This is a genomic window from Sporosarcina sp. P20a (genome assembly GCF_002743175.1).
GTDB lineage: Bacteria > Bacillota > Bacilli > Bacillales_A > Planococcaceae > Sporosarcina.
In genome coordinates this window covers 346029-458259 of the sequence record NZ_PDYT01000001.1, presented here as the reverse complement: position 1 = coordinate 458259, position 112231 = coordinate 346029, and the positions used below count along the sequence as shown (strand labels likewise).

144 protein-coding genes and 1 riboswitch (2 of these 145 only partly in view) are annotated in these 112231 nt (G+C 41.4%); of the genes, 30 read left to right on the top strand and 114 right to left on the bottom strand.

Translation table 11 applies throughout. From position 1 onward, the window contains the following. Positions 1 to 1236, top strand: partial view of an ATP-binding protein gene (locus tag CSV72_RS02440; RefSeq protein WP_099676949.1) — the 3' portion only. Its footprint begins 30 nt before the window's first position; 1236 of the gene's 1266 nt are visible here — the last part of the coding sequence; the start codon falls outside the window, past its left edge; the stop codon is at positions 1234 to 1236. Positions 1237 to 1635: 399 nt separating this feature from the next. Next, positions 1636 to 1803, top strand: coding sequence for an aspartyl-phosphate phosphatase Spo0E family protein (locus CSV72_RS02435; protein WP_099676948.1), 168 nt, complete (start codon positions 1636 to 1638; stop codon positions 1801 to 1803). A gap of 158 nt (positions 1804 to 1961) precedes the next feature. Here the strand turns inward: CSV72_RS02435 and CSV72_RS02430 are convergent, their stop codons facing one another. Both CSV72_RS02430 and CSV72_RS02425 read right to left on the bottom strand, forming a co-directional pair. Then, on the bottom strand, positions 1962 to 2510 hold the full coding sequence (locus CSV72_RS02430; protein WP_099676947.1) for a DUF7010 family protein: 549 nt from the start codon (positions 2508 to 2510) through the stop codon (positions 1962 to 1964). A 23-nt stretch (positions 2511 to 2533) separates the two neighbouring features. Next, complete coding sequence (locus CSV72_RS02425; protein WP_099676946.1) at positions 2534 to 2959, bottom strand: DUF1801 domain-containing protein; 426 nt, start codon at positions 2957 to 2959, stop codon at positions 2534 to 2536. Between the two features lie 444 nt (positions 2960 to 3403). Between CSV72_RS02425 and queC the strand changes: the two genes are divergently transcribed. From queC to CSV72_RS02405, 4 genes are all read left to right on the top strand, one after another. Continuing rightward, the gene (gene queC, locus CSV72_RS02420; protein ID WP_099676945.1) at positions 3404 to 4069 is read left to right on the top strand and encodes a 7-cyano-7-deazaguanine synthase QueC; all 666 of its coding nucleotides are present in this window, start codon (positions 3404 to 3406) and stop codon (positions 4067 to 4069) included. Continuing rightward, on the top strand, positions 4069 to 4620 hold the full coding sequence (locus CSV72_RS02415) for a VUT family protein (protein WP_099677128.1): 552 nt from the start codon (positions 4069 to 4071) through the stop codon (positions 4618 to 4620). Before queC ends, CSV72_RS02415 begins: the two co-directional genes overlap by 1 nt. Before the next feature lie 14 nt (positions 4621 to 4634). Continuing rightward, the gene (gene queF, locus CSV72_RS02410; protein WP_099676944.1) at positions 4635 to 5123 is read left to right on the top strand and encodes a preQ(1) synthase; all 489 of its coding nucleotides are present in this window, start codon (positions 4635 to 4637) and stop codon (positions 5121 to 5123) included. A 236-nt stretch (positions 5124 to 5359) separates the two neighbouring features. Then, positions 5360 to 7426 (top strand): catalase, encoded by a 2067-nt coding sequence (locus tag CSV72_RS02405; RefSeq protein ID WP_099676943.1) that lies wholly within the window; start codon positions 5360 to 5362, stop codon positions 7424 to 7426. Positions 7427 to 7637: 211 nt separating this feature from the next. Here CSV72_RS02405 and CSV72_RS02400 read toward each other — a convergent pair whose 3' ends face one another. The 15 genes from CSV72_RS02400 to CSV72_RS17210 all read right to left on the bottom strand — a co-directional run bounded on the left by CSV72_RS02400 (position 7638) and on the right by CSV72_RS17210 (position 22166). Continuing rightward, positions 7638 to 8954: a GntP family permease gene (locus CSV72_RS02400; protein ID WP_099676942.1), complete on the bottom strand. Its 1317-nt coding sequence runs from the start codon at positions 8952 to 8954 to the stop codon at positions 7638 to 7640. A 41-nt stretch (positions 8955 to 8995) separates the two neighbouring features. Beyond that, on the bottom strand, positions 8996 to 10276 hold the full coding sequence (gene hisD, locus CSV72_RS02395) for a histidinol dehydrogenase (protein WP_099676941.1): 1281 nt from the start codon (positions 10274 to 10276) through the stop codon (positions 8996 to 8998). 154 nt (positions 10277 to 10430) lie between these two features. Next, the gene (locus tag CSV72_RS02390; protein WP_158232128.1) at positions 10431 to 11417 is read right to left on the bottom strand and encodes a LacI family DNA-binding transcriptional regulator; all 987 of its coding nucleotides are present in this window, start codon (positions 11415 to 11417) and stop codon (positions 10431 to 10433) included. A 351-nt stretch (positions 11418 to 11768) separates the two neighbouring features. Continuing rightward, positions 11769 to 12605 (bottom strand): malate synthase, encoded by an 837-nt coding sequence (locus CSV72_RS02385; RefSeq protein WP_099676939.1) that lies wholly within the window; start codon positions 12603 to 12605, stop codon positions 11769 to 11771. Positions 12606 to 13024: 419 nt separating this feature from the next. After that, positions 13025 to 13891 (bottom strand): HD domain-containing protein, encoded by an 867-nt coding sequence (locus CSV72_RS02380; protein ID WP_099677127.1) that lies wholly within the window; start codon positions 13889 to 13891, stop codon positions 13025 to 13027. A 237-nt stretch (positions 13892 to 14128) separates the two neighbouring features. Then, positions 14129 to 15616 (bottom strand): aminomethyl-transferring glycine dehydrogenase subunit GcvPB, encoded by a 1488-nt coding sequence (gcvPB, locus tag CSV72_RS02375; protein WP_099676938.1) that lies wholly within the window; start codon positions 15614 to 15616, stop codon positions 14129 to 14131. Beyond that, positions 15609 to 16955, bottom strand: a complete 1347-nt coding sequence (gene gcvPA, locus CSV72_RS02370) for an aminomethyl-transferring glycine dehydrogenase subunit GcvPA (RefSeq protein ID WP_099676937.1) — start codon at positions 16953 to 16955, stop codon at positions 15609 to 15611. Before gcvPA ends, gcvPB begins: the two co-directional genes overlap by 8 nt. A gap of 20 nt (positions 16956 to 16975) precedes the next feature. Continuing rightward, positions 16976 to 18076 (bottom strand): glycine cleavage system aminomethyltransferase GcvT, encoded by a 1101-nt coding sequence (gene gcvT / locus CSV72_RS02365; protein ID WP_099676936.1) that lies wholly within the window; start codon positions 18074 to 18076, stop codon positions 16976 to 16978. Between the two features lie 162 nt (positions 18077 to 18238). Then, positions 18239 to 18331: riboswitch (glycine riboswitch) on the bottom strand. A 134-nt stretch (positions 18332 to 18465) separates the two neighbouring features. Beyond that, a complete protein-coding gene (locus CSV72_RS02360) occupies positions 18466 to 18972 on the bottom strand; it encodes a shikimate kinase (RefSeq protein ID WP_099633579.1) in 507 nt (168 codons plus the stop codon). A 162-nt stretch (positions 18973 to 19134) separates the two neighbouring features. Further along, positions 19135 to 19569, bottom strand: coding sequence for a competence type IV pilus minor pilin ComGF (comGF, locus tag CSV72_RS02350; protein ID WP_158232127.1), 435 nt, complete (start codon positions 19567 to 19569; stop codon positions 19135 to 19137). Next, a complete protein-coding gene (locus tag CSV72_RS02345; RefSeq protein ID WP_099676934.1) occupies positions 19566 to 19865 on the bottom strand; it encodes a hypothetical protein in 300 nt (99 codons plus the stop codon). Before CSV72_RS02345 ends, comGF begins: the two co-directional genes overlap by 4 nt. Then, the gene (gene comGD, locus CSV72_RS02340; RefSeq protein WP_099676933.1) at positions 19858 to 20307 is read right to left on the bottom strand and encodes a competence type IV pilus minor pilin ComGD; all 450 of its coding nucleotides are present in this window, start codon (positions 20305 to 20307) and stop codon (positions 19858 to 19860) included. Before comGD ends, CSV72_RS02345 begins: the two co-directional genes overlap by 8 nt. Then, entirely contained in the window at positions 20300 to 20575 is a 276-nt protein-coding gene (gene comGC, locus CSV72_RS02335) for a competence type IV pilus major pilin ComGC (protein WP_099676932.1), read from the bottom strand. Before comGC ends, comGD begins: the two co-directional genes overlap by 8 nt. A gap of 287 nt (positions 20576 to 20862) precedes the next feature. Next, positions 20863 to 21105 (bottom strand): DUF3006 family protein, encoded by a 243-nt coding sequence (locus CSV72_RS02330; protein WP_099676931.1) that lies wholly within the window; start codon positions 21103 to 21105, stop codon positions 20863 to 20865. Continuing rightward, a complete protein-coding gene (locus CSV72_RS17210) occupies positions 21102 to 22166 on the bottom strand; it encodes an MBL fold metallo-hydrolase (RefSeq protein WP_158232126.1) in 1065 nt (354 codons plus the stop codon). Before CSV72_RS17210 ends, CSV72_RS02330 begins: the two co-directional genes overlap by 4 nt. Positions 22167 to 22318: 152 nt before the next feature. Here CSV72_RS17210 and CSV72_RS02320 point away from each other — a divergent pair, with 152 nt between their 5' ends. Continuing rightward, positions 22319 to 22960: a hypothetical protein gene (locus CSV72_RS02320; protein WP_099676929.1), complete on the top strand. Its 642-nt coding sequence runs from the start codon at positions 22319 to 22321 to the stop codon at positions 22958 to 22960. Between the two features lie 34 nt (positions 22961 to 22994). Here the strand turns inward: CSV72_RS02320 and CSV72_RS02315 are convergent, their stop codons facing one another. Further along, entirely contained in the window at positions 22995 to 23330 is a 336-nt protein-coding gene (locus CSV72_RS02315; protein ID WP_099676928.1) for a YolD-like family protein, read from the bottom strand. A gap of 353 nt (positions 23331 to 23683) precedes the next feature. On the opposite strand from CSV72_RS02315, the gene CSV72_RS02310 reads away from it, so the two are divergent. Together CSV72_RS02310 and CSV72_RS02305 are read left to right on the top strand one after the other, a co-directional pair. Then, positions 23684 to 24493 carry a DUF3800 domain-containing protein gene (locus CSV72_RS02310; protein WP_099676927.1) on the top strand — a complete coding sequence of 270 codons (810 nt, stop codon included), beginning with the start codon at positions 23684 to 23686 and terminating at the stop codon, positions 24491 to 24493. Positions 24494 to 24507: 14 nt separating this feature from the next. Next, positions 24508 to 25020, top strand: a complete 513-nt coding sequence (locus tag CSV72_RS02305) for a type II toxin-antitoxin system PemK/MazF family toxin (protein ID WP_158232125.1) — start codon at positions 24508 to 24510, stop codon at positions 25018 to 25020. A 281-nt stretch (positions 25021 to 25301) separates the two neighbouring features. On the opposite strand, the gene CSV72_RS02300 is transcribed toward CSV72_RS02305, so the two are convergent. From CSV72_RS02300 to CSV72_RS02095, 43 genes are all read right to left on the bottom strand, one after another. Then, positions 25302 to 26096, bottom strand: a complete 795-nt coding sequence (locus CSV72_RS02300; protein ID WP_158232124.1) for an N-acetylmuramoyl-L-alanine amidase family protein — start codon at positions 26094 to 26096, stop codon at positions 25302 to 25304. Continuing rightward, positions 26089 to 26211: a hypothetical protein gene (locus CSV72_RS17110; protein ID WP_255407578.1), complete on the bottom strand. Its 123-nt coding sequence runs from the start codon at positions 26209 to 26211 to the stop codon at positions 26089 to 26091. The genes CSV72_RS02300 and CSV72_RS17110 overlap by 8 nt, the downstream gene beginning before the upstream one ends. 1 nt (position 26212) lies before the next feature. Next, positions 26213 to 26491, bottom strand: a complete 279-nt coding sequence (locus CSV72_RS02295; RefSeq protein ID WP_099676924.1) for a phage holin — start codon at positions 26489 to 26491, stop codon at positions 26213 to 26215. A gap of 13 nt (positions 26492 to 26504) precedes the next feature. Further along, positions 26505 to 26912, bottom strand: coding sequence for a hypothetical protein (locus CSV72_RS02290; RefSeq protein ID WP_099676923.1), 408 nt, complete (start codon positions 26910 to 26912; stop codon positions 26505 to 26507). Between the two features lie 105 nt (positions 26913 to 27017). Beyond that, complete coding sequence (locus CSV72_RS02285) at positions 27018 to 27221, bottom strand: hypothetical protein (protein ID WP_099676922.1); 204 nt, start codon at positions 27219 to 27221, stop codon at positions 27018 to 27020. 91 nt (positions 27222 to 27312) lie between these two features. Continuing rightward, positions 27313 to 27672 (bottom strand): ParB/RepB/Spo0J family partition protein, encoded by a 360-nt coding sequence (locus CSV72_RS02280; protein WP_099676921.1) that lies wholly within the window; start codon positions 27670 to 27672, stop codon positions 27313 to 27315. Between the two features lie 203 nt (positions 27673 to 27875). Continuing rightward, entirely contained in the window at positions 27876 to 28241 is a 366-nt protein-coding gene (locus CSV72_RS02275; protein WP_099676920.1) for a hypothetical protein, read from the bottom strand. 270 nt (positions 28242 to 28511) lie between these two features. Next, positions 28512 to 29516 carry an SUMF1/EgtB/PvdO family nonheme iron enzyme gene (locus tag CSV72_RS02270; protein WP_099676919.1) on the bottom strand — a complete coding sequence of 335 codons (1005 nt, stop codon included), beginning with the start codon at positions 29514 to 29516 and terminating at the stop codon, positions 28512 to 28514. Further along, a complete protein-coding gene (locus tag CSV72_RS02265) occupies positions 29516 to 29902 on the bottom strand; it encodes an AAA family ATPase (RefSeq protein WP_099676918.1) in 387 nt (128 codons plus the stop codon). Before CSV72_RS02265 ends, CSV72_RS02270 begins: the two co-directional genes overlap by 1 nt. A 19-nt stretch (positions 29903 to 29921) precedes the next feature. Beyond that, positions 29922 to 30413: a signal transduction protein gene (locus CSV72_RS02260; protein WP_099676917.1), complete on the bottom strand. Its 492-nt coding sequence runs from the start codon at positions 30411 to 30413 to the stop codon at positions 29922 to 29924. Continuing rightward, positions 30410 to 30727, bottom strand: coding sequence for a hemolysin (locus CSV72_RS02255; protein ID WP_099676916.1), 318 nt, complete (start codon positions 30725 to 30727; stop codon positions 30410 to 30412). The genes CSV72_RS02260 and CSV72_RS02255 overlap by 4 nt, the downstream gene beginning before the upstream one ends. 5 nt (positions 30728 to 30732) lie before the next feature. Further along, positions 30733 to 31863: a putative phage tail protein gene (locus CSV72_RS02250; RefSeq protein WP_099676915.1), complete on the bottom strand. Its 1131-nt coding sequence runs from the start codon at positions 31861 to 31863 to the stop codon at positions 30733 to 30735. Beyond that, positions 31853 to 32962, bottom strand: coding sequence for a baseplate J/gp47 family protein (locus tag CSV72_RS02245; RefSeq protein WP_099676914.1), 1110 nt, complete (start codon positions 32960 to 32962; stop codon positions 31853 to 31855). Before CSV72_RS02245 ends, CSV72_RS02250 begins: the two co-directional genes overlap by 11 nt. Next, the gene (locus CSV72_RS02240) at positions 32940 to 33413 is read right to left on the bottom strand and encodes a DUF2634 domain-containing protein (RefSeq protein ID WP_158232123.1); all 474 of its coding nucleotides are present in this window, start codon (positions 33411 to 33413) and stop codon (positions 32940 to 32942) included. Before CSV72_RS02240 ends, CSV72_RS02245 begins: the two co-directional genes overlap by 23 nt. After that, positions 33413 to 33673 (bottom strand): hypothetical protein, encoded by a 261-nt coding sequence (locus CSV72_RS02235; protein WP_099676912.1) that lies wholly within the window; start codon positions 33671 to 33673, stop codon positions 33413 to 33415. Before CSV72_RS02235 ends, CSV72_RS02240 begins: the two co-directional genes overlap by 1 nt. 5 nt (positions 33674 to 33678) lie before the next feature. Next, positions 33679 to 34659, bottom strand: a complete 981-nt coding sequence (locus tag CSV72_RS02230) for an XkdQ/YqbQ family protein (RefSeq protein WP_099676911.1) — start codon at positions 34657 to 34659, stop codon at positions 33679 to 33681. After that, the gene (locus CSV72_RS02225; RefSeq protein ID WP_099676910.1) at positions 34656 to 35309 is read right to left on the bottom strand and encodes a LysM peptidoglycan-binding domain-containing protein; all 654 of its coding nucleotides are present in this window, start codon (positions 35307 to 35309) and stop codon (positions 34656 to 34658) included. The genes CSV72_RS02230 and CSV72_RS02225 overlap by 4 nt, the downstream gene beginning before the upstream one ends. Before the next feature lie 15 nt (positions 35310 to 35324). After that, positions 35325 to 38825 carry a tape measure protein gene (locus CSV72_RS02220; protein ID WP_099676909.1) on the bottom strand — a complete coding sequence of 1167 codons (3501 nt, stop codon included), beginning with the start codon at positions 38823 to 38825 and terminating at the stop codon, positions 35325 to 35327. Between the two features lie 165 nt (positions 38826 to 38990). Further along, the gene (locus CSV72_RS02210; RefSeq protein WP_099676908.1) at positions 38991 to 39482 is read right to left on the bottom strand and encodes a phage tail assembly chaperone; all 492 of its coding nucleotides are present in this window, start codon (positions 39480 to 39482) and stop codon (positions 38991 to 38993) included. 16 nt (positions 39483 to 39498) lie between these two features. Further along, positions 39499 to 39942 (bottom strand): endoglucanase, encoded by a 444-nt coding sequence (locus CSV72_RS02205; RefSeq protein WP_099669197.1) that lies wholly within the window; start codon positions 39940 to 39942, stop codon positions 39499 to 39501. 16 nt (positions 39943 to 39958) lie between these two features. Next, the gene (locus CSV72_RS02200; protein ID WP_099676907.1) at positions 39959 to 41353 is read right to left on the bottom strand and encodes a phage tail sheath subtilisin-like domain-containing protein; all 1395 of its coding nucleotides are present in this window, start codon (positions 41351 to 41353) and stop codon (positions 39959 to 39961) included. A gap of 5 nt (positions 41354 to 41358) precedes the next feature. Further along, positions 41359 to 41592, bottom strand: coding sequence for a YqzN/YkzM domain-containing protein (locus tag CSV72_RS02195; RefSeq protein WP_099676906.1), 234 nt, complete (start codon positions 41590 to 41592; stop codon positions 41359 to 41361). Continuing rightward, positions 41582 to 42421 carry a hypothetical protein gene (locus CSV72_RS02190; RefSeq protein ID WP_233191047.1) on the bottom strand — a complete coding sequence of 280 codons (840 nt, stop codon included), beginning with the start codon at positions 42419 to 42421 and terminating at the stop codon, positions 41582 to 41584. The genes CSV72_RS02195 and CSV72_RS02190 overlap by 11 nt, the downstream gene beginning before the upstream one ends. Continuing rightward, positions 42421 to 42846 (bottom strand): hypothetical protein, encoded by a 426-nt coding sequence (locus tag CSV72_RS02185; protein WP_099676904.1) that lies wholly within the window; start codon positions 42844 to 42846, stop codon positions 42421 to 42423. Before CSV72_RS02185 ends, CSV72_RS02190 begins: the two co-directional genes overlap by 1 nt. Position 42847: 1 nt before the next feature. Further along, positions 42848 to 43213 carry a hypothetical protein gene (locus tag CSV72_RS02180; RefSeq protein WP_233191046.1) on the bottom strand — a complete coding sequence of 122 codons (366 nt, stop codon included), beginning with the start codon at positions 43211 to 43213 and terminating at the stop codon, positions 42848 to 42850. A 19-nt stretch (positions 43214 to 43232) separates the two neighbouring features. Then, positions 43233 to 43598: a hypothetical protein gene (locus tag CSV72_RS02175; protein WP_099676902.1), complete on the bottom strand. Its 366-nt coding sequence runs from the start codon at positions 43596 to 43598 to the stop codon at positions 43233 to 43235. 16 nt (positions 43599 to 43614) lie between these two features. Continuing rightward, positions 43615 to 44676 (bottom strand): phage major capsid protein, encoded by a 1062-nt coding sequence (locus tag CSV72_RS02170; RefSeq protein WP_099676901.1) that lies wholly within the window; start codon positions 44674 to 44676, stop codon positions 43615 to 43617. A 14-nt stretch (positions 44677 to 44690) separates the two neighbouring features. Then, complete coding sequence (locus CSV72_RS02165; protein WP_099676900.1) at positions 44691 to 45083, bottom strand: DUF2190 family protein; 393 nt, start codon at positions 45081 to 45083, stop codon at positions 44691 to 44693. An 18-nt stretch (positions 45084 to 45101) separates the two neighbouring features. Continuing rightward, entirely contained in the window at positions 45102 to 46283 is a 1182-nt protein-coding gene (locus CSV72_RS02160) for a hypothetical protein (RefSeq protein ID WP_099676899.1), read from the bottom strand. A 97-nt stretch (positions 46284 to 46380) separates the two neighbouring features. Next, entirely contained in the window at positions 46381 to 47367 is a 987-nt protein-coding gene (locus CSV72_RS02155) for a hypothetical protein (protein ID WP_099676898.1), read from the bottom strand. After that, on the bottom strand, positions 47354 to 48868 hold the full coding sequence (locus tag CSV72_RS02150) for a phage portal protein (RefSeq protein WP_099676897.1): 1515 nt from the start codon (positions 48866 to 48868) through the stop codon (positions 47354 to 47356). The genes CSV72_RS02155 and CSV72_RS02150 overlap by 14 nt, the downstream gene beginning before the upstream one ends. Next, positions 48861 to 50180, bottom strand: a complete 1320-nt coding sequence (locus CSV72_RS02145; RefSeq protein WP_099676896.1) for a PBSX family phage terminase large subunit — start codon at positions 50178 to 50180, stop codon at positions 48861 to 48863. The genes CSV72_RS02150 and CSV72_RS02145 overlap by 8 nt, the downstream gene beginning before the upstream one ends. After that, positions 50170 to 51006: a hypothetical protein gene (locus CSV72_RS16840; RefSeq protein WP_199170036.1), complete on the bottom strand. Its 837-nt coding sequence runs from the start codon at positions 51004 to 51006 to the stop codon at positions 50170 to 50172. Before CSV72_RS16840 ends, CSV72_RS02145 begins: the two co-directional genes overlap by 11 nt. A 241-nt stretch (positions 51007 to 51247) precedes the next feature. Further along, positions 51248 to 51526 (bottom strand): hypothetical protein, encoded by a 279-nt coding sequence (locus CSV72_RS02135; protein WP_099676895.1) that lies wholly within the window; start codon positions 51524 to 51526, stop codon positions 51248 to 51250. 177 nt (positions 51527 to 51703) lie between these two features. Continuing rightward, positions 51704 to 52135 (bottom strand): helix-turn-helix transcriptional regulator, encoded by a 432-nt coding sequence (locus CSV72_RS02130; protein ID WP_099676894.1) that lies wholly within the window; start codon positions 52133 to 52135, stop codon positions 51704 to 51706. Between the two features lie 14 nt (positions 52136 to 52149). Further along, complete coding sequence (locus CSV72_RS02125; protein WP_099676893.1) at positions 52150 to 52347, bottom strand: hypothetical protein; 198 nt, start codon at positions 52345 to 52347, stop codon at positions 52150 to 52152. Next, complete coding sequence (locus tag CSV72_RS16640) at positions 52344 to 52499, bottom strand: hypothetical protein (protein WP_158232122.1); 156 nt, start codon at positions 52497 to 52499, stop codon at positions 52344 to 52346. Before CSV72_RS16640 ends, CSV72_RS02125 begins: the two co-directional genes overlap by 4 nt. 96 nt (positions 52500 to 52595) lie before the next feature. Next, positions 52596 to 53309 carry a hypothetical protein gene (locus tag CSV72_RS02120; protein WP_099676892.1) on the bottom strand — a complete coding sequence of 238 codons (714 nt, stop codon included), beginning with the start codon at positions 53307 to 53309 and terminating at the stop codon, positions 52596 to 52598. A gap of 166 nt (positions 53310 to 53475) precedes the next feature. Continuing rightward, complete coding sequence (locus CSV72_RS02115) at positions 53476 to 54414, bottom strand: HNH endonuclease (RefSeq protein WP_099676891.1); 939 nt, start codon at positions 54412 to 54414, stop codon at positions 53476 to 53478. Positions 54415 to 54471: 57 nt separating this feature from the next. After that, complete coding sequence (locus CSV72_RS02110; RefSeq protein ID WP_099676890.1) at positions 54472 to 54759, bottom strand: hypothetical protein; 288 nt, start codon at positions 54757 to 54759, stop codon at positions 54472 to 54474. Next, positions 54756 to 54947 (bottom strand): XtrA/YqaO family protein, encoded by a 192-nt coding sequence (locus CSV72_RS02105; RefSeq protein ID WP_369802873.1) that lies wholly within the window; start codon positions 54945 to 54947, stop codon positions 54756 to 54758. Before CSV72_RS02105 ends, CSV72_RS02110 begins: the two co-directional genes overlap by 4 nt. An 82-nt stretch (positions 54948 to 55029) precedes the next feature. Then, positions 55030 to 55263 carry a hypothetical protein gene (locus CSV72_RS02100; RefSeq protein ID WP_099676888.1) on the bottom strand — a complete coding sequence of 78 codons (234 nt, stop codon included), beginning with the start codon at positions 55261 to 55263 and terminating at the stop codon, positions 55030 to 55032. Then, positions 55239 to 55433 (bottom strand): DUF6877 family protein, encoded by a 195-nt coding sequence (locus CSV72_RS02095; protein ID WP_099676887.1) that lies wholly within the window; start codon positions 55431 to 55433, stop codon positions 55239 to 55241. Before CSV72_RS02095 ends, CSV72_RS02100 begins: the two co-directional genes overlap by 25 nt. A gap of 73 nt (positions 55434 to 55506) precedes the next feature. Here CSV72_RS02095 and CSV72_RS02090 point away from each other — a divergent pair, with 73 nt between their 5' ends. Next, entirely contained in the window at positions 55507 to 55917 is a 411-nt protein-coding gene (locus CSV72_RS02090; RefSeq protein WP_158232121.1) for a helix-turn-helix domain-containing protein, read from the top strand. Positions 55918 to 55962: 45 nt separating this feature from the next. On the opposite strand, the gene CSV72_RS17105 is transcribed toward CSV72_RS02090, so the two are convergent. The 20 genes from CSV72_RS17105 to CSV72_RS02010 all read right to left on the bottom strand — a co-directional run bounded on the left by CSV72_RS17105 (position 55963) and on the right by CSV72_RS02010 (position 66591). Further along, on the bottom strand, positions 55963 to 56097 hold the full coding sequence (locus CSV72_RS17105) for a DUF7167 family protein (RefSeq protein WP_255407577.1): 135 nt from the start codon (positions 56095 to 56097) through the stop codon (positions 55963 to 55965). A 429-nt stretch (positions 56098 to 56526) separates the two neighbouring features. Beyond that, entirely contained in the window at positions 56527 to 56724 is a 198-nt protein-coding gene (locus CSV72_RS02085; RefSeq protein ID WP_099676885.1) for a hypothetical protein, read from the bottom strand. After that, positions 56712 to 57230, bottom strand: a complete 519-nt coding sequence (locus tag CSV72_RS02080; protein WP_099676884.1) for a Holliday junction resolvase RecU — start codon at positions 57228 to 57230, stop codon at positions 56712 to 56714. Before CSV72_RS02080 ends, CSV72_RS02085 begins: the two co-directional genes overlap by 13 nt. Next, positions 57230 to 57397: a DUF6011 domain-containing protein gene (locus tag CSV72_RS16835; protein WP_199170035.1), complete on the bottom strand. Its 168-nt coding sequence runs from the start codon at positions 57395 to 57397 to the stop codon at positions 57230 to 57232. The genes CSV72_RS02080 and CSV72_RS16835 overlap by 1 nt, the downstream gene beginning before the upstream one ends. A gap of 123 nt (positions 57398 to 57520) precedes the next feature. Then, positions 57521 to 57853 carry a MazG-like family protein gene (locus tag CSV72_RS02075; RefSeq protein ID WP_199170047.1) on the bottom strand — a complete coding sequence of 111 codons (333 nt, stop codon included), beginning with the start codon at positions 57851 to 57853 and terminating at the stop codon, positions 57521 to 57523. A gap of 221 nt (positions 57854 to 58074) precedes the next feature. Next, positions 58075 to 58572, bottom strand: coding sequence for a single-stranded DNA-binding protein (ssb, locus tag CSV72_RS02070; protein ID WP_099676883.1), 498 nt, complete (start codon positions 58570 to 58572; stop codon positions 58075 to 58077). Further along, on the bottom strand, positions 58569 to 58718 hold the full coding sequence (locus tag CSV72_RS02065) for a pilus assembly protein PilO (protein WP_099676882.1): 150 nt from the start codon (positions 58716 to 58718) through the stop codon (positions 58569 to 58571). Before CSV72_RS02065 ends, ssb begins: the two co-directional genes overlap by 4 nt. An 11-nt stretch (positions 58719 to 58729) precedes the next feature. Further along, the gene (locus CSV72_RS02060) at positions 58730 to 59539 is read right to left on the bottom strand and encodes an ATP-binding protein (RefSeq protein ID WP_233191045.1); all 810 of its coding nucleotides are present in this window, start codon (positions 59537 to 59539) and stop codon (positions 58730 to 58732) included. Between the two features lie 12 nt (positions 59540 to 59551). Beyond that, entirely contained in the window at positions 59552 to 60361 is an 810-nt protein-coding gene (locus tag CSV72_RS02055) for a DnaD domain-containing protein (protein WP_099676881.1), read from the bottom strand. A gap of 28 nt (positions 60362 to 60389) precedes the next feature. Further along, complete coding sequence (locus tag CSV72_RS02050; RefSeq protein ID WP_099676880.1) at positions 60390 to 61091, bottom strand: MBL fold metallo-hydrolase; 702 nt, start codon at positions 61089 to 61091, stop codon at positions 60390 to 60392. After that, positions 61092 to 61811, bottom strand: a complete 720-nt coding sequence (bet, locus tag CSV72_RS02045) for a phage recombination protein Bet (RefSeq protein ID WP_099676879.1) — start codon at positions 61809 to 61811, stop codon at positions 61092 to 61094. A gap of 1 nt (position 61812) precedes the next feature. After that, positions 61813 to 63792 carry an AAA family ATPase gene (locus CSV72_RS02040; RefSeq protein WP_099676878.1) on the bottom strand — a complete coding sequence of 660 codons (1980 nt, stop codon included), beginning with the start codon at positions 63790 to 63792 and terminating at the stop codon, positions 61813 to 61815. A gap of 94 nt (positions 63793 to 63886) precedes the next feature. After that, positions 63887 to 64033 (bottom strand): hypothetical protein, encoded by a 147-nt coding sequence (locus CSV72_RS16830; protein WP_199170034.1) that lies wholly within the window; start codon positions 64031 to 64033, stop codon positions 63887 to 63889. After that, complete coding sequence (locus CSV72_RS17100; protein WP_255407576.1) at positions 64033 to 64158, bottom strand: hypothetical protein; 126 nt, start codon at positions 64156 to 64158, stop codon at positions 64033 to 64035. Before CSV72_RS17100 ends, CSV72_RS16830 begins: the two co-directional genes overlap by 1 nt. Next, positions 64145 to 64327 carry a hypothetical protein gene (locus CSV72_RS16635; RefSeq protein WP_158232120.1) on the bottom strand — a complete coding sequence of 61 codons (183 nt, stop codon included), beginning with the start codon at positions 64325 to 64327 and terminating at the stop codon, positions 64145 to 64147. The genes CSV72_RS17100 and CSV72_RS16635 overlap by 14 nt, the downstream gene beginning before the upstream one ends. A 175-nt stretch (positions 64328 to 64502) precedes the next feature. Next, on the bottom strand, positions 64503 to 64784 hold the full coding sequence (locus CSV72_RS02030; RefSeq protein ID WP_099676876.1) for a hypothetical protein: 282 nt from the start codon (positions 64782 to 64784) through the stop codon (positions 64503 to 64505). A 12-nt stretch (positions 64785 to 64796) separates the two neighbouring features. Then, positions 64797 to 65078 carry a helix-turn-helix domain-containing protein gene (locus CSV72_RS02025; protein WP_158232119.1) on the bottom strand — a complete coding sequence of 94 codons (282 nt, stop codon included), beginning with the start codon at positions 65076 to 65078 and terminating at the stop codon, positions 64797 to 64799. A gap of 155 nt (positions 65079 to 65233) precedes the next feature. Further along, positions 65234 to 65902 carry a Rha family transcriptional regulator gene (locus CSV72_RS02020; RefSeq protein ID WP_099676874.1) on the bottom strand — a complete coding sequence of 223 codons (669 nt, stop codon included), beginning with the start codon at positions 65900 to 65902 and terminating at the stop codon, positions 65234 to 65236. A 14-nt stretch (positions 65903 to 65916) separates the two neighbouring features. Next, the gene (locus tag CSV72_RS02015; RefSeq protein WP_099676873.1) at positions 65917 to 66207 is read right to left on the bottom strand and encodes a helix-turn-helix domain-containing protein; all 291 of its coding nucleotides are present in this window, start codon (positions 66205 to 66207) and stop codon (positions 65917 to 65919) included. A 147-nt stretch (positions 66208 to 66354) separates the two neighbouring features. Continuing rightward, positions 66355 to 66591 carry a helix-turn-helix transcriptional regulator gene (locus tag CSV72_RS02010; protein WP_099676872.1) on the bottom strand — a complete coding sequence of 79 codons (237 nt, stop codon included), beginning with the start codon at positions 66589 to 66591 and terminating at the stop codon, positions 66355 to 66357. 153 nt (positions 66592 to 66744) lie between these two features. On the opposite strand from CSV72_RS02010, the gene CSV72_RS02005 reads away from it, so the two are divergent. From CSV72_RS02005 to CSV72_RS01975, 7 genes are all read left to right on the top strand, one after another. Next, entirely contained in the window at positions 66745 to 67095 is a 351-nt protein-coding gene (locus CSV72_RS02005; RefSeq protein ID WP_099676871.1) for a helix-turn-helix domain-containing protein, read from the top strand. A gap of 104 nt (positions 67096 to 67199) precedes the next feature. Next, on the top strand, positions 67200 to 67925 hold the full coding sequence (locus tag CSV72_RS02000; protein ID WP_099676870.1) for a tetratricopeptide repeat protein: 726 nt from the start codon (positions 67200 to 67202) through the stop codon (positions 67923 to 67925). A gap of 85 nt (positions 67926 to 68010) precedes the next feature. Then, on the top strand, positions 68011 to 69105 hold the full coding sequence (locus tag CSV72_RS01995; RefSeq protein WP_099676869.1) for a DUF4236 domain-containing protein: 1095 nt from the start codon (positions 68011 to 68013) through the stop codon (positions 69103 to 69105). Positions 69106 to 69526: 421 nt separating this feature from the next. Beyond that, a complete protein-coding gene (locus CSV72_RS17250) occupies positions 69527 to 70222 on the top strand; it encodes a thermonuclease family protein (protein WP_369802872.1) in 696 nt (231 codons plus the stop codon). An 83-nt stretch (positions 70223 to 70305) separates the two neighbouring features. Further along, positions 70306 to 70809 (top strand): ImmA/IrrE family metallo-endopeptidase, encoded by a 504-nt coding sequence (locus CSV72_RS01985; RefSeq protein ID WP_099676867.1) that lies wholly within the window; start codon positions 70306 to 70308, stop codon positions 70807 to 70809. Positions 70810 to 70831: 22 nt separating this feature from the next. Further along, complete coding sequence (locus CSV72_RS16630; RefSeq protein ID WP_158232118.1) at positions 70832 to 70993, top strand: hypothetical protein; 162 nt, start codon at positions 70832 to 70834, stop codon at positions 70991 to 70993. Positions 70994 to 70995: 2 nt separating this feature from the next. Then, positions 70996 to 72150, top strand: a complete 1155-nt coding sequence (locus tag CSV72_RS01975; RefSeq protein WP_158232117.1) for a tyrosine-type recombinase/integrase — start codon at positions 70996 to 70998, stop codon at positions 72148 to 72150. A gap of 88 nt (positions 72151 to 72238) precedes the next feature. On the opposite strand, the gene CSV72_RS17245 is transcribed toward CSV72_RS01975, so the two are convergent. From CSV72_RS17245 to comGA, 3 genes are read right to left on the bottom strand one after another with little or no spacing between them, the layout of a single operon-like run. Then, complete coding sequence (locus CSV72_RS17245) at positions 72239 to 72301, bottom strand: prepilin-type N-terminal cleavage/methylation domain-containing protein (RefSeq protein WP_099677124.1); 63 nt, start codon at positions 72299 to 72301, stop codon at positions 72239 to 72241. Between the two features lie 13 nt (positions 72302 to 72314). Next, positions 72315 to 73367: a competence type IV pilus assembly protein ComGB gene (comGB, locus tag CSV72_RS01965; protein ID WP_158232116.1), complete on the bottom strand. Its 1053-nt coding sequence runs from the start codon at positions 73365 to 73367 to the stop codon at positions 72315 to 72317. Further along, positions 73354 to 74358, bottom strand: coding sequence for a competence type IV pilus ATPase ComGA (gene comGA / locus CSV72_RS01960; RefSeq protein WP_099676863.1), 1005 nt, complete (start codon positions 74356 to 74358; stop codon positions 73354 to 73356). The genes comGB and comGA overlap by 14 nt, the downstream gene beginning before the upstream one ends. A gap of 344 nt (positions 74359 to 74702) precedes the next feature. Between comGA and CSV72_RS01955 the strand changes: the two genes are divergently transcribed. Continuing rightward, positions 74703 to 74945, top strand: a complete 243-nt coding sequence (locus tag CSV72_RS01955; RefSeq protein WP_099633587.1) for a DUF2626 domain-containing protein — start codon at positions 74703 to 74705, stop codon at positions 74943 to 74945. A gap of 61 nt (positions 74946 to 75006) precedes the next feature. Here the strand turns inward: CSV72_RS01955 and CSV72_RS01950 are convergent, their stop codons facing one another. Beyond that, positions 75007 to 75642 (bottom strand): MBL fold metallo-hydrolase, encoded by a 636-nt coding sequence (locus CSV72_RS01950; RefSeq protein WP_099676862.1) that lies wholly within the window; start codon positions 75640 to 75642, stop codon positions 75007 to 75009. Positions 75643 to 75800: 158 nt separating this feature from the next. Between CSV72_RS01950 and CSV72_RS01945 the strand changes: the two genes are divergently transcribed. Further along, positions 75801 to 75983, top strand: coding sequence for a DUF2759 family protein (locus CSV72_RS01945; protein ID WP_029054522.1), 183 nt, complete (start codon positions 75801 to 75803; stop codon positions 75981 to 75983). A gap of 151 nt (positions 75984 to 76134) precedes the next feature. On the opposite strand, the gene CSV72_RS01940 is transcribed toward CSV72_RS01945, so the two are convergent. The 5 genes from CSV72_RS01940 to rpmG form a co-directional block, all read right to left on the bottom strand. Next, the gene (locus CSV72_RS01940) at positions 76135 to 77154 is read right to left on the bottom strand and encodes a YqgU-like beta propeller domain-containing protein (RefSeq protein ID WP_099676861.1); all 1020 of its coding nucleotides are present in this window, start codon (positions 77152 to 77154) and stop codon (positions 76135 to 76137) included. 72 nt (positions 77155 to 77226) lie between these two features. After that, entirely contained in the window at positions 77227 to 79122 is a 1896-nt protein-coding gene (locus CSV72_RS01935) for an LTA synthase family protein (RefSeq protein ID WP_099676860.1), read from the bottom strand. Between the two features lie 125 nt (positions 79123 to 79247). Continuing rightward, positions 79248 to 79433, bottom strand: coding sequence for a YqgQ family protein (locus CSV72_RS01930; protein WP_099634130.1), 186 nt, complete (start codon positions 79431 to 79433; stop codon positions 79248 to 79250). Continuing rightward, the gene (locus CSV72_RS01925) at positions 79426 to 80010 is read right to left on the bottom strand and encodes a 5-formyltetrahydrofolate cyclo-ligase (protein ID WP_099676859.1); all 585 of its coding nucleotides are present in this window, start codon (positions 80008 to 80010) and stop codon (positions 79426 to 79428) included. The genes CSV72_RS01930 and CSV72_RS01925 overlap by 8 nt, the downstream gene beginning before the upstream one ends. Positions 80011 to 80065: 55 nt before the next feature. Beyond that, a complete protein-coding gene (rpmG, locus tag CSV72_RS01920) occupies positions 80066 to 80215 on the bottom strand; it encodes a 50S ribosomal protein L33 (RefSeq protein WP_029054517.1) in 150 nt (49 codons plus the stop codon). Positions 80216 to 80387: 172 nt separating this feature from the next. Here rpmG and CSV72_RS01915 point away from each other — a divergent pair, with 172 nt between their 5' ends. Both CSV72_RS01915 and CSV72_RS01910 read left to right on the top strand, forming a co-directional pair. Next, positions 80388 to 80747 carry a hypothetical protein gene (locus tag CSV72_RS01915; protein ID WP_099676858.1) on the top strand — a complete coding sequence of 120 codons (360 nt, stop codon included), beginning with the start codon at positions 80388 to 80390 and terminating at the stop codon, positions 80745 to 80747. After that, positions 80744 to 81193 (top strand): hypothetical protein, encoded by a 450-nt coding sequence (locus tag CSV72_RS01910; protein ID WP_099676857.1) that lies wholly within the window; start codon positions 80744 to 80746, stop codon positions 81191 to 81193. Before CSV72_RS01915 ends, CSV72_RS01910 begins: the two co-directional genes overlap by 4 nt. A 50-nt stretch (positions 81194 to 81243) precedes the next feature. On the opposite strand, the gene CSV72_RS01905 is transcribed toward CSV72_RS01910, so the two are convergent. The 4 genes from CSV72_RS01905 to CSV72_RS01890 all read right to left on the bottom strand — a co-directional run bounded on the left by CSV72_RS01905 (position 81244) and on the right by CSV72_RS01890 (position 86324). Next, positions 81244 to 83394, bottom strand: coding sequence for a peptidoglycan D,D-transpeptidase FtsI family protein (locus CSV72_RS01905; protein ID WP_233191044.1), 2151 nt, complete (start codon positions 83392 to 83394; stop codon positions 81244 to 81246). A gap of 99 nt (positions 83395 to 83493) precedes the next feature. Further along, on the bottom strand, positions 83494 to 84102 hold the full coding sequence (locus CSV72_RS01900) for a superoxide dismutase (RefSeq protein ID WP_029054514.1): 609 nt from the start codon (positions 84100 to 84102) through the stop codon (positions 83494 to 83496). 87 nt (positions 84103 to 84189) lie between these two features. Further along, a complete protein-coding gene (locus CSV72_RS01895) occupies positions 84190 to 84672 on the bottom strand; it encodes a DUF456 domain-containing protein (protein WP_099676856.1) in 483 nt (160 codons plus the stop codon). 20 nt (positions 84673 to 84692) lie between these two features. Then, on the bottom strand, positions 84693 to 86324 hold the full coding sequence (locus CSV72_RS01890; RefSeq protein ID WP_099634136.1) for a Na/Pi cotransporter family protein: 1632 nt from the start codon (positions 86322 to 86324) through the stop codon (positions 84693 to 84695). A gap of 242 nt (positions 86325 to 86566) precedes the next feature. On the opposite strand from CSV72_RS01890, the gene CSV72_RS01885 reads away from it, so the two are divergent. From CSV72_RS01885 to CSV72_RS01865, 5 genes are all read left to right on the top strand, one after another. Further along, on the top strand, positions 86567 to 87070 hold the full coding sequence (locus CSV72_RS01885) for a DUF1189 family protein (protein WP_158232115.1): 504 nt from the start codon (positions 86567 to 86569) through the stop codon (positions 87068 to 87070). Between the two features lie 46 nt (positions 87071 to 87116). Next, positions 87117 to 87461, top strand: coding sequence for a hypothetical protein (locus CSV72_RS01880; RefSeq protein ID WP_099634138.1), 345 nt, complete (start codon positions 87117 to 87119; stop codon positions 87459 to 87461). 55 nt (positions 87462 to 87516) lie between these two features. After that, entirely contained in the window at positions 87517 to 88644 is a 1128-nt protein-coding gene (gene ispG / locus CSV72_RS01875) for a flavodoxin-dependent (E)-4-hydroxy-3-methylbut-2-enyl-diphosphate synthase (protein WP_099676855.1), read from the top strand. Further along, positions 88641 to 89231 carry a 5' nucleotidase, NT5C type gene (locus CSV72_RS01870; protein WP_099676854.1) on the top strand — a complete coding sequence of 197 codons (591 nt, stop codon included), beginning with the start codon at positions 88641 to 88643 and terminating at the stop codon, positions 89229 to 89231. Before ispG ends, CSV72_RS01870 begins: the two co-directional genes overlap by 4 nt. 138 nt (positions 89232 to 89369) lie before the next feature. Further along, entirely contained in the window at positions 89370 to 90119 is a 750-nt protein-coding gene (locus tag CSV72_RS01865; protein ID WP_099676853.1) for a sulfite exporter TauE/SafE family protein, read from the top strand. Between the two features lie 65 nt (positions 90120 to 90184). On the opposite strand, the gene CSV72_RS01860 is transcribed toward CSV72_RS01865, so the two are convergent. Genes CSV72_RS01860 through CSV72_RS01850 form a run of 3 tightly spaced genes read right to left on the bottom strand, consistent with a single transcriptional unit; the run spans position 90185 to position 92224 of the window. Continuing rightward, on the bottom strand, positions 90185 to 90601 hold the full coding sequence (locus CSV72_RS01860) for a Fur family transcriptional regulator (RefSeq protein ID WP_099634142.1): 417 nt from the start codon (positions 90599 to 90601) through the stop codon (positions 90185 to 90187). Positions 90602 to 90626: 25 nt separating this feature from the next. Then, positions 90627 to 91457 carry a metal ABC transporter permease gene (locus CSV72_RS01855; RefSeq protein WP_099676852.1) on the bottom strand — a complete coding sequence of 277 codons (831 nt, stop codon included), beginning with the start codon at positions 91455 to 91457 and terminating at the stop codon, positions 90627 to 90629. Beyond that, on the bottom strand, positions 91454 to 92224 hold the full coding sequence (locus tag CSV72_RS01850) for a metal ABC transporter ATP-binding protein (RefSeq protein ID WP_099634144.1): 771 nt from the start codon (positions 92222 to 92224) through the stop codon (positions 91454 to 91456). Before CSV72_RS01850 ends, CSV72_RS01855 begins: the two co-directional genes overlap by 4 nt. A gap of 99 nt (positions 92225 to 92323) precedes the next feature. On the opposite strand from CSV72_RS01850, the gene CSV72_RS01845 reads away from it, so the two are divergent. Beyond that, the gene (locus CSV72_RS01845; RefSeq protein ID WP_099634145.1) at positions 92324 to 92566 is read left to right on the top strand and encodes a hypothetical protein; all 243 of its coding nucleotides are present in this window, start codon (positions 92324 to 92326) and stop codon (positions 92564 to 92566) included. A gap of 35 nt (positions 92567 to 92601) precedes the next feature. Here CSV72_RS01845 and CSV72_RS01840 read toward each other — a convergent pair whose 3' ends face one another. After that, positions 92602 to 93504 carry a deoxyribonuclease IV gene (locus tag CSV72_RS01840; protein WP_199170033.1) on the bottom strand — a complete coding sequence of 301 codons (903 nt, stop codon included), beginning with the start codon at positions 93502 to 93504 and terminating at the stop codon, positions 92602 to 92604. Beyond that, the gene (locus CSV72_RS01835) at positions 93501 to 94796 is read right to left on the bottom strand and encodes a DEAD/DEAH box helicase (protein ID WP_099676851.1); all 1296 of its coding nucleotides are present in this window, start codon (positions 94794 to 94796) and stop codon (positions 93501 to 93503) included. Before CSV72_RS01835 ends, CSV72_RS01840 begins: the two co-directional genes overlap by 4 nt. A gap of 247 nt (positions 94797 to 95043) precedes the next feature. On the opposite strand from CSV72_RS01835, the gene vrrA reads away from it, so the two are divergent. Both vrrA and CSV72_RS01825 read left to right on the top strand, forming a co-directional pair. Then, a complete protein-coding gene (vrrA, locus tag CSV72_RS01830) occupies positions 95044 to 95355 on the top strand; it encodes a VrrA/YqfQ family protein (protein ID WP_158232114.1) in 312 nt (103 codons plus the stop codon). Positions 95356 to 95424: 69 nt separating this feature from the next. Then, positions 95425 to 96390 carry a 4-hydroxy-3-methylbut-2-enyl diphosphate reductase gene (locus CSV72_RS01825; protein WP_099676849.1) on the top strand — a complete coding sequence of 322 codons (966 nt, stop codon included), beginning with the start codon at positions 95425 to 95427 and terminating at the stop codon, positions 96388 to 96390. 38 nt (positions 96391 to 96428) lie between these two features. Here the strand turns inward: CSV72_RS01825 and CSV72_RS01820 are convergent, their stop codons facing one another. The 9 genes from CSV72_RS01820 to ccpN form a co-directional block, all read right to left on the bottom strand. Then, on the bottom strand, positions 96429 to 97550 hold the full coding sequence (locus CSV72_RS01820; protein ID WP_099676848.1) for a Nif3-like dinuclear metal center hexameric protein: 1122 nt from the start codon (positions 97548 to 97550) through the stop codon (positions 96429 to 96431). Then, positions 97537 to 98244: a tRNA (adenine(22)-N(1))-methyltransferase gene (locus CSV72_RS01815; RefSeq protein ID WP_099676847.1), complete on the bottom strand. Its 708-nt coding sequence runs from the start codon at positions 98242 to 98244 to the stop codon at positions 97537 to 97539. Before CSV72_RS01815 ends, CSV72_RS01820 begins: the two co-directional genes overlap by 14 nt. A gap of 117 nt (positions 98245 to 98361) precedes the next feature. Then, on the bottom strand, positions 98362 to 98739 hold the full coding sequence (gene cccA, locus CSV72_RS01810; protein ID WP_099676846.1) for a cytochrome c550: 378 nt from the start codon (positions 98737 to 98739) through the stop codon (positions 98362 to 98364). Between the two features lie 138 nt (positions 98740 to 98877). Beyond that, entirely contained in the window at positions 98878 to 100017 is a 1140-nt protein-coding gene (locus tag CSV72_RS01805) for an acyl-CoA dehydrogenase family protein (protein WP_099677121.1), read from the bottom strand. A gap of 117 nt (positions 100018 to 100134) precedes the next feature. Further along, positions 100135 to 100701, bottom strand: coding sequence for a hypothetical protein (locus CSV72_RS01800; RefSeq protein ID WP_099676845.1), 567 nt, complete (start codon positions 100699 to 100701; stop codon positions 100135 to 100137). A gap of 80 nt (positions 100702 to 100781) precedes the next feature. Then, positions 100782 to 101951, bottom strand: coding sequence for an RNA polymerase sigma factor RpoD (rpoD, locus tag CSV72_RS01795; RefSeq protein ID WP_099634153.1), 1170 nt, complete (start codon positions 101949 to 101951; stop codon positions 100782 to 100784). Positions 101952 to 101966: 15 nt separating this feature from the next. After that, positions 101967 to 103775, bottom strand: a complete 1809-nt coding sequence (gene dnaG / locus CSV72_RS01790) for a DNA primase (RefSeq protein WP_099676844.1) — start codon at positions 103773 to 103775, stop codon at positions 101967 to 101969. A gap of 167 nt (positions 103776 to 103942) precedes the next feature. Then, positions 103943 to 104761, bottom strand: a complete 819-nt coding sequence (locus CSV72_RS01785; RefSeq protein ID WP_099676843.1) for a pyruvate, water dikinase regulatory protein — start codon at positions 104759 to 104761, stop codon at positions 103943 to 103945. Positions 104762 to 104772: 11 nt separating this feature from the next. Then, positions 104773 to 105411, bottom strand: coding sequence for a transcriptional regulator CcpN (gene ccpN, locus CSV72_RS01780; RefSeq protein ID WP_099634156.1), 639 nt, complete (start codon positions 105409 to 105411; stop codon positions 104773 to 104775). A gap of 316 nt (positions 105412 to 105727) precedes the next feature. Here ccpN and CSV72_RS01775 point away from each other — a divergent pair, with 316 nt between their 5' ends. Then, entirely contained in the window at positions 105728 to 107107 is a 1380-nt protein-coding gene (locus CSV72_RS01775) for a glycine--tRNA ligase (protein ID WP_099676842.1), read from the top strand. A 28-nt stretch (positions 107108 to 107135) separates the two neighbouring features. On the opposite strand, the gene recO is transcribed toward CSV72_RS01775, so the two are convergent. The 6 genes in view from recO to CSV72_RS01745 are tightly spaced (at most 30 nt apart) and all read right to left on the bottom strand, a layout consistent with a single transcriptional unit that may run on beyond the window. Beyond that, positions 107136 to 107930 carry a DNA repair protein RecO gene (gene recO, locus CSV72_RS01770; RefSeq protein WP_099676841.1) on the bottom strand — a complete coding sequence of 265 codons (795 nt, stop codon included), beginning with the start codon at positions 107928 to 107930 and terminating at the stop codon, positions 107136 to 107138. Positions 107931 to 107960: 30 nt separating this feature from the next. Beyond that, a complete protein-coding gene (era, locus tag CSV72_RS01765) occupies positions 107961 to 108869 on the bottom strand; it encodes a GTPase Era (protein WP_099634159.1) in 909 nt (302 codons plus the stop codon). Beyond that, positions 108850 to 109263 carry a cytidine deaminase gene (locus tag CSV72_RS01760; RefSeq protein WP_099676840.1) on the bottom strand — a complete coding sequence of 138 codons (414 nt, stop codon included), beginning with the start codon at positions 109261 to 109263 and terminating at the stop codon, positions 108850 to 108852. The genes era and CSV72_RS01760 overlap by 20 nt, the downstream gene beginning before the upstream one ends. Positions 109264 to 109291: 28 nt before the next feature. Next, positions 109292 to 109642, bottom strand: a complete 351-nt coding sequence (locus tag CSV72_RS01755; protein ID WP_099676839.1) for a diacylglycerol kinase family protein — start codon at positions 109640 to 109642, stop codon at positions 109292 to 109294. 4 nt (positions 109643 to 109646) lie between these two features. Then, a complete protein-coding gene (gene ybeY / locus CSV72_RS01750) occupies positions 109647 to 110120 on the bottom strand; it encodes an rRNA maturation RNase YbeY (protein WP_099634162.1) in 474 nt (157 codons plus the stop codon). A 15-nt stretch (positions 110121 to 110135) separates the two neighbouring features. Further along, positions 110136 to 112231, bottom strand: partial view of an HD family phosphohydrolase gene (locus CSV72_RS01745; RefSeq protein ID WP_099676838.1) — the 3' portion only. The gene runs 22 nt beyond the window's last position; 2096 of the gene's 2118 nt are visible here — the last part of the coding sequence; the start codon falls outside the window, past its right edge; its stop codon occupies positions 110136 to 110138.

Below are 112231 nucleotides of genomic sequence, written 5' to 3'. Positions count from 1 at the left end.
TCAGCACAATATGAGAAACTGACACATTATCAATATTATGGCGTCGTCATTGAAGCAATTCTAGATACACTTCAACAACGTTCACCAGCTGACTGGCAAATTATCCAAGTAGACGAATTTGCTTCTTACACAGAAACAATGCTTCCTGAGCTGATCCATCGTAAACAATTGGCTTACGAATCACTTAGTCATATTTATGCCACATTACCGACACAAAAGATTCAGCAAGATGAATCAGCTACTATATTTTCTCTTCAAGGTGCTGAAACAATCGACAATCAGTTACTTTTCTTTCCAGAACATCAAATCGCCATCGCGAATATCAGCTATTATGTCGCAACAGGCTCCACCTGGTCAGAACATACTGTATTCGCACCATCTGCTACTCACGTAAAAGATTTCATCGAAGTGCTAAATCAATTACAACGAGAAGCGATGAAAACGAATATTACGTACTTAGTGGATACTGAGGAAGGTATGGAAAAGAAGACATATGGCGCCGGCACTCAAATTGAGCGCAAGGATGTCCTGCTAGATGAAAATTTGAAGAACGATCTATTTCGTTCTATTGATGAATTCTTTCGAGATGGCGGTGCATTCTTTAAAGAATACGGACTGCCCTATAAACGAGGAATCTTGTTGTATGGATCTCCTGGTAACGGCAAAACGACGCTCGTACGTTCCATCACTGGCACAACCGACGCACCTGTCGTCTACTGGCAAATCACGGAATTCACAGGAAGTCATTCGGTACAGGAAGTTTTCAATACAGTCGAACGCCTAGCACCAGCCATCCTCGTAATCGAAGATATCGACTCCATGCCTGAGCATATGAGAAGCACATTTCTGAACATCCTCGATGGCGTACATGTCCGTGATGGCTTATTCATCATCGGGACGACCAATTACCCTGAACGTATCGACCCAGCCCTTATAAATCGCGCAGGCCGCTTTGACAGCACATATGAAATCAAATCTCCGACACAAAAAGTTCGTAAGTTATATATTGAAAAACTGGACCGCAAAAAGATTTTGTCTACAGAGCAGGTTGAAGAAATCGGGAAGCAGACGAAAGGCCTTTCCGTATCACAGTTGAACGAATTATATATGTCGATTGCACTAACCTACCATTATGAGGCGACTATTCAATACGAAGAACGGATCCGCCAGTTGCAGAAGCAACATAGGCAAGCTACCCGGCATGACTGGGAGACCGATTCGACAATTGGTTATTAATCCGCAAAAAAGGTTGCCTTGAAAAACTTCAGGCAACCTTTTTCATATTTATGATTTTTCACCTCGAGTCACTGATCCTGCTATTTGAATCGCACCGAACAGAAATTCATTACTTATAAAGGCTACAATTATTTAGATCTTCACTAATTATTTATACCTGAGATTTACACAGGAAATAACACTAGTGTCGAATCAAGGTTTTTTGTTTTGCTTATTATAGTTAAATTATCAATTTTCATACACATTTCTGCCATAACTTAGAAACAATATTGAAGTCAGTCAAAATGCGACACACTTTTCATTCTACGTTATATATGATAACTAGGTTGCTTCACTACTAGCAAGAAAACCGCTACATGATTTGAAGCGTAATATATATATTACGGAGGAATAGACTTGATGAAAACTGTCAAAAAAAACTTTTTGTTGTTAAGAATTGAAGTGAAAAGAATTATTATGTATAAGAAAGCCGCTTTCTTAGGATTTACACATCCAAGCGTTGTCAAAACTAGCCAGCGATTAGATACCTTATTGAACAGAGCGCAAAGTGCTTTTCATAACTATTGAAGTTGAGTCTAAGGTATCGCTCATAGTTCTAAGTGAAAGACAGTTTCCGTTTGGGAACTGTCTTTTCGTATGATCCAATACTTGATTATGCAGTATAAGTTGCCTCTATGGATAAATATAGATTATGTATTGGTTACTGTTTCGACCAACACAACACGTCATATTCGCTTTACCAACTTTCTATAACTCATATTTAACGCCATGCTTAACATGAATAATAACCCCACCATAGAAAAAGGTATTAGCCATAGATTGTTTGTCGTTGTATACAAACCTAAAAACATCATGCCTACTGCAATTATTGGAGCCGCAATATAATATGGTTTTGCATAATACAACCACCCATACGTGAAAAGGTGAGCTCCTGTAATGATGGCAAATATCATAATGGCGTCATGAGGACTTTTTATCATACTCCAAAAAAGAATAGGAAAATAGATAAGCTGCGCCAAATTTAAATATAACCCTAGACTCCCTAAAGCATTAGTTTCAAATTTCCAATCAGCCTTTAATATATATGAAACACCAACTGAAAGAGGAAACATCAAACCAGTCGAAAAAAGCATCAATATATTTTTCTGAGCTATTTCAATCGACTGCATAAATATAATCGTAATGATTAACCAAATCACACTAGCAGACAGAAGAAATGAGATTCCATTTCTCCCTTTAACCGATAAATCTTTTCTCATTTCATCAATCAACAAGGAATTCTTCCACCTTTCCCGTTTTATTCTTGATTCGGATAGACTTCATTTATAAAGGCTGCAGATTGTTTGATTAATTTCTCTAATATGTCTATATCAATGTCATCTATTTTGTTGATGTATATACAAGATTTTCCTGATGTATATTTCCCGAAATCTTTTAGCAATTTCTCGCGCTGTTTAGTTTCGAGTGTTACGTATAAACTAATTTTTGCTTTTCGCGGTGAAAAACCAACGATTGGCGCATCCCCTTCATGACCAGAACTGTATTTATAGTGATATTTGCCAAATCCTATAATACTAGGGCCCCACATTTTAGCTTGATAACCTGTTGTTTCGGTAAAGATATCTACTAATTGAAATGCATCTTCACGCTTTTTTACTTGTTCAATGTTCTCTATGAATTCGATGACACTATGATCAGTTTCTTTAGTTTTTAATTCGTACATCATGTACACTCCATTCTACTATTTTTTTGTTACTGTATGCCTAGTACATAATAATTTCTAAATCCTCACTTGTCCGCCACCTCCAATATTGCCTACATACCTATTTCTTGTATCCTTTGCCAACTATGATTTCGTAAATGCAAGTGGTCATATCCCCTCAACCAATTATTGATTGCAGCATTGGTATGGCATCTTGACTTTATTGAAGAGGAAAAGCAATATCGTTCCGATGACGTCAAAATCCTGCTGAAATGACTCTAGCTTCATCTATAATCACGTTTTATTAAAGATACCAGTAACTGTAAGAATTTTCAATCTACTTGTGATTTATACAATTCAAGTGTATATTAAACTACTGATAATCATAAGTGTCTTAGGCGTAGTCAGTCGAGATTCTACGATTATTACAGAGGGTTCGAAACCATCCCCTCTAAAAACAAAACTATGGAGGAATGTAGAGTGAGTAAAGCAGTTGTAGTATTTAGTGGTGGACAAGATTCTACCACTTGCCTGTTATGGGCAATGAAAGAATTTGACGAAGTAGAAACCGTCACGTTTTTGTATGGACAGCGACATAAGTTAGAAGTTGATTATGCTACAAAAATCGCGCAAGACTTAGGTGTTAAACAAAAAATAGTTCAAATGGACGTTCTCAATCAATTAACTTCGAACGCCTTGACTAGAAAAGACATGCCCATTGAAGCGCAAGAAGGAAATGTACCCAATACGTTTGTCGAGGGACGAAATCATATATTTCTTTCATTTGCAGCAATCTATGCAAAAACTGTTGGGGCACATGCAGTTATTACCGGTGTGAGCGAAACAGATTTCAGTGGTTATCCTGATTGTCGGGACGAATTTATTCGTTCTTTAAATGAGACATTAAATTTAGCAATGGACTATCCTTTTGATTTGATCACGCCCTTAATGTGGAAAGACAAAGCGGAAGTTTGGGAAATGGCGGATCAAATGGGTCGGTTGGAATATATAAAAAAGAATACGTTAACTTGCTATAACGGAGTAATGGCCGATGGTTGCCAAGAATGCCCTGCTTGCAAGCTAAGAAATGATGGACTGGTGAAATACCTAAAAGGACAACACGTCTCATGATCCGAATTACGATTTATTTATTATCCATCATTCTTGCTAACGTAATTACAGCTCGATTTGCACCAGTTGAACTTGGTCCACTAATTATTCCTTATGGTACCTTATTCATTGGATTAACACTTGTCATGAGAGATATGGTCCAAAATCGATTCGGAAGACATCAAACATACATTTTGATTGGAGTCGCCCTCTTATTATCAGCTCTAACAAGTTATTCTTTAGGGGATCAACTATGGGTCGTCTTTGCCAGTACACTTAGTTTCATTATTTCAGAAACAGCAGATACTGAAATTTACACGCGCTTCAAATTACCTTTTGTAAAAAGAGTATTATTCTCTGGTGTTGTAGCAGGGTTTTTAGACTCTAGTATATTTGTCATCATCGGTATCAGTCCACTGGGTCTTAACTTTGTCCCATGGGAATTAGTTCCTTATGCCATACTTGGACAATGGGTAGCGAAAGTGTTAATGCAGTTAATTGTTGCAGGTGGAATTAGACAAGTTGTCATTAAACTAAATATATATGAACCAAATATTTCAGAAGTACATTAAAAGGAGAATGGCATATGCCCGAAAACGGTGTGAACAATCTTACATTACTCGGAAATCAACAAACAAAATATAACTATGAATATGATCCAGACGTTTTAGAAACGTTTGAGAATCAACATCAAAGTAATGATTACTTTGTTAAATTTAATATTCCTGAATTCACAAGCCTTTGTCCAATCACTGGCCAACCGGACTTCGCTACCATATACATATCATATATTCCTGATGTGAAAATGGTAGAAAGTAAATCATTAAAGCTCTATATGTTCAGTTTCAGAAACCATCCAGGTTTCCATGAGGATTGTGCAAATCTCATTATGAAAGACTTAATTAAACTAATGGAGCCAAGATATATAGAAGTGTGGGCCAAATTCACCCCGCGTGGTGGTATTTCCATTGATCCGTATTGCAATTACGGAAAACCTGGAACATACTTTGAACAAATGGCTAAGGAAAGACTATTTCAACATGATATATACCCCGAGAAGATAGATAATAGATAATTTTTACTGCCAGGCCCGTAGACAATCCAGAATTGTCTTCGGGCCTGGCATTTTTTAAATCACTTTTACTTCAATTGAGCTGGATACTATACGTCAACTCCTAGCCTTTTCATTAGAACGTATGTAGCCTATTTCGCCATACATAAACCTTTGGGCTATTTAACAAAGCTTATACATACAGTATGGATGAGGAGTATCATATTAATCATAATTTTACTAGTAATGGAGGAGATTTCGTGAAGGACGAATCAACAAATGAAGCTAGTCACAGAATCAAGAATCGAAAAAGTCAGCAATTGGATCAATTCAAGGTAGATAATAATGGAAAATCGTTTACGACCAATCAAGGGGTTAAAGTGGCAAATGATGAAGAATCATTAAAAGCTGGAGTTCGTGGTCCAACATTAATGGAAGGAATACACCTAAAAGAAAAACTAATGCACTTTGACAGGGAACGGATTCCTGAACGAGTCGTTCATGCAAGAGGATATGCAGCACACGGTGAGTTTGAGTTATATGAATCAATGAAAGACTATACTACAGCCGACTTTCTCCAAGTGCCAGGACAGAAAACACCTGTTTTCACTCGCTTTTCTAATGTGGCAGGAAATTTAGGTTCTGTTGATACAGCAAGAGACGTCAGAGGTTTTGCGGTAAAGTTTTACACGGAAGAAGGAAACTATGATTTGGTAGGAAACAATCTACCCGTGTTTTTCATCCAGGATAGCATGAAGTTCCCCGATCTCGTTCACGCAGTCAAACCCGAACCCGATACAGATATGCCACAAGCCGCTTCAGCTCATGATACATTTTGGGATTTCGTAGCAAACAATCAAGAATCTGCCCATATGGTAATGTGGCAAATGTCGGATCGCACCATTCCTAGAAGTTGGCGAATGATGGAAGGCTTTGGTGTACATACATTCCGGTTTGTTAATAGTGAAGGTAAGGCTACTTTTGTAAAGTTTCACTGGAAGCCGATATTGGGCGTGCATTCCTTAGTCTGGGATGAAGCACAGAAAATTGCCGGAAAAAATGCAGACTTCCAACGCAGAGATCTATGGGATTGTATTGATAATGGATATTTTGCTGAATATGAATTTGGTGTGCAGATGATTGCAGAAGAAGATGAATTCATGTTTGACTTTGATATTCTTGACGCGACAAAACTGTGGCCAGAAGAAATCGTACCAGTTAAAATCATTGGGAAAATGACGTTAAATCAAAACGTCACCAACGTCTTTGCTGAAACCGAGCAAGCCGCTTTCCATCCCGGTAATGTCGTACCAGGAATAGATTTCACTAATGACCCCCTTTTACAAGGGAGGCTTTTATCTTATCTCGATACCCAACTATATCGCCTCGGTGGACCGAACTTCACAGAAATTCCGATTAACCGTGCAGTTTGTCCATTCCATAACAATCAGAGAAATGGATTCAATCGTCAACGGATTGATGTCGGCAAAGTAAGTTATCATAAAAATTCCTTGGCTAATAATACCCCTTCCACTTCCACAGCAAAAGAAGGCGGATTTGTTCACTACGCTGAAAAAGTGGAAGGTCGAATTATTCAAGCACGAAGCGAATCATTCAATGACCACTTTTCTCAAGCCCGACTTTTCTGGAATAGTATGTCACTACCAGAAAAACAACATATTATTAACGCGTTCAGCTTTGAAGTCGGAAAAGTAAATAGTAGGAGTGTCAGGCAGCAAGTTGTCAATATGTTCGCACACGTCGATCAAGAAATGGCTACACTCATCGCAAATAATGTAGGAGTGAATAAACCGACCGGTGAACAAGTCAATATTACCGAATCGTCCCCTGCGCTGAGCCAGGAAAACACCCCTCGCTACCCATACAGTATGAAAGTTGGTATTCTGATTGGCGATGGTTTCGCTGATGAAGAAGTGAAGTCAACAATTGAATATCTAGCGAAATACGGTGTGTGGGCGTACACAATCGGTGAAAAACTGGGTACTGTAACAGGTAAGAACGGACTGGAGATTCATGTTAATGAAACGTTTTTGACTACTGCTCCCGTTTTATTCGATTCTCTTTATGTAGTAGGTGGAAATGCAGCGAATCAACCCAAGTTCAATTCGGATAGCGTCTATTTTATCAATGAGGCATTTAGACATTATAAACCGATTAGCGTTGCCAATACCGGAGATACTCTTTTCACAGCGTCTGTCGCAAAAAAGGGACCCGGTATTGTATTCGCTAAAAATAATGCTACGTTTAACGACGACTTTGTACTCGCTATTACCAAGCAACGCTTTTGGGAACGAGATATTTACTAATTCTCATAGCAAGAAGCGTCACTCTTCATATGGAGAGCGACGCTTCTTTATTTTTCAATTATACTCACAGTACTCTACGAAAGTTTTCGTGAAACGCTGTGAATAATCTTGCCATTCCTATAAGACTGCACTGCGCCCTACCTTTTCTTTTCATTACCTGGGAAATTTAAAGACCCAACAAACCTTGTTTCAGCTCGTTGGGTCTTCATTATTATAGTCCAATTGAAAACAGAATAACCGCGACTGCTGCACCAAGTATAGGTACAACCACAGACAATGCACCAAATGCCGGATACGCGTCTTTATGCGTTTCACCAGCAATGGATCGAATCGTCGTTACAACGTATCCTCCTTGAGGAAGTGAATCCAATGAGCCTGAAGATATGGATACCGTTCTATGCAATGCTTCAGGATCTACGCCTAGATCTAAGTAGTGTGGAGCCAATAATGGTAAGGCGATCGCTTGTCCACCTGACGATGATCCCGTCAATCCAGCAATGACCGCTACCGCCAGCGCTCCACCAATCAGTGGACTTCCCGGAATATCTGTCATGACATTTACTGCAGCATCAAAAGCCGGTGTCGCCTTAACTACACCACCAAAACCAACGACCGCAGCTGTATTGGCGATGGCGATCACTGCACCCATCGCGCCTTCCCCTACTGCATGACCAAAGTTTTGGAAGTATTTTTTATTCAAAATATATGTGGCCAATATACCGCCACTTAAGGAAATAATTAATGCAGAGGTTCCAAGATAGTTATGTAACAGCAATGTAATTCCAAGAACTACTACTAAAGGAATCATACTCAATATCGGGTTCGGTAGAGATCTTTGCATATCTACTTCCTTATCTGTATCCCTTGCAATAAACCTTTCTCCTTTAGCGACAGCTTTTGAAATCATTCGCTTCAGCCACCAATAGCCGAACAAGAACATGAAGAGTGCTACGAAAATACTGACTTCCCACCCTGCATACGGACTCGTTCCAAGAAACTCAATTGGAATCCAGTTTTGAATTTCAGGTGATCCTGCAGACGTCATCGTAAATGTGGTAGAACCAAATGCTAGTGCAGCCGGAATGAATCTTCTTGGCAAGTCGGCTTGTTTGAAGAGACTTAACGCCATCGGATATACCGAGAATGCAACAACAAACAAACTTACACCGCCATATGTTAACACTGCACAAGCAATTACCACCGCTAAGGCTGCTCTTTTCATACCTATTTTACTGACAATCCATTTTGAAATACTATCGGCGCCACCACTGTCTTCCATAACTTTACCGAATATCGCACCCGTTAAGAACATTAAATACCAAGAGGCGATAAATCCTGTAAATCCACCCATATAGTTCGTTAAGAAGTTGACCGCGCCTTCTTCTACTAACTGTGGGAAAAGCGGGATGCCATTCATAATTGCGATAAACAATGCGGTTATTGGCGCCGCAATGAGAAGATTCATCCCTTTCATTGTTAAAAAGATTAAGATCGCAAGTCCCGCAAAAAGGCCGATCATTCCAAACATAGTCATTCCTCCTAATTACCTTGCTCCTTTAAAAACCAGTTTTATTTTTTGCCATATCGATCTACACGAAGTTGTGCTTGTCTAGCATGTCCTTCAAAGTTTTCTAATAAGCAAAGTCTTGCTGCGTATTCGCCGATATAGGCTGAAGCTTCTGGTGTTGTTATCTTCTGATAGGTAACTGTTTTGATGAATTTACCAACCCATAATCCACCTGTGTAACGAGCTGCCCCTTTAGTCGGCAATGTATGGTTTGTACCAATTACTTTATCTCCGTATGCTACATTCGTCTCTGGTCCCAAAAACAGGCAACCGTAGTTCGTCATATTCTCGAGGAAGTAATCGGGATTTTCTGTTAAAATCTCTACATGTTCAAATGCTAAGCGATCCGCTTCAATCCGTGCTTCTTCAATCGAATCCACGACTAATATTTGACCATAATCTTCCCAAGATACACTAGCTACATCTGCAGTTGGGAGCGTTTCCAACTGACGTGCAATTTCTTTAATTGTTTCGTGTGCAAGCTCTTCAGAAGTCGTAATCAACGCGCCAGGAGACGTAGGTCCATGTTCACCTTGACCAAGAAGATCAATCGCAATCATTTCTGCATCTGCTGTATGGTCTGCTACAACTAACGTTTCTGTTGGCCCTGCAAATAAATCAATTCCAACACGACCGTATAATTGACGCTTCGCTTCAGCAACAAATGCATTACCAGGTCCAACAATCATATCGACAGATTCAATAGTTTCTGTTCCGATAGCCATTGCCCCCATCGCTTGAATGCCGCCAAGTAAATAAATTTCGTCTGCTCCTGCTAAATACATGGCCGCAATAGTCGCTTTTGGAATCTCCCCATTGATTGGTGGTGTACAGGCTATAACCCGTTTCACTCCCGCAACCTTTGCAGTCAACACACTCATATGTGCAGATGCAACCATCGGATAACGTCCACCCGGTATATAACAACCTACGCTGTTTACTGGAATGTTTTTATGTCCAAGAATCACACCGGGAATATCCTCTACTTCTACATCGTGCAATGAAGCAAGCTGTGCTTCTGCAAACGCTTTAATATTAGTTTGGGCAAATTTAATATCTTCGATGACACTATCGGGCACTTGCGCAACAATTTCTTTAATTTCTGATTCACTAAGTCTGAAGGACTTCGGAGTCCATTTGTCGAATTTCTCAGAAAGTTCACGTACCGCTTGATCTCCACGACTTTCTACGTCTTTTAACGCTGCAGAAACAATTTCAGAGACCTTCGTGTCGTTTGCTACTACTTCTTCTTTCGATTTACCTGCTTTGATTACTTTTACCATGATGCGCCTCCTATTTTTAACCGCTTACATTCTGTTTTAACTACATACTAATTTGGGCAATGTAAAGAATGCTTGAGCAAAATACACTATGCATACGTATGCATTTAACTCTACGTCAAAATACTAGTCTAATTATTCGTCAAAGTCAACAACTTTATGTCGTTTTTCTTTCAATCAATTTTCCATCTACTTCTATCGTTTGTACAAATCCTGTATAAGATGTCACTTCTTCCATCAAATACGTTACCGTTGCTTCAATCATTTCTTCAATCGGCTGCTCCCATGTCGTTAAGTCGTAAGCCGGCCAAGAAGCCATGCCGATATTATCAAATCCAACGACCCTAGTATGTTCCGGTATTTGGATTTCATGCTTGCGAAGTGCATCTAATACCCCAAGTGCCATAATATCGTTCGCAACAAAAATTGCAGACGGTAATTTATTTTCTTCAAGCAAAGAAATTGCTGTGTCGTATCCACCTTCATACGTATAGTCTGAATTGTATGTACGATACGTAATACTCTGCTGATCAAGGACCTCACAAAAACCTCTTTCACGTTCAATACTTGTAGAGGTATCTTCATTACCCGTAACCAGTACTAATTCATTGGACCCTGTAGATACCAAAAAATGTGCAATAGAGCGTCCGGCTTCTAAATTATTGCAACTCACTGAATGGAACACGTCAGTACTAGGCTTTCTATTAAAGAAAACGAGAGGGATTTGATTCTTTTTGAACTCCTCCCCAACAGTTTCTGACATCGTAGCATCGGTTACAATCACACCCGCTACATGATAGTTGAGTAATGTTTCAACATCCTCATCTTGAATTTCATCGTTATTGGTGGAGACAAATAAGATGCTGTATCCTCGTTGTTTGAAGATTGAACTAAATCGTTTTAATACATGTGCGTAGAATGGATTTTGAACACTTTTCATTACAAGACCAATAATTTTGGACTGATTTGTTATGAGGCTTCTCGCGTATACGTTAGGACGATAGCCGAGCTCTGCAGCTGCCTCCAGAACCCGTTTCCTAGTTTTATCGGAAACAGATGCACCTTCAAAATACACTCTTGAAACAGACGATTGTGACACGCCCGCCAACTTAGCGACATCCATCGCTGTTACCGTTTCTCTCATTTTCATTCATTCCTTTACAATGTTTTTCAATTCTATGTATGATTCTCACTAGTACGTTTTGGTTCAATCTAATGAATTATATAATATGCAACTAAAGATTTGAAATAAGTCTCCTTAGAATTTTACCCATAATTACAATTCCCTTACATCCTTATAAAGATATTCTGACGTTTAATAAGAGATTTATCTGAAGTATATATCTCGGTGACCTGAGTGTTATATCAATAGAACAATTGTATGAAGTAAAAAAAACTGCCAGGTACCAACACAGTCATCATGTGCTCGTACCTGGCAGCTTTATGTGTAATTAACAATTTTACTAAAGCACTTCAGCCAAAGTGATTCTACTCGTTAACGCAGCGCACCTTCAGCTTCAGGAATGTTATTCATGTCAATCGCATTCAATTTACAGAAATAGTTCATAAACTCTTCTGCTTCTTTGATCTGCTCTTCATCCGTCTTTAATGCGATAATATCTTTTAAAATTTGGGCAGTCCAAATATTATCAAAGTAACGGAATGTGCCAGAATTCCATGAAGTACGATCAGGATAGTTCTTATTACTATAATAATTCCAGAAAAGCATTTTCTCAGCTTCTTCTTCTGAAAGTTGAATTCTATATTCAGGGTGAGCAGGAACCAATCCGTCCTCGCCTATACTTCCAATAAATGTATCACCAACCATGAAGAGTCCAATAATAGTTCTTTCTGTTTCTGCTTGATCAGAAGTTCTCACTGTTAGAACACCTGCACTGTTCGGGCGCAAACGAGTTACTGGGTTGGGTAACCCTTTATTCTTTCCGCTTTGAATGCTTCCAGTCGATATTTCCCAGTCGTTAAACACTTCTGACTGTTGTTCTTTCTCTAACCAGAAAACAATTTGTGAACTTTCATGAATTTTATGGTTTTTTAATATTTCTCTACGTTGCTGTTCAAGTACTTGGATAGCTTTTTCTTCCTTACGCTTCTTTTCCATTATTTTTTCTTCTGCTTTTCGCTCCACAAAGACCTTCTCTAAAGACTCTGCCATACTTCGATTGTTTAAAGTAATAAAATTCTCGAATGCATCGGGATAGACGAATCTTTTAAGATCTTTATTGAAATCAACGGTAATGAATGACTCCTCATGTTCCACAATATTTCCTTCACCAAACACGTTATGAGTAATTTCTTCATTAATTAAATTCACTAGACAATCTCCTCCTATAAATTCTTTGATAACTACTTTACAGTTAATCTGATTAAAACAATCTGTGCGTTTACATTTTATTTCATTGAAATATAACAACCCATTTATCAAATTCAAAAAAATGCGCCCTTCATTCCTTACTGGAATAAGTTGCGCAGGATTGTTAAATACCGTCCTGATTACTTGTACATATACAGTATAACACATAATCAGAAATTTCTCAAATTCATGGTTGACATTTCTTATTTGTTTATCGTATAATAGACGATTTTGATTTTACAAGACTGTGTATGTAACTAGTTTCACTCTTACTAGTATGGATATATATCCCTCATTTACTGCATGTTTGATGAGGTTAATCGCTAACGTCGAATTTTTCTTAGTAGGACTTGATATATTGAGAGTCTAGTCTACTGCCACTAGAGTTTCCCTATATTCCTTTTAACATGACGGTACATATCATCAGCAGACCAGCCTAACCGATGCTGTAATTCATTACAAAAAGCGAGCACTATAAGTGGCCCGTCTGAGTTCAATTCAAATTTGATTCCTCGATCCGTCAACTCATCCATTAACGGACGTATTACATCGAAATCTTGATTTTTATATACCGTATCTGCAGCCACTTTTACTTCGTATACGAAATCTATTATTCCTAGTTTCTTAAACTCTTCTTCCTCAGTTGGCGATAAATCATATACAACATTGAATAACCTATCGATTTCATTATCCCTCAGCTTACTAGTGCCAACAAAAAGTCTTTTCACTTCCACTTCTAATATACGCACTAGACGCATGTCTTTCATAACAGGCTTCAAAGCATTCACAATGCTCATATAATACCAGGATTGTTCACGTTTACCTCTATTGAATCTACTCCATACATCATCTCCTACACAATCAACATCTTCTTGGATTGAGCGAAGATTATGAAGTTTATCCGCCACAATGACGGCGAGCTGATCAGTGTTTTTTCTCGCTAACTCTTTAATTGTATGACGTTTGCGCTCTTCCCATGATAAAGTTTTATCTTGCTCCGATGCAGCCAACACAAGATCAAGTACCTTGTCGCCAAATTGACATTGTATCTCGTTTGCAGTGGTGTCTGTATCTTCAAGCGTATCATGCAGTAAACCCGCTGCGACTATATCATCACTGTACTGATGGTGCTTTAAAATCATCGATACAGCAAAGGGATGAGTTATATATGGAATATCCGTCCCTTTGCGAAACTGTCCTCTATGTTTATGTAATGCGAATTGGAAAGCTTTTTCAATAGTATTCAAACTAAGACCCCCATATCGTTTATTCCCCAGAAAATACTTATATTTAGCTTGTTGATTACATGCATGAACTAAAAAATTTAGATACATTTATTTGGTACTCTATCAACTATCCATTCATCCTAACTATGGTATTCTTCAAATATACCATGTATAACGTAAGTAGTACGCAATCGCCCAATTATTTACAATTGAAAAAGCACCGCTAACTTGCAGCGGTGCTCCATTCAATCTATTTTATTATTGGACGGTTTCTTCTACTGGTAATTGTTCTTTTATATAACGCAACACAGGCTTACGCGCTGCCTTCGTTTCATCTAGACGACCAATGACTGTTGTGTGCGGTGCTTCTTGAACGATTTCGGGATTTTCTTCTACTTCCTTGGCAATTTGAATCATCGCTTCGATGAAGTTATCCAATGTTTCTTTGGACTCCGTTTCTGTCGGCTCGATCATCATAGCCTCTTCCACGTTCAGTGGGAAATAAATAGTTGGCGGGTGGTAGCCAAAGTCTAGCAAACGCTTCGCCATATCGAGCGTACGTGCGCCAAGCTTCTTCTGACGACGACCAGACAAAACAAATTCGTGTTTACAGTGCTGTGTATACGGAAGGTCGAAGTATGGCTCAAGACGACGCATCATATAGTTCGCATTGAGTACTGCGTATTCCGTTACAGCTTTTAAGCCGTCTGGACCCATTGAGCGAATATACGTATACGCACGTAGGTAAATACCGAAATTTCCGTAGTACGGCTTTACACGACCAATGGATTGTGGCACATCATAGTTCAAGATGAAACGATCATCTACCTTTTCAACAACGGGTTTCGGCATAAAGGCAGCCAATTCATCCGTTACGCCTACTGGACCTGAACCTGGGCCACCACCGCCGTGAGGACCTGTAAACGTCTTATGCAAGTTTAAGTGAACCGCATCGAAGCCCATGTCGCCGGGGCGTGCTTTAGACATAACGGCGTTCAAGTTTGCTCCGTCATAATACAACTTTCCGCCGACTCCGTGAACCGCTGCTGCCATTTCTAGGATATCTTCCTCGAAAAGACCCAGCGTGTTTGGATTCGTCAACATCAATGCCGCTGTATCCGGACCTACTTTTGATTTCAAGTCTTCAAGATCTACTAAGCCTTTTTCATTCGATTTAACTGTCACTGTATCAAAGCCTGCAACCGTTGCAGAAGCCGGGTTCGTTCCGTGAGCAGAGTCCGGAACAAGTACTTTCGTACGTTGTGTATCACCGTTTGCTTCGTGGAAGGCACGGATCATCATCAATGCTGTCCACTCGCCATGTGCACCCGCTGCAGGTTGCAACGTAACTTGTGGCATACCCGTGATTTCAGCCAAGTGTTCTTGCAAATCATACACTACTTCGAGTGCACCTTGTACAGTAGATTCGTCTTGTAGTGGATGAACGCGTGCGAATCCTGGGAAACGAGCAACCGCTTCGTTGATTTTCGGATTGTATTTCATCGTACAAGAACCTAATGGATAGAATCCTGTGTCGACACCATGGTTACGGTTGGACAATGCAGTATAGTGACGCATGATGTCTAGTTCGGATACTTCCGGCAATTCCGCGTCTTCCGTACGAATTACACCTTGAGACAAAATGGACGTAACATCTACTTCAGGTACATCTAATTCAGGTAAGCTATAACCGATTCGGCCAGGTTGGGATAGTTCAAAAATGAGTGATTGATTGTCCTTATGCATGGATAGCCTCCAGTTCTTGCACGTATGCATCGATTTCTTCTTTCGTACGTTGTTCTGTTACCGCGACTAGTGCGTGATTTGCAAGACTTTCGTCCACAAGACTCAAATCGTATCCACCGATAATCCCTTGATCCAGCAAGCGTTTGTTAACGTCTTTAATCGGTGATTTGCAATCTACAACCAGTTCATTGAAATGAGCAGCACCGAATTTCACTTCGAAGCCAGCTTTTTCAAATGCTTGTTTCGCATAAGCCGTTTTCGCGATATTCTGATAGGCGATTTCCTTAATTCCTTCTTTACCAAGAGCTGTCATCGCGACAGATGCCGCAAGAGCGTTCAGTGCTTGGTTCGAACAAATATTGGATGTTGCTTTGTCGCGACGAATATGTTGTTCACGCGCTTGTAATGTCAGTACGTATCCTCTACGCCCTTGATCGTCATTCGTCTCACCAACTAGACGGCCAGGAACTTTACGCATCAACTTTTTCGATACAGCAAAATATCCGCAGTGTGGTCCCCCGAATGATTCCGCAATTCCGAATGGTTGTGCATCTCCAACCGTAATATCCGCTCCAAGCGCTCCTGGGGGTGTCAATAGTCCAAGTGCAAGTGGATTCGCCGAAACGATCGACAATGCACCGTTTTCATGTGCAATATCACTGATTGCCTGAAGATCTTCTACTTGTCCGTAGAAGTTCGGGTATTGAACAAGCACCGCTGCAGTCTCATCATCAATCATTTCTTTAAGCTTATCGATATCTGTTACACCGTTTGTATGTGGAATCGTTACTACTTCAATGTATTGCCCGTCAGCGTATGACTTCACTACTGCGTGTGATTCGTTGTGAACAGTAGCGGACACGAGTAACTTCTTACGACGTGTATGACCTGCAGCAAGTGTTCCTGCTTCAGCAAGTGCCGTGCCTCCGTCATACATCGAAGAGTTCGCTAACTCCATGCCTGTCAATTCACAGATCATCGTCTGGAATTCGAAAATCGCCTGTAACTCACCTTGTGAAATTTCGGGCTGGTATGGCGTGTACGCCGTATAGAACTCAGAACGTGAAATTACATGATCTACGATGATCGGACGATAGTGATCATAGACTCCCGCCCCTAGGAACGAAGCATAATCTTGAGCGTTGATGTTTTTCGCAGCTAAACGTCCAAGTTCTTTCAAAAGAGATGTTTCGGATTTCGCAGGTTTGATCTTATACTCGCCTTTGAATCGTACTTTTTCCGGAATATCCGAAAATAGTTCATCGATGGAAGAAATTCCGATTGTTTCAAGCATGTCTTTCTGGTCTTGCTCCGTCATAGGTAGATAACGATGCTTCATAATAGTTTACCCCTTTTCACTTATGATCTTTTATAGAAAGGTGTTGCGATGACTTTTGCCTTCAGACGTTTCGTGCGGATTTCCACTTCAACTTCTGTGTCGAGCTCAGTGAACTCCGTTGACAATAGCGCAAAACCGATGTTCTTCTTTAATGTAGGAGACTGCGTACCAGTTGTGACTTCACCGATCTCTTTGTCGCCCGCAAATACTTTATATCCAGTACGCGGAATCCCTTTATCGATCATTTCGAGTCCAACAAGCTTACGTTCGACACCTTGTTCTTTTTGCTTCACCAATACATCTTTACCAATGAAGTCTTCTTCCTTATTCACTTTCACTACGAAACCAAGTCCTGCTTCGAATGGAGAAATATCTTCTCTTAGCTCTTGACCGTATAGTGGCAGTCCCGCTTCAAAGCGCAATGTGTCTCGTGCACCAAGACCTGCAGGTACGACACCATCTTCTTTGCCTTCTTGCAAAATCTTTGACCACAAGTTTTGGATGGCTTCAGGTGTACCGTAGATTTCAAATCCATTTTCTCCTGTATAACCAGTACGTGAAACAAGAACATCTTCCCCGCCTACTTGAACATCCTCTTTAAAGCGGAAAAATTTGATCTCTTCAAGCGACTCATCCGTCAGTTTCTGTAATACCGACTCTGCCACAGGACCTTGCAGTGCAAGTAATGCGTAATTGGAGGATTGGTTATCGATGACGACATTGTCAATTTGTTGTTTTTCCATCCAGGCAACATCTTTTTCAATATTGGATGCATTGACTACTAATAAATAGCGCTCTTCCTCTAATTTATAAATTAAGAAGTCATCAATTGTTCCACCTTGCTCATTACACATCACAGTATACTGCGCTTGGCCGATTTTCAGTTTGGAAACATCATTCGTCACGAGCTTCTGCAAATAATCGAGTGCGCCGCTACCACTGACAAACACTTCTCCCATATGCGAGACATCAAACAAACCCGCTTTTGTACGAACGGCTTCGTGTTCTGCCTTAATACTCGAGAACTGTACAGGCAACTCCCAGCCGCCAAAGTCGATCGTCTTGCCTCCGTACTCTTTATAACTTTCAAATAACGGTGTACGTAATAATGGATTCGTCAAACTGTTTCCTCCTTTTTGTTCTGATCAAGGATCGATCAGTATGTAATTCATCAAAAAAGGACAGGGGTCTCCTATAAAAGAGAACCCCTGTCCTTTTGCCTGAAAGCTTTACAGTTTCCATACTTTCTTCGGCCGCTGATTACTCAGCACTCTCCAGAGATGCGTCATGTATGCGTTTTGTTACCTGAGAGATTCATAACATTCGTTACTTGCTCCTTCGGCGGCGCCTAATGCGCGCTCTCCCCATACAATCATTCGCATGATTCAATTAATTTTTTCTTCACTGATATCTTAACATTACATAGAAGTAAGCGCAATCTATTTCTTAAGAGCACATAAAAGCGAATGATAGTTTAACTACAAACTAAATCATTCGCTTTTATAATGAGTTATTGATATCTTTCGATTTGAAAGATAATATATTCCGCAATATCCGTTAAAGATTTGCCCGTAGTCTCTACAGTGAAATGAGAAGACTGTAAATACCTCGACTTGCGTTTTTTATAAAGAGCTTCTAATTCTTGCCGCGAAGATTGTTGTACGATCGGACGATTGACATCAGTTGAGATTCTTCGCCAAATATCGCGGAATGATGCATTGAGGAAAAATACGATACCTGTTTCGCGCATCAGGTGTATATTCTCTTCTCTTACCGCAACACCCCCACCCGTCGCCACAATACAATATTCTTCCGGGAATTTTTCAAGGAATTCTGTCTCCAACTGTCGGAAATATAATTCTCCATACTGATCGAATATTTCCGGAATCGTCATTTGCATTTGTTCTGAAATTTCATGGTCCATATCAAAGAACGGAATGCCTGTTAGCGTATGCAGCCGTTTACCGATTGCACTTTTTCCACATCCCATGAATCCCACTAAATAAATCCTTTTCATTTTCATCCATCCCGTTTCATTAATTCAACTGCTTTATGCTCATAATAGGTTTCGAGCCAGTCGTATATTCTGTAGATACTATCATGCCATGAAACGAGGGAGAAAAGAAAGAGACTTACGAAAAATAATAGAACAATCGCGAAAATAAATGATCCTCCCTTCTCATTTTTGATATAATCCAATTGCAAACGTCCTTTCTTTACGCATTCCATCCTTCATTTCGACAACAAGCTTCAATTCGCTATCTTTCAAAGTAAATTTACTGGATTTCACATTCATCAATAATGGAACATGGCCAGTTCCATTTACTACCTTACGAAGCATTTCATCGTATTGCTGAATAGTGATAATTCCTCTCTTCGTATGAAACGTCAAGCGAGTAGGTTTTACTTCCTCCACTACAGTTACTACTTCCAATAATTCCTGTAACTCTAATGAAAATAACTCCCACTCCCCTAGTAAATCTCCTTGATAAACTTTCTCCACGGGCGCTTGCCAGTAGAAAAACAGAATGGTAAATTGGATTAACATCGTGAATATAAGTAAATGAATGATACTCTCAACTAACGAATATCCTTTTTCATTCAACCGTTTCATATATTCACACATCTATGACTTTCTATTTGTTGAATGTCATATGCAACGCAAATCTGTCTATCACTAACTGTCCAAGTATAGTGCAAATCCTCATGTGATCTACGTCCTGTTGTTTGTCCTGATGATTTATATAGAATAGCTGCTTGATAGGCAGTTTGGGTTGCAATCATCGCTTGCTTTTTTTCGGTAGCAGATGACGTCAATATGTTAGCCATTGGTAATGAAGATCCAAAAATCACCATGACTACGAGTAACGACAACATAGCTTCTGGCCACGATTGCCCTTTTTCATTCATTGACAATCATCCTTCCTCTTTCAAATTGGAATGAGACTGATATATTACCTTTACTTTGTGTGGTGATGGTTATTTTACCTGTATTAATCAAATAACCTGTATTAGCAAAATCTAATTGTCTTAGTGGAGAATGTTTCGTCCTGTACATTCCTTCAGGAAATTTCCCACTTAATACTTCGAATAAATCATTTGAAACCGCTTTGTAAGCTCTACCATCTTCTTCAAATTTCAAAGTGACTCTTTGCTGATTTGTGATCGCATATAATTGCGTTTCATGAACCGTCGTCATGAATTGCTTCAGCGCATCTTCTTCGGTTATTCTTTGCAGACGCTTTTCACTAAACGGAAGAATAACGGCTGTTAAAATCATCATAATAGATAGAACAAGCAAAAGTTCCAAGAAAGTGAAACCTTGCTGACCTTTGACAACTTTCTTAGCCACCGTCTTTTGGTGCCGTCACTTTTCCGTCCCCGTCGATTGATATCGCTTTACCATTCGGACACGCAGGTTCAGCCGGTAAATACCCCTCTGTGGTCAGCGATGAAATCGTCGGAATCGTTTTTTTGTCCATCTTATATGCTTGCACTTGGCCTTCCACCATTTTGACGTACGCTTCGCATCCCTTTTCATCTATCGATTTAGAATGCTTCGTAACATTTGGGATTGCGATTAAGATCAATACGGTGATAATCAGCAATACGATCATCATTTAAAACAGCCTTTACTGTAGTTTTCAGTACACCCAAAAGCTTGGTTTAAAGAGGTGTAAATCGCTTCCTTTGTCTATTTTCTTTGCTCTATTTATCTGTCCTTGTATATTTCCGTGGTTTTTATGTGAGTGGACCACCTAAAAAGACCACATTCCGTAGTATTAAAATGTGATCCCCGAAAAAAGACCACATATGATTAAGAACCTTCTATATAATGTACCTTTTTTCTGATGCGTCCAAAAATAAAACAGCCACCTTCTCAATAGAGTAGGCGGCTGTTTTAGTATCATTTTTTATTCTTCAGTTTTTCTAATAGATTGTTCACTTTTTCACGAGAGATGTGTGTTTCATCAATCAACAGTTCAATTCTGTATTGCTGTTCTTCTAAGCTGATAGAGACTATATCGCCCTCATGAAAGATTTCATCTACTTGATCGACCTGTATCAGGAGTTGATTCTCCTCTTCAGGATATTCTAAAAATACGTATGTTCCTTCTTCAATTCTGTCCAATGTATACTTTTTGCTCATCGCTCACACGCCCATCCATCTTTGTCTCGGTCCATCTTGGACTGATATGCAGGGTGGCCCTTAGATACACCGTTAGGATAAACTTTGCGCAACTCTGTGCAGTTTTTGAAATTAGTTTGAGTCACAGGCTTTGCAACAGGTTTAGAAGGGACTGGCTTTGGTTTGACTGGTGTCGGCTTTGCTACCGGTTTAGATGGTTTAGGCTTTGCAACAGGAGTAGATCCCTTGCCACAACTATTTGCTACCGAGTGCTTTGCACCATTAGTCGTCACTGTGATATTGCAGTGAATAGGTGTTTTGTAAGTCTTTGCTCCAACATTTTTCAAACGCGCTTCAATCGCAGCATGTGGGTGTCCGTAGCTATTGTTTTTTCCGTAGCTTAGGATCGCTACACTTGGCTTGACATTACTGATAAATGCAGCCGAACTACTCGTTTTGGATCCGTGATGACCATTTTTAAGAACTGTAGCTTTGACATCATATTTCGATCTAATATAATCCTCTGTGACAGTATCAGCATCACCCATAAGCAAGAACGACACTTTGTTATAAGTGATTTTCAAAACGATTGATGCAGCATTGCTGTCTTTCCCTTTTTCGTCTGCAAATAGTACACGTGTAATTAATTGTGGATCAAGTGCCAACTTGTCCAGTTCCTTTGCAACTGTAAACTTGATGTTCTTTTTGTCGATTAGCGACAACAGATTATAGTACGTTTGTGACGTGTGTACATAACCGGAATCAATAAAGTTTGTTACCGGAAATGCATTTAATACAGCTTCCAGTCCACCAATATGGTCTGCATCTGGATGTGTCGCTACCACGTAATCCAAACGTTTTACGCCTTTTTCTTTTAAAAATGAAACGACCTTACTTCCAGCGGCCTTAGGACCACCATCCACTAACATGTTTTTATCGTTTGGTGACTGAATTAATACTGCGTCTCCCTGACCCACATCAATAAAGTGGACCTTTAATTCTTTTGCGGCCGCATCTGTAGAGATCGGCAGTAGACTGATGGCTAGCACCATAGTCATGATAATCATTACTAACTTTTTCAACCAAAACACTCCTTTTGTCATATTCAAAGATTATCATAGTATGTATGTAACTGGTTGTCTACATAATTTTCCAACTATATAATTACAAATCATGTAGCTAACCCATTAAAAATGTACTAAGATACGAATTAATAGAAAGGAGCGTCTGTAAATTGGGTAGGAAACGTCTTGATTTGATAGGTGACCGATATGGTCGTTTGGTAGTTAAAGAAGAGTCAGATCGCAAGGGTAAGGCGCGTTGCTATTTATGCATTTGTGACTGCGGAGAGGAAAAAATCATCCTTTTGAAAGATCTTCGATCAGGTAATAGTAAGTCATGTGGCTGTCTACAAAAAGAGAAGGCACGAAATAATGCGCTGGATTTAGCAGGCAAACATTTCGGAAAATTAACCGTCGTAAGAAGAGATGGGAGCATGGGTAGTAACGCAATGTGGGTATGCACGTGCGACTGTGGTGGTGAGATAAAAACTTCTAGCGGTCAATTAATGCAAGGTTCGACCAAATCATGCGGTTGCTTACAAGCCAATATCGGAGAAAATGTGCAAAAATATATTAATGAAAACCTAATGGTTGACGGTGTATTTATAGCCATACTAAAAAGTAAAATCAGGAATGATAACAATACTGGAATTAAAGGAGTATTTCGGGTAAAAAGAAAAAACAGCATCAAATATCGGGCTTCGATTGGTATAAAAAACAAACAATATCACTTGGGGTATTTTGATACGGTAGAAGAAGCTGCTGCTGCACGTAGAGCTGGCGAGGAAAAGTATCATCAACCGTATTTGGAGTGAGAACCTAGCCAACCGGGGCCGGGTTCTTTTTATATTAATCCAAGCACTGAACGCTAACAATTTCAATTACCGGTCTTCGGTCTCGCCCAAACGGATCTTCTATTACTACAGTTTTGCTATGTATATTGATTTCTTTTATTTTGCCTTGGTAATAAGTTATCTTTCCATCCTGCCAGGTTCGGATTTCTGTTTCACACTGTCGCTTGAGGGCCATTTCAAGTGTTTCTTGGATGTTGTCCCAGTCGAACTGGTCCATCTGTGGTTGCTCAATATAATCATCCTCTGCCTGCCATTCACGTAGTCGCTCCAAGTGTTCCGGAATAAAGAGTGACGTCCACTTGATGTTGCCGCGGTCTCGATTACCTTCCATTATAAGACCACCCTTTCTTTCTGAACTTCAGGAACAGCTGCTAATACATTGTCGATGAGAATGGTGCGTTTGGATTTCCGTAGATAGCAATACGCTCTAAATGTAGAATCCCCTACCTGCAAGACGTGATCCGTCGTTTGCTGATTGATCCATTCTTGGCCATGTACATTACTTCTAAAGTTTCTCCATACTTTACTGACTTCTGTAATATTTTAAGCATACTTGTTCCCCTCTTCAAAATTATTATAGGGAATGAATGTTCGTTTGTAAAGCACCAATATATTGTAATTACATATTGTTACATTAAATGTTCAATGTTACAATAAATCTAATTTCTATAAGGAGGTGAAAAAATGTATCCTTGGATGGAGAGACCAACTGTACTTGAGGAATGGCCAGAAAATATAGATCGCATTCTAGCGATTGATGAAAATGGCATTCCTGAATTAAAAAGTATCGTTAATCCATCTAATGATTTATTGCAATGGTTCACTATTACTGGAGTTATGCTTACTCAACAAGAGTTTATGAATGCTAGAAAGAACTTTGTAAATTTAAAGTCAAAATACTGGAACGAAGGATTATTTAATGGACAAAGAGTAGTTTTCCATTCTAGAGATATAAGAAAGAAAATAGGTGCTTTTAATCCGCGCTTTGTTAATCCGGAAGATTTGAAAGCAGATATTGATCAACTCCTAGTTGAACTTGACTATACTATTTATACTTCATCAATAGATAAGTTTGCTCACGGGAGACAATACATATATCCATATCCTGTATACGATTTATGTTTTGAGTTTGTTTTGGAGAGATTTTGCCATGAGTTGAGAAATAATAGACACACAGGTTTAATAGTTATGGAATCTCGCGGTTTCAAAGAGAACCAAGTGTTATTAAAAACTGCTATGAACTTACTAAACAAAGGGAATCGATATTACTCTTCTGATGAGTTTAGTTTAATCAAAGGTATATACTTTAATCCTAAGAGAACTAAAAATAAAAAGCTTTCTTTTCCCATGATTGAATTGGCTGATTTAGTTTCTTATCCCATCCATAGTTACGTGAGAAAAAATACTGAAGTAACTGGGTTCAACATTATAAAAAACAAATTATATAATCATCCAAATTACAGTGGTTTTGGTATGAAAATATTCCCTAAATGAAGGTGGTAATACGTATGACTACTAAAGTAACACAAGAAAATTCTATTAAAAAAACAGAAAAGTCGATTAGAATTAGTGATTGGAAAGCTTCAAAAGAGAAACTCGCTCATCATTGTATTGATAACGAACAAGCGATTATTAATATGTCCGTAAACATTGGAGATATATTTGAATGTTTTATAGGTGAGAATGTCGGTGAAGAACAATGTAATGAACGACCTGTTTTAGTTGTTTCAAAATCTTTATACAACAAAAGTTCCGGGAGAGTTACCGTTGTTCCACTTAGTAAAAACATTCGGACAAAAGTTGTACAGAAACAAGGCCAATCCAAAACAGTTTTAAAGGTGCAGACACATTTAAAATTAAATAAGTCTCAGTTTCCGTTTTTAGATTCCGATTCAGTAGCAATATGTGAACAAGTAAGGACCATTAGTAAGGCAAGATTGTCTAAACGGTTAGGATCCATTAACTATGAGACATCAAGCCGTATTAAGAATAAACTTAAGTTATTGCTTGACATGAAGTAAAGCTGTGTTATGATTTATATGATATTAATTTCTAATTTGCTTACCTTTGTAAGCACTTGACACAAATTACTGGTTTGAGGTTATCTCAAACGCATGTCAGATGACATGTAACATAATTGTGGTTTTCTTTAGGACCCTAAGGGTCCTTTTTTATATTAATTAAAAACAAAAGCACCCCAAATCCAACCTGACAGGGCGCTTTTCTAAAGAATGCCCTCGCATTATTTATAGACAAATAAAAAAGCGACTCCGTCCACAATGGATAGAGTCGCTTTATACGTTTATTTAAATTCTTTTATCCCAGCACCAATCATCAGTGCTACTAAATCGCCGTTAGCCGCGGACCCATCTGCTTGCTTTTTAATCCATGCAGAGGAATATCCTCGTTCTGATGCCGCCTTAACTGTAATCTCTTGCTGTAATTTGCTACCTAAAAACGTTTCTACTTCTTTACGCAACGTGCCGGACGTAAATTCTAACTCGATCGTTAGCTTCTCTGGTGCAGGTGACGGCTTAGGTTTATTCGGCACTGCTGCCACATCCTTTCTACCTCCAGCATAATTAACTATTCCCTGTGCTGTCAGTAACGCTAGTTTTTCCACTTCATCAATCAAGATAGTTTCATCATTGTAATTTGAAATGAAAGCATACTCTACAAGAACAGCCGGCATATTTGTTAAGCGCAAAACCGCAAAGTTCGCTCTCTTTCTGCCGCGATCACGAATATCGATTTGATTAGCGATTGAACTGTGTACAGCGTTCTGTAGTTTTGTTGTAGCGGCACTAACACTACCATTATAGACAAACGTCTCGAAACCTGTTGCTGATGCTGTAGCTGAGTTGTCGTGTAAGCTGAAGAAGTAATCGGCTCCCCAAGCGTTAGCTACTCTTGCACGCTCTCCCAACTGAATAAATACATCAGTTGAACGTGATAGTCTCACTTCATGCCCATAACTTTCGAGAATAGTTTTCAGTCGTAAAGCTACTTTTAGTACATTGTCCTTTTCTCGTGAACGTTTTCCAACAGCGCCTGGGTCGTGACCACCGTGACCTGGATCGATAAAGATTTTACTCATCGCCAAACACCTCATTTTCTGGATTCTGATAACATTCCTCGCACATCATTTCACCATTAAACTGTTCCAGTACTTCGATTTCTTTTCCGCACACTACACATTCTGTTTTATTCAAATTATTTCAGCCCTTTCTTTTTATCTTTTCGTGGCTCTTGATATCTCATTGCTTGATCGCTGTCATCAGTACCGTCAGTAGTAGGATCTACGACAATACCTAAGATAACGAGTAAAGCAAACACGGAGTTAATGAATTTAGTAGCTTCAAGGCCAATCAAATCGGCCGCTAATTCCACACCAAACCATGCTGCGACAATCTGCAAGACCAACAAAAAAGCCGGCACCAAGGCCAGCCAGAACAACTTATTTTTCGCACGTACTTTCCAATTAATTCTCATTTTATTTCTCCTCTCATTTTAAAAACTGTATTAAAGCAGCTATCCCTGCTAAAATTCCGCCTGATCCTGCAAATGCGCCGACAACTCCCAGTACGATTTTCTCGCGTGTAGAGAAACGCTTTAGTGTAATCCGCTCATCTACATGGATTACGTCACGTTCTGTTTGCAGGCGTTCTTTGTCAGTCGCGAAATAATGGTCCACGAATTTATTTAGAATGCTTCTGGTTTCTTGACCGTCTTTCATGACGGTCAGTTCTAAATTCGTTTGTGAAGACTTAATTTCTGCAACCTGAACCGTGACTTCTTTGACTTGTCCCGTGATTACCTCCGCTTGTGTGCTAAAGTCCAACTGCGCTTTCTCGACTTTTTCCAGCCGTGGTATAATATCATGATGTATCAATTCATCGTGTCTTTCGAGCATGTCCAGCTCCTCCTCCGTCTGCGTCATATCTCACCCCACACCCTTTTCTCTATTTAGGAAAATAAAAAGAACGCCCCGGAAAGGGCGCTCTTAAGAAAAAATCAATTAAACTATCGTGACAGTATATCCGTCAGGCTGTAATACAAGCGTTTTGTTACATTCAACATTTATTTCTCCGCTGTTTAACTGAGTCATTTTTAATGTTGTTCCATCGTGATACTCTGCTACAGAAACAATCTTATCCGGTAGTTCTTCCACAGTAAACTTTATCCTTTTTCGACCTTCTGTATCAATTCTCATTTCTTGCACAGATTCATCTCTCCTCTCTATCTTCCAATATTCGACAGAAAAGAAGGAAATCCTTTTTATTGTTGTTGCACATTATGTTACAACAGTGTATTTAATCACAATAAACTATCTTTGAAACAAATGCTTTAACACTTTTCAAGCCAAGCTCATTAGCTAGTACAGCCCTATGGTTTCCTCCAGAGCCAACTACCATATTACCATTGGGAAACATAACCAGACTAAAAGAATTTAATCCCTCATTAATCCACCCGTTTTTCTTTACTGATGCGATTAACTTTTTCATTTTATTATCTTGAAAAACCGTTTCATAGCTATAATTACTAGCAAGTGCTACTATTTTTGAGGGGTCTATTTCTATAATTTCACCTTTCAATCTTTTAATTTCCCTATCTTTATTTATATCAAAGAATTCAGTTGCAATTACATCTGAATCTCCCCATACTTTTTTCAAAATTTCTCCTCCATTCGTTATATACAATCATATAACAAGTGGAGAAGTGACTTCTAATTTGAGCTAAATAGTTTTAGTATTCGACCAAAATCTCATTTACTCAAGATGTAAAATAGTGTCCGCATTATTTCTCCACTTCAACTGCCAAATACTCCCCCACCGGAACCTGATACTGGTTGCTGCGCATATGATCCGAATGTGCATTAGAAGTTTTCTCTTTCTACATATACTTCTCCATTCCATTCCAATGTTTGCTTAACAGCAATAGACCTCTTTAAGAAATACCATCTCGTTAAGTCATTTTCTTCGAAGGCCTGATTACATTCTTGTATGAACAAAAAATCCTTTTCATCTATAAATAAATCTGGATCATCTTCTGGAATTTCGACAATATATTTATACGTTGCTACATGGTCTTCTCCCTTACCTCGCATCTTTTCATCTTCTGCAGCCGTCAAATATACTACGGGCTGACCTACAGCACGTGGATCTTCACCGTCATGACGATCACTACCTACTGTAGGATTTAAAATTGATAACTTTAAATACGAACTATGATATAGCTTCATAAAGCATCCTCCCTTTAAGAATACTTTACCAGTCTCCCTTAAATAACTACAAGTTATGCTACGCTTAATTTATTCGTCAATTCATCATATTCACTTTGCGACAGTCGATTTTTCAACAAGAAAATATCCAATTTGAACTACACGTCCTCTTTAGATGAATACGCTACACAATCTACTAGTGATTTACATGATCTGTATGTTGGCGTATATTTTACTCCAAAGAAAAGGGCCCGCTATCACATGACCCTTACAGATTTCAGTAATCAGAACTCAGCCCACAAAAGACGAGCGGAAACCGATGCTCGAATGAGCATTCGATCGCGGATTGTCGCCATACGCATAGAACACACCAGCATTTGAGCCAATCGTGCAATAGCCGCCCCGCGACACAAATTTAGAACCTCTGTTATCGGAGGAGATGTAATCGCCCCCATGTGATTCCTCGTCGATTTTAGCGAGGGCATGATATTTTATTAGTTCAGGTATAGTATAGGCGGAAGCGGCAGGAAGAGTCTCGATAGCCCTCCCTAGAGGCTTTGTCATTTCGGTTACCCTTTTACTATTCATAACTAATTGACCGCCCTCCGAATCAAAGTACACACCAGTTGCCAACCATTGTGTTAAGTCATCTTTCGGAGTCTCGAAGTTGTTGTCATTGTGAAGGTAAATTTGTCCTTGTTCAATACGTAATCCATCAACCCATTCAATAACATTACCATTAAGATCAAAAATGCCCGCAGGCGTGTGATCGTGACTCCAAGTAGCAGGTCCGGTTCCGGATAACGTTTTTAAAGTTTTTCCATCGCCGTCTTTCGTGTCACGGATAGCTGTTTCGTGAGTCGCTGCATGATCACCACCGTAGTTGTTGTTACCGCGTGGCATCGTGCCATTTTTCTTACTCCACAAAGCAATGGCTGCCCATTCTGCATTCGTCATCATGTGCCAACCTGTTCCTTTAGCTTCACATGCCGCCTTTGCGTTATCCCAGTTAATAGAATGTGCAACAGATTGAGCTGGCAACGAGTAAGCGCGGTTGTCATGGATGACGTTTTGGTACTTGGAAATCCAAATCCCATCCTTTACTACTCCGTTAACAATGAAAGCTGGATGCGGAGTGTCGGGCGCTCCTGTAATGACATCTTTCAGGTTGAATCGCGGCACCCATACCATTACGGAAGGGTTTCCTTTATCGTCGTACATCACCGTATTACGCCCGCCTGTTGCCGCCTCTACTGATTGTCTGTATGTGTCTTTCATCGATAAGATAAATGGCATTATTGAATTCCCCCTTCATTCAGTTCCTGTTCGTTTAAAGTTGCTTTTTCTTGTCCATAACCTTCAGGCAATGCCCACAAGCGCAATTCTATTGTCGACAAATCCAAGGCGCGTTCCACTCGCTTATACTGCATCTCTCCCTCGTCATCTTCACCATTCGGAACGAACTCGTATTGACGAGCAGGAATAACGATTGTCGCTACGTACCAAGCGCCTAAACCTTCACGCATAGTCTCTAGTTGGTTATCCAAACAAACATCGACAACGTGCTGTACATCTTTTTGTTTTGATGCCAAATCAATGAATACTTGACCACCAATTTTCAATGTAGTTCCAGACAGTCCAACCTTTGCTTTCGTACCTTCATTTACGTTTGTGATAATCACAAAAACCACTCCTTTTCTATCAAATGTTTGGATTTAATAATGTCCATAAAAAAGAGACCGACTTCGCCGATCCCGTCATACGCACCTTGAAACCATTTTGCGTTTTATCGTATACTTCCAAATCTCCCGCGAGGCCTGTGTCGCCGCTTGTAATAGACAGTTGCACGTCATAGTTAGGTGCGTTCAATTGCGCAAAACCTTTAAGACTTACTTGCACGAATGGATCAGCACTTCTGAAATAGCCGTTCGATCCAGAGCTTGTAATGGTAGATGCGCCCTGCAAGAACTTTTGTTTCTTGTATCTTTCGATTTCTAAGACGTTCCACCTAGACAACTGTAATGCCATCTGTGCAGCTAAACCGATATCTAAATGGGCTACTAAAATACCATTTTCGATATTATTCATATTCGTTTCATCTAGTGGCGTACCTTCATAGGTCACCTTTCCTGTCACCTCGTTGATGATGTCATCTTCCCACTCTGTAGGTCCGATATAATTCCTAACCATCATTTAGTCCCCTCCCCAATACTGACATCAAAGATAAATTCAAAGAGACGACCTCTGCGCTCTTTGTGCTCCACTCTGTCTGTTAATGTAACAAAAACATCTCCATCTTTATCATACAAGCGTACCCTGGTGACGAAGCCAGTTGGATCTTTCGTTGTCAAGTACACGTGTTTCTTTACGACAGAACCCGAGATAATACTTCTCCGCATACCGATAGGTCGTGTAATCGAGTCGATCGTGTAATCTGCGGATACTACTTGGTTATCGATATAATTCGAGAGTTTCTGTAGTGCTTTCTCGCTAATCTCTACCGCCATCCGTATCATTCCTTTCTGTTAGCTCTAGCGCTTCCACAACGCTTGAGTCGAGATATTCCATTTGTTCTTTTTGCTTCGATGCTGAAATCAGTTGTATCGGAATCGGCAGGATATAGCTGTTTAGTTTTCACGTTGTTTATATCCGATACACCTATCGAACTTTCCTGATTCAAAAACAAATACGCACCCTGAATTTCTCCCGGCTGCGTCATTTTAGTTTTTATTGAATCGAACGTTCCGATTAAGTTTGTGGCGCTAACCTTTACCGCCCAGTCAGAATGAAATATTAATCCCGGAAAGCGCATAGTTTTTAGAACAGAGACGCCTGCTTCGCTATGAACACCAACTCGTGGGATAACGACTTTGGAAATCCCTTCAAACGGCATTTTGGTCCGAATACTTTCGAAAACCCTGACACCAGTCGTTGTACTTAGCTTCACTTTATTGTTAACCAACAAAGACTTCCCAAGATATGGGTCTATCTGTTTGTTTCCGCATCTTCTTTGGCCAGAAACGAAAGGTGTTCCAATTCCCATCTCTGCACGCAAAAGCATTTCAATCGGAATGTTTTTCGTGAACCCGTCGCCAATCCGCATCCTGTATTTGATAACAGGAGCAATCGTCATCTTCTCCGGGTCTAGTTGATGTAATACGCCGTTAACCAGGACGTAAAAAGATGAACGTAAGTGGGCGGGTTTAGTTTCTTCTACCGCATCAAATACAGCTCTTTTAAGCGGCGTTCCTTCAGGCACGACAATGCGGAATCGGTATTGTCTGTCGTACTCATAAACCTGTGCTGAACGTCTTTCTGTATAGCTGTCTACAATAGACTTCATTCTACTTCGGGTAACGGGAGCATATTTGTTAAGCTCCAATAAAACACGCTGGACACGTGCGTTTGGGTCTCTTTTATCCTCTTTGTTGTCAATGCCTAGCATGTATTCCCAGTGCTCAATGGACCATGTGGAATTTTGAGGATAAATCTCACGCTTCAAATCCATGATGAACGCAGATAGATTGTCCATTATTTTCCCGTTTGCTTCGAATATTGACAGGGCGAGGTCGTCATTGTTGTAAATCGGCGTAACAGATTCCAACATCTCTCTGCCTATTTCTGTTGTGATTTTAAGAGACAAAGCTCATCACCTCGATCACACCAACAAACGCGCGCTCGTCCACCTGCAGTATAATGTTGTTTTCAGTTCCGTTTACAAGTAAACCGTTGTGATCCTGGACGCCGTTAGTATTAGTAATGATGGCGTTTAACTTCATGTATCGTACGCTTGTTTTATCTGATAGATAGTCGTTGATGTTAAGCTTTATACTTTCTTCCACATCTTTCAATTCATAGCCATCTTTGATTTGCAAATTCAGTTTTAGTGCCAATAGGATAGGTGTTAGCGTGTCCACTGTTACCGTTGATCCTATAGGAGCAACACCCTCACCCATACCATCCACCGGATCGATGTAGGTCTTAACTGATTGAATCAACTCAACGGTAGCCAGTTTATTTTCGGTATCAGTTATCAACACCTTCACCGTACCGTCTCCATCCCACAAGGGTAATATGATAGCGTTACCGACGCCAGGCACTTCTTTTGCCCATCTCTTGTAATCGTTCTTCGCTCCGCTCAATGGTTTATTTCGGTTTCTATCCAATATGCGTTCGCGTAACGAGTCGTCACTTTCAGCTTCAGCTCCACCTTCTGTGGGAAGGTTGTTGGTTATGCGAGTTAAACCTTTGATCGGTTCTGTAACGCCTACAATGGAGTTGTCAGGTACAATTCCGACCACTCCAGGCTCTACGGCCCGAATAGACAACACGATACTTCCCAACTCACCGATTTCTCCGCTTTCCATAACTTCAAACAGCAAAGACTCTTCGTTTTCATCACCTATCGTCGTTACAATAGTCCCGCTAGGTACGACGGTTCCTTCCGTACCTGTAAACGTCACTTCGCCCACCGCGCTAACCGCCGCACGCCGATATACCCCAACCGGATCCCCGTGCCAATCCAAAAACTGCCCTTCGGCGAATTGAGGAAACTTCATCATCAATGCGATTGTCAGTTCATAGCTAATTAAACGATCCGCAATCATCGCTGTAGGTCTGGTGTGATCCCAATATAAAGACCCCTCCGCTGTATCTGTATTTAGAGGGGCCATGCGGATCATCTCGTCGTGCATTCCATCTTCAGTTCCCTGCAGAAAATCAGGCAGCTTGAATTCTTCCACTTAATTCACCGCCCCTCTGTATTTCTACGTCGTCGATTCCATATACACTTTCCAACTGAAACGAAATCCAACAAGAATCACCTTCCCAGTCGAAAGAGAAGCGTTCGACCGATACGGTTCGTTCATCTACCATCAAAGCTTCTGTGATAGTTCTCTTGATTTCACTCTCCGCAATACCCCTTGGATATCCAGCAGAAATAATGGATTGAAATTCCACGCCGAAATCCGAACTATAAGCCGCATATTGATAGCGTTCCGTCAAGCAACACTTAACCGCCCAAAAGCGATAAGCGTCCACAGGTCCACCTTTTACAGTGCGACCGGTACCAGTTACCACCAAGCGCTCTTTTTCGTAGTCGAATTTATAGCCGTTTATCTCACGCAACTCTTCAACTTCTTCATCAGCCATCAAATCAGGAGCGTCAAACGATGGGTATAATTGTTCCGTCATCATTCCACCAACCCGACTAATACAAATGTATGACCGTCCTCAATCGGGATGCAGAGCACGCGGTCATTCGGCACAAATGTCAAACCCCTCAGCTTATGATAGTCAGTTGATGGAATCGTCGCGCCGAATCCGTCGATTAATAAATCCAACTTTGAATCAAGCGTTCCGAAGACCGAAAAACTAATATTCTTTTCGAATATTTCATTTGCCGTATCAGTTAATATTCCAGCCATTTCGTTCACTACATTGTTCATCGACATTTCTATCACCCTTTCAGCTGTAGTGTCATCATTCGGTCGCTACCGCGGTCTACGCTTTTTACGACGCACATTGTATTTATTGTTCCTGAATTCACCTTTATCTTGTCTCCCTTTCGCACCCACGGTATATCTGGATGGACGATAGGACGATTGATTTCTGGCTTTCCGTCTTCTTTCAATATTTCAGCCGCCGCCTCATTTGCCGCATTCATATTGTCAAAATCCGACTTGTATAAGATATCCTGAGTAATACCAAATTTAGTTTGACCGTTCTTTGTAGCTTGAACTTTCGGTCGTTTATCACCTTTAGCATTGCCATAAATCTTAACTCGGGTAACCAACTTCTCGATGGAGCGCTCATCAGAGCTTGTTTCTGTCGTCCAATCGTCCAGCTCGTAGATAACTGCGTTGCCACCTTGCAATACGCACTCCATCTTTCCTTTAGTGGATCGGAGTATGTATTTACCGCTGCCTTTCCTTTCAGATTCCTTTATCCGCCCTGTGATAGTGTCAGCAATATAATTTTTATATAATTTCTTTGTCAACTTCTTGTTCGGCCCGTCAATTTTGCCGATAGGAATACCCTGTTCGGTTGCAATTTGTTTAATACTTGCAGCTGCTGTCATGCCCGTTTTGAAGTAATAATGCTCTTTCGAGATCGTGATGTTGAATAACGGATCATACGCAACTACTTGTATTGTGTGATTATCGGAAGTGGTCTTCCACCTCTTGAATGACCCACGGAATATTTCTTTCCAACCAGTACCATCTGTCGCCTCGAATATCAAACGCTTGTCCAAAAAGACATGTTGGTGAATCCAACCATCGTCTCGCTTTACGTTTTTTAGTTTCACGGTTAACTTGGCAGCAATCTGGTCTTCCATTTCTTCATGTGACCATGATTCAATCAATTCCGTAATATCGATCTTCGATCCGTTAGGCGGCAATAATGTTAATCGATAATCCACTCTCATCAAATCGATCATTTTAACCACCCTGCCGGTATAATCAGTTTTTCACCAGGATAGATCAAGTTAGGATTTTTGCTTTTTAAGTTCTTTTTGTTCGCATTCCACAACTCTCTCCAGTCATTTCCTTTTCGTTTATACTTCTTGGCTATCTTCCACAACGAGTCACCTTTAACAACTACATGAACTTTAGGCGTTGGTTTAGATGGACGAGATTCCTTCTTGCCGGATGTAGTCCGCTTCACTTCTTTAACCGTGAACGGCCGTAACTCGGTAAGAAACATCGTGTATTTGATATCGCCGTACCCGCCTGAATACTCAGGTTCGATGTCGCGCAAGAACACCGGGATGTTCCAGTCGGTCCCAGTGACTATGAAACGAAGTTCTTTGCCGCCTGGTCGTTTGGATTCTGTCCAACTTCTAATCTTTTCAATGACCGATTCTGGTGATATATCAGAATCTCTATCACTGATAGATTGATTCAATCCAGGTAGCATTCCTTCCAAGCTAAAGCTAATAGGTTTGCGTCCTCTCGGCAGTTCAATCTCACCCAACACCGTAGGTTCAAACGTCATTACTTTCGTGCCCATTGTAACCGTCATAGAAGACGGAGGGACAGGAAGTATTAACGTCTTTTTATTAACTGGATCTACAAAAGAAAATTTCATACTTTACTCCCCCCGTCATCTTGACCTGTTATTTAACGCTTCACGCAACTTTTCAACGAACTCACGACTGTAATTGACCACGATATCATAAATCAACTTCTCGTCTGCTTGTCCTCCGCCGTTGAATTCCACGGATATAGGAGCGGAAACGTGTACAGAACCGCCTGTGTTCTTCACTGTCCCTGCCATCGATCCAGCGAGTGACAATGTAGGTTGTTCAGATTCACCATAGCCTGGAAGGATTGGCTCAGGAGCTCCTCCACTGAATCCTACACCTTCCGCGTAAGCGGGTACTCGATTCAAATAGTTCATGGTTTTATGATGCGTCAATACCTCTGTACCTCTAGGTAGATTCATCATTGTAGCTGTGCTAGGAGAAAGTGCCATCTCTCCGTTTGGATAGCGTAATAATTCCATCCCTCCGCCATCTCCTACAATTGCGTCACCGCCTGGATGGAATCTTGTTCCCTTTGCATAAGCTTTAGGACCGCCGCGTCCACCACTCGGAGCACCTACACTAACTGACGGTGTTGAAACACTTGCAATTCGAGCGGCTAGGTTCGACAACGCACCTTTTACAGCCGCGGCTCCTGCTTGTATTCCATTCAAGGAAGCCACCCAGCCGGATGCCATGCCAAGCGTCATAGCGAGTGCCATTGTATTACCTGTTAACATCGGACCTGCACCAGCTAACGGTATATAGGCTCCTGCCACAACCGCTGAAGACAGCCCAAGAACCATTCCGAGTGCCATGGTGTTTTGATTCACCATTGCGCCAGAACCGGCCAAAGGAAGATAGGAACTTGCTACAATTGCAGTGGATTCCCCTAGCGTGATGCCTAACGCTGTCGTGTTTTGCGTTAACATAGCCCCTGCACCAGATAACGGATAAAATGCACCGACGATCCATCCTGCTGATTCACCTAGCGTCATGGTGATGGCACTGATGTTGTGAACCAAACCTTCAGTTGTGCCCTGCAGCGGATAAAATGCACTCACTATCCAGCCGGATGCTTCACCGGTAACCATCGTCATCGCACTAATGTTATGAACTAGACCCTCAGTCGTACCTTGAAGAGGGTAGAATGAGCCGACAATCCAACCAGACGCTTCACCAGTCACCATTGTCATGGCGCTGATATTGTGGACTAGCCCTTCTGTTGCTCCCTGTAAGGGATAAAACGCGCCGGCCATCCATCCTGCTGCTTCACCGGTAGTCATAGTTAAAGCATCAATGTTGTGAGTTAGACCTTCAGCAGCTCCCTGAAGAGGGTAAAATGCACCGGCTACCCATCCAGCCGACTCGCCAAGTGTCATGGTGATAGCTTCAATATTATGTGACGCAGCTTCAGCTTTTGAAGCCATTCCTGAAACGCTTGCCGTTAAAGCTTGAGCGTGTTGGTTTAATTCGGCAAAGTCCGGCATTTTACCAGGTTCTCCTGAGCTCATTGGTGCAGATCCACTCGGTGCCACCTCTGCTGCTTCAGCTTTTCTAGCGCCGAATTTCTTTCCAGCCCATTCACCAATAGTTTCTCCGCCTTTTCCACCTAAGATACTTCCACCAATGCCACCTATTAGGCCTCCGATAGCAGTCCCGATGATAGGTACTACGGAACCAATTGCCGCACCACCAGCCGCACCGGCCGCACCTCCTGCGATAGCTCCACCAACTCCACCTACAGCTTTCGCTTTTTCTCCTTTAGGAGCACCGACGATTGCAGCGGTTCCTAGAATTGCACTGAGCAACGGTATCCGTTTACCGAAATTACCAAGCTTATCAAGACCTTTCGGCAACTTAACAGCTGGCGTTTTGGTGCTCATTTTCTCCAAGGCTTTAGTTGTTTGTTTAGGTAATTTCATTTCTTTGCCCGGTCTGTCAATCATTTTCTTCATCCATGTTGGATAAGGAGCTGAACTAGGTGCTGGACCAGGCCAGTTGTTCTTCTGGAAAGTCTTGGTTCTTGTTTTTCTAGCCACCGTTTCTGTTACGATTGGTCGCGGTGTAGGCACAGACTTAGGTTGATGGCCTGACGAAGAAAGTGGTTTTCCGTGCTGATCTACAATGACAGGACCTTTTGGAACTTTAGGTGGCTTCGGTGGTTTAGGACCAGCGCTGGGTTTTTGTGTTCCGGGAATGATAGGCGGGGTAGGAACTTTGCTACCCGGCATCTTCCCCTTAACCCACTTACCCGCTTTGAAAGGCGCGGTGATAACTTTCAGCAAAGGACTTAGTAGCATAGCTCCTATTGCCCCAGCTCCCAGTGTAGCGATTCCGGCTCCTGCGGCAGAAGTAGCAGTCTCTTTGGAAAACATGCCGTTCTCCTTAGCTGTTTCTCTAACGTTCCCCCACATATCACCTGTACCTTCCCACCAACCATCAAGACCCGGCTTACCTTTACTACTCCACCATTGATTGATGTCTCCCATAACAAAGTCGACTTTTCCTTTGAAGGATAAATCCATAAACTCTTTGTTATCGAGATAACGTTCACGAACGTGACCGAAACCCTTTTCTAAATTAGAAAAGACGAATTCAGACGCTTGCTTTCCGTGACCTTTAACCGTGCTCTTCCATCTACCCCAAGTATCTTGGTTGTTTTCTAGCCATTTACTGATATTGTCGAGACGTGGCTTCATCGGATCAAGGAAGCCCTCACCCATAGAGCGGAATAAAGAAGATCTGTACCCTTTTAACGTACTGATAATACCTGCACTTGTTTGGGATAGTTTTGCCGCTCCGCCCTCAAACTTTTCAGCGAGTTGTTTAACGACGCCAGCATAGCCAATCTTATCGAATTCCTTTTTAGATACTTTTACGTTAAATTCTTTAAGTCGTTCCATTTCTCCCATTTGAGCGTCCGCTAACGCTTCCATAGCATCAGAAACACTCTTTTCAGGGGTGAGTGCGGCCATGTCGGCAGATAACTTGAGTAAGTCTTGAGCTTGCTTCACATCTCCGTTAGAAACACCTAACCCTCTAGTCAACGCAGGGAACAAATCAACGGAACTGAATGGCGTCGTATCAGCGAACTGACCCATCCACTTTACTAAGCTCTTTGCCTTCTTTTCATTGCCGCCTAGCCAGTGTTGCATGGATACTTCATATTGCTCAAAGCTCATAGCAGCACCGACAGTGGCGTCTTTCAACTTACCTGCACCAATTACTCCTAATGTGACTGTAACAAGTGCAGGAATGCTTGTAAGTGCCCTGCGGACCCCGCCGATTGCACGACTAGCCAAGTCATAAGCTCGCAAAGTAAAGCGGTAGCTACGATTCGCGACGCGGTGAATGTAAGATGTTACACGGCTTACTACACGAGACGCTTTATCTACAGCATTTAACGTCATCGACCACTTGCCGCGGTTGAAATCATTGCGACGCTTGTTCGCCATACTGGTAGACCGTTTCATTGACGCTTCAAATTGCGTGACCGATTGTTCAGCTTTTCTAATTTCAGCGCTGTAATTGTCTGTTGCTTCAATTGGTATTTCAACACGATAGACCTCTCTTGCCATTCACTCACCTCCGATTCGCAGCTTGTGCAGCCGCTTTTCTTTCTTCGTACTCTCTTTCTAGTTGTTCGCGCATAGACGAAAAAGCGAAGTCCTGTATTGGTAGGGGCTTCGCTCCGATTTCATCCGGTAGTTTACCGGTTCTTTGGAATATCTCGTGCAGAAGGGTTACTCGTCCTCCTGCTCCGATGAGTTTTTTATTAAATCGCTACTTTCTGTGCCAAATCCTGAAATGTCATCAATCTTGTCAATGATTGCTGACTTCTCACCTGCTTTCAGAATCTTGTCGATCAAGTCAGGACCGTTCAGCACGTTCAGCTGCTTCCATGCTTGTTTGTTATCCCATAGTTCCTCACGATGCTCTGGAATTGTTGCATGGTAGATCAGCAAGCTGCGGAACTTAGTTACGTCCGTTTCTAGTGCAACTTTCACACCGCCTAGATTCTTTGCGTTTTTAAACTTTGTTGCCATATCTTGAAGGTCGTTATAACGTTTCTCTGAAAGGCCACGAATATCAAACGAGAATAACTTGTTGCCTTTACGAGCAATTTCAATCGTTGTGATATCATCTTGGATATCTTCGTAAGCGCCTAAAAGGCCGCGGAGGACATCGCCCTCCACCGCCAATAGTTCGTCTTGATCTTTTTTCTTTTCAGTCATCTGTCAGTTCCCCCTATTATTCGAAGTCTGTGCGTAACACGCCAGTAAAGTTTAAGTTCGCGCCTTTTGAGCGGTCTTTCAATCCGATCAATGCTTTTTGCAACATGATGGAATCACGAATGATTGTTTCAGTAAACGTTAACGTGATCGTGTAGTTTGTTGGTACTGCCCACACAATTTTCTTTCCTGCTGGGTTGTAGTCGGTGTTCGTGAAGCCGACAGCCATCTGCCACGTGTTTACTTCAGCAAGGAAGTTACCGTCTTCGTCATATAACTCTCCATCTTTACCAGTTAAAATGTTTCGCGGATCAAATTCCCCTGCATCAATTGCCTCCTGAACCTCTGGTGGCAAGTTCGCTCGAAACGTCCATTCTCTGTTTAATACGTCACCAGGAGCGACGTTTGCAAGTACAACGTCGCCATCTGGAACGCAATCTCTAAATACGTAGCGTCCATCCATTCTTCATTACCTCCTATTAGTACTGGAATCCGAATGCAAGATAAGCTTTTTCAAGCCCGTCCAGATCGACCAGGTTATTAAATGTAAACCATGCAGAATCGCCTTCAGGTGCAGTTGTTGGATCCACGATCATTTCACCGGACTCAAGCCCGCCTTCACGAATCATTTGTCCGATTTCGCCGTTTGCAAGCGTACAAACAAATTGGCGATCGTTCGCGCTATTATCGATGTTATTCGACATTGCTTTGTGAATCTTAACTGTAATGCGGTCAATCAACTCATAACGAGTACGAACGCGACGAAGCTTCTTCCATCCTTCATCCTCATCCTCACCAAGCGACACGAGCGTATTGATGCCGTAATCAATTTGAGGGATACCATCTGAATTGAGGCTAAATACCATCATGCCGTTCGTTGCCGCTTCATTGTATTGATTAGCAGTCAACTCACCTTCGATGCCAATACCGCCTGTAATCGTGTTACCCGTCAAACTAGATTTGTACGATCCGGATATAAACATACCGAGCACTCGTGCAGCCGCTTTAGCGCCCGTGAGTACGCCTGTCGCTGTCCGAACCCCATTCCCGATGTAAGCGACAGCGAAATCATTGAACGCCTTAGCATGAGACTTGCGCACTTCGAAGTCGACAGTCGGCTTTTCACCAACGAATGTAGTCATGCGGTAACCTTCGCGAATCTTGCGACGAACGAATGCATGAAGTGCCGCATGAATAGCCGGATCTTCTGAATCTACCGTAATAGAGTCGTAGAACTTCGTTTCTGTTAGTTTGAATCCATCTGTGTAGTTTTCAGCTACCGTTTCAGGATCTTTTCCACCAATTAACGGGCTGTTCACTACAGCTGTCACCGTCGTCGATTCAGCGGAGTCTGTGGACGCTGTGAGGAATTTGCTTTTTGCGAGAATCGCAGCAACTAATGAAAGTGCTTCGTTTTCCCCAGCCGCAAACGTTATGGATTCAATTTGGCGACCGCCTTCGAATACAATCAACTCCTTGTTCGTCGGATCAAGCGCTTCGCGAACTGTCACCGAAAACAAACGAGATGTAGGATACAGAGTTTGCAATTCGACAGTCTTGAGAGTTTCAGCTGCAAGAGATAAAGTAGCAGGCGTGCCTCCTGTGCCGATTCGAACCGTGTTTACGAAGTACGCTCCACCTTCGAAAATTTCCTTGACCACATCGGCACCATCTCCAGTGCCCGCCATTTCCTTAACCATGTCGCCGCTTTCAACCGTGAACAGTTTGCCAACAGGACCCCAGTTTGACTTGATTACAGCGGCACCCACTCCCAAAGGACGTGAATAACGAGCGTATCCACCTGCGTTGTACCAGCGTACAAATACGCCTGGACGAGCTTTTTGCTCTCCTAATTTAAACATTGCTCCAATCATTTAATTCACACCTTCCGAGTTTTGAATTTTTCAATCGCTGTTGTGACTTGTGAACGCGTTAGCTTGTCGCCCTCTACACCAAAAAGCGCACCAGCAAGCACTTCTGCATCTACACCAAAAGCAGATGGTGTAGCTTTAACTTCTTCGCGCGTGTAAAAAGTTTCTACCGCCAACGGCCGTGCTGCCGCTTGAATTACTTCTTGTTTCACTACTTCTTTTTTGTTTTTTTCATTCGACATGTATTTCCCCTCCTCTTTCAGAATCAAAATAAGCGTGTTTTAAGAACGGATAGACCGTAGGTTCTCGTAACACACCGAATTTCACTTCTATTTTTATTTGCCCTTGGCGAAATGGATCGTAGCCGTCATCCGCGGAAACAGACAGGAGACGCATCTTCGAATCGTCCGACATCCGAATGTTGTGATCGATAGCCAGTTGCCTAGTTACTCCATCCACAAACGGACGTCTCACAGAAACATCAGGAGCGATCACATGGCCATTCAACTGCATTGTCACCCAAGCACCCCAGTTCATCGGTTCGACCTTCCTTGTCGCTTCCACACGCCAATACAGCGCAGGCTCCAAATTAGAAGGTGACCACAACGTCGGGTTAGTCTGCAAAGTCGGAAACTTCTTCGCTGACCACGCTTGTAGTGCTGTAACTGGATCAGGTTCGATAGGCGAATGCATTAACCAAGCAAGTGAATACACTTGGAAGCGTAAGCCTCTTGTCAGCGCATCCCACTCTTGATCTACGATATCCTCTGACGCGGTACCGACATATTCCACATAATGCGGAACGCCTGCCACATCAAAGCGTTTCTGATGCAGTGCATTTATGACTTGTTTGGATATCGCATCGACCTGTTTGAAAGTCGTACGCTTAACATACGGCCACACTTCATACAGCGAAGTGAAGGCGGCATATGGTTCGCTTGTCTCTTGCGGTCCTTCCCGATAAACCAGTGACGGTTTCGGCATTTTAGGACCTGCAGCAGACGGTTCCCACACTTCGCCATTCACCAAGGGCACTGAAGCAATTAACATGTTGCGTATTTCTTCACGCATCAAGTCGACCCCCAGTACTTGATAACTTGTTCCTCAATCATGGGTAACGCTGCTAAAGCTGTAGGTTCTATGATCGGCTGTTTCGGCATACCCTTCACAGACTTCGTGAATATTTGACTGCCGCCAACAGTAAAACGTAAAGCTTTTGAATGAATAGGCACAATTGGTTTCCCATGAGGTCCGTAAATACCTGTACCCTCTTCCAAATACGTTCCGACCATCGTTCCATGCGCTAGATAGATGACAGCTCCATTAGTAGTAGCGTCGGCACCGCCATGAATAGCGCGTCTAGTGTTACCCGTCCGGTCTGTCCAGGGCGCTCCGCCCTTTGCAGTACCTTCTAGGTTTTTACCAATCGTGTTCCCTAGAAGGTACATGCCGGCTTTCTTACGATCCAAGTATTCTTTTGCTTGAAACTTCGCCATATCATGTCACCCTTTCTAGTTCACCTTGATAGCCGACTACTTCTCCTGCTATCTTTTGTGAATAGATAGACTTAACTTGAAATATCATGCCCATTGCTTCAAATTCATCGGTTACAAGGGTTCCTGCTCTGATGTCCGCGGCAAAGTCGGCGAGCAGTCCGAAGTAACGATCAACTTGTTTAGTGCCTGCAAGCGTAGATATTTCTTGCATCGAACCTCCGGAAGTCGAGAAAATGCGCACGACAAAAGGACCGGTAACGGATTCCACTTCATCCATGTACCCGCCCATATTTATTCGCTCTTTGCGTTTGATCATAATTTCCAAAGGGTTTTGTCGGATGCTCCACTGCGTATGTTTGCGTCGCATTTCTGCAATAGCGTGCATGTCACATCACATCCGGTATGCGGAACTTTAACATCATAGATCCGTTCGTTTCATCTTCAACGTCAACCAACACTTCTTCTTCCTTTTCCTTATACATCTTCACCATAGCCAATGCGTGAGTGTAGCGATCCTTCATGGATGTCAGATCGTACTTCTCGTTACCAGCTGTATATGACTGGATATCCCCTTCAATCAGACCTGCCTTAATGGCCCATATTTCAGCGGCTAATCCATAGATGCTTTGATGTTCAGAAAACATGAGCGCCAGTTCTTCATCCGAGAATAAGGGGATTAACCCCTCGTTGTTGGGAAGTGGATCGTTCACCATTAATCGCAGACGTTTGATATCCAATACTGTCGGAATCATTCAAACCACCCCTTTCTTATTGGCCAGGGAATGTGATTTCTTGAACATTTTCATCAACAGCGGCAAATACTCCACGCCAGAAGTCTCCGACGATCTGCGCTTCCACCAGACGAGATAGATCACCGATTGTCGATTGCACCTGCAAACCTTGTTTCACAAGCTCCTTGAATCCACGCTTAGGACGAATTAAGTACGCTTTACCTTGCGGGACACCTGGGTATTCGTAAGATTTACGAGCGACTGAAGTTTCCCAGCCATCATAGTAGATGATGTCCAAAATGCCGCTTGTTGCGCCATACGGAGTAGCTTGCAATGTCATGCTACCAAGCGCTTCTTGGATATCTTCTTTGTCAGCTGAGTTAGCGAGAAGAACTGTTCCAGGACGTTTAGCCACACGTGCATCTTTCAATGCTTGTCGCAACGTTGCACGCAATGACAACATGTGATGAGCGTCACCAGATGTGCCTGCATTACCATCAGGCTTCACATATACCGCCGCCGTCTTGTTTCCGGCTTTGTACGAATGCTTGATGATCGGACCTAAATGAAGGTGGTTCAGCATTGCGTTGTGCGCTTCGCCAAATGCCTTGTTCAGAATCTCGAAGTTAAACATTTGATTGAACATTTGCATTTCCTTCGTGTACTCGAATCCGGCCGCATATCCTTGCAGACGTGCGATAGGACCGTTTTCCGCTTGCAATGAACCGAACTTAACTTCTTCACCTTCAAGGTGCTCGAAGAATACAACCGTTCCAGATTGTGCCCACTTCGCTTCGAATTCCTTCGGGAAGTTCGGGTCCGTCAGTGTATCGTAGATTGGATTGTACAGAACAGGAACTTCTTCACGTCCAAGTTCTACATCAAGAACAACCTTCTGGATCAACTCTTTACGAGACGATTCAGACGTCATCATTTCACCGATAGGTTTGCCGATATCGATTACTTCCATTTCACCGTTTACAATCTTTTTTGGTACAGTTTCTTCTTTTCCATCAAACAAAAAAGAGACTTCGGATTCGATAGTCCCTTCACGACGTTTTTCTTTTAATGAATCAATTGAGTGTGTACGAATTGTCATTGTCTATATCCCCCTTATACCTGTGGTCCGAGAATGAACCAGATTACGTTATTTTGATCTTTAGCTGATGTTACTCGTCCGACTAAACGATTTGCTCCTGTGCCGTCTTCTGGTGTAAATTTGCCACCAGTAAAGTAAATAGATGCACCAATCGGAAATGCTTTAGTTGTTTGAATTTGATCCGTTTCAAATTCTGCTTGCTCGATGTTCAGGATAACCTCGTCTGTTTCTCCTACAGCTGTCACCACTGATTGCATTGCCGTACCAAAGAAACCGTCTAGTTCGTAGAAATGACCAGCCTCGATTGTAGTGCTTGCCGGGACTGTTACACGGACGGACTTACCGTCAGATACTTTAGCTCGATACGCTGTGTGCGTAGTTGTTGGAATCGCTCTTGCTTCTGCCATGTGTATTTTTCCTCCTTATTAAAGCGATACGCGCTTTGTTTTGTATTTTGGTGCATTGGTATTGCCGTTACCGCCACCTGTACCTGCAGGCTTGTCTGTGTGCTGATTGCTGATAAGACCCTTTACTACTTCATCAGCCAAGAACTTATCCATCTCTCCAGCTAGTTCTTCTTTCGTCTGTTCTGGATTCAATCCGATAGAGTGGTAGCCCCACATCTTGCCAATGGTTGTCTTTGGATCGTTCAACTCTTTGCGAACAACTTCAGACTTGACCTTCTCTTCCATCATTTCGCCGACCATCTTTTCAAAGCCCGCTGTTTCTTGCGCTTTAATCGCAACTGCAGCATCCTTGGCAACTTGGATTACGTCCATTTCACCTGAAACGCCTAACGCTTTCTCGACTTCTTGAAGCTTAGTGACAGACTCGGTGACACCTGCAGCCCATTCTTTATCGATATCAGTCGCTACTTGCTCAGCTTTCCAATCCATTTCACCTGCAATCATCGGCACGGTGATCTGTTTGTTATTCATCATCTTTTTTAGTTCTGCTAGTAGTTCTTCTGGCTTCATGCCAGCACCTCCCTTATCATCATTCATTTCACCTGTCGGGCCTTCACCGTCCAAGTCCCACATCTCACCACTCATGGCGACAATGCGAGTATTCATTCCCGCTCGATCTAATGGCGTCCAGTCAATGCTCATAGGCTCATATCCGACCACGTTCGTTTCTTTGCCGGAGCGTTGTAATTTAGGACGACCGAATATAGAAACTTGCTTAATACGACCGGACCGAATCCATCGCTTTAAATCTGTAGCTGACGAATCCACAACGCCCCGAAAGTATGCAATCTCTCCAACCATTTTCGCTCCGACCCAATGGGTTACTGGAGGCAAGAACTGATTGCTGACGTCCTCTGGCTTTTGATGTCCAAGGAAACCATTGAGCGTGCTACTGTTGACCGCTGTGACGATGTCTTGCAAGGATTGTCCTTTGTAGTTCCAGCCACGCTTAGATTTACTTGCCGGAATCTCTACGACGACTTCGAGCGGATCTGTGTCGCCTTTCTTCAATTCTTCCACGTTGACAGATGGAGCGGTGGCGATATCTTCAACCCTCATTTCTCCTGCCATGTTTCCAAAAAGCTGAAAAATTTGTTTGGCTGTCTGCGCCATTTCTCCGCAGATCATAGCTGTATTCATGTTCTCACCTCCTTTCAATCAAGCGTTTGAATCATAAACACTGCCACTGATGCAATGAGTGCTAGTAATGAAATAATTAGAATCATGTTGAAACCTCCTAAATATCCTCCGTCTTATAAACCGTCTGATACCATCGCTCAATATCTTGGTGTTCCAACGGATTCGCCATCCACTCAATTAATCGGTCTACGAAGTCCTCAACACCTTCAGTCACTTCTGACAAATCACACAAACAATTCGGATGTGCTGGGTATTCAGGTAAGGTTTCAAGCGAGTACACACCTTCACCTTTGCCCTCGTTATGACCAGCAATACCAATGCACTTATCACAAGCGACTCCCGCGTTAGATAAACTCCATTGAATTCCTTTGTTGGACGGATTGAGTTCAGCAGCTTGTCGGGTTGCTTCACCGAATGCGGCTGCCATTTCCGTCCTTGCAAGTCGTAATGATTCATAGCTTAGGTTCATCGGGATATTACCTTCCAAACGTTCGATCATGTTGGGATAGTCCGACACCAATGATCCAGCACCATTTCGGACATATTGCTCAAGCATTTCAGCTACACGGTATGGATGTTCACCTGTCGCGATAGCTTCACGGACGACGGAACCGATAGCATCTCTCGTCTTGCGGCTTTGTCCCCAAATGCGATCTGATAGATTCAAACCTTTGATAGTTCTTGTCTCCATAGCTTCGACCGCTTTAGTATGTTGACGGAGGAATGAACGCTCCATCGGCTTCCAATCAATCCCCGCTCTATTCAGGACACGCAATGTCGCTTGCTTAGATTGATGGATGCCCGCTTCAATACTCGCTTGTAAACCGTCCAGAAGGATAAGCGTTAATCCTTCCTCCAGTTTGCTTGCTTGTTGCTGCAATAGCTTATCAATTACTTCATTCAGCTGATAGGCATTGCCTGACACTTCATACTTCCGGATTTCAGCGGCCAACTCATCAGCGTTCTGAATGAATAGTTGTTGGATAGCTTTATCTTGTCGCAAAAGCAATTCAATCAGTTGTTTGCGAGCTTCCAATGCGAATGTGCTATTACCAGATAACGCGTATATTCTACGTTTCGTCATTAGCAGCACCGCTCAGTCGCTTCTGTATTTCTTTCAATTGTCCTTCCAAGTCATCGCTGTCAGGCATTCGAAGTCGATTGATTCGAGTAGTTTTTATACGATCTACTTCACTCTCGCCCTCTTCTTCTTCGTATTCATTCATCGTATCTATCTGTTTTGCTAGGAAGTTGATAGCGGATTTCTCGCTTATAATATTGTTATTCAATCCTAAGATCAAGGCGTTAACAGTATTCAGCAATTCCTCACTGATTTCCTTGGTTGTACGAGGATCCACGTTGACCCACTGCAATTCGGTTGCATACGTTTCATACGTCTTGTTCTCCGCTTGCGCTGTCATTGCCAAAACGATACGAGCAAGACGCTTCCAGCTATCTGCAAAGTGCTCACGCTTCCGCTCGATTGACCGGATGAGCACAGGCATTTGCTCTTTAACGGACGATAAACTGGATGAAGTATGCACACCAAACACGAATTCAGGAGTTTCAGAAGTGTCCACGATGCAATAGAAGATAAGCTTCAGTAATTCTTTAGCGTCTCCAGTGGCCGAGCGAGCTTCAATAAACTCGGCATTTTCATCCTCGGCGAATATCAAGAGCTCCTTTCCGTCCAAATCCAATGTACCGCCTTTTTTGTAGTATGCAGCGACGTCCGTTATACCGAAGTTGTTACGCATAAACTTTGCTACATCTTTTACGTTCAACTTCAATCTAGGTGTACTGTGCATCTTACTACCCTGCATCGCATGAAGCATGACATCGTGATACGCCTTTAAGAATGGTTCGATTGGTTCTAAGTCAGATTGACCGTATAAGCTTTCGTCACCTTCGTTCTTAAAGTGAACGATTGGAATGAAGTCCCACGGAGTCGTTTCGATGCCAGGTTCAATGTCCAGCGGTTGATCTCCGTCAATTTCGACTTCACGTTCGCCGCGTCGGATGCGCTGGATGACTGTGGCGCGTTTCTTGTCGCCCTGCTCATTCTCCCATTGATGCTCTACTTCCAATACGTATTCCAACACGACACCAGTCATTGGATCTCGCTTGATATCCTTCATCTGTCCAGGAGGGATGATGTTGTAAATCAACCGTACTTTTTCTTCTGGATACAAAGAAACGTCATTTTCCTCTTCTCTCGTAATCCATACGTACGTATCGCCATCACGCAACGAATCACGCTGGGTACGTTGCAAATTGGATACATTATTCTCGAAGAACGAATCGATAACCTCTTGTGCATCCTTGTCGGATATCTTGTATTGCGGCACTCCCATGAAGCCGACTGTATTGTTGATGATCGGCTTGGCAAATCCGGCACCTAATTTATACTCATCATGTGTATTGAAGTACAGTTGTTTGGTTATTTCATAATCTACCTTGCTGCTATCTAACTTATAACTACCACCCAGTCCGCCAGTCGTTACGCCGCCCCATCCGAAAGGAAGGAGAAGACGTGACCGCAACTTCGATATTTCACCACTAATTGTTTGGCTCCATTTAGCCATGTACTCTCGCCCCCCTCATAAGTGCAGCAGTGTAGTCGTCCAAGCGAACACCTCTGTTTTCCTTTGTGTATATTCCGTATCGCTCTGCATCCATTACGTGGTCAAAGTCTTTAACAGGCTTGTCCTCGCCACGACTGGATGCTTTTTCATCCCATACATAGGAAGTACGCTCGCGCAATAGATTGATGCAACTACGATGCGTCAGGCACCTTCGTTCCGATATCAATCGGGATACGGTCCGTATGCCATCCAGTACAGCGTTATCCGCTTTGGTTACTGACAGCACGCCTCTTTCTTCTATCAACGCAATAAGAGACGCTGCTGACGGGTCAATAATCACCTCAGTGGTGTACCCATCGCAAAACGTCTCAAGATCTTCGTAATATGTGTTATCTGTTTTCTGCTTACCTTCAGCGCGACCATCGTAGAAATACTCTTTCAGATTGTAATAAGTAGCCACGCCATCCGTATCATAATGAATGCCTTGCAGCACGAATGCCGTAGGATTCTTCGTTCCATAGTCAATCGCCACTTGATAGTCATGGATGTCTATTGGCCACTCGTCAATGACGTGCTCGTCTTCGTTGAACATGTCGTAGATGATACCTTCTGCAAGGACCCACATGCCGAGTATGTACCGCTGGAAGAACACTCCTGAATAGATACGATAGAAACGCTGTTTGACACGTTCAGATAAAGATAAGTTGTCGTTCATCGTAAAGTGCAGAACGAATATCTTCTTTTCTCTCGCTTTATCAATGAATTCCGTTTTAAACCAATGGTACGGTCCGGCTGGGTTACAGTTTACAAACAATTTACCGCCATTCCCATTCGTTTCAGCAGAACAACGACCGATAGCCTGGTCAACAAACGACCGAGGGAATAACGCTACTTCATCCAGATAAGCACCTGCAGCTGTTAAACCTTGGAGTGTATCTTGACTTGCTTCATTGTTCGCTCCGAACAGATAGTACGTATTGGTTCCGATCTGCACGTAAGGATCACCTGAACGATGATAGTGGTAATCAATGCCTTTAGCGGTCAATATCTGAAACATCGGCTCCAGTACGTTACGCTTTAAAGCACCCATCGACTTACCTGCAATAATAAAGTTCTGGTGCTGATGTTTGGCAAGCGACCAGGTAACGAATGAATCAATCATCGCGACCGTCTTACCTGAACGAATGGAGCCGTGACATATAATCATGTCGTGGTCTTTATATGGACTCTTATCAGTCCACCACATTAGGAGCTTCTTTTGCTTACGGCTAAACGGACGGAATTTGAAAGACGTGGACTTCTTACGTTTCATCGTCCATCACCTCATCCGCAAATACATCTTCCGTTTGAGCATTCAATGCATCTTCATAGCTACTGCCTTGAGCATGCGGATCGCCCTCTGTATCACCGCGTAGGTTGCCGAGTTCGAGTTTTCTCTTTTCGATATCGAGCTGCATGCCTTCCAACTTCAATCTACGTTCGTCAAACTCGTCTGTCAGTTCGATGTATTGCTTCACAAGATTCCTATACTCCGCCATGGCCCTGGTCTGCGCTTTGATATATGATTCATAACGTTCATGTGCATAGATTACCTTGTATGAAACACTGTCACCGTCTATCCCTTGGCTGCTTCCTGATTCTTCTTTCAAGTGATCCCATTCGTCATCTACCCACATAATTTTCTGCATGCGGATAATTGCAGAGAACTTAATTTCTATTTGTGTCCATATCTGTTCAGCTAATGTCAGCGTCTGCATCTGATCGATTATCTCTCGTTGTTCATCATTAATATAATTAGCGAACAAGCCATGCGTTACTGCTGTGCTGTTCCGTTTTGTAAATTGATTGGAAGGGTTAGGGTTGCCACTCCTTCTCTTCTGTTCTTTCTTCTTTCCAGTAGATGAAGATTTCTTTTTAACATCATCGTCAGAAGACGTCCTTCCGGTTGCAACCTCCTTCTTTTTTGGGGTTGCATCTTTCTGTATGGTTGCATCCTTTTTAGGAGCATTCCTCAACCATTTATCCCGGCTCTTTCTGCTCTTTAACGTACCCAGCTTCACATCATGCTTTTCAGCCAATGCGGCAAGTGTAATCTTAGTCGTTTCCCACTCTCTCTGTATCTCTTCCCAATTTGGCATTCTACATCACTTCCGCCTCCAATATTTTCAGGCATAGAAAAAGCACCTCCGAAGAGATGCTACGTATTTCATCAGGTGGAACAAGTTGCCATTAGCAACATTACCGACCAAATTATTATTGCTACTAGACAGCCTTTTAAACAACCCGAACCGTCAGGCGGCGTGTTATTTCTCCTGCCTCTTGAGTAATTATTTGCAACTTCTCTAGCAAATCGTCTGCCTGTATAATTTATAGGCCCCCTCATAATTTGTCCTTGTTACTCCCTCTTAATTTTAATAAGTGTTCAGTTAGCTTGTTTTGAATATCCACATAAATGTCCATTGCTTGCCGGTGCGGTATTTCAAATTTATCGCTTGCTACAGCCGACATAGCTGCTAGTGGGTCATCCACTTCGGGATCATAATCAATATCGTAATCCTCTAAACTTTCAAATACATCTCTCATAAATCTAAATAAATCAGCATGTTCTTGAGTTTCAATAAAAGCTTCCGTTTCAGGATCTCTTTGAATGTCTGACATGAGATTCACCTCCTTGCTGACAATATTCGTCAAATAAGGTGAATATCCTCTTTTTTATCAATCATTATGTACAAGGAAATGTCTTAAAGGTTTAAAGTTAGCGGATTGCAACACCCACCCCCTCCAAACCTCCCCCTCAAACTATAAAACTTTTTTCTGCATATGCAAACTTCTGAACTAAATGCACTTTTGAACGTTTTGAACATCTTGAACATCTTTAGAAATCTTTTTAGCGATAGAAGAGAAGAATCTTTTGATATGCGTGTGAGATAATCCCATGTGTCTTGCAATCCACGAATACCCTTTGCCTTCCAGTATCCAATGCAATACTTCTTTTTCGCGCGTATCGTGAATGATGTAGATATGCTGCTGGATCAGCTTAATTTTGTTTTCGTATCCTTCAATCGTCTTGAAATGCTTAGACCGACGAACGACTTCTGTGTATACAGGGTCACTAGATCCACCTTGAGCTTTCGGCATAGCGGCTTCAATTCCATATTGTGCAGTTAATTTCCCGCCTACCTCTTGTAAATTCTCACGCATAACTCGGACAGAATTGACCATCCAATGATAATCTTTCAAAAGTTCCTCAATTTGCTTTTCCGTCATGCTGATTCCCCCTCTTATCGTCTACGAATTGCCCCGCCTGGTCCACGTCTGTAAGTATCTCGATTAATTCCCATAATCTCTTCCCAATCACCCTGATTCATCTGTTCTACTTTTTTATTTTCTCTTTCGCTTTTCGCATTAATACGCTCTCTATTTCTTTCGCGTTGCTGAAATTCAACTACCTTTCTAAGTTGTTCTTGAAGACTCTTCATAACAACATCACACTCGCAATAAAAGCTGCAGTACTAGCTATGAAAACTGTAAGCACCACGTCTCTCGCGCTAGAATTTTCTCTTTCACCAGCAACTACCACAGCGGAAAACAACATGATTACCAGTAAAACAATTTCAAATGCTATAACCATTCACATTCACTCCTTTTTTGAAAACAAAAAAGAGGACAACAAATGACGCAGCGCAATGCTGCAATCAAATGTTGTCCTCTGGTTGGCCAGGGGGACTTATTGTTTTTTTAACTCTTCATCCACAGAAATTAAGCTCGAAATCAAGGTTATTAATTTCAGAGCATCTATTTTTCTCCATCTATCAGGTTTATCATTCCCATGTAGTATTAAATTCCGATTAAATAAAGGGACTTGGTTATGGTGATAAATGCCGTTTTTAAAGACATAGTTATCAAATATACCCAGTATTTTAATAGCATTTTGCTTAGTAAGATCTTCTGGTAAAATGCTGATTTTCTTGCTATATGCCTCCCTGAGTGGAGTTCCATAAAGAGTTCTGCTTCTGTTTAATGTTTTATTCATTACACTTTCCAGTATTGATATTAAAAATGGAATAACAGTTCTATATTTATTTTTTTCTATTGCACTTAAACATTCAGTTAAACTTTCATTCCAACCATTCCCCATAAATTTAATTATTCGTTTAAACTCTACTTGCAGTATTTTATCATCCGGTCTTTCAAAGATATTGAGGAAGTATTCGTCTCTTTTTTCTGTATCATAATCCATCGGTGTTAAGTATTCAGACGGAGTAAAAGAATCCATCAATCCCCATCCGTCCTTAACATTATTTTCGATAGCAATAGCACTATGCTTATCGAAGTTCCGTAGCAACTCATCATAGTCACGGATTGCCTCTTTTTTAAACTCCTCGAAAGCTTTTTTTATTATCGCCTGAAAGTCAATAATACTTGAATTGTCGTTTTTCAAAACTCTTTCCCTTCCTCCCTGCGCATCCGCTTAATCTTGCCCTAATGTGTCACAATCTTATATTCATCATGCTCCATTCGAAACAACAAATGACGTAGCGCAATGCTGTAATCAATTATTGTCCTCTAGTTAGTTAGGAGGACTGTGTCAATCAATATTAATTTTGCTATTCAAAATAACCTCTGCGAAGTAACTCAGTTTCATATGCCGATTCTCTCACCTGTTCATTTAGTACATCGTTCTCTAAAAACTTATTATCGGCATAAGGATAATTTTCTGCATTTTCACTTACTAAAAAGCTACCTTGAAAAGTATTAAAAAGGTTTACAGTGCAATAAATATTATTGCCGTCTATTAACAGCATACCAATATGACTATCTTCATTTGCTAGCAAATATAAAAAGTTATCAGATTCCAAACTCTTATCAACTATAACTGCATTTCCATAAATTCCATCTACATCTATAGCGTCGCTACGTATATAATTTCTTAGTCGACTTCCCATTGTATCGTCTAAGTATTTTTTTCCGAGCCAATAATAAGTGAGTTCATATACAATTTTGATTATGGCTTTACGATAAGAGTTTGTGTCCACACTTGGTTTATAATTTATCTTTGGATCAGGTATTATTTCATACTGTTTTTTTTCATCAATTTCTTCTTTGGTTAAAGATGGCAATCCTCTTCTCTTTAAAGTTTTATTTATGATATCGGGTAATTTATGCTCATCTACTCGATCTATTAAAATCTTCAAGCTAGCTCCGTCTTCAGACAATTCTTGGCTTGGCACAATGTAAACAGATTCCGGGTCTCCATCATCGTTAAATCTATAATGTACTTTAGACTCACTTTTTCCCTCAAGCATCCCTTCTCTAAATGGGTTTGGTATTTTTCCTGTTTTCCCTTTGATTTTTTTTGTAAGTCTTGCTAATTGCATTAAGTAGTGATTTATGAGGTGAGTGTCTACCTTGCTCCCTAACTCATTGTTACATTTAGTACATACTTCGTTAAAAACTAATACCCCTCCTATTGAATCTGGAAAAATGTGTTCTTCGCTCCCTATTTTATCTTCTAAACAAAAAATACACTTGATTGGATTACTCAAAACTCTTCCCCCTCTCCCCTCCGCTTAACTTCATACCGGTGTTTACTGTCCTCTATTCTATCTGAAATTTTCTAAGTCCCTTATTTCGATGATTCCTCTACGATTATTATCTAAAAACTGTATATTAACCCTTTCACCGTAAGTATCACTTAAGTTAAAACTAAGCACTTTGACTCTCCTATCTCGATGCTTTAATTTTTGTTTATTCATAGGTTTAACCACAAGCTCAGATCCGATAGTAATTGTGTATTCAGAAATTTCGTCACTATCGATAAAACGTCTTACATCAGCTTTTGCAATTAGCCCACTGCGATCTTTGTAAAACTTTATTTCTGCACCATTCAAAACTCTTCCCCCTCTTCCCTCCGCATCCGCCGAACTTTCCCCTGGTGCGTCACAATCTTATATTCACCATGCTCTGGTAACTCTCTCACTTTCGCAACACCCTCCGAAATCACCACAACACAGTTCATTGGTAATGCCATTATATCAATTTCTAACCTACCTTGCCCATCAATCGACAAATTTTCCATATTCACCAGGACCCCTCCATGTGATACAATAATGTCAGCTACGACGGGGAGAAATCTCTGTCTTTTTTATTTGCTTAAATCTTCAATTCCCATAAAACCCAAATCTCCGCTGCTCAATCTCACCCTTCATCTCCTGATCCATAACGAGCAATGCAACACTCCGCTTATTTGTTTTCAGCTCCCTAGCCAAGTCATTAATCGGCACACCGTCATTCCACATTTCGCGAAAATGAAGTAACTCACTTTCTTTCCATGTCCACTTGATTTCAATATCATCTAGAATCAAGATCGTCAGTTCGTTTCTAGCGCTGACCATTTGACTCCCTCCTTCGCTACTCTCTGCGCATACCGCAACTGCTGAAACATGTACGGATCATCATAGTTACCGCCAGATGATAGCCAGTCCGCTATGCGTTTGTGTAAGTCTTGTACTACTGCCAGCGGTAACTGATCTGCCAGTCTGTTAATTTCATAGATTGGATTCATAATTCACTCTTTCTATCTATCCGTTTATCCGGATAATTGTTATAATGTATTAAAAACAAAAGGAATGTTACCCATGTCAGAAATCAAAATTGTTCTTGATCAAGTCTTGAAGAGCCGGAATATTTCTGTGAATGAACTAGCTCGCATCACTGGAATACGTTACGAAACGGTCTACAATCTAGCCAACGGAAAAGTGGAGCGTGTGTCGCTACCTCATCTTGCCAGAATCATGGCTGCCTTAGAGTTAACGGCTATAACCAATGTGCTTATCTACGAAGCAGCCGCATTACCGGAAGATCCACTGGACGATCCCATCGAGCTACTCGACCTTCCACCAGCAGTCTTCTATCCTTTGAGGAGATGTTACTACCAGAAAACCGATACCATTAGGGATCTGTTAGGTGCTGATTTGAAGAAGGTTCCAGGCATTGGTCCGAAGCATCGAGAAACAATTCGTCTGGCGCTTGAAAAATACAGGAGTTAATTCGCTTTTTCGTTTTACTCCTGTATTGTTTGGTCGGAACGTGTATCAATCAACTTCATACCAGTTGGCATCTAATTGATTCCAAACCCATTCTTTAAATTCTTCTTCAACTTCCTCATCAGTAACGGCATCAGGAAATTCCATCTTTTCTTCAAAGACAACTCCCGCTGCAATGCTCATACTAAATATATATTTTCACACGCTTTTCACCTCTCATTAATTCGCAGGTTCTCAAATGGTCAAAAATCTCCCTAGAAACATATTTAAACTAAATTTGCACATACTAATAAACGCAAAGCGAGGTGAGACTTATGACCTTAGGAACAAAGCTGATTGTTATAAAAATCATTTTATTATTCATTGAATTATTCGGTAAATTAATGATATAAAATGGTTCCAACTTGATTTTTAAAAAATCGGGTTGGTTTGGCTCAAAAGGAAAGTTAAACATAATTCCAAAATGCAGCGTTTTTATTAAACTTTCTTTTAGTTCACCTCATTTCGGCTAATTGCACATCATGTGTCTATCACGTCACTCCTGCTTACCTTTGATGAATCCAAATACATACGCGGTAATAAAGATCAAACCGCTTGCCAGATAAACTTCTGTCATTTCTTTTTCCTCGCTCGCTCTTCAATTTTCTTTTTTATGTTTTCCATAACTTCATGAGTGGCAGCTTTCGTTTCTTTGTGTCCTATCTGCCAGCCGTCATGATGACCGTCCAAATATCCTTTACGATGCGCGAATATTACGCTGATTGTCCAAAACGCACCAATTACTATGCCCGCCAGAGTCATATCACACATTCCAACGCCTTCAAATAATGCAGTGGATAATCCTCTGAGGCTTGCAACAGTTCGCATTGGTTAGCAATCACATCGTACGGAATCGACTTCCTGCCGCCCTGCTGTGCGTTCTCCCAGTACGTACTCAGCACCCGCATGTCCAACATGTAATGCTCGCCACGTTCTGAAAAATACAGAAGGATGAATGTATGTGCTCCTTGCTTCCACCACGACATCAAGGTTTCATACTGGTGAGCCGCTACGTTTGAAAGTGAGAAGCTGGTCCGTGTGGACGTTTGCTTTGCGTCAAAGATGACCGCTCGCCCCTGGCACACCCCGACAAAATCGACTAGATCACCCTTGACGACCATGCCGTTGATCCGTCCACCTTTATTGCTCGTAATCCTCACCGGTGTAGGTACTTTCTTTACATCAGCAAATCCAGTTGCTCGATATATTTTGTTGGTTGCTTCAATCAATTTTTCTAGCTGCATTCCCCGATTCGCATGTGTTCGACTTTTCGCCATTACCTCGCCACCTTCAGTTGATACGCTAGTTCTTCATCCAACGTAATCTGCCGTTTCAAGAACTCCGCTTCCGCTTCATCATGTTTCCTCTTGTAGATCGGGCCGAACCCGACTTTGATGCTTTCTGATGTTTTGAGCGGTTTGTTGCATCGTTTACACTTTTGCATGATGTATATCCTTCCACGGGTATTCCGTTTTTGTTTACCTGATCGTTAGGTATAGAGGGAGCACGTTTGAAATCAACGCGCCACCCTTCTCTTTTTAACTCTCTAATTTCACGAGCGTTCAAGTCACCATGAATGTACAGCTTTTTCTTGTGATCGACCTTGATCATTGTCATCGCCATTTCGACCACGCTCTCTTTCTTCCATCACTTGTTCCGCAATAGCAGAAGCAACTGCAGCCACATGGATCAATTCTGTGTACAAATCATCCGCGTCTGTCTCTTTGCTTGCGACACTACCCTGTTGAATTGCCTGGCACACTTCGCCAAACTCTTCTCCAAGGATAGCGAGCCAGTTGCCATATTCATGGCGCTGAATTCCCCACTTCTCATTTTGTCTGTGACGTTCGTTTTTTACGTCCTGATTAACTACTTCCATTAGCATTTCTTCTTGTTTCAATTAACTGTCCCCCTAAATTCTCGATTCGCGCAATCCGAACACAATCGACTGGTGCAACAATAGCTGTGTACCTGTGCGACTTGCTCCTGTCCACAGATGCGGCATTCAATGATTTTCGATACATTCCGCGACTGCTCTGCTTTGATTGCTCGTATAGCCTTACTGTTTCCACTTCTGATTTTCAATGTCATGTTGTTGACCCCTTTCAAAGTTTCATAGCTTCAAAATGGAAGATCATCATCTGTGACGTTAGGCGGCACATCATACGCTTGTGCTTGTCCACCGTACCCACCTTGACCCGTCTGATAGTTCGGTTGAGTATTTGTCTGTTCTTTTTGATTCGTCTGCTGTGGAGCTTGCTGTGTGTTATTTGAACTGTTCGAGTTTCCCGATGAGTTCGATTTCGGTTCAAGGAACTGCGTACTGTCTGCGACGACTTCAGTTGTGTAGACACGCTTGCCGTCCTGCCCCTCGAATGATCCGGTCTGGATACGACCATCAACCCCTGCGAGACTACCTTTACGCAGATAGTTTGCTACGTTCTCAGCTTGCTTGCGCCACGCGACGCACTGGATGAAGTCTGCTTGTTGTTCGCCGCCTTCACTTTTGAAGGGACGGTTGCAGGCTAATGTGAACCTGCATACCGCGATTCCGGATTGCGTATACTTTAATTCTGGATCTTTAGTGAGACGGCCAACTAATACCACTCGGTGTATCACGCCGTCATCCCCTCTCGCTTCGCCATTGCCGCTTCCGCCACTTGTAGTCGCTGTTCCAGTTCATCCATTTCCCGTTTAATTTTCTGCTTGTCCACTTTGTCAGGCATGGGAACTGAGTAAATCCCGCTGTTGTTTGTCCATATCATTTTGCATCCTCCTAAAAATCTTTCTTTCGATAATCCTTGCCGTTCATCTTCACTATTTCTGTGTTCTCCATCATGCGAGAGAAGTTCCTTGGATTGACCTTCACTTCGAGTTCCTTGCTGGACAGGTTAGTGGTGTAGATTGTGCTCTTTCCGGCCCTGCTGTCGATCACCTCGAATAATTTCGTCTGTGCCCAGTTGTCTGCTCCGCTTTTCAAGTTCGTGTACTCCGCTCCCAAATCATCCAAGACCAGAAGGTCTACGCTTGCGATATAGTCCAGTAGGTCATTCTCGCTGAATTCCGAACGGTTGCCGAATGTCTCCTTGATTTTCGTGAAGAGTTTCGGCACTGACAGAAACAATGCCGTGTGACCGTCTTGCATTAACTTCTTAGCTGCCGAGAAGGACAAGTGACTTTTACCTGTTCCGTATGTTCCAGCAATCAATAGGCTGTCGCCTATCCCCTTGTCGAATTCATCCACGAAATTAAAGATGGTATTCCGAGCCTTATCCAGTTCTGCAGAAGTCGGATAGTAATTTTCGAATGATGCTTTCATCAGTGATTGGTTCACCAGTGAATTCTGATCGAACATATCTTTCGCTTGATTCATCTTGGCTTTCTGTTCATTCTCGACAACTGATTTAGCAATAGGCTTGTCCTTACACTTGCAACCAATCGGGAAGCGCTCAACTTTTCCCTTGTCTGGACCGCCCATGATAGGGATCTCCGACAGCTGCACTCTTTCACCGCAACCCTCGCAGTCATATTCGTCTAGTACGTTCATGGTAAATTGCGATTGCATTACTTCCTGGATGCTTTTCATTCGTCATCCCTCCTAGAATCCATAGTCGTAGTCATAACCGTCTGTCTTTCGTTTTGTCTGTGGTTCGAACTTGTGCACTTTGCCACCGAACTTGTTTCGTTCGTGAGATTTCACTTGGTCCAGAGTAGTCAGTTTGTTGTTGGCCCACTCTTTCAAAAGGTATTCAACAAAGCCGTAACTTTTCTTATTCCGATCAGCTGCAGTTCGTATCGCTTCTGTTATGATTTCCTGATTTTCGTTAAAGTCGTCAAACCACATGCCGAGCGATTCTGTTTGCATTGGAGAAAGCATGCATATATTTGCTTCGAACATTTGAGCGACTGTTCCGAATCCGTCTGTTGATATAGTAGTAGAATCTTTATTACTGTTATTAGCATTATTAACATTATTGTTTGTGTTCACTTGCTGTTCATCTGTTGTCCGCTTGCTGTTCATTTGTTGTTCATCTGCTGTCCATTTGTTGTTCACTTGTTGTCCATTGTGCTGATATTCTGACCATTGAACTATTGTAACCACGCTGTATTTCGTTGTTTTTTTGATGTTCAGCATTTGCCATTGCTCAAAATTATTCAGCCATCTCCATAACGTAGAAGGTGAAATAATTTCATCCTTCTTTGCACCTTTGTTGAATTCTTCCGCTAACGCATGCCTTCCGGTTACGAACTGTCCCACCTCTAATTTCACCATTTGATTGCCTATCAATTGATCACGTTCTGTATGAGTAGCTTTCATCAAACAATGGATCCAGAGCTTCAGCATATTGGCGTTGGAATATATGGGGTTGTCCATTATTTTTCTGTGTAAACTTATCCATCCTGCCACTCGACAGTCCCTCCTTCACCAATTGTTTTTATGCTACATACACTAACTTTCCAGTAGCAGCCTGTACCGCTTTCTTAAATTCGATTTCATTACTGTTTGAATCCGATAAGTGAAGCAAATGAATCTCTTGAACTCTTGATAGATCGTTAGCCTTCAGAAAGACTAATAGATTTTCAAGCGAGAAATGCGATTGCATCACTCGGTTCATCAAGAACTCCGGAACGCGACCGCTTTCCACATTTTCTTCTAGTATTTTTTGCGAGTAGTTACACTCGATCATCAAGTGGGTAAGATTCGAAAACTTGTACTTGATATAGTAGGTATCTGTTGCAAATAACAGCTTGTCATCTTCCTGATTAGCAATTAAGAAGCCGAATGGCTCTGCTGCATCATGCTGGACGTCAAATGGTAATATCGTCCATGTGCCAACCTTGAATGTCTCTTTACATGTAACTGGCCGTATACGATGATGCTGAATGCCGATAGCGTCCGCTGTGCCTTGCGACATGTAAATGTCTAACCCTCGGTCTGCAACGTCCTGTACCGCCTTGCAGTGATCTTTGTGTTCGTGTGATACCAATACGCCTGCTATATTGCTAGTTTGGAAGTTCAACTCCTTCTGTATCGACTTGAATTTAATGCCACACTCCAAGAGGAGCGAGGAATGGCCGTCTGTGATGTGATAGCAATTCCCCGTACTGCCTGTTGCGAGTGTTGTAATCTCAATCATTTAGAAACCTGGACCTTCTGATGTAACAGGCTCGAGTACTTTTTCGGGTGGTTCCGGTTCAATGATTTCTCCAGTTTCAGGCACGAAGTCTAGCTCTTCGGTGTTAGCATGTTGTTTAATCTCTTCCTGTACGTTCGGTGTAACGTCTCTCGGCTCCGTCTGTGTCAATGCATCATCTTCTGTATACAAGGCACCTAGAGTGTCAGGGAACGCTTCACGTTGTGCGTTAACGATTGCCGACTTACGAATCATGTTGAGTGGCATTGCTTTCCATGTAGCTTGTCCTTTTGAGAATTCATCCAGGCTGATTCTCGTTGTGATAGGTTTCTTTCGATCTGATCGATAAATTTTGGCCCATCCACCAATTAACTTGTCCTCGGTTAACTTGACAGCACCTTCAACTTCTACCAGTTCTCCTTTTCGCTCGACAATGATGCCTGCTTCAAACCCTTCATATTTCGGGTGGTTCTCGGCACGTTTCATAAACGCTTCTTTCGATACGATGATCTGCGCTGGCTGTGAGCCAAATTTGATTAAGTACGCTTCGTTTAGAAATGGATTCAACTTTTGAAACTTACATAGATTCATAAACATTACGAGTTCTTGGTCTGATACGTCTCCATTACCTCGTACCAAATAGTCCTTCACCATTGCCCCTGATAACTTTACCGTTTCACCGTTTACTTCAAATTGCATAGGTCTTTCCATTAGTCCAGTCATATTAAATAGCCTCCATCATGTCATTTTGTTGTGTTTCAATTCGCAACTGCTTGTCCTGCTCTGAGACAACCAAACTGATTAACTGGGAATCTGTATTTTCAATCCTCGTGACCGCCTCGGCGTTGTCAACGAAAATAGGAGCTTGAATGCCATAGTGTTCGGATAACGTGTTGATGATGTCGATTCCTACATTGATACGAGCCGCATTATTTAGACCACTTGAGAACGGGATGCCTTGATACGTAGTTTCGCAAATCTCTTGCAGACCACCATTCACCTGTGTAGCAAACAACTTAAATCGCGCATACTTGAATTTGCTGTTGATCTTGCTTTCCAGTAGCTCGACTTTCGAACGGATAAACTGCTCAGTGAGATATAGTTCACGTTCTAAGTTCTCAAATTCAGTAGCCCATTCTTTCTGTTGTTCTTCCAGTTCAGCGACCCGCTTTGCAGATGCTTTCGCTTGATCGTGAGCCGCAATTTGAGAATTGAGTTCAGAACGTTTTGTTTTGAGGTCCACTACTTCCTTCTCGATTTCCATTGCCGCTTCAGACGCATTTGCTTCTAACGACTTAATTTCCGCCTGAGTAGTAGACATTTCTGCAACTTTGTCCGTGTACTTAGGATTCGTTCGGGCGTTCTTTACTTCATCGCGTAATTCGTTCAGCTGGATGTTTAGCTTGTTGATCGCTTCTTCCTTCTTCGCAACGTCTTCTTGCAGTTGTGCGATAACCTTCTCTGATTCAGCGATTCGCTTCAACGTTTCTTCTTTATCCGACGCAATCGCCTTTCCAAGCGTTTGGATGCGCTCTAATTCTCCCGACTTCTTCGTGTTGAACTCCGCGATTGCTTTGTCTCTTGCAACCGTCAGTTGCTCTTCTGGAAGTTCCTGTCCACACGTCGGGCACTCACACGCTTCTTTATGTTCGAACTGCTTGGCGTCTTCCAGATTGAAGTCTTCTCTTAACTTCACTAGCTTCTTGTCGAACTCTGTTATATCTGATTCACCTACTTCAATTCGGTGTTTCGCATCGTCCAATTTACGTTGCATAATCGATTGATTGGATTTCTCTTCTTGGATCTTCGCAGTCACCTGGTACCCTTTGTCAGTCGCTTCTGATTCCAGTTCACGCTTGATTGATTCGAGATCCATTTCAATCTTGCGCAAATCGTTCTTTTTGTTCGTGACCGCTGCGCCGTTTTTAATGTTGTTGATTTGAGCACTCGCTTCATCTATTTCAGTTTCTACTTTTGTTAGTTCCACCTGCAATTGTTCAGGAGTGCTTACCAACTCACCACTCGCATTGTTCAGCTCGTCGATCCGTACCGGAATGCGGTCGAGCTCTTTGTTGATTTCTGCACGTTTGGACGCAATCACTTTACGGTGATCTTCGATAGTCCGACCTTTCAGGATGGCTGGTAAGTCTTTCAATTCGCTATTGAATGCTAATACATCTTCTAGCTCCACATCGCCGCATACTTCAAGCAGTGTCGCTCTACGGTCCTGCCATTTGACTTGCTCATTAAAGTAGAGTGGATTCGTGAGCAGTTTGAACACTTCTTCCTTTACGATGGATCCAACCTTCTCCTCGTACTCTTTTTTCTTTACTGGAACAGCGTCTATATAGTAGAGAGTTTCATGACCCGTAAACTCAGCCATTGGAGCGCCACGTTTCTTCGTCCATTTCTCCTTGTACACTTTGCGTAAAGAAAGAGGCGCGTTGTCTAAGGTGAACGTAGCAGCAACCTCATGCTCCAGGTTGTTCACTTCTTTTCCGTCTACCAACGTTTTGATTGCGAAGTCCGTTTTGTTATTCGAATCTTTGTTAAAAAGCAACCACAGGAAGCCATCAAATATTGAAGTTTTCCCTGTAGCGTTGTCACCGTACACTTTCAAATCGTTACCCTCTGCATCTAACTCAAGTGACTTGATACCTTTAAAGTTTTTAAGCGTTAAATTGAGCATTTTAATTTTCTTCATGATTGTTGCCTCCTTGTCATTTATGGGGTTCCGTACTATAATTCAAGTTAGTTAATATTTCGAAACCCCGAACTCGCTGCTCTAACAGCGGGTTTTATTTTTGTTCTTTTTCAACTTCCGCAACTGACAACTCATGGTGGCAGTCGTTGCACGTTTGTGGGTAGCCGACTTCATTGCCGATATACTCTCCGCAAAACTGGCAAAGTACTCCACCGATCATCATGTCTGCAAATTCACCCATTAGATTGCCTCCTCAAAATGAATAATTTCCGCGTCTTTACGAATCGCATAGACTTTCATGTGATCGCCGTAGTTGTCGTAATACGTTTGAGCTGCAGCTAACACACAGTCTTCAAATGTCATCACGTAGACCGAATCGATTTCTTGCATAAACACTATTTCCCACTGGTACGTTGTCATTTTCTTCACGCTCCTTTCTAAGTTGATGGCCTGCGTCCGCCCATAAGGTGCCGATCATGAATGCAACGACTGGAAGCAAGCACGCGATCAATAACAAATGTCCGTATTCCGTCATGTCATCAACTCCTTTCTATTCGATGGATGTGAATCCCATCAAGAAGACCAGGTCTGTGAGTTCCAATTCACAGTGGAAATGATCCAATGGCTAACCAACCAATCTGAGCTTCTTGATAGGAGCCAAAGCTCCTAATCTGTGGTATACTGAAAGTACATAAATTCTTGTTTGCCGTTTAGCGTCGGAAGCGCTGATCGGCTTTTTTTATTGCCGTAATGTTAATACCTTTGCTTTGTAATTCTTGAATCAGTAGCTGCATGTTCCGTTCATTTCGTTTGATATCCTTCTTAACTCTCACTCTCTGCAAAGACTCATAGAGTTTTAATGTTGAACCAGTAGCAGCTGACATATCATCTGTCCAAATTGCCTTTTCAATCTCTTCGATATAACCTAACGCCGCTCTCTTTAATTCCAGTACCGCCTCTATATCTGCTTCCTTGTAGTCTTTTAAATTCATTGTGACTTCCTCCTATATAAGTAGATTGATAAAACCGCCGATAATACTTGTCCCTGTTACTGATAAAATGTTAGCTAAGATCGTCATGCCTTCCATACCCGCGATAAACGCGACCAGTACGTCTGTTGAGCCTGTCACTATTGCCCACTTCTGAAAAAGTGACATCGGTGGTTCTTTGCGATCGTTCTCGATTCTTGATATATCTGCCTGTTCGATACATAAAGCGTCTGCTAGGTCTTCTTGTGTCCACCCCTTACGCTTCCGGCAAGCTCGTAATATTGCACCATAGTCCATGTCCTCACCCCCTTTTTCAATATGTCGAATTGACATACACTATTTATCTAGGATGTTGTAATCTATTTATAGACCCACTCATAACCCTCGTGTTACGCTTCGTAAGCAACCTCTGAATCTAGTGGAGCAAGCCCCTCCGCTCCGCTAGATCACTTCTAAGCTATCCGTTTAGGAATCCAAGCCTCTACATAATAGATTGCTGATTGTAAATCTTTACGTAGAACATCTTTGTATGAAGCAACACCAAAACGGTCTTTAATTTCTCGATATAGTTCACGAAACAATTTTCTTCTTGCTTGATCATCGCTTTCGATTTCATAAACCCGAGCGCCCACCGCTCTTTGTAATCTTCGTTGCATCCCATAATCCAATGTCATCTGGTTCTCTACCTTGTCCTTCAGCTGGGCAACATCCACTTTTATCGCTTCCACTTCTTCCGATGTTTCTAGTGATAGTCTCATAGATGCTTTTAATTGCTCTTTTTCAGTTAGTGGCCTAGGAGAACTTAACTCCATTTCCATTCTTTCGAATTGAGATACATAAGCGGCTGTAAACAAAACCCCTTTATCACCAGTCATCTTGTTCGCTACCATGTCGCAACCTTTTCTCGTAAGTAAGAAACACGGTCGGACTTCCTTTTTTGCATCTTGGTACGTATGCGGAATAAAGAAATCCGACGAGCGCAAACTTGCGCCGGTTAAAACTCCTATATAACTACGGATGGTTCTCAATAATTCCTTGTGCTGCTGATCTACCATTTCTGCAACTTCACGACTTTCTGTTACAAGTTCACCGTTTGCCGAAATTATTTTTAGTTCATTCACAATTATTCCTCCTCTTATCCGCTGAAGTTATAAACCAACTCATAATTACTACGTTTCTTAATCCATTCGAGCAACTGATCCGTAACGATCTTGGCGTGTCCGAAATCGTGAGTGACTGGAAAGCCTTGAATTTTTGTTGCACGGTGCACTGTTGTGTAACTCACACCCAGCAAGTCTGCACCCTCTTGCAATGATAGTAAGATTGGTAGTTGACGTTCACGCAAAGCTTCACCAACTGCCCGATTTACTGCTACACTGATGAGCTCGTTTAATTGCGTAGCCGTTGTTACAATCACTTCTGACATCTTTCTCCCTCCTATCCGAATTCTTTTCTCACACCCATCAAACTGAACTCGAATCACGGCTCTTTAACTCTGTTTGTCGCTCTCCTAATTGGTTCATGGCGAAGGTGGCTATTCAAATGCAGTTTACTGGGTGTGAGTGGTGTTTTATTAAATTACTTTTTCTTCATTCAAAGTATGAGATTCTTGTACTAAGCTACCAAACAAAAAGAACATATCTTGTTCTAGGAGTCTCGCTATTTTAAGTGCGGTTTCTAAAGGTGGAGAGATATGACCGTTCTCCCAGTTAGCGACTGACTGCTTACCTTTATAGCCAAGCATTGTAGCGAGATTTTCTTGGGATAGACCTTTTTCTTTTCTAGAGTTTATTAAATTTAAGTTTTTCATGACCTCACCTCCTGTATGAATAACTTGTACTTTTAGTATACATACAAGATTCTTGTACGTCAACAATCAAATACAATTATCTTGTACTTTTAATTAATCTTTATTCATATCATGTACAATATACTTGTACCTAATAGAGTTAGGGGTGATCGAATGCTATCCCAAAGATTGAAAGAATCACGAAAAAACAGAAAGTTAACACAAGATGAGTTAGCTTTAAAAGTAAATACAACAAAAAGTACGATTAGTAATTATGAGAATGGACATAGCACGCCATCAAATGATATGTTGGTGCTTTTATCCAATGCATTACAAATAACCACTGATTATCTTTTAGGTAGGTCTAATAATCCTACATTGACAGAAGATGATGAATTCCACGCCTTCGCAAACGATCCGGACATGGAGCGCTGGTATAGACAGCTCCCAGACAACGACGAAGACGACCTTCGCAAATTACGACAAATGTGGGATATAATCAAAAGTGATAGTAAGAATAAATAAACTTCGCAATACACGGTGTAATAAGCCGTGTTTATTTTTACATCCAGTTTAGTTATATCTCACTAATTAGTGTATGTGAGACAAATAGATTAGGAGGGATATGAATGAGAAGAGGTGTTGTATTTTTCACATTATCAATCCTTCTACTGACCGCTTGCGGCCAAGCCGAATGGGGGAAGGAAAGAGACTTAGGGAAAGCAGCGTCAGAAGCTGGAGACAACAAACAAGCTGTCGCACATTATGAGAAGGCAATTGAGTTAAAACCAGATTTTAAAGAAGCTAAGAAAGAATTGAATTTAATAAAACACGAGATAAACAAAACTGAAAAAGCTGAGAGAAAGAAAAAGGAAGAAAAGAAGAAAGCTAAGAAAATGGCTGAACGACAAAAAGAAATTGAGACTTGGGAAGCGGGCTTTGAAAACGGGTCTATCGAAAAAGAGGTTGCTCCTTTCGTTTTCAAGGTGTTTGACGACGACTATACCGATCCATCTGAATTAGTTCCACAAATTGAATATGATCAAGATGAAAAAGTAATTACTATTATAGCAAAAGGAAAAGATGGTTGGTCAGACGAATCTATCGGTTTAGGTTTTTATGAAGATTCAACAGCTATTTACCTAGAGTTAGCCAAAAACTCACAAATTAATGAGGTTTGGATATCCCTCACATTTCCTATGAAGAATACACACGGAGAAGTGAGCGACGATGAAGTTTTTAGCACATGGTTATCAAGAGAAACTATGAATAAAATAAAATGGGAGTCTTTTGATTATCAAAAATTAGTAGATGTAGTAGACGGCAAAACTATCTACCCTCAATTCGTACAATGAATTCAAGTTTAGGAATGTAACACAGGTGCAGCACAAAGATTTATCGTTAGATACAGTTATAAATCGTTTAATAGGAGTGATTATTATGGGATGGGGTTATAGGAAGAGCATAAAGTTAGGCAAAGGTACAAGATTAAATATTAGTAAACGTGGGGTGGGTGTTAGTACAGGAGTAAAAGGTTTCCGTGTAGGCACTGGACCTTCCGGTTCCAGAATGAGAGCTACCTTACCAGGAACAGGTTTGTACTATGAAAAGCGTTTGAACACGAACGCCGGCAAGAAAAAGCCAACTTCATTCTCATCAAAGAAAAATGCCCCCTTCAAGAATTCTTTAGTCGACCAGGCTGTATCTGGAACTACTGAAATTGAAGAATACGAAGATTTAATTCATTTAATCACTACCATTCATGTGGTTCCCGTTCAATCTTTTGATTGGGCCCTGGTATACGAAGAATCTCCGCCGTTTTCAAAAGATTCGACTGGACCGAATGAGCAGAGCGCTTTGGAAAAACTGAATACATATAAACCATCGTTACTTGATAAATTATTTTCGCGCACAGAAGCACGAAAAAGGATTTTAACTGAAGAAATACCTGCTGCGAAACTAGTAGATCAAGGATTAATAAATGACTGGAATCGTAGAACACAACTCGCAAAACAGGTACTTTCATATGAAAAGCAAGCCTTAATAAATGCATTGAGGGAACTTGCACCCTTTCAAAATCTTTTACAATTGGGAAGTATGGTATCTGCTTACGCTACTGACGAAAGCCACATCCTAAATGTAGAGTTTAATGTTAATGAAAAGGCTGTTATCCCTTACGAAACAAAGAGCCTAACAAAGACAGGGAAAGTGTCTACCCGAAAAATGGGAATAGGACGACGTAACGAGTTGTTATACATGTATGTAACAGGCGGTGCCCTAGCAATCGCAAAAGAGTGCCTGTCTGTACTTCCTATTGAATCGCTTTTTGTTCACTGCATTGATAAGTCAGTGAATCCAGCAACTGGTGTCGAAGAAGAAAACGTTTTACTTTCAGTACTTTTCACTAGGAACCAATTGGACGAAATTCAATACGAGTTTATTGACCCAGGTGAGTCTGTACAGTCATTCCTTCATCATATGAAATTTTTAAAAACAAAAGGCTTCCAGCCAGTATCAAGATTAGAGGGTAATTAATATGCAATATTTATTAGGTTGTTTAGGAATAATTATTGTTCTTGCTATAATAATCGCAATTGCTCAATGGTTATTCAGTAATATTATAGGCGTTATTGGTCTTTTAATAGTAGCGTGGTCCGCTTATCACTGGTATCAAAATCGGAAGTTGGGTGCCAAATCTAAAATGCCAGGTATTTTGATAGCTATTGGTTTGCTTGTTATGATTACCGGTTTCTCTTCCTCTTCCACCGAAGAAACATCCAATGAAGTTGAACAAAAACAAGAAACTGAACAAGTTGCGAAAGAAAATCCGAAAGAAACTGAAAAGGGACCAAAAGAAGAAAGTAAGGCAAAAGAAAAGAAATCTGAAACGGCTGAAAAAACAGTACCGGTTGTAGTTCCTGATAACAATACTACTAAAGAAGATGAACCAGCAAAAGTGGATAAACCGACTGAAACGGATGGCACAACAGCAAGAATTCCTGTTGAACTAGTAAAGGTAATCGACGGCGACACGATCAAGATTATATATGACGGGAAAGAGCAAAATGTTAGATACTTATTAATAGATACACCCGAAACTAATCACCCTAGATTAGGCAAACAGCCATTTGGTGAAGAAGCTAAGATTCGAAATAAAGAATTGATTGAAAGCGGAAAGTTAGAAATTGAGTTTGACGTAGGAGAACGATTTGATAAGTATGATAGACTACTAGCATATATTTATGTGGACGGAAAAAGCGTTCAAAAGATTTTGTTGAGTGAAGGTTTAGCTCGTGTGGCGTATGTTTATCCACCAAACACACGACACTTGGATCCGTACGAACAATCACAAGTAGTAGCAAAAGAAAAGAAGCTAGGTATCTGGTCTATTGAAAATTACGCAAGCGATAGTGGTTTTAACGAACAAAAAGTTGTAAAAGAAAAACCAGTTACTCCTGCACCAGCGCCAAAACCTCAACCAGTAGTACCTGCTCCACCGGCAGCCAAGCCAGCGGCTCCTGCACAGGGAACAGAATGGTTCCAAAACTGTACAGAGTTAAGAAAGACATACCCAAATGGCGTGCCACAAGGGCATCCGGCATATCAGTCTAAAATGGACCGTGATAAAGACGGTTTCGCTTGTGAAAGATAAACAATCCATAGTTTTAGAAGAGCCTTTTCAAAGGCTTTTCTTTTCAAACAAAAAAAGAACATACATTCGAAGGCGGTCATGTGATGTACGTAAATAGCCACTTAGAGGACTACATTGAGAATTTATATACTGGATTATCCATCAATAATCCAGCACAATTAAATGAATATGTTATTGCAGATCGACTGGATATCCGTATCTATCTCGCAAGTGATCCAAGCGAAGCCTTTTATTGGCAAGAGCAATACTATATTTTTATCAACAGGGATCTAGATAGCCAGCAACGTTGGCAAGACTTCGGTCATGAGCTTTGTCACATATTAAGACATTCCGGACACCAAGGGCATATGACTCCCCCATTCAGGGAATTACAAGAATGGCAGGCAGATAACTTCATGTACCACTTTTGCATTCCTACATTTATGTTGAAACATATACGACTGCCGCCAGATCAACAAGCTGCTGCTTACGTAATTACTCAATTTTTCAATGTTGAATTGAAGTTTGCTGAAGAACGATTAAATCGCTATTTAAGAAAACAATTTACAGGAGGTTTTCAGGTTGAAGAACAAATTGATACCTATTAATTCTAGAGACGAGGTAATTCCCATGAATCTAAAACCTTTGCAGGAAGAGGATATGATTCGAATACCAATCATCGTTAATTTCAAAGAAGTTGACGGTGAACTTTATTATCAAATCCGTGAAGACAACACTCTGCGTAAGTGGAAAGATTATAATCATATGAACTTCAACCGAAAGGAGAAATGAATATGTACTGCAGAAAACTAAGTAACGGAAAATGGTCTTGCACTACTGACGCCGCACCTAACCCCCTAACTGGCCAGAGACGACAAGTGACGCGCCGCGGGGATACCAAAAAGGAAGCAGCACTAAGAGCGCAATTAGCAGCTGACGAATTGTCCAAACAAAGACAGCCGCAAAAAAGACTCGTCCAGGAAGTCTATGAAGAGTGGATAAGTGTTTATGGAGAAACTGTAAAGCCGTCATCCGTAAAGACCAGAGCGGTTGCCATGCGTCCATTTATAGATAAGCACGGTAAACACATGATTAGCAAGCTACAAATTGATGATATACAGAAATTCTTGATTGAAAGGCGCGATACGGATATATCGAAACACCATATTGCCTCGACTCGAACGGCATTGAACCTAATGTTCGAATATGCTTTAAAGAATAATTACGTCGAGAAAAACTTTGTGAAAGATACTGTAATTCCTAAGGCGAACAAGAAGTCACAACAAGTTGTTAATGCGAAGAAAAAGTATCTTGAGAAAGACGAGATCCAGAACTTCCTGGCAGGTGTGAAATCGTCCGGCAGAAGAAATGCTTACTCCTTAGCGCTCACCATGTTGTCTACAGGCTTGCGTGTCGGAGAGGCATTAGCACTCACATGGTCTGATATCGACTTAGATAAGCATGCTCTCGTTGTCAGCAAGACACTATTTGAAAAGACTGCTGATGAAGGTGGGTTTGAATTCATGCCACCGAAAACGGAAGACTCCAATCGGACAGTATCGTTTAATAAGGAACTTGCTGAAGAATTAAAGAGAATGAAAGTTCAATATAATAAAGAGAAGTTGATCGGTCTGCGAGATCCGAAGTCTGAATGGCAAGATTTAGTTTTCACTGGTCGGAGCGAGCAGCCGGTCCGTGCAGTTACGATTGGTGCCGTGTTTAATAAAATCTACAAAGCATATGGAATCAAAGATGTGAGCGGCACTCATATTCTACGACACACGCATATCACCATGCTCGTCGAAGCTGGTGTGGATCTTCCTGTTATTATGGAGCGCGTTGGTCATTCTAATATAAATATCACGCTCGACATTTACACGCACGTTACGAAAAAAATGCAGAAGCAAAGTGACGACAAAATTAATGAGTATTTCCTTCAATTTATCTAAAATCAAAATAAATGTGGTTTTTCAGTGGTTTTTCATCTTAAGTAGCTGTCTATAAACGTGCGCCAACATTGTTTTAGCGCACTTTCCTCTATCTAACGTTTGAAATGATCATCATTTCGATTAATGTAAAACCTTTTTCATTCTTCAGCAAATCTACTCCTCCTTTAGATACTGTCGATCATTTTATAGACAGGCAATAAAATAGATAAATAGGATAATAAAATACAAACTGCCAGGACACCAAATAAGGCAGGCTGTACTATCGTTAACCATTGATTGGCTTTCTCCTCCAATTGCTCACTCGTATGTTCGCTATATAGCATAAGTTCTTTCGGTAAGTATCCGGTATCCGCACCGTGTTTCGCAAAATCTGCGAGCCGTGGCGATAAACCATCTGTTAAACGGATTGCTTCATGTAAAGATTCACCATAAATGACGTATTCACTAAGTTCGTTAGTGATAACCGATAATATTGGATCCTCTGTCTGCTCGGTTAGAACAGCTAATGCGCGTTGCAAGGAAAGTCCAGATTGCAACAAACTTCCGAGTTCACTGGCGAAGTCTCTAGTTTTCATTTCACTGTAGAAAGTTTTGACTCCAGGGACTTTTAATACATAGTGTAGAACGTCAGATGGAGACAACTTTTTTAACCATAATCGAACTAAAAGAAAACCAACAGCAAATATAATGGCAACAGCTAGCAAGAGATCTGGTATAGATGAAACGAGTTTCGGTAGTAATTGAACGATTCCTCCATCCTCATTCGCCCGCATTACAGTCAACGCTTCAAAATTCGGCAAGAAAAATTGCCGGAACGCTACTAATAAGATTAATAAGAAAGAAAACAGAACACTAGGATATGCCAATAGTTTTCGTATCTGTTTCTGCTTCTCTGTCTTTCGGTTGACACGATCCGCTACCTCTTTCAACGCACGTATCAAGTTGCCGTCCACTTCTGCAATAACAATCGGCAACATTATACTTTTACCGAAACCTAAACTCTTCAATATATGCGATACACCATATCCCATTTTCAACTCCTCTTCTACTTGTCGAAGTTTCTCCTCATACTCTTTCGTATGATAGGGCAAGATCAGAATGAGTCCTTCATGAAAGGTATAGCCTTCTTGTAGTAACACTGAAAGTCGCACTAGAAACTCTGCTGGCTTTGTTAATTTTTTATTGGAAGATGAACTGATTAATTTAATCCGATCCATAAAGCACCTTTTCATACAAAGCTTGCTGTACTTCAATTTTCTTATGAATAGGTGTCGTAAAACGTATACCATTGACCATTGATTCCGTGGCTATTTGCAGATCTGACTCCTGCAATATTTCAAAAACCGCTGCCGTTTCTCCAGACTGTTGAGTAATCAGTCGTTGAGCGGAGATTGCGATAATGGTCTGTCTAAGTTCTTCTACATGAATACCGAGGTCTAGTAAACGATACAAGCACCCTACAGGATCTTTCGCATGGATTGTGCTGAGAACTAAGTGTCCTGTCAACGCTGCTTCAACTGCAATTTTAGCTGTCTCTGCATCTCGTATTTCACCAATCATGATAACATCAGGAGAATGACGCAAAATTGCTTTCAGCCCAGCAGAATATGTAATACCCGAACGTTCATTCACTTGAATTTGTAGCAGATGACTATGATTATTCTCTACAGGATCTTCGAGTGAAATGACATGACGTCTGAGTTCGGATACACAATGGGAAGTCAAAGAATACAATGTAGTCGTTTTACCAGAGCCAGTAGGTCCGGTCACAAGAAACAGTCCTTGTTTGCTAGCAGCGGCTTCCGCCAATTGTTGCGTCCATTCAGGATCCAGACATAGCTGGTTGAGCGGAACGATTTTATCATGTTTCTGAATACGGATTGCGACACTTTCCCTCAATTGAATAGAGGGAATCGTCGAGACACGAAAAGAGAAGTTACAGTCTAAGAAAGACCTGTGGAAGGAACCACTTTGAGGGCGACGTTGTTCACTAATATCTAGAGCAGATAAAAATTTATAAAATGAAATTAAGCGACCGCCTAGTGTATGAGGATACTGACCGATTTTCGAAAAATACGAGTGCTTGCGAATCGTCACGTCGTATCCCTCTGTTGTAGGCACAAAATGAATATCTGTCGCTTCGGACGAAATAGCTTTCTCAAGCAGTTGTAAACAAGTTTTTTCTATAGGGTTCTGTTCAGTTTCCATAGTTCTCCCCTTTCTCCATTCGACAAAAGACCACTTTTCATCTTAAAAGGAAGTATATACGGAATATGAATTGTTTGAAAACGCACTACATTTATGTGAATTCATTTTTCAAGGTCATTATGGAGTCATAATTCATTTCTTTACGACAATTCGATACCAAAAATCAATTTTCATATTATTTTCACCATAGGTTCTGTTATACTGTAATCAGCTACTATCTTAATCCGTTCGTACAAGTACACTCTTTTGACACAATGTAAAATCGATTGGAGTTTACTTTTAGGCTTACGTTCTATTATAATGGATAAGAGCTTATTGTAATGTTGTGAAGGAGGGATTCTTAGATGGATAATATGTTTAAACTTTTAGGATTCTGGTCAGGTATTTTTGCGGTAATGTTCTATGTAGGAAATATGATTCCAGCTGCTTTACTTATGGTAGCAGGTACAGTCTTCTTTATTCTACTTGGATACTTGAAGCTATCAGAGCGTATGTATATTTACCTATTCGGAGCATACCTGATGATCTTCATGGTTGGTTTCAGTTACTATTCAATTTTCATTCACGTACCTGGCGGAGGACACTAATCCGTACATACAAAAAACAGCTTCCACAATGGAAAGCTGTTTTTTGTTTGCTTAATTTTTATTAAAACCCGTGTAAGTAGGGATTTTGATCTTTTTCGATTCCTGGTGTTGTCGCAGGTCCGTGCCCAGGATAAATTAACATCTCGTCATCCAGTGACAATAACTGTTCGTGAATCGCTTTGAGCAACGTTTCTGTATTGCCTCCAGGCAAGTCCGTACGACCTACGCTACCTTGGAACAGCGTATCCCCTACGATTGCAAACCCTTCATCTTGAAAGATGTAGCAAACGCTTCCTGGAGAGTGTCCTGGCACATGACGTGTCTCCATCTTAAATGGACCTACTTCCAATTGCTTCCCATCATGAAGTAGCACATCTGCAGGATTACAAATGACATCAGGTAATACAGGATATTTAGCTGAACCGTTCAATTCCGGGTTCGCAAGCCATTTCTTTTCCGCCACATGCAAATACACTGGGATATCATAAGCGTTTCGAATCTTTTCCAATGCACCGATATGATCAAAGTGTGCATGCGTTAGTAAAATGGCAACAGGCTTCAGCGATAACTTTCGTATTTCCGATAATAACGCCTCTGCATCTTCACCTGGATCGAATACTAAACAATTCTTCTTTTCATCTTCCACTATGTAACAATTCGTCTGAATTGGACCTAACGGATGTATATGTATCCTCATTTAATTCACCTCTTTGTCTAATATTAATGAATCTGGACACAAACTTCAAATAATCGTCATTATTTAATCTCGACAAAACGATTCATTAACAGTACAATAGAGGAGGAATATCGCTTTATGGCATTCATTTTTTCAATGTTGAAAGGAGTGTCTACTCAATGAATTTATTAGTCATCATTTTTGGATTGATTGCAATTTTAGCAGTCTTTGGAACGGTCCAAGCTTTTAAAGAGCGGAATCTGTTAAGTATAGTTTTCAATGTGGTAACGGTTGTAGTTATCGGAGGATTTACGATCGCTACTGTCATATATTCTGGATACCCGCCACAACTACACAAATAAGTTCCAAAAAATAAGGACACCCCTTCATTGGGGATGTCCTTATTTTATTTGGTTCTACGAATCGATATCAGGGAGGTTCGACACTTTGAAGGATATGCTCCAACTAGCATCTTAGTCCCCCTAGATAGGATCTCAGCGTTTATAATAGCGCTTATTCAATTGGCTCCATCTCTAACCACTTCACCATCTCGCCAGTCTCAATATCAATCCAAGTATCCAGACTATACCCTGTCAAACACTTATTACCTTTGCAATCTAGCGAGCCGCCTTCAGGTAGCTCTTGACGCTTCACTTCCTTGCCGTCTTTTATCTTCACTAGAAAACTGGTTGGCATCATCTCGGTTTGATTGGTAATCGTCATCAACAATGTATGTGTATCTGGAAATACAGCACGATCCATCACGAATGAATCATCTTCAACCAACCAAGAGTTTTTCTCTTCCCCAGTAGTATTTAGAACTGCATATCGTATCTGCTCATCTTCGAATGATTCAATTAATACCTGATCTGTAGCTGAATAGAATTGGTTGGCGTTATTCGCGAGCGTGGTTTCTTCTCCTGTAGACAGTGATTGTTTCAATACATCTGTTTCTCCCATGTACACCAACTCTTCAGTACCTAGCCACCGAGGAAATGGATCAGCGAGCTCCACCGCGACCAATGTATCGTCATTTGCGTCGTAGCGCATAATCTCGTAGTTCCAATCATCAGAGAATGCCGTAATTAGTATTTGGGAAGCATCGATACCATTCCATTGAATTTCAAGTTCAGAGGATTCTACCGATATTTGATTTAGTGGTACACCCGCATGATCGACTATATGTATGATAGCTTCCGTTGAATCCTCTGCTGTTTTGACTAGCAGTTGCGAAGCAGTAGGATGTACTTGCACTTCAGAAATCGTTGCAGTAGCCGTAAATAACGTATGTATGTCTCCTGTCTTCAAATCAAAAGACAGCAGACGGTCTTCATCATCTTTGTGATCGACGAACAAAATCGCTGTTTCATTCAACCAACCTACAACAAAACGCACATCATCTTGCGAAGCCGTAAGTGTTTCTAATGACTCAGTTTGATTTTCTACTGGTTGCTCTTCAGTTTCAAGATCCTCAGATTGCGTACATGCTATTAAAAAAAATGTGCATACTACAGGGATAAGTATTTTCTTCATTTTTTCACTTCCCTACCGTTAGTTTATAGTTAAAAAAAGCTGCACGGCATAGGCGCCGCGCAGCTCATCAAGTTATTTACTTTCTTTCATTTCAGGACTGCCATCTGGTCTTTCTTTGAATCGAAGCAAGTCACCATTGATGATAGTATCCGAATAATTCAATTCAGTGTTGGCACGCTCAATATACGGCTTACATTGCGCTTCATCTTGTGATGGTTCACCTGTTTCAATGTCATAGCAAACTTCCTGTGCGTAAATATTTTTGTCTGTGATAAGACGGCCGTCACGGAAAATGACGAATGGTTCATGATCAGGTGAGAATAAATCAGAACCGAATTGCATATCTGCTTTCGTATCAATCCCTAGTAGGTGAAGAACGGTAGGACGGATATCTACCTGTCCGCCGAGCTCATGCATTTGCTTACCCTCACCGGACCCTGGCATATGAATGAACAATGGAACCTTTTGAAGTTCTGCATTATCGAATGGTGTAATTTCCTTATCCATATACATACCCATTGCTTTATTGTGGTTTTCGGAAATACCATAGTGATCTCCGTACATGATGATAATCGAATCTTCATACAAACCACTTTCCTTCAAGTCATCAAAGAACTCCTTAACCGCTTCGTCCATATATCGAACTGTCTGGAAATACTTATTTAACGTGTTGGAATTTGATGTGTATTCAGGAATTAATTTATCCTGTTCATCCAAATCAAATGGGTGATGGTTTGTTAGTGTAATCATTCGTGTAGCAAATGGTTGCTTAATATCTTTCATCAAATCAACAGATTGATGGAAATAAGGAATATCTTTCATTCCCCAGTTGACAGCTTCATCTTCACCAATTGTGTAGCTATCTACATCATAGAACTTCTGTACATTAAGTGCTTTGTACATAATATCACGGTTCCAGAAACTCTTGCTGTTAGCATGCATAACACTTGTAGCATACCCATTCTCACCAAGTCGTTCAGAAAGCGAGTTATATGTGTTACCGCTGTGTGTAAAGAATACTGCACTACCGTTACGTCCATATAATGAATTCTCTACAATAAACTCGGAGTCGGACGTTTTACCTAATCCAGTTTGTTGATAAAAATTGTCAAAGTAGAATGTATCTTTATCGTTTGTTAATTCATTTAAGAATGGAGTGATTTCATGCCCATCCATATCATTATTAATAACAAAATTTTGTAAAGATTCAAGTGAAACAAGAATGACGTTTTTGCCTTTTGCAGAACCAAACATTTTCGGATCTGGTTGTGCGTGGTTGGCTTTGACATAGTTTTCTATTTCCGTCAATTCCGTACCATCAGCAAATGTACGCTGTGCATGGGATTTCGATTGTACGAATAAATCATATAGATGATAATTATACGTACCGATATTTTTAACAAGCAATTCTCGGTCAAAACTTCTCGTCAATAACTGTGGGCGCTGAGCTTCTGCAAGTGCCAAGTTGAACATCATCAACGTAGCAGCTGCTGCGAAATATACTTTGCGTCCCATTTTACGGCTAGATTCTTGAACGGGTCCTTGCTTAACGAATCGCATAGCCACTAAAATAATCAAGACATCTGAGAAAAAGAATAGGTCAAGAAGTCGTAAATTCTCAGTAATGGAAGAACTTAAATCTGCAAAGTTACTTGTCTGGAACAATAGAGGCAGTGTAATAAAGTCCGTAAAGAAACGATAGAACACAGCATTGGCAAACATGACAAATGATGTGATAAAACTAACCGCTAAAATATATCGGTTACGTGTTTTCGTCTTTTTAATAAATAAAGCAACCCCATAAATAAACATTAGAAATGCTAAGGGATTAATTAGTAAGATAAATTGTTGCATAGCATTATCGATCTTCATATTGAAACTGGTGAAATACCCGATATAGGTAGTCAACCAAGTTGCGATTACTGCGATAATGAGTACGGAATGCTTAGGCCATGAAAATTTTCTCATTCCATCTCTTCCTTTCGTTTCGTTTAGATACTGTTTTAATAGTCATCATATATTTAGACGTTTGACTGAGTGAAAAGTTTCACATAAGAAGAGGAATGAGTAGTTCGTATAATATCAACTAGCCACTAGCTAGTTTGCTCTCTTCTTAAAACAAGCAATGCTTGAATATAAGTTTGTTGATCAATGAATTGATGGTCATACAGTTCTTTGACCTCGGACTCCATGATCATGCTATCCTGTCTTTTATTGCCTGTATAGATGATTACACCAAAACGTTTAAGCAATTTCATCACGTCATAAAATTCATTCATTCGCTTCACGAGCTTTCTGACAATCTATAATATGTTCATCTGTATAAATATAGGACACCGGAACATCGTGCGGCTCCCTAACTATATTATGGCTGATTTGACAGTCAAATGCCAGTGAAATTGTTTCAAATGGAAAATTTATCAAATAACGATCGTAGTAACCGCCACCGAATCCAATACGGTAACCTGTATCTGAATATACGACACCTGGTACAATTTGTAAATCAATTTCTTCCGGTCTTATAGACTCTGTCAAATCTATTTTCGGTTCTTTTAAATCCATGTACACTACTTCTGTTTGATCAAATGAATCAATCAAACGAAAATCCATTTCTCTCGTAGAAGAAATACATCGTGGAATAGCAATTCGCTTCCCGGCTTGCCAGGCGGTTTCTATCAAACGATGCGTGTCCACTTCCGGAAACCTTGATAATGTGATTCCGATTGTCTCTGCATACTTAAATTCATCCGAAGCAAGAACTTTATCTGTAATAATGGCTGATTTCCGTTCGTGATCAGATGGAGTTAATTGATGTAATTGCTGTATAACCTGTTTTCGAAGATGCTGCTTTTCCACTGTACTACCTCCCGTAAGAAAAAACCAAAACCGAAGCAGGTTTTGGTTTTAATGATTATTTCGTTTCACGGTGCAAAGTTTGCTTTTTTTCACGTGAGCAATATTTCATCATTTCAATACGTTCTGGATTGTTACGCTTGTTTTTCTTAGTAATATAATTACGCTCTGCACATTCTGTACAAGCGAGTGTTACGTTTACGCGCATTACTGTCCCTCCCACTCAATAGCTATAGATATAAGTAAAACATGAGCATGATCTATACGACTAATATATTATACCATAGAATCAATCGTTGTACAGCAAAAAGTTTCAAATATCATTCATCATGTGCTTATGGTATTATGAAGGAAATTCTAGTTATTTGGGAGGGAACAGTATGGATATCCCCTTACTATTACTCAGCATCGGTGTATTGGCTGTCATTCTCTCGTTTTTCGTGGGCAATAAGGCTCGCGCAATAGATGATGAGTTGGAAAATGTATCGATCAGCTTGCATCAAGAGACGAGTAACCTAAAAAAGAGAGTACGTTTGCTGGAAGAAGAATTGATGGTCGCATCCCCAGCTTCAGAGCCTATTGCTCCAGCACCTCAAAAAACAATACACGCAATTATTGTCAATCAAATCATATCACTTCACAAACAAGGCTACACAGTCCCTGAGATTGCAAAACGCGCTTCACTTAGTGAAAAGGAAGTAACGGAAGTGCTACATTCTAAAGGAGTGCGGTTGTCATGATCAAGGAAATATTGCGCGCCGTAGGTATTGGTTGTTTGATAGCTGGCGGTATTCTGTATTTCGTACAGCAACAAACATCAGAAGGTTCATTGAAAAAACAATTGGCTGATTCCAAAGAAGATATAGCTATCCTTAAAAAGGAACTTGCTATTTCACAAACCCTGTCTGGGAAAGAAGCTATTCGTAAACCAGAAGCTGAACAAGAAACGATTCCAGATGAAAATGAAGCGGATGAAATTATCACAAAGAGTTTTACCGTAAAAGCAGGTATTACACCGGCCGAGCTATCGCGCGAATTAGAAAACGAGAAGCTAATAAAGAACGCTGAAGAATTTGAACTGTATATAATTGAAAATGAATATACACGAAAAATTAAAACCGGTACATATGAATTACGCTCTGATATGCGCTTCCCTGAAATCGCCAGAATCTTTTTGCGCTTATAATATAAAAGACGAAAACCAAATGGTTTTCGTCTTTTTTGTATTGATGTTGTTTATTTCTGTATTCTCATATCCGGAGATGCGTCGTCAGCCTTCGAGTTTCTCTGTCTTTTTTGTTCAAAATATACATCAAGTGCTTCTTTGGCGATTTCACTTGCTGTGGCGGATGGATAGCGTTTCGTATTCGTGGAAATATACGGAATGATAACTGAATACGCAACTTCAGGTTTGTCTGCAGGGGCATACCCTACATGAGAAAGGTTAATCGTCGGAATAACTGGGTTGGATTTATTACCTGTGTAATAAAAGGATTCCGCTGTACCCGTCTTTCCTGCTCCTGTATAGGGTGCACCCGCTAGTAATCCAGAAGCTGTACCGTTCGCGCCATAGTATACATAATTCATACCTTTCTTCACTTGATCGATTTCCTCTTGAGAGTTTTTCAAGTGATTCAACACTTTCACAGGTGTTTCCTCAACCAACTCGCCAAGCACTTCCCCATCCGGAGATGGTTCACGAATTTCTTTCAAAATCTTCGGTGCTATTCGATTGCCGTCAGAAGCAATAGTTGCAACATATTGCGCCATTTGCAGAGGAGTATACGTATCAAACTGTCCGATTGAGAAGTCAAGCAGTTTCCCAGGGACTGTTTCAGTACCGGTTACCCCTGTATATTCTCCAGGTAAATCGATTCCTGTTTTGACGCCTAAGCCAAATGCCGCAAAGTTTTCGCGGAATGTATCAAAGGCTTTCTTGTCGATTGGTAATCCTTGTCCTGGTCGGTATGTCGCTTTTCCTAAGCCCATCGCTATGCGGAACATATATACGTTGGAAGAACGACCAATAGCGGAAATGTCGTTTAATGCCACTCGACCATTCGGATTAAACAATGATCGTTTGTATCTGCCGCCAATATTGATTGGTTGGTCAATTTTAACTTCACCAATTTTTGCAGCACCTTCATTATAACCTGTAAGCATCGTCGCCAATTTCACTGTTGATCCGACTTCATACGCTGAAGTAAACGTACCATATGTGTAATCCTGTATCGCCCACCGTCCTGTCGATTCATCCTTTAGTACTTTCTTACCGACAAGCGACAAGATTTCTCCGTTATTCGGATCTAGCATGACAAGGAATGCCGAGTCCAACGCACCTGTATTCGGACCTTGTTTTAAACGCAATAATTTATTGGATACGACATCTTCGAGCGCCTTCTGTAAATCTGTATCTGTAGTCAGGATTAAATCTTTACCTGGCTTTCCTTCTTTCACCGTTTTCGTTTCAACGACTTTTCCTGTGCGGTCTTTGACATTTTTCACAATCGTCTTTTGGCCTTTCAGTAAGTCTTCGTAATACGCTTCCAAATAACTTCTTCCGACGCGATCATTACGGGAATAGTCTCTCGCCAGGAAATAGTCTAAGTGAGAACGCGGAATCCCTTCTACCGGACTTGTTGTGGAACCGAGAATCGCACTGTCGGATTTCTTGACCCGATCCCAGTCCGTAGTCGTATTGACGCCCGGCAGTTGATCCAATCTTTCAGAAACAACAGCTAGTTCTTTATCAGTCACACCATCGCTTTTAATGATTTGTGGCGAATAGGCGTAACCTGCCATCATTTCTCGATAAATAGCGAGTACTTCTAAATCTTCCGCAGACAAAGTAGCTAGTTCTTCATCTGTGATTCGGTCGCGTGTCAGCTGATTTATTTCCCGTTGGACATCTTTCTGAGATTTATTGTCATCTTTACTGAGCTCAGTTTGCTCTTTCTTAGGTACTTTATCAGCTGCTTTTACAGGATTTAATAATATCCAGAAATCTCGCTTATCGCCTATTGTGACGCGTTGAGTATCTTGGTCGATCAACTTCGCGATTTTTCTTGCCAGCGCAAGCATTTCTTTCGTCGTCGTGGAAGATGTTTTCGTATACGTGATAGCGTTTTTCGCTTCATTGTCTATGAGTACTTTTCCCGAGCGATCGAAGATTCTTCCACGCGGCGTGCTCGTGTTGACCGCAATCTCCTCGGTTCGTTCAAGACTGCGTGCATAATCTTCCCCCTTGACGATTTGCATATAACCTAAACGGAATATGAGTAAGGAAAAAAGGACAAAAATCGCTACAAATAAAAAATTCATTCGAAATGCAATATGTTGACGTTGACCCGTTTTTGGCGGCTCCGTCTTTTTCTGGTTTCTCTTCAACAGGAATCTCCTTTCTCAGGAAGTTTATGTATTAGAATTATAGCATGAAAATAATAAAGAACACACATCTAGACGAACTAGATGTGTGTCGGGTTTCAATTACTTATTGTCTTGGTAACGCTTTTCTACTTCATCCCAGTTTACTACGTTCCAGAATGCTGAAATATAGTCAGGACGACGGTTTTGATAGTTTAAGTAGTATGCATGCTCCCAAACGTCCAAACCTAGTAATGGTGTTTTACCATCCATGTAAGGTGAGTCTTGGTTAGGAGTTGATGTTACTTCAATTTCACCGTTGTTTACAACAAGCCAAGCCCAACCTGAACCGAAGCGAGTTGTTGCAGCTTTAGCAAACTCTTCTTTGAAAGCATCAAAGCTACCGAACTTCTTGTCGATTGCTTCTGCAACTTCCCCAGTTGGGTTGCCGCCACCGTTTGGTGAAAGGATTGTCCAGAACAATGAGTGGTTAGAGTGCCCACCACCGTTATTGCGGACTGCTGTACGCTTGTCCTCTGGAACTTTGTCCAAGTTTGCAACTAATTCGTCAACAGGCATGTTAAGAAGTTCTTCGTGACCTTCTAGTGCATTGTTCACGTTCGTTACATACGTGTTGTGGTGTTTCGTGTGATGGATGTTCATCGTTTCTTTGTCGATGTGTGGCTCCAACGCATCGTATGCGTATGGTAGTTCTGGTAATGTATAAGCCATTTTCCATTCCTCCTCTAAATTATCTCTGTTTTGCCCTACCTCTTCACATTATCAAAATATGAGTCAGCATTCAAAGAAAATGGACTGTTAACGGAGAAAAAATAGAAAAATGACAATCATGACCACCATAATAGTACCTTTTACAGCAACTGATGTCAGAAAACCAATGACAGAGCCGATTCCTGTACGGAAAGCTTGTTTGATCCCTACACGTGTGAAAATGAGTTCTGCAATGATTGCACCAATAAAAGGTCCAGCTAGAATACCCACCACCGGAATGACGAATGGACCAATAAGCAGTCCAATCGTACTTCCCCACATTCCCGCCTTGCTGCCACCGAAGCGTTTGACACCGACGAGATTGGCGATCATATCCGCTCCGAACAATAACAAAACGAATAATACTTGGATTACCCAAAATAACCACGTTAACTCCTCAAATGAAACAAGCGCGCCATAAAGCAGGAAGCCTGCCAATAAAAACACAACAGATGGAATGACAGGGTAGATCAATCCGACAAACGCGATCGCGAACATGATAATTGCTAATGTCCAACCGATCCATAACATAGCTGTCACTCCTTATTTTATTATGCGTGCTTACCTAAAATCGCTTCCGCAATGTTTACTGCGTGGTCACCAATTCGCTCAAGATTCGAAACGATATCGACAAACACCATACCAGCTTGTGCACTACAATGTCCTTCATTTAAACGGACGATATGATTTTTACGGAATCGACGTTCCATATTATCGATTAAATCTTCTTTCTCTGAAACGATACGTGCTAGATCTGTATCGTCTGAATCTAATGATTCAATCGCTTTTTGAACGGTTTCGATTGTCAATGTGAACATTTCAGTTAGATCTTCCATTGCATCATCTGTCAGCTTCAATTTATTAGTTTCACGTAAATCGATTAGCTCAATGATGTTTTCGAAATGATCACCTATTCGCTCGATATCACGGACAGTATCCATTAATAAGACGTGACGACCAGATTCAGCTGGCGACACGATAACTACGGATACTTCTACTAAGTAGTCTGTAATTTTGCGATCGAGATTGTTGATGGCATCTTCAATTTGATACGCTGTTTCTGCATACTTTTTCTGACCTGTCTTCAAATATTCAAATGATTCTTGAAGACCACGGACACTAAAATCACCCATCCGGACAATTTCTTCTTTGGCTTGTCCAATTGCGACGGCCGGTGATTGTGTGATGAAGCGACGGTCAAGATGTTTCGGTTTATACTCAATCGTGACATCCTCGCCTGGTATCATCTTAGTGACCAGATAAGCCCAAGCGCCAATGAATGGAAATTGTAGAACCGTGTTGGCGATGTTAAATGAACCGTGCGCAAATGCGATTTGCATTTTACTTTCGAGATTCAAGGCACTCGCCATCCATTCAACGTAAGCCGTAAATGGTATGAGCAGGATCATAAATACGATGGTACCGACGATATTGAATAGTACGTGTACAGCTGCTGCTCGTCTTGCTGCAACAGATGCACCGAGTGCCGCAAGTACTGCAGTAATTGTCGTACCGATGTTATCGCCAAAGAGAATCGGTAATGCGGCTTTCATTGTAACCAAGTCTTCAGCGAAGAGACCTTGCAAGATTCCGACAGTCGCACTGGAGCTTTGTACGACCAGTGTGAAGATCGTTCCCGCTACTACGCCGAGCAGTGAATGTTCACTCATTGCTAGTGTGAAATCAGCAAATGCTTCTAATGAACGTAAAGGCTTCATTCCGTCACTCATTAATTCAAGTCCTAAGAATAATCCCCCGAAGCCGAAGATGACTTCTCCTAGGTTCTTGATTTTAGCTTTACGGACGAAGAAAATCAGGAAGGCACCGAATGCCATGATCGGTAATGCATATGCGCCGACATCTAAACCAATAATAAACGCAGTCACTGTCGTACCGATATTGGCGCCCATGATGACGCCGATTGCCTGACGGAGTGTCATAAATCCGGCACTTACCAGACCGACTGTAATAACAGTTGTTCCAGAACTAGATTGAATTAACACTGTTACGATAATACCGACAAGAACTCCCATAAATGGATTGGTAGTAAAACGGTCTAAGATTGCACGAAGTCTGTCCCCTGCAGCCTTTTGCAATCCATCCCCCATGTACTTAATTGCGAATAGGAAAATTCCTAAGCCCCCAAGAAATTGGAACACCACTTCTTGCCAGTTCACTTCCATTTAATTGTCAACCTCCATCAAACGTTTTATGTATGATTTCTAACTGCCCTTCACTCATTACAATCGTCGTGAAGTTTCAACCTATTATGAGAGGTATATACGTCAATTGTAAAGCATCCTACTGCAATCTTTACATCACCTTAACAATGCAGCAATGAATTGTCATAAGAATGTCGAAATTTCTGCAAAGCAGTATGTTTTAAATAAATGGTAGACTATATGTAGAAAGGGAGGCCGGCTCAGTGAAATTCCATCAAATTTTTAAAGCTTCTTTACATGAACCCAAAAAACTTGCAGCATTCCGCTTGTTATCGATCGGTAAAGTCATTCAATACATATTTGTGTTTATCTTTCTTTACACCGGCGTATCATTTTTGCAATTTGTAGTAGGCGATCATACACTGTTCCAGTCGTCTCCTGAATTAGCGGAAATCGGCGAAACGATCGGCTTTTTGATCTATCCAATCGCATTTGTGCTGCAATTGGTCATTATTACGTCGTATTTATTTATTCGCATCAGTATTTTTGCTATCATAGGGGTAGTGCTATTGAAACTATTGCATCGCCGTGGCGAATTTCGTTTTATGTGGCGAACAGCAGCGATTGCTGCAACATTACCAATCTTGCTGACGATGGCATTTGAATTTGTTCCTCCTATGCAACCTTATAGCTTGTGGATCGCGTCGGTAGTCCATCTACTCTACGTTTGGAGAGCAGCAGTCTATTATCCAAAACAACCAAGATGAATAGACTTCCCCTTGTCTGCATAGTGTAGTGCAGGAGGGATGCATGATGAGAATTCTACTAATCGCACTTGCTGTATTTTGCACAGTTCATTTTGTTCGAATGGATTTAACAGAAGGGACAATCCCTCTTGCAGCCTTTTTTGAAGATGAATCGTCCTGTATAGAGGAAACGCCGAATCATTCAATTGCCATTCGAGTGGTTGAAGGTGATACAATAGAATCGTTATTCGCATTATACCCAGATTCAACACAAAACTTTCTTGAGAGGTTGGAGCAATTTTATTCCATGAACCCTCATCTTGAACGCCAACAGTTTGTAGCAGGCGAAAAAATCAAGTTGCCGATCGGTGAACAAGTAGAATCTGTTTGCGAAGAAGGCGACAAAGGATAATTTTATATTCCATCTTTTTATGATGGTATTTACTCATTTGAAGGAGAGAGACATAATGACTGAAATGATTCATCGTTCCAATACTCGTCCCGTAAAAGTTGGTAATTTGACTATCGGGGGAAGCAATGAGCTGTTTATGCAAAGCATGACAACGACAAAAACACATGATGTCGAAGCAACAGTTGCAGAAATTAAACGTTTGGAAGATGCAGGCTGCCAAATCGTACGTGTAGCATGTCCCGATGAGCGCGCTGCGTATTCTATTGGAGAAATCAAAAAGCAAATCAATATTCCGCTAGTAGTGGATATTCATTTTGACTATAAATTAGCATTGATTGCAATTGAACAAGGTGCAGATAAAATACGTATCAATCCAGGTAATATTGGCCGTAAAGAGAAAGTTGAAGCTGTTGTTAATGCAGCAAAAGCGAAGGGTATTCCAATTCGTATCGGTGTCAACGCAGGTTCACTTGAGAGAAAAATTCTTGAGAAGTACGGCTACCCTACCGCTGAAGGTATGGTTGAAAGTGCATTGCATCATATCAAAATCCTTGAAGACTTGGATTTCCATGATATTATCGTGTCACTTAAAGCATCTGACGTTAACTTGGCGATCGAAGCATATAAACTTGCAGCTGCGGCATTCGATTATCCATTGCACTTAGGTATTACAGAATCCGGTACACTATTCGCAGGCTCGATTAAGAGCGCAGCGGGACTTGGTTCTCTTCTATCCGCAGGTATCGGTAACACGATGCGCGTATCGTTAAGTGCGGATCCGGTTCAAGAAATCAAAGTAGCGAAAGAGTTACTGAAAGTATTCGGTTTATCTTCCAACTCGGCAACATTAATTTCTTGCCCAACATGCGGCCGTATCGAAATCGACTTAATTTCCATTGCTAATGAAGTAGAAGAATATATCTCGAACATTAAAGCACCGTTGAAGGTAGCAGTTCTTGGCTGTGCGGTCAACGGCCCAGGTGAAGCCCGTGAAGCAGATATTGGTATTGCTGGTGCTCGTGGTGAAGGATTGCTCTTCATGCATGGTAAAACAGTCCGAAAAGTTCCAGAAGAGACAATGGTCGAAGAATTGAAAAAGGAAATCGACATTTTAGCCGAGGAATATTTTGAGAAGAAAAGACAAGAAGAGGCACTTGCAGCACAAGGTAGCGTTTCTGAATGAGGGATATACGTTTCGGGATCGACATTGACGGGACGGTAACTACACCCACTGCCCTGCTTCCCCATATCAACAAGCGTTTCGGTTCTAATCTGACACTCGCGGATATTAAAGAATATGATTTGACGAAAGCGTTTGATGTGGACCCCGAACAGTTTGGGCAATGGTACAAAGAAACGGAAGAACTGATCTATCAGACTTCCCCTGCTCAAGAATTCGCAAAAGAAGTATTGACCAATTGGCAGAAGCAGTTCGAGTTGTATTATATTTCAGCCCGTGGACCGAATGTACTCGAGTCTACGACGAACTGGTTTCACGAGCAACAAATACCTTATGACCACGTAGAGTTGATTGGCACGCATCATAAAATTGAGACGGCTAAGCAATTCAACGTAGATGTATTCTTCGAAGACAAGCATGACAATGCAGTAGGTATCCACGAAGAGTTGGATATTCCGGTGTTCTTATTTGATACTCCTTATAACCAGGATCCGATTCCTGAAGGTGTTATACGAGTAGCCAATTGGAAACAAGCTGATCAGTACGTTAGACAGTTGTTTCATGCAACGGAAATGATAAAGAGTAAATGATTGCTGGAGCATCGCATATTGCGGTGCTCTTTTTTTTATAGTCTTCTTGTATATTCGCATCTTACTTTTAACTTCACATGTATAATAAAACCTAGTACATTATTAGTACGTAATATAGTAGATTGAGGTTTTTAATTCATGTCTATCCATCTAATTGTATTAGTAATCATTGCCGTATTTATTGGTGCTTTGTCGCGTGCTACATTCGGTTTTGGTGAAGCAGTTGTCAGTATGCCCTTGCTCGCATTACTATCAGTAGATTTACATACTTCTATCGCTTTAATAGGTTTGGTGGGACTCACGGTGGCATTATTTACCGTAGTTTCGGAATGGCGTCATGCGGACCGTCAAGCTTTACTTCGCCTAGTCATAGGTGCTTTAGCAGGAATCCCCGTAGGTATCGTATTGGTCGTCAAAATTCCCGATACGCTAATAACTATTGCGCTCGGGATCTTTTTAATTCTTTATGGTTTGTATTCATTTGGCAAGAGTCTATTACAACATACTTTTGCTACAGAAAGACTGAAGGCGAAGTTCTGGTCATGGCCAGTTGGATTTGTGTCCGGTGTGCTTGGAAGCGCTTATAATACTCACGGTGTGCCCGTAGTCGTGTATGGTACGTTAAGACGTTGGGAACCAAAGCGCTTTCGCGGAACCTTGCAAGCCCATTTTCTTATTACAGGTACATTTATAGTTGCTGGACAGGCTTTGGGAGGTCTATGGTCAAAAGATGTTTTTATATTATACGGTTACTCTTTCCCCACTGTCATACTCGCAACATGGCTTGGTATTTTTATACAACGTCGTATTCCAAATGAAAAATTTATACGGTATGTATTTCTTCTACTAGCACTCCTAGGAGCGATTTTATCACTTACTTCCATTTGAATACTATTCAATAAAAAAGGCAGCACATCATAAACATAATGATGTACTGCCTTTTTCTATTCAAACTATCCTACCTTACACTTCGGACATCTGCCGTATATCTCAAACTTATGCCCTTCTATTACATACTCTGACAAATTTACCGTTACACTATCCATCGGGCAAATTGGAATGGATTTCGTGCCACCACACGCTGTACAAATAAAATGGTGGTGATGATGATCCGTCGCACACTGCATACGGAAAAGTCGCTCGCCGTTCAGTTCTGTTTCATCTAAAATACCAAGCTTCGAGAACATGGCAAGATTCCGGTAGATTGTATCAAAACTAATACCCGGATTATCCCGTTCTACCGCTACGCGAACTTCCATAGCCGTGACATAGCGATCCGCATCATCAAAAAACCGCAATAATATTTCTCGGTTCTTTGTTCGTTTATAATCATATTTCAATAGAATATCCCATGCTTCATCTATCGACATATCGTAACGCCACCTTTCCTGCTGCCTATGACCGTACTTTTTTCCATAAAAGTACTAACAGTAAAATGAACACTGACGTAACTACAATGGTCCCGCCAGGCGCGATATCTAAGTAAAACGCAGATATCAGTCCAATGATCACAGCGATTTCCCCGAATACTACCGAGTATACTAGTGCACCCTTATAGCTTTTAGCCACTTGAATAGCCGCTGCCACAGGCAATGTCATCAACGAAGATACTAGCAAAATTCCAACGATTCGCATTGATGCACCAATGACTAGCGCTGTGATAATCATAAACGCCGCTTGAATAACGCGTTCATTAATCCCAGACACTCTCGCATACTCTGGATCAAATGCCAATGAAAATAACTCTTTATATAAGAAATAGATAAAGGCAATCACAATAATAGCAATAAAAATAACAATGTATAAATCTTGCCGACTTACAGCGGACACTGAACCAAATAAATAACCGACTAAATCTGTACCGAAACCTTTGGCAAGGGATATAAATATTGCCCCAAAACCAATACCGGCAGATAAAATGATCGGAATCGCCAGTTCTTCAAAGCTTTTATACACTCTACGCAATCGCTCAATCAACAAAGAGCCGATTACAGCTGCCCCCATCCCTAAATACACTGGGTTAAGCGCCGCGAAGAACAATACTTGCTGACTTAAATAGAGACTGCCTGCAATCCCTGCGAGTGCTACGTGACTAAGTGCATCTGAAATCATCGCCATACGACGCACTACGATAAACAATCCTAGCATCGGGGCGATCAAGCCGATAATCAGTCCAGATAGTACAGCATTTTGTAAAAACTCATATGTGAAAATAGCTTCAATCATCTAACCGGCTCCGTTTCTTTTTGATGGAGCCGACGAATAGGATGACCGTACCAGCCGGACAATTCCGCCTCACTCATTTTTTCATAGTCTGCATGGACACCATGGAAATGGATAGATCGATTCAAGCACGCGATATGTGTTGCAAGCTTTGTCACGACATCGATTTCATGTGTCACGAGTAAAATCGCTATTCCGTACTCACGATTCAATTCGCTAAGCATAGAATAGAAGGATTCTACATTTTGTCTGTCGATTCCGACTGTCGGCTCATCCATGATCAGTAAATCCGGATGACTTACGAGGGCTCTCGCAATGAAGACACGCTGCTGCTGACCTCCCGAGAGATCACCTATACTTTCATCTTTACGATCAGCCATTTTCACTACATGTAGCGCATCAAGGGCTTGCTGTTCGTCTTCTTTATCGAACCGCTTGAAAAGTCCTTTTTTACTCGTTAAACCGCTCTTCACGACTTCCAAGACAGTTGCTGGGAACTGCGTCGTAAATGCATTGGATTTTTGAGAGACGTAACCAATTCTTTGTTGTTGGTTAAACGAATCGATCGGCCCACCAAACAGTTCAATGGTACCTTGAGACGGTTTCAACAACCCTAATATGATCTTTAATAATGTAGATTTACCCGAACCGTTTGGACCAATTAACGCCCAAAACTCCCCTTGTTTCACTTCTAGACTGACATCAGAAAGCGCAACAGAGTGATTAAATTTATGCGATATATGCTCTAAGTTAATAATGGAATTTGTCATATACATATCCCTTCCTTTAATTCGGAATCATTCCGATTACTTTATGAATTATATAGTAAGACGCGGAGGGATACAACCAATTGAAAGGAAATGATGAAGATGGATTTACTTCAGTTAATTCAGGAAATTAAACAGTTGCCCGATCAGGAAGCAGTACATTACGCGGCAAGTTATGGTGTGGAGTTGTCTACAAAGGAGGTGCAGCAGCTACGACCTTTGCTGGATGAAGTTTCATTCACTTGGTTGTTTACAGGTATTCCGTCCGTATTTATCGAAAAAATCACTTCGATCATTGGCTATGAGAAAACCATGCTGTATTTGGAACAATATAAACTACAATAGAAAAAAGCGTTGCGGGTACGCAACGCTTAAAGTCTTCAGTTATGCAATTCTTCTAATCGAGCAGGAGTGAATTGATGATTTTTCAACATGTCAATCTCCACTGCATAAGGGGCTTTTTTATTTGCTTTATCTGTTCCGATAAATGGCGTTTCCAAGATTTTTGGGACGTCTTTAAATGCTGGATGATGAACGATATACGCCAATGGTTCGAAGCCGATATGTCCCATGCCAATATTTTCGTGACGGTCTTTTCCAGCACCACAAATGTTCTTGCTGTCGTTAACATGAATGACGGAAATCCGATCTAGTCCAACAATATTGTTAAATTGATCTAAGACACCTGAGAAATCATTGACAATATCATAGCCTGCATCATGAACGTGGCATGTATCAAAACAAACGGATAGACGTTCGTTATGCTTCACACCGTCGATGATCTTGGCGATCTCATCAAAACTTCTACCACACTCTGTTCCTTTACCAGCCATCGTTTCAAGTGCGATGCGAACATTCGCGTCTTCAGATAACACTTCATTCAAGCCTTCAATTATTTTCTCGATACCTACTTCCGCCCCTGCGCCCACGTGAGCACCTGGATGGAGGACAATTTGGTTAGCACCAAACGCTTCAGTGCGCTGGATCTCCTGTTGCAAAAAGTCTACGCCTAAGCGGAACGTTTCAGGCTTCGTAGTGTTCGCAAGATTAATAATGTACGGCGCATGGATGACGAGATTTGATTGACCGTTTTCTTCCATACTTTGTGTACCGCTTTCGATATTCAATTCTTCAATTGGTTTACGTCTCGTGTTCTGAGGCGCTCCCGTATAGATCATGAATGTATTGGCTCCATAGCTTAGAGCTTCTTCACTTGAGCCAAGTAGCATCTTTTTACCACTCATGGATACGTGAGAACCTAGAAGGATATCGTGTTGTGTCATGATTTCTTCTTTATTCTCCTTTGTCTCTTTTTAAAGTTCTCTTTTTGTTCTGCCATCTTCTTCTTGTAGCCTGGCTTCACTTTATCTGGCTTACGAATATAGGAATCTGCTTTTTTATCAAGTTCATCTACCTCACGTACGCGTTTCTTACGTGCTTGACGCTCTTTCACTTCAATCCATTCACCATTTTTAACATCTTCGTGAACGAAAGGAATGCCAAGCTTCTCAATTTGATTAATTGCATCTTCATCGGACGGTTCATACAACGTAATCGCATGACCTTGCATTCCTGCACGTGCAGTACGTCCTACGCGGTGAACAAAGAATTCCAGATCATCTGGTAATTCAAAGTTAATGACGTGACTGACACCCGGAATATCAATCCCTCTTGCTGCCAGATCAGTCGCCACGATGTATTGATACTCTAGATCCCGCACTTGCTTCATAACACGTGTACGTTCGCGTGGCGTCAAATCACCGTGGATTTTTCCAGGCTTATGCCCGTGCTCCGCTAAATAGGTAGCCAAACGATCAGCGTTTTGCTTTGTGTTCATGAAAATAATCGCTAGATACGGCTGGAGGGCATCCATCACGTGTAGTAGTTTCTTGTTTTTATCCATACTTCTTACAGGAACTAATGAATAATGCATATTCTCAGTTAACGGTTTCTTATCATCCATCCGGACATGAACGGGTGAGTTCATATACTTCGACAAGAATGGCTTCAGTTTTTCAGGAATCGTTGCAGAGAATACATACATGCTAATCTTCTCCGGCATTCTTGAAGCAAACTTATCAATGTCTTCAATGAAGCCCATATCAAATGCAAGATCTGCTTCATCAATGACTAGCTGAGTGGCTGTGTGGATCGATAATGCGCCGGTTTCCGACATATCTTGGATACGTCCTGGTGTACCGACGATGATGTGCGGTGTGCTCTTTAATCGTTCAGCAGAGCGTTTTTTATCTGTACCGCCAATCAAGATTGCACTTTTGATATCCGTTCCATCGATTAGCTTTTTCAGTTCATTATGCAGTTGAACCGCTAACTCACGTGTCGGTGCTGTAATGACCGTTTGCAGTTCGTCCTGCTCTGGCTTAAGTTTTTCAACAAGTGGAATTAGGAAACTATGGGATTTCCCTGTTCCTGTATGGGCTTGTCCAATTGCACTTGTGTTTTTCATGATCAATGGAATGATTTCTTTTTGGATCGGTGTTGGTTCTTCAAACCCTAATTTTTGAATAGCTTCCCTCAAAAACGGTTTGAATTGGTAATCAGTAAATTTAGACATATCGTTCCTCCTCTAGATAATTCTTATTGTACCATGATTCGGTGCCATCAGTGGTTTTTTTCGCATAGGATATAGGGGAAACAACTAAAAAATTAGAAAGGAGTTCGTGATGAGATATCAATCATTTTATCCGTTCAGCAATCAGCCGCCTCAGCCTAGGATGACACCCGCCACTCCGCCTATTCAACAAAGAGCGCCCATGCCTTTCCCTCAAGGCATGCAGGGAAATTCCAGGAACCCTAGGGATATGCGTGGCGGTGCTCCACAACAGCAGGCAGGTATGCAAGAAACCGGTCCTTCACGGGCTGATCAATACATGCAAACAGCAAATCGTTTTTTCAATACTGCTCAACAATTCGCACCATTAGTGCAGCAGTTTGCGCCACTTGTCCAAAATTTACCTGCCATGTGGAGGTTATATAAAGGGGTACAATCTATGCCGGACGCACCGACAGCCTCTTCTGCACCACGTCCAAGTAGTCCGCAAACGCCCAATTCTAGACCTTCCCAAGCCACTAATCAGCCATCTATGCCGAGGATTTTTCAACCGCCCTTCTGAACTCTTTGAATCGTTCACGAATCTCCGCTATAATGAAAGAGAAGTTAGTAGAGGAGTGGAGTGGATTAAATGAAAGTACTCAAGATATCACCAAGAGGTTATTGTTATGGTGTAGTTGATGCGATGGTCATTGCGAGGAATGCTGCGCTAGATCCTACCCTGCCGAGACCCATTTATATATTAGGCATGATCGTCCACAACAAACACGTCACAGATGCTTTTGAAGAAGACGGGATCATTACGTTGGACGGGGAAAATCGCCTAGAAATTTTACGTAAAGTGGATAAGGGAACTGTAATCTACACGGCACACGGTGTTTCTCCTGAAGTTCGCCAATTAGCGAAAGAAAAAGGATTAGTTGCCATTGATGCAACATGTCCCGACGTTTCTGTAACACACTATTTAATTGAAGAGAAAGTAGCAGAAGGCTATGACATCCTTTATATCGGCAAGAAGCATCACCCAGAACCTGAAGGCGCAATTGGTGTTGCCCCGGATTCTGTCCATTTAATTGAGCGTCTTGAAGACATTGAAAATCTAGACATTAGCAATGACAAATTATTGGTTACAAATCAAACTACGATGAGTCAATGGGACGTTGCACATCTCATGGAAGAATTGGAACGTAAATTCCCTCACATCGAAGTACACCAAGAAATTTGTCTGGCTACACAAGTTCGCCAAGAAGCTGTAGCAGAACAAGCAGGTGAAGCAGAGTTGCTGATTGTCGTTGGAGATCCGAAAAGTAATAACTCCAACCGTTTAACGCAAGTATCTGTAGAAATCGCAAACACACCTTCATACCGCGTCTCAGACGTTTCAGAAATCGACCCTGCATGGCTTATGGACATTGAGACAGTAGCGGTCACAGCAGGTGCTTCTACACCTACCATAATTGTTAGGGAAGTTATTGCGTTCTTGAATGAATTTAATCAAGATGATCCTACAACACATCATCCGGAAAGAAAGTTTAAGCTTGAGAAAATCTTGCCGAAAGTCAAGAATCCAACGCCTGTAATCCGGATCGAACCATAAGTATAAGAAAAACCGTCGAGTGTGCTCGACGGTTTTGTTTATGATAGGAATTGAAAAGGCTCAGTAATGACGTTAGATTCAATAAATTCAACAGCTAATTTATTTTTTTGACAAAGGTCTGTCATTTTATTTGCAACGCCAGCAATCATAATTTTTTCAATATTATGACCAGGGTCTACAATGGCAAGATCAAGCGCTTGCGCATCTTGCGCCACATGATAATACATATCTCCTGTCACGAGTACATCGGCCCCTTTTCTCTTGGCAGCTGCAATATATTTATTTCCATCTCCGCCAAGAACCGCCACTTTATGAATTTTCGTCTGTGGATCACCTACGAAACGTAATGCTGGAACTCCAAATACATCTTTCACATGCTGTGCAAATTCCTTCAACGTCAACTCTTCTGCAAGTTGTCCAATACGCCCAATTCCTTGCTCATTCGTTTTCTGCTGCATCTTGACTAAATCAAATGCCGGTTCTTCATAGGGATGCGCAACAAACATTGCTTTGATGACTGTAGCCTGCTGACTCTCCGCGAACACGACTTCAATTCGCTCTTCATCCACTTGTGTCGGTTCCCCAACTTCTCCAATTGTCGGATTTGCTCCAACAACCGGTGTGAATCGACCAGTGCCTTGTGAGCTAAAACTGCATGCCTGGTAATCACCAATCGCACCCGCTCCTGCACTTGCCAATTTCTGACGCAATACATCCGCATTTTCTAAAGGACAGTATACTGCCAGTTTCATCAAGTACTCAGAGTCTGTAATATCAATCGGCTCCGTCTGCTGTATACCAAGACGTTCCGCTAACATATCATTGACACCACCTTCGGCAATATCAAGATTGGTATGCGCAGCGTAGACCGCAATATTATGTTTAATACATTTCTCAATCATTTTCCCTTGAGGTGTATCTGTCAGAATGGATTTTACAGGACGGAACAATGGGGGGTGGTGTGCAATCACAAGAGTGGCCCCATTTTCAACTGCTTCATCAATCACTTGTTCGTTGACATCAAGCGTAACAAGAACTTTATCTACAGGACGATTCAATTGGCCGATGTGCAGTCCAACCGGATCCCCTTCAAATGCAAGCCGCTTCGGTGACCACTTTTCAAATAGTTCAATGATCTGATGTCCATTACTTTTCTTCATGTGCTAACACCTTCCTGACTAATTCTATATTTTCTTGTAAATTTGCTTTTTTGCCCTTAATTTCTTCCGTTTGTTCTGCGTGATCAAGAGCTTTTATGACCCGCTGCCATTCAAGCATCTCTCGCTCCCACTTCGCTCGGAATACGTTAGATTGTTTACGGCGCAAAACTGGCCCGACAAGTAAATCGGTTGTTGAGTAATCAGCCGCTCCTCTTTCAAGTACAAGGACTTCATAAATTTTACTGTCTTCTAGCAAAATCTCTTCATCTACAATGCAAAATCCATTCGCTACAGCCCATTCCCGAATCGCGATCGCGTGCAGATTGGGTTGTACGATGATTCGTTGTACATGCGTTAAACGGTCCTTACCCGCTTCGAGGATCGATGTAATCAATGTCCCACCCATTCCTGCGATTGTTACTGTCTCGACGTTGTCAGCGTCTTCTATCGCCTGCAAACCATTTGCTAAGCGCACTTCAATACGGTCCGCAAAACCATTCAGATCTACATTGCGCGTCGCCGCTTCAAAGGGACCTGTCACTACTTCTCCTGCAATGGCTTTACGTATCTTTCCTTTATTCATTAAATAGCACGGTAGATAGGCATGATCACTACCAATATCCGCAAGCACAGTATCGTTCGGAACAAAACTGGCTACCATTGCCAGACGTTCCGATAATTGATTGGTATTCATGGTTCCCCGCCTTTCATTTTCCTCTATTGTATAATCGCTACTCATTTCATGCAATGCAAAAGAGCCAGTAAACCGAGAGTTACCCTGGTTTACTGGCTCTTTAAATTAAGTAGACAATCAGTCTAATGATAAAATGTAATCAACCATTTCATCTATGTTCTCATCTGGAACTAGTCCAGCTGGCATTGCAGTTCCAGCAACACCGTTTTTGATTGCATCATGTACTTCTTTTGCATCAAGTGAGCTATTTAGAGCTGGCCCCATTCCGCCAGTTAAGCCATCACCATGACAACTAATACACTTCTGCTGAGCAACAGCTTCTGCGTCAAATTCGCCAGTGTTTGCACTTTCTTCTTCAGTTCCTTGCTCTGTGCCTTCTTCATTAGCTCCAGCAATTTCTTCTTTTTGATCTAGACCATAAAGTGACATGAAGAAAATCAGTCCAATTCCGAGCGCGAAAATCAGAAAAAATGGTACAATAGGATTTTTATTCATTGGATTACCCTCCTTCACCAGAATCTATTCTGTAAAAGATACAGTATACACTTAACATTGTACTGTATCTATAAGAAAACTGAAAGTGTTATCGAGTGACTTTTCGTCTTTTGTGACAGAATCGCCATAATTCGCAGGTCAACAACCTAGTTGTCTAGCAATGACCATTCGCTGGACTTCTGAAGTGCCTTCTCCAATTTCAAGAAGTTTGGCATCACGTAAATAACGCTCGACCTCATATTCACGCATATAGCCATAGCCACCGTGTATTTGAATCGCTTCATTGGCAACTTCCATCGCTATTTCTGAAGCATATAATTTACACATCGATGCTTCTTTTGTAAACTTTCTGCCTTGATCTTTTAGCCATGCCGCTTTATAAACCAAAGTCCGTGCGAGTTCGATCTTCATCGCCATATCCGCCAGTTTGAATTGTGTAATTTGGAAAGATGATAATGTTCTTCCGAATTGCTTGCGTTCCTTTGAATACTTCAAAGCTCGCTCGTAAGCCGCCTGTGCAATACCTACTGCCATAGCACCGATACCGATACGACCGCCGTCAAGTGTTACCAGGAACTGCTGAAACCCTTTACCCGTCTCGCCAAGTAGATTCTCTTCTGGAACTACTACATCTTCAAGCAATAATTCTGTAGTATTGGAAGCATGCAGGCCCATTTTTTCATAGTTATCGATTATTTTAAAACCTTTTGATGTGGTCGGTACGATAATTGCGCTAATTTCTTTCTTGCCATCTTCACGACCCGTCACAGCAGTCAATGCTAGGTGTTTAGCATAGCTTGCATTGGTGATATAGACCTTTGAGCCATTGATTGTATACTGACCTTCAGAAAGGATGGCAGACGTCTCTGTTCCACCAGCGTCAGATCCAGCATTAGGCTCGGTCAAACCGAAAGCACCAAATGATTCGCCAGTACAGATCGGCGTGAGATACTTCTGCTTTTGCTCTTCTGTTCCAAATAAGTTTAGAGGCGCCCCACCTAGTGAAATATGAGCGGAATAGGTAATACCCGTCGACGCACATGCACGACTCAATTCTTCTGTCACTATGGCAAAACTAATCGTATCTGCTCCACCCCCACCGTATTTCTCGGGAAATGGTAAGCCCATCATACCCATTTCTGAAAGCTTTTTAAAAATCTCCGCTGGGAACTCCCCTGAGCGATCACGATCTACTGCACCTGGTGCTACTTCTTCATTTGCAAAGTCTCTCATCAGTTTTTTCACCATTTGTTGTTCTTGAGTTAAATCAAAGTTCATCATGATCATCCTCTCTCCACTTATACAATTCTATTTCCGATAAAATTGTAAGCCCTTACATTATAGCATATAGAAAACGGACGGAATATAGCAATACACCCATTGCATTCCGTCCGATTATATAGATAATATTAAAAATGCGACTACTGTCAATAGACCTAGAGAGCCTGAAATAGTGAAGTATAATAACTTTAATACTCTTCCAGTAAATAACCATAAACCGCAGTTTAATACGAGGAGTCCGATCAATAATGTCGTATCCCCATCAAAAAATGCAGTCCAAATCTTCAATGACATCATTAATAAAAGAAATGCCATCGATATGTATAGAAATGGTGCAAAACCTTTCTTGATGAACGTTTTTCCAAATACGAGCGTTAGGAAAATTATGGCCAATACAGCAGCAACAGTCAATGTAGCGATGGGGTATTCTGTCAGCACGAACATAGCAACTGATGCTACACCTGCAAGCAACAAGCTGATGAGCAAAATCATAAATTGTTTAATCCGTAACTTTTTGCGTTCAATTTGAAGTGTGGAAGATTCTTTCTCGGCCACTTCATCAGGATCTTCTCCTTGCGCATACAACGTAATCAGGAAATCGCAATAATGTTCAGGAAGTAGTTTATTGGCTTTCCAATACCGGATTTCAGAAATGATGATCTGTTTCTTATCTATAGCCATCCTTTCTCCTCCAATAGTATCAATCTTCTATTTTTTACTAAAGAATAAAAAGCATCGGCTCTATCAAGCCGATGCACTTATTATTCTAAGAAGTCCTTTAGTCGTTTGCTGCGTGATGGGTGGCGTAACTTTCTAAGAGCTTTTGCTTCGATCTGACGAATACGCTCACGCGTAACACCGAATACTTTGCCTACTTCTTCAAGCGTACGCGTACGACCATCATCAAGACCAAAACGTAAACGCAATACATTTTCTTCACGATCTGTTAACGTATCTAAAACATCTTCAAGCTGTTCCTTCAACAATTCATATGCTGCATGGTCTGAAGGAGACTGCGCTTCCGAGTCTTCGATAAAATCGCCTAAATGGGAGTCATCTTCTTCACCAATTGGCGTTTCCAACGATACCGGCTCTTGAGCGATCTTCAAGATTTCACGAACTTTTTCCGGAGTTAAATCCATTTCTTCTCCGATTTCTTCAGGAGAAGGCTCTCGTCCTAAATCCTGTAGCAATTGACGCTGGACACGAATTAATTTATTGATCGTTTCCACCATATGCACAGGAATACGAATTGTACGTGCCTGGTCCGCAATTGCACGTGTGATTGCCTGACGGATCCACCAAGTTGCGTACGTACTGAATTTAAAGCCTTTCGTATGGTCAAATTTCTCAACCGCTTTAATTAAGCCCATGTTTCCTTCTTGAATCAAATCTAAGAATAACATACCGCGACCGACATAGCGTTTTGCGATACTGACAACTAAACGTAAGTTCGCTTCAGCCAATTTCTTTTTGGCATTCTCCCCACGAATAATAGTTGCATCTATTTTAGGAGTCATTTTTCCTGTTTCCTCAAGCTCGGCTTCAGCAGCCAAACCATCAATAATCCGAATCGCCAAGTCTACCTCTTCTTTACCCGTCAATAAATCTACTCGTCCTATTTCTTTCAAATACATACGGACCGGATCGTTGATTCTGACGCCAGGTGGTACACTTAAATCATTTAAATCAAATTGCTCTTCTTTTTCAGCTTTGGGATCTGCTTCTTCTTTTCTATCCATTTCGATTTCTTGCGCTTCAATCTGATCAAGAAATTCTTCAAATTGTTCAGGTTCCATTTCGAAGGATGCTAGTTTTTCTGTTACATCCTCTAGTGTTAGTTCACCTGTTTTTTTACCTGCTTCAATAATAGCCGCTTTTGCTTCTTCAAGAGTCATTTCTACTTCTCCCGTTTGTTCTTCTTTTGTCATAGTGACTATACCTCCTTACAGAACCTTTAACGATCTCACAAGCTGGATTACTTCCGAGGCCAACTCCATTGCTTTAAGTAGGTCGTTCCTTTTTTCTGCTTCATTAGATTCGTGCCTTTTTTGATCAATTAGACGTTTAATTTGATTTCTTTTTAAATGACGGATACAGTCATTTACTTCTTGTGTGGTATGCTCCTGTGAACGTTCAGTTAAGATGGCTTCCATGACGACTTTCTTCAGTTGCCGGTCTTCTAACGTTTCTGCAAACCGCTGATAGTTTGGCAAATCATATTGCTCATAAAACGCTGCTAACTTAAAGAAAATTTTAATGACGTCATCTCTTACAAATAAATCTTGAAGTTCCAGTCGTTTTTCCTCGAATAGATCTGCGTCCATCAGTAGGTGCGCAAGAAGTAATTGTTCCGCACGGTCTGTTTCTGCACGATTCGCCGGGGCTCTCGTAACATGTACGGTTCTGCTTTCATCAGGACTTGTATCTCGCGATTGTTTCGCCTTTTTTGCAATCGACTTGGTGAATTCTTGACCAAGTGATTCTTTTGAAGCATGTGTTTCATTGTGGAGTTGCTGGATCAATAAATCTTTCTCGATAGGAGAACAACGGTGAGCCAGTTCGTCAAATACTTCGTGTACGTATTGCTTGATGTCATGATCAACGGATAAATTCTTATCTCTTCTATAGTAGGCCGCTACGAAAGAAATATAGGATAACGCTGGATCAAGCACCTTTTCTGAAAATACTTCTGAACCATGTTGACCAATATAGTCATCAGGATCCATTTTATCAGGCAATGTGGCAACCAGTACATCCATTCCGCTATCCATTAGTTGGTCGGCAAATCGTTTGGCAGCCCCCCAGCCAGCTGAGTCACCATCACAGCAAATGACTATCTTTTTTGCCATTCGCTTCAATTTCACGATATGATGCGCGGATAATGCAGTACCCATAACAGCCACCGTATTTCCTATTCCGCCACGATCTGCTGCAATCGTGTCCATGAAACCTTCGAATAGTACTACTTTACCCGTTTTTCGAACATTAAGACGCGCACGGTGAAAATTAAACAAAACCTTACTCTTTTCAAAGACGGGTGTTTCCGGACTATTGATATATTTAGCGTCAGAAGAAGAATCCTCCAACCTTCTGCCGGAGAATGCGATGGTTGCACCATTATCATCCTGAATCGGAAACATGATCCTTCCCCTGAAACGGTCAAAATAACCTGAGCCATCTTCTTTATGGAAACAAAGTCCTGCCGTTTCCATTTCCTTCATATCAAAACCTTGTCTCTTTAGTAGTGCCGATAAGGCATCTGACTGAACGGGAGACCATCCTATTTCATACTGTTCTATCTCGTCACGCGTAAATCCTCTTTTTTCTAGATATTCTAATGCTTTTTCGCCTTCTATGGTGTTTAAGAGCAGATGGCTATAAAAGTTAGCTGCCAGTGTATAGGCTTTCAGCATCTTTTGATTAGATGAGGATTTTGACGATTGGTTGTCTGTCTGGGAACTCTCCAACTCCAATCCCATTCGACTGCCCAATTTGACGATTGAGTCGATGAATGACCGGTTTTCCATATCCATCATAAACGTGATGGCATTACCGCTTGCGCCGCAACCAAAACAATGGAAGAGCTGCTTGTCTTCGGAAACAGAGAAAGACGGACTACCTTCTTCATGGAATGGGCAAAGTCCAAACCAGTTTTTACCTCTTTTTGCTAATTGGACATATTCGCTGATCAAATCAACAATGTCGGTTCCTGAACGAATTTCCTCAATTGTATCGTCAGATATTCTTGTCATTCTATCACCATTTCCACTCTATATACATAAATTCTAGACGTTTTACAAAAACCCTTCTTTATCGACAATTTTCGCTATAATTATTTTCAGTATCTGCATTTTTGTCACATTTATGACATGTTAGCCGAGTGGAGACACACAGAAAAAAGAAGACCCAACTAGTTCGTTCAGTTGGCCTTCCTTGCTAAAAATGCTTTAAGAATCGTATTGGCTGTCTCTTCTACCGCACGATTCGTCACATCAATGACGTCACAACCGACACGCGTTGTAATTTCATTGAAATAGTCTATCTCTTGTTGAATACGTGCTATTTTCGCATAGTTTGCATCATCTTTCAAGCCTAATGTCTCCAAGCGGGATTTCCGGATCGAATTCAATTGCTCAACGGATATACATAGGCCGAAGCACTTTGCAGGATCAATAGAAAAAAGTTCTGACGGTGGGTCTACTTCTGGCATGAGCGGTACGTTAGCCACTTTATAACCTTTATTCGCAAGAAATTGTGATAACGGTGTTTTAGATGTTCGCGAAACACCTATTAACACCATGTCCGCTTCCAATATGCCACGTGTATCTCTTCCATCATCATAGCGAACTGCAAACTCGATTGCTTCAATTTTCTTAAAATAGTCATCATCCAATTTCCTGACCAGACCAGGCTCTTCAAATGGTTGTTGTTTTAATTGGTCTCCCATCTTCTCAATCACTGGCCCGAGTAAGTCTACGGAAGGTACACTCAATTCTTCACAAAGTAGATGTAACTGCTCTCTCATTTGGGTTTTGACCAATGTAAAGACAATCAGTGCTTGCTGTTGCTTTGCCAAGAACACAATTTCCTCTAATTGCGAATTCTCTTCTATATAGGAAAACCTTTTTATCGAAACGGTCTCTAAATCGTGACGAAACTGACTTGCGGCTGCTTTCGTCACAAGACCTGCAGTTTCTCCGACAGAATCCGAGACAATGAATAATGTGAATTTTGTCATGCAGTCACTCCTTATACATCTTGATCTTCCACTAATGAAAGAAAAGCGGCAGTAATATTTGTTTTCGTCACCCGCCCCATTACTTCAAGTCCGTTTTCACGCTCTTGAACGATAGGTAATGAATCGATTTGGCTATCCATCATTTTTTTGGCAACAGAAATGAGTGTATCTTCTTTTTTGCAATATGTGACATTCGGCATTCTTGTCATAATGACATGCACGGGTATCTTTTCTAATTCTGTTCTTCCAATGCTCGTTCTCAGCAAATCCTTACGTGACACAACACCTGTCAATAATGACTGCTGGTCCACTACGAATAGTGTACCTACATCTTCTAAAAACAGCTGGCAAATCGCGTCATATACAGATAGATTTTCAGTGATGACGACTGGTCTCGATTGATAATTGCCTACAATCATGTCCACCATACCATCCGCGACGGATTTGATAGGTTTCTTGCCAGAATAGAAATAACCTACACGCGGTCGTGCATCCAAAAACCCAGCCATCGTCAAGATTGCTAGATCCGGCCTTATCGTAGCGCGCGCCAAATGCAAACGTTCAGCAATTTGCTCTCCTGTAATCGGACCGTTTCCTTTGACGATGTCGAGGATTTCATTCTGACGTGTATTTAATTCCAAACATGTCACCGCCTTCAGACTTCAAAGTTGTATTTACTTACTAATTATATATCAACACGCTCGCTATTGCGAAGAAAGGAGAAGCATGCTAAACTAATTTTGAATGAAGTAAACGTAGAACGGTCAATAAGTAGTGTATATTATGAGCGAACAGGGATAGTGAAAGCCTGTACTTACACGAAAACGGCAGCCGGGAGTTGAAACGTTCATTATGAAAGTGGGTTGAAAAACCAATCGGGGTGGAACCGCGGGTTATCATGCACTCGTCCCCGGACATGATTTTATGTCCGGAGACGTGTGCTTATTTTAATTGGAGGCGTTTAGAATGTTATCTATGGAACAAGTAGTCAATCTTTCAAAACAACGAGGATTTGTATTCCCAGGGTCTGATATTTATGGTGGTTTGGCGAACACTTGGGATTACGGTCCACTAGGTGTCGAACTAAAAAACAACATCAAGCGCGCTTGGTGGCAGAAATTTATTCAGGAATCACCTTATAACGTAGGTCTTGATTCCGCGATCTTGATGAACCCGAAAGTTTGGGAAGCATCTGGTCATATTGGAAACTTCAATGACCCGATGATCGACTGTAAAAAATGTAATACCCGTCACCGTGCAGATAAATTAATTGAAGAAGCATTGGATGCAAAAGGAATTGAAATGGTCGTTGATGGCCTACCGTTTGATAAAATGTTCGATTTGATTCAAGAACATGAAATCAAATGTCCTACATGTAGCGCGTTGGAATATACAGAAATCCGTCAATTCAACTTAATGTTCAAAACAAGCCAAGGAGTAACTGATTCCTCTGCTAACGAAATTTTCTTACGTCCAGAAACGGCACAAGGGATCTTCGTGAACTTCAAAAATGTTCAACGCTCTATGAGAAAGAAAGTACCTTTTGGTATTGCACAAGTAGGGAAAAGTTTCCGTAACGAAATCACACCGGGTAACTTCACATTCCGTACGCGTGAATTCGAACAAATGGAACTTGAATTCTTCTGTAAGCCTGGCGAAGATGAGCAATGGTATAAGTACTGGATTGACCAGTCAGAAGGATTGCTATTGAACCTTGGTTTGAAGAAAGATAATATCCGTCTTCGCGAGCACAATGAAGATGAACTATCCCACTATTCTAAAGGAACTGTGGATATCGAATACAAATTCCCATTTGGTTGGGGAGAGCTATGGGGCATCGCGAACCGTACGGACTTCGATTTGAAGCGTCATATGGAATATTCAGGCGAAGACTTCCACTACCAAGATCCAATCACGAATGAAAAATACGTACCGTACTGTATCGAACCTTCCGTTGGTGCGGACCGCGTAACGTTGGCATTCTTGTGTGATGCATTCGATACGGAGGAACTTGAAGACGGCGATACACGTACTGTTCTTCGTTTCCACCCAGCACTTGCGCCTATCAAAGCAGCCGTACTTCCATTATCCAAAAAACTAGCGGATGATGCACAGAAAGTATATGCAGAGCTTTCAAAGCATTTCCCAGTACAATATGATGATTCCCAATCCATCGGTCGTCGTTACCGTCGTCAAGATGAAATCGGAACTCCATTCTGTATTACATTTGACTTCGATTCACTGGAAGACCAGCAAGTAACTGTTCGTCACCGTGATTCCATGGAGCAAGAACGTATGCCAATTGCAGACGTTACAGCATATATCCAAAAGCATTTACAATTTTAATTATAGAAAAGCCCAGAAGAAGTTGGCATCAGCCATCCTCTTCTGGGCTTTCTTTAGTTTGCTCTTTTGGTTTTTGCAATTCAGGTGTACGTTCCAGTTGTTCAATGAACTTCCTAGATTTTAGAAAAATCCCAGTTTGCTCCTGATAAATCGTTGACACAAGCTTCGCCATAAATGTCTTCGTTGGTTTCTTCAATGTCAGCTTACCAATCTGATCGAGCGGAACATTGTAAAACATTCGGATCAATTTAATTTGTGTAGGCGACAAACGAATGATGTACGGATCCACGTGAAAGCAGCGATGACAGAGAAAACCTATCTGTTGGAAAGAAAAAGCAAATTCGCCTTCCGTAGCGCCGCAACTTGCACACTCATGGAGTATAGGATGTATGCCCGCAACTGGTAGCATCTTCCACTGAACGAACAGTGAAATGGCTTCTGCGTCATAGCCTTCTTCCATAGCGTTAAATGACTCATCAAGCAAACGAAATATGCTTGCATTCGGCTGTTCGGATTCTGTGAGGCGATCAAGCAATTCTACAATCAACCCAGCATATGCCGTCGTCTCTAGATCAGAGCGAATGTGGCGTACACTGCTGATGAGTTCACCTTGCTCCAGCGACCCCATGCCTCTACTTGCACGAACAAGAAAATAGCCGTGAGTGAAGGTTTGTGTAATAGCAGCTAAGCGACTTGCAGGTTTTTTCGCACCTCTCGCCATCGTCGTGATCTTCCCCGCTTCTTTCGTATAGATCGTCACGATTTTATTGGATTCTCCGTAAGGGATACTTTTGATAATAAAGCCTTCCAACTTATTCAGCAACGCGCTCTCCCCTTCAGCAGGACAGACCGCTTAGTAGTCTTCCTCGTTAAATCCAAATTCTTTCAAACGGCTTGGACGGTTACGCCAGTCTTTTTGGACTTTCACCCATAGCTCTAAATAGACTTTCTCACCAAGAAGCATTTCGATGTCTTTTCTCGCTTTCACGCCGACTTCCTTCAGCAACTTGCCGCCTTTACCGATGACGATGCCTTTTTGCGAATCGCGTTCTACGATGATAGTCGCGCGGATATGCATTTTATGTGTTTCAGGATCTTGCTCCATACTTTCAATCGCTACTGCAATGGAGTGTGGTATCTCTTCACGTGTCGTATGCAATACTTTTTCACGGATCATTTCAGATACGATGAAACGCTCTGGGTGATCCGTCACTTGTTCCGCATCATAAAACTGCGGTCCTTCATTCAAATAACTTTCAATCACTTCCACCAGACGTTCGATATTATTACCGTTCAGTGCAGAAATAGGAATCACTTCAGTGAACTTCATTTCGTTTGTATACGACGTAATAATCTCAAATAACGTGTCGGGATGCACAAGGTCTATTTTATTGATGACCAAAAATACAGGTGTCTCGGATTTAGCGAGCCATTCCATAATGAAACGATCTCCTGTACCGATTTTCTCATCCGCATTGACCATGAACATGATGACGTCGACTTCGCTTAACGTGCTGCGTGTCACTTTCAACATGAAGTCGCCCAGACGGTGTTTCGGTTTGTGGACACCCGGTGTATCAATGAAAATCATCTGAGATGAATCAGTTGTGACGATTCCCTGCACTTTGTTTCGTGTTGTTTGCGGCTTATCGCTCATAATCGCGATTTTTTGACCGACCATACGGTTGATGAATGTAGATTTCCCCACATTTGGACGTCCGATGATGGAAATAAAGCCTGACTTAAAGTTGTTCTTCTGCATAATCTAAATCCTCCTTGGAAAAAGCACCCGGCAATAGCTGGTCTACTGTTGTTTCTTGTATTTGACCTTTTAAGTTCGTCAAGTACACAGGCATGTCCGGCGCACAAAATTCCGCGATGACTTGGCGGCAAGAACCGCATGGCGCGATTGGACCGTCTGTATCACCAATTACTGTGATCGACTTGAACGATGTGACACCTTCAGATACAGCTTTGAAAATAGCTGTTCTCTCTGCGCAATTGGTTAATCCATACGCGGAGTTTTCAATATTGCATCCACGATAAATAGTACCGTCTTCGGCCTCTAATGCAGCACCTACCGGAAATTTCGAATAGGGTACGTAAGCCTTCTTCATTGCTTGCTTTGCTTCATTCATTAATTGTTCTACTTGCATCTAATTACCACCTCTTCATTTGATCTTATTATCCAAACCATTTTGGAAAGAAAATTATACAGCCGATGATCGCACTGGCTATGGCGAATACGAAAACTGATCCGGCTGCAATATCTTTTGCTTTTTTAGCTAGCGGATGAAATTCCGATGTGACAAGATCCACAACGTATTCCACTGCTGTATTCATTAATTCGAGCGCGATCACACCTGCAATGACGATAAAAATGATCATCCATTCTATTTGGGAAAGACCGGTGAACCAGCCTGCAATCAACACGATTATCGCTGATAAACCGTGAGACTTCATATTCCGACCTTGCCTAAAGCCGTCCTTAATACCTTCCCAAGCATTGATGAATGATTTCAAGAACTTCTTCATAGACTCACTGCCGATCCAGACCGAATGCAGTTAAAATCTCTGTCTGTCTGCCGAACATCTCGCGTTCTTCTTCTTCATCGAGATGATCATATCCGAGTAAATGCAAGAAACCGTGCAATGCAAGAAACCCGAGCTCCCGCTCAAATGAGTGATTGTATTCAATAGCCTGACGTTTTGCAGTGTCAATGGAAATAACTATATCCCCTAGAACAATTGGCATATCGCTTTCATGAACAATCGCCACTTCTCCTTCAGATAATTCTTCTAGCGCAAATGAAATAACATCAGTTGGACGGTCTTTGCCTCTGTACTCAGCATTCACTGCTTGGATGGATTCATCATCCATAAACGTAATAGACAACTCATACAAACCTTCCATTTTCTCCATTATAGACGCATGAGTCAGCAAATCCTTGATCAATGTCTCCGAACTCGGTTCCACGATTTCAGTTTCATCTTCGAAATAAAAGTCTATCATAGTAGCTCTACTCCTTTACTTATCGGGATATTCGATACGATTATGGAAGATCCCCTTTAACGTTTCATTAATTGCTTGTTTCACTAGTTTTATTTCTTTTAACGACAAATCACATTCATCAAATTGATCGTCCTCTACTTTCCCACGTACAATTGCATTGACGAGTGTAGCAATTTTTCCAGGTGTCGGTTCTTTCATCGCGCGCACAGCTGCTTCCACACTGTCCGCAATCATGATCACTGCATTTTCTTTCGTTTGCGGTTTCGGGCCAGGATAGCGGAAATCTTCTTCCTTCACATCAGGATTCGTTTCTTTCGCTTTCAGATAAAAGAATCTGACGCTACTCGTTCCATGGTGTTGTCTAGCAATGGCTATTAGTTCTTTGGGCATACGGTGTTTCTCTAAAATTTTCGCTCCGTCTTCCGCGTGGGCTATAATCATATCACGACTTTTCTCAGGTGTCAGTGCATCATGCAGATTACGGCCATTATGTTGATTTTCAATAAAGAAACCTGGATGTATAGTCTTCCCGATATCATGATAATAACTACCGACACGCGCTAGTAATCCATTGGCTCCGATTGCTTCACACGCCGCATCTGCTAGATTCGCAACCATAATGCTGTGATGATAAGTACCTGGTGTCTCCACTAATATTTTCTTTAGTAACGGATGATTAGGGTTCGAAAGTTCCACTAAACGCATATTGGAAAGTAAGTGAAAACTCGACTCGAAGAACGGCAATAAGCCCATCGTCAAAGCTCCAGACAACAAGCCTGATGAGATGGCCGCCACGGCATAGAAAATCAACTCTGGCGTTGTATAACTAGTCTGTGTCATCAATAAATAAAATATGATGAACATAATGTTCGATCCTGCAACGCCAAGACTCGTCTGCAGAATGGTTGAGCGTCTTCCATGTTCACTCAGTAAATAAACACTAACAATCCCACCGAATAAAATATACAGCGCTACTTCCATTTGCATGATGGCAGCCAAGCCTTCTTGCAACATGATGCCAGCTGTTGCAGAAGTAATAATCGTCGCTAGTACTGCTGATCGCTCATTGATCAATAACTTAATCAACATCGGTACAAGTGCCGTCGGAAATAAAAATGCAATGAGGACATCAAACTCAAGATCAATGTAGCTGACAATTTTCATTAATATGACAGCTAACAATAAAATGATATAGAAAATAACAAGTGCTTTCTTTTTGAACGTCTCATCTCTCTTGGACTTGCCGAAGTGTATAGCAATCAGACCGGATACAAACAAAATAAACAGGATAATGCCGAGCGTCGGTTTAAATGAAGATTGATTATTGAGGACCCCAGAAAGCTTCAGTTGGTGATACACATCACGATCGATTAACTGTCCTTCACGCACGATGACTTGTCCTTGTAAAATACGAATTGCTTCAACTGAAGCTCGCGCATCCGTCTGATTTTTGACAGTCAATTCTTCATCGATTATTTCCGTTTCCACTACTGCCATTCGCCCGAGGGATAGTCCCACTTCAAGCAAATCTCTCGGCAATGTATTTGTTTCCCGAATTCTGCGCTCCACCTCATAGCGATGCATTGGCACCTGCTCAGCTTTAAACGGCTTCGATAATTCTCTTCCCACTACAAGCGTCAGTAATTCATGCAAATTATTCAGATCACCTTGTTCAGCCGAAAGTAACTGTTGAAGTTGATCATCTGTAACAGGTAAAAATGTCTGCTCTTTTTCTAGACCTTCCAACTTCTTTTGAAGTAACTTCATTTTATCACCCGAAGTCATGTCAGGATCTTCTTTTGCTTCGACTTTGACATCACTTACAGCAGTAAAGATTGAACCGAGGATAGCTTGGCGATTTTTCATTATATCCTCTGAGAAACGATAAGAATTAGGTACCGCCTGTTCCGCCCGTACACGTTCAAGTTCAGTTTTCTCTATATCTTCTATTGTTTTAGGAGATCGTATGGTTTTCGGCGAAATTTCAAAAGCCGAAATTTCGTACGTTTCGTTTTGCGTACTACCATGCATCAGAAAAAACAATGGGATACTAGAAAGAGAGACGACAAGAAGCAAAAGAAATGTAAATTTCACTTTTCTTAGCTGTGAAA

Bases quoted from the DNA above. Each gene is read 5' to 3' on its own strand.
- CSV72_RS02435 (WP_099676948.1), top strand. From the start codon at position 1,636: ATGAAAACTGTCAAAAAAAACTTTTTGTTGTTAAGAATTGAAGTGAAA.
- CSV72_RS02425 (WP_099676946.1), bottom strand. From the start codon at position 2,959: ATGTACGAATTAAAAACTAAAGAAACTGATCATAGTGTCATCGAATTC.
- queC (WP_099676945.1), top strand. From the start codon at position 3,404: ATGGAGGAATGTAGAGTGAGTAAAGCAGTTGTAGTATTTAGTGGTGGA.
- queF (WP_099676944.1), top strand. From the start codon at position 4,635: ATGCCCGAAAACGGTGTGAACAATCTTACATTACTCGGAAATCAACAA.
- CSV72_RS02400 (WP_099676942.1), bottom strand. From the start codon at position 8,954: ATGTTTGGAATGATCGGCCTTTTTGCGGGACTTGCGATCTTAATCTTT.
- hisD (WP_099676941.1), bottom strand. From the start codon at position 10,276: ATGGTAAAAGTAATCAAAGCAGGTAAATCGAAAGAAGAAGTAGTAGCA.
- CSV72_RS02390 (WP_158232128.1), bottom strand. From the start codon at position 11,417: ATGAGAGAAACGGTAACAGCGATGGATGTCGCTAAGTTGGCGGGCGTG.
- gcvPB (WP_099676938.1), bottom strand. From the start codon at position 15,616: ATGCATAAGGACAATCAATCACTCATTTTTGAACTATCCCAACCTGGC.
- gcvPA (WP_099676937.1), bottom strand. From the start codon at position 16,955: ATGAAGCATCGTTATCTACCTATGACGGAGCAAGACCAGAAAGACATG.
- CSV72_RS02360 (WP_099633579.1), bottom strand. From the start codon at position 18,972: ATGAAAAGGATTTATTTAGTGGGATTCATGGGATGTGGAAAAAGTGCA.
- comGF (WP_158232127.1), bottom strand. From the start codon at position 19,569: ATGAAACGGTTGAATGAAAAAGGATATTCGTTAGTTGAGAGTATCATT.
- CSV72_RS02345 (WP_099676934.1), bottom strand. From the start codon at position 19,865: ATGAATGAAAAAGGGCAATCGTGGCCAGAAGCTATGTTGTCGTTACTC.
- comGC (WP_099676932.1), bottom strand. From the start codon at position 20,575: ATGATGATCGTATTGCTGATTATCACCGTATTGATCTTAATCGCAATC.
- CSV72_RS02330 (WP_099676931.1), bottom strand. From the start codon at position 21,105: ATGAGCAAAAAGTATACATTGGACAGAATTGAAGAAGGAACATACGTA.
- CSV72_RS02315 (WP_099676928.1), bottom strand. From the start codon at position 23,330: ATGGAAGGTAATCGAGACCGCGGCAACATCAAGTGGACGTCACTCTTT.
- CSV72_RS02310 (WP_099676927.1), top strand. From the start codon at position 23,684: ATGTATCCTTGGATGGAGAGACCAACTGTACTTGAGGAATGGCCAGAA.
- CSV72_RS02305 (WP_158232125.1), top strand. From the start codon at position 24,508: ATGACTACTAAAGTAACACAAGAAAATTCTATTAAAAAAACAGAAAAG.
- CSV72_RS02300 (WP_158232124.1), bottom strand. From the start codon at position 26,096: ATGAGTAAAATCTTTATCGATCCAGGTCACGGTGGTCACGACCCAGGC.
- CSV72_RS02295 (WP_099676924.1), bottom strand. From the start codon at position 26,491: ATGAGAATTAATTGGAAAGTACGTGCGAAAAATAAGTTGTTCTGGCTG.
- CSV72_RS02290 (WP_099676923.1), bottom strand. From the start codon at position 26,912: ATGCTCGAAAGACACGATGAATTGATACATCATGATATTATACCACGG.
- CSV72_RS02275 (WP_099676920.1), bottom strand. From the start codon at position 28,241: ATGAAGCTATATCATAGTTCGTATTTAAAGTTATCAATTTTAAATCCT.
- CSV72_RS02270 (WP_099676919.1), bottom strand. From the start codon at position 29,516: ATGCCATTTATCTTATCGATGAAAGACACATACAGACAATCAGTAGAG.
- CSV72_RS02260 (WP_099676917.1), bottom strand. From the start codon at position 30,413: ATGATGGTTAGGAATTATATCGGACCTACAGAGTGGGAAGATGACATC.
- CSV72_RS02255 (WP_099676916.1), bottom strand. From the start codon at position 30,727: ATGGCGGTAGAGATTAGCGAGAAAGCACTACAGAAACTCTCGAATTAT.
- CSV72_RS02240 (WP_158232123.1), bottom strand. From the start codon at position 33,413: ATGACGGAACAATTATACCCATCGTTTGACGCTCCTGATTTGATGGCT.
- CSV72_RS02235 (WP_099676912.1), bottom strand. From the start codon at position 33,673: ATGTCGATGAACAATGTAGTGAACGAAATGGCTGGAATATTAACTGAT.
- CSV72_RS02230 (WP_099676911.1), bottom strand. From the start codon at position 34,659: ATGATCGATTTGATGAGAGTGGATTATCGATTAACATTATTGCCGCCT.
- CSV72_RS02225 (WP_099676910.1), bottom strand. From the start codon at position 35,309: ATGAAATTTTCTTTTGTAGATCCAGTTAATAAAAAGACGTTAATACTT.
- CSV72_RS02220 (WP_099676909.1), bottom strand. From the start codon at position 38,825: ATGGCAAGAGAGGTCTATCGTGTTGAAATACCAATTGAAGCAACAGAC.
- CSV72_RS02210 (WP_099676908.1), bottom strand. From the start codon at position 39,482: ATGACTGAAAAGAAAAAAGATCAAGACGAACTATTGGCGGTGGAGGGC.
- CSV72_RS02205 (WP_099669197.1), bottom strand. From the start codon at position 39,942: ATGGATGGACGCTACGTATTTAGAGATTGCGTTCCAGATGGCGACGTT.
- CSV72_RS02200 (WP_099676907.1), bottom strand. From the start codon at position 41,353: ATGATTGGAGCAATGTTTAAATTAGGAGAGCAAAAAGCTCGTCCAGGC.
- CSV72_RS02195 (WP_099676906.1), bottom strand. From the start codon at position 41,592: ATGTCGAATGAAAAAAACAAAAAAGAAGTAGTGAAACAAGAAGTAATT.
- CSV72_RS02190 (WP_233191047.1), bottom strand. From the start codon at position 42,421: ATGCGTGAAGAAATACGCAACATGTTAATTGCTTCAGTGCCCTTGGTG.
- CSV72_RS02185 (WP_099676904.1), bottom strand. From the start codon at position 42,846: ATGGCGAAGTTTCAAGCAAAAGAATACTTGGATCGTAAGAAAGCCGGC.
- CSV72_RS02180 (WP_233191046.1), bottom strand. From the start codon at position 43,213: ATGCGACGCAAACATACGCAGTGGAGCATCCGACAAAACCCTTTGGAA.
- CSV72_RS02175 (WP_099676902.1), bottom strand. From the start codon at position 43,598: ATGATTCCGACAGTATTGGATATCAAACGTCTGCGATTAATGGTGAAC.
- CSV72_RS02170 (WP_099676901.1), bottom strand. From the start codon at position 44,676: ATGACAATTCGTACACACTCAATTGATTCATTAAAAGAAAAACGTCGT.
- CSV72_RS02165 (WP_099676900.1), bottom strand. From the start codon at position 45,083: ATGGCAGAAGCAAGAGCGATTCCAACAACTACGCACACAGCGTATCGA.
- CSV72_RS02160 (WP_099676899.1), bottom strand. From the start codon at position 46,283: ATGAATACAGCTATGATCTGCGGAGAAATGGCGCAGACAGCCAAACAA.
- CSV72_RS02155 (WP_099676898.1), bottom strand. From the start codon at position 47,367: ATGACGAAACGTAGAATATACGCGTTATCTGGTAATAGCACATTCGCA.
- CSV72_RS02150 (WP_099676897.1), bottom strand. From the start codon at position 48,868: ATGGCTAAATGGAGCCAAACAATTAGTGGTGAAATATCGAAGTTGCGG.
- CSV72_RS02145 (WP_099676896.1), bottom strand. From the start codon at position 50,180: ATGAAACGTAAGAAGTCCACGTCTTTCAAATTCCGTCCGTTTAGCCGT.
- CSV72_RS16840 (WP_199170036.1), bottom strand. From the start codon at position 51,006: ATGCCAAATTGGGAAGAGATACAGAGAGAGTGGGAAACGACTAAGATT.
- CSV72_RS02135 (WP_099676895.1), bottom strand. From the start codon at position 51,526: ATGTCAGACATTCAAAGAGATCCTGAAACGGAAGCTTTTATTGAAACT.
- CSV72_RS02130 (WP_099676894.1), bottom strand. From the start codon at position 52,135: ATGACGGAAAAGCAAATTGAGGAACTTTTGAAAGATTATCATTGGATG.
- CSV72_RS02125 (WP_099676893.1), bottom strand. From the start codon at position 52,347: ATGAAGAGTCTTCAAGAACAACTTAGAAAGGTAGTTGAATTTCAGCAA.
- CSV72_RS16640 (WP_158232122.1), bottom strand. From the start codon at position 52,499: ATGGTTATAGCATTTGAAATTGTTTTACTGGTAATCATGTTGTTTTCC.
- CSV72_RS02105 (WP_369802873.1), bottom strand. From the start codon at position 54,947: ATGGAAAATTTGTCGATTGATGGGCAAGGTAGGTTAGAAATTGATATA.
- CSV72_RS02100 (WP_099676888.1), bottom strand. From the start codon at position 55,263: ATGGTCAGCGCTAGAAACGAACTGACGATCTTGATTCTAGATGATATT.
- CSV72_RS02095 (WP_099676887.1), bottom strand. From the start codon at position 55,433: ATGAATCCAATCTATGAAATTAACAGACTGGCAGATCAGTTACCGCTG.
- CSV72_RS02090 (WP_158232121.1), top strand. From the start codon at position 55,507: ATGTCAGAAATCAAAATTGTTCTTGATCAAGTCTTGAAGAGCCGGAAT.
- CSV72_RS17105 (WP_255407577.1), bottom strand. From the start codon at position 56,097: ATGAGCATTGCAGCGGGAGTTGTCTTTGAAGAAAAGATGGAATTTCCT.
- CSV72_RS02085 (WP_099676885.1), bottom strand. From the start codon at position 56,724: ATGTGTGATATGACTCTGGCGGGCATAGTAATTGGTGCGTTTTGGACA.
- CSV72_RS02080 (WP_099676884.1), bottom strand. From the start codon at position 57,230: ATGGCGAAAAGTCGAACACATGCGAATCGGGGAATGCAGCTAGAAAAA.
- CSV72_RS16835 (WP_199170035.1), bottom strand. From the start codon at position 57,397: ATGCAAAAGTGTAAACGATGCAACAAACCGCTCAAAACATCAGAAAGC.
- CSV72_RS02065 (WP_099676882.1), bottom strand. From the start codon at position 58,718: ATGATATGGACAAACAACAGCGGGATTTACTCAGTTCCCATGCCTGAC.
- CSV72_RS02060 (WP_233191045.1), bottom strand. From the start codon at position 59,539: ATGAAAAGCATCCAGGAAGTAATGCAATCGCAATTTACCATGAACGTA.
- CSV72_RS02050 (WP_099676880.1), bottom strand. From the start codon at position 61,091: ATGATTGAGATTACAACACTCGCAACAGGCAGTACGGGGAATTGCTAT.
- bet (WP_099676879.1), bottom strand. From the start codon at position 61,811: ATGACTGGACTAATGGAAAGACCTATGCAATTTGAAGTAAACGGTGAA.
- CSV72_RS02040 (WP_099676878.1), bottom strand. From the start codon at position 63,792: ATGAAGAAAATTAAAATGCTCAATTTAACGCTTAAAAACTTTAAAGGT.
- CSV72_RS16830 (WP_199170034.1), bottom strand. From the start codon at position 64,033: ATGGGTGAATTTGCAGACATGATGATCGGTGGAGTACTTTGCCAGTTT.
- CSV72_RS16635 (WP_158232120.1), bottom strand. From the start codon at position 64,327: ATGACGGAATACGGACATTTGTTATTGATCGCGTGCTTGCTTCCAGTC.
- CSV72_RS02030 (WP_099676876.1), bottom strand. From the start codon at position 64,784: ATGAATTTAAAAGACTACAAGGAAGCAGATATAGAGGCGGTACTGGAA.
- CSV72_RS02025 (WP_158232119.1), bottom strand. From the start codon at position 65,078: ATGGACTATGGTGCAATATTACGAGCTTGCCGGAAGCGTAAGGGGTGG.
- CSV72_RS02015 (WP_099676873.1), bottom strand. From the start codon at position 66,207: ATGTCAGAAGTGATTGTAACAACGGCTACGCAATTAAACGAGCTCATC.
- CSV72_RS02010 (WP_099676872.1), bottom strand. From the start codon at position 66,591: ATGAAAAACTTAAATTTAATAAACTCTAGAAAAGAAAAAGGTCTATCC.
- CSV72_RS02005 (WP_099676871.1), top strand. From the start codon at position 66,745: ATGCTATCCCAAAGATTGAAAGAATCACGAAAAAACAGAAAGTTAACA.
- CSV72_RS02000 (WP_099676870.1), top strand. From the start codon at position 67,200: ATGAGAAGAGGTGTTGTATTTTTCACATTATCAATCCTTCTACTGACC.
- CSV72_RS01995 (WP_099676869.1), top strand. From the start codon at position 68,011: ATGGGATGGGGTTATAGGAAGAGCATAAAGTTAGGCAAAGGTACAAGA.
- CSV72_RS01985 (WP_099676867.1), top strand. From the start codon at position 70,306: ATGTACGTAAATAGCCACTTAGAGGACTACATTGAGAATTTATATACT.
- CSV72_RS16630 (WP_158232118.1), top strand. From the start codon at position 70,832: ATGAATCTAAAACCTTTGCAGGAAGAGGATATGATTCGAATACCAATC.
- CSV72_RS01975 (WP_158232117.1), top strand. From the start codon at position 70,996: ATGTACTGCAGAAAACTAAGTAACGGAAAATGGTCTTGCACTACTGAC.
- comGB (WP_158232116.1), bottom strand. From the start codon at position 73,367: ATGGATCGGATTAAATTAATCAGTTCATCTTCCAATAAAAAATTAACA.
- comGA (WP_099676863.1), bottom strand. From the start codon at position 74,358: ATGGAAACTGAACAGAACCCTATAGAAAAAACTTGTTTACAACTGCTT.
- CSV72_RS01955 (WP_099633587.1), top strand. From the start codon at position 74,703: ATGGATAATATGTTTAAACTTTTAGGATTCTGGTCAGGTATTTTTGCG.
- CSV72_RS01950 (WP_099676862.1), bottom strand. From the start codon at position 75,642: ATGAGGATACATATACATCCGTTAGGTCCAATTCAGACGAATTGTTAC.
- CSV72_RS01945 (WP_029054522.1), top strand. From the start codon at position 75,801: ATGAATTTATTAGTCATCATTTTTGGATTGATTGCAATTTTAGCAGTC.
- CSV72_RS01940 (WP_099676861.1), bottom strand. From the start codon at position 77,154: ATGAAGAAAATACTTATCCCTGTAGTATGCACATTTTTTTTAATAGCA.
- CSV72_RS01935 (WP_099676860.1), bottom strand. From the start codon at position 79,122: ATGAGAAAATTTTCATGGCCTAAGCATTCCGTACTCATTATCGCAGTA.
- CSV72_RS01930 (WP_099634130.1), bottom strand. From the start codon at position 79,433: ATGAATGAATTTTATGACGTGATGAAATTGCTTAAACGTTTTGGTGTA.
- rpmG (WP_029054517.1), bottom strand. From the start codon at position 80,215: ATGCGCGTAAACGTAACACTCGCTTGTACAGAATGTGCAGAGCGTAAT.
- CSV72_RS01915 (WP_099676858.1), top strand. From the start codon at position 80,388: ATGGATATCCCCTTACTATTACTCAGCATCGGTGTATTGGCTGTCATT.
- CSV72_RS01910 (WP_099676857.1), top strand. From the start codon at position 80,744: ATGATCAAGGAAATATTGCGCGCCGTAGGTATTGGTTGTTTGATAGCT.
- CSV72_RS01900 (WP_029054514.1), bottom strand. From the start codon at position 84,102: ATGGCTTATACATTACCAGAACTACCATACGCATACGATGCGTTGGAG.
- CSV72_RS01895 (WP_099676856.1), bottom strand. From the start codon at position 84,672: ATGTTATGGATCGGTTGGACATTAGCAATTATCATGTTCGCGATCGCG.
- CSV72_RS01890 (WP_099634136.1), bottom strand. From the start codon at position 86,324: ATGGAAGTGAACTGGCAAGAAGTGGTGTTCCAATTTCTTGGGGGCTTA.
- CSV72_RS01880 (WP_099634138.1), top strand. From the start codon at position 87,117: ATGAGAATTCTACTAATCGCACTTGCTGTATTTTGCACAGTTCATTTT.
- ispG (WP_099676855.1), top strand. From the start codon at position 87,517: ATGACTGAAATGATTCATCGTTCCAATACTCGTCCCGTAAAAGTTGGT.
- CSV72_RS01870 (WP_099676854.1), top strand. From the start codon at position 88,641: ATGAGGGATATACGTTTCGGGATCGACATTGACGGGACGGTAACTACA.
- CSV72_RS01865 (WP_099676853.1), top strand. From the start codon at position 89,370: ATGTCTATCCATCTAATTGTATTAGTAATCATTGCCGTATTTATTGGT.
- CSV72_RS01860 (WP_099634142.1), bottom strand. From the start codon at position 90,601: ATGTCGATAGATGAAGCATGGGATATTCTATTGAAATATGATTATAAA.
- CSV72_RS01855 (WP_099676852.1), bottom strand. From the start codon at position 91,457: ATGATTGAAGCTATTTTCACATATGAGTTTTTACAAAATGCTGTACTA.
- CSV72_RS01850 (WP_099634144.1), bottom strand. From the start codon at position 92,224: ATGACAAATTCCATTATTAACTTAGAGCATATATCGCATAAATTTAAT.
- CSV72_RS01845 (WP_099634145.1), top strand. From the start codon at position 92,324: ATGGATTTACTTCAGTTAATTCAGGAAATTAAACAGTTGCCCGATCAG.
- CSV72_RS01840 (WP_199170033.1), bottom strand. From the start codon at position 93,504: ATGACACAACACGATATCCTTCTAGGTTCTCACGTATCCATGAGTGGT.
- CSV72_RS01835 (WP_099676851.1), bottom strand. From the start codon at position 94,796: ATGTCTAAATTTACTGATTACCAATTCAAACCGTTTTTGAGGGAAGCT.
- vrrA (WP_158232114.1), top strand. From the start codon at position 95,044: ATGCGTGGCGGTGCTCCACAACAGCAGGCAGGTATGCAAGAAACCGGT.
- CSV72_RS01825 (WP_099676849.1), top strand. From the start codon at position 95,425: ATGAAAGTACTCAAGATATCACCAAGAGGTTATTGTTATGGTGTAGTT.
- CSV72_RS01820 (WP_099676848.1), bottom strand. From the start codon at position 97,550: ATGAAGAAAAGTAATGGACATCAGATCATTGAACTATTTGAAAAGTGG.
- CSV72_RS01815 (WP_099676847.1), bottom strand. From the start codon at position 98,244: ATGAATACCAATCAATTATCGGAACGTCTGGCAATGGTAGCCAGTTTT.
- cccA (WP_099676846.1), bottom strand. From the start codon at position 98,739: ATGAATAAAAATCCTATTGTACCATTTTTTCTGATTTTCGCGCTCGGA.
- CSV72_RS01805 (WP_099677121.1), bottom strand. From the start codon at position 100,017: ATGAACTTTGATTTAACTCAAGAACAACAAATGGTGAAAAAACTGATG.
- CSV72_RS01800 (WP_099676845.1), bottom strand. From the start codon at position 100,701: ATGGCTATAGATAAGAAACAGATCATCATTTCTGAAATCCGGTATTGG.
- rpoD (WP_099634153.1), bottom strand. From the start codon at position 101,951: ATGACAAAAGAAGAACAAACGGGAGAAGTAGAAATGACTCTTGAAGAA.
- dnaG (WP_099676844.1), bottom strand. From the start codon at position 103,775: ATGACAAGAATATCTGACGATACAATTGAGGAAATTCGTTCAGGAACC.
- CSV72_RS01785 (WP_099676843.1), bottom strand. From the start codon at position 104,761: ATGACAAAATTCACATTATTCATTGTCTCGGATTCTGTCGGAGAAACT.
- CSV72_RS01775 (WP_099676842.1), top strand. From the start codon at position 105,728: ATGTTATCTATGGAACAAGTAGTCAATCTTTCAAAACAACGAGGATTT.
- era (WP_099634159.1), bottom strand. From the start codon at position 108,869: ATGCAGAAGAACAACTTTAAGTCAGGCTTTATTTCCATCATCGGACGT.
- CSV72_RS01760 (WP_099676840.1), bottom strand. From the start codon at position 109,263: ATGCAAGTAGAACAATTAATGAATGAAGCAAAGCAAGCAATGAAGAAG.
- CSV72_RS01755 (WP_099676839.1), bottom strand. From the start codon at position 109,642: ATGAAGAAGTTCTTGAAATCATTCATCAATGCTTGGGAAGGTATTAAG.
- ybeY (WP_099634162.1), bottom strand. From the start codon at position 110,120: ATGATAGACTTTTATTTCGAAGATGAAACTGAAATCGTGGAACCGAGT.